Source organism: Geodermatophilus sp. URMC 65 (genome assembly GCF_053502545.1).
On the sequence record NZ_CP199954.1, the window covers coordinates 460,188 to 573,141 of the forward strand.

At 69.8% G+C, this 112,954-nt stretch carries 107 protein-coding genes, 1 tRNA gene, 1 other RNA gene and 6 pseudogenes (2 of these 115 only partly in view); 45 read left to right on the top strand and 70 right to left on the bottom strand.

The genetic code is table 11. The features are described from left to right. From ACWIX7_RS02150 to ACWIX7_RS02165, 4 genes are all read right to left on the bottom strand, one after another. A protein-coding gene (locus ACWIX7_RS02150; RefSeq protein ID WP_448619987.1) for a pilus assembly protein TadG-related protein crosses the window boundary here: on the bottom strand, positions 1–317 show its start. It extends 649 nt beyond the left edge of the window; the window shows 317 of its 966 coding nt (coding positions 1–317); its start codon is at positions 315–317; its stop codon lies off the left edge, out of view. Beyond that, positions 305–700: a TadE/TadG family type IV pilus assembly protein gene (locus ACWIX7_RS02155; RefSeq protein ID WP_448619988.1), complete on the bottom strand. Its 396-nt coding sequence runs from the start codon at positions 698–700 to the stop codon at positions 305–307. The genes ACWIX7_RS02150 and ACWIX7_RS02155 overlap by 13 nt, the downstream gene beginning before the upstream one ends. A gap of 98 nt (positions 701–798) precedes the next feature. Continuing rightward, entirely contained in the window at positions 799–1,044 is a 246-nt protein-coding gene (locus ACWIX7_RS02160) for a Flp family type IVb pilin (protein WP_448619989.1), read from the bottom strand. 180 nt (positions 1,045–1,224) lie between these two features. Then, positions 1,225–1,887 carry a prepilin peptidase gene (locus ACWIX7_RS02165; RefSeq protein WP_448619990.1) on the bottom strand — a complete coding sequence of 221 codons (663 nt, stop codon included), beginning with the start codon at positions 1,885–1,887 and terminating at the stop codon, positions 1,225–1,227. A 137-nt stretch (positions 1,888–2,024) separates the two neighbouring features. Between ACWIX7_RS02165 and ACWIX7_RS02170 the strand changes: the two genes are divergently transcribed. Next, the gene (locus ACWIX7_RS02170; RefSeq protein WP_448619991.1) at positions 2,025–2,318 is read left to right on the top strand and encodes a hypothetical protein; all 294 of its coding nucleotides are present in this window, start codon (positions 2,025–2,027) and stop codon (positions 2,316–2,318) included. A gap of 39 nt (positions 2,319–2,357) precedes the next feature. On the opposite strand, the gene ACWIX7_RS02175 is transcribed toward ACWIX7_RS02170, so the two are convergent. The 6 genes from ACWIX7_RS02175 to ACWIX7_RS02200 form a co-directional block, all read right to left on the bottom strand. Continuing rightward, positions 2,358–2,804: a hypothetical protein gene (locus ACWIX7_RS02175; RefSeq protein ID WP_448619992.1), complete on the bottom strand. Its 447-nt coding sequence runs from the start codon at positions 2,802–2,804 to the stop codon at positions 2,358–2,360. A 186-nt stretch (positions 2,805–2,990) separates the two neighbouring features. Next, on the bottom strand, positions 2,991–4,439 hold the full coding sequence (locus tag ACWIX7_RS02180) for a DUF222 domain-containing protein (protein WP_448619993.1): 1,449 nt from the start codon (positions 4,437–4,439) through the stop codon (positions 2,991–2,993). Between the two features lie 158 nt (positions 4,440–4,597). After that, complete coding sequence (locus ACWIX7_RS02185) at positions 4,598–6,931, bottom strand: lysylphosphatidylglycerol synthase domain-containing protein (RefSeq protein WP_448619994.1); 2,334 nt, start codon at positions 6,929–6,931, stop codon at positions 4,598–4,600. A gap of 64 nt (positions 6,932–6,995) precedes the next feature. Then, positions 6,996–8,243: an MFS transporter gene (locus tag ACWIX7_RS02190; protein WP_448619995.1), complete on the bottom strand. Its 1,248-nt coding sequence runs from the start codon at positions 8,241–8,243 to the stop codon at positions 6,996–6,998. Positions 8,244–8,288: 45 nt separating this feature from the next. Continuing rightward, positions 8,289–9,566 carry a multidrug effflux MFS transporter gene (locus ACWIX7_RS02195; protein WP_448619996.1) on the bottom strand — a complete coding sequence of 426 codons (1,278 nt, stop codon included), beginning with the start codon at positions 9,564–9,566 and terminating at the stop codon, positions 8,289–8,291. A gap of 104 nt (positions 9,567–9,670) precedes the next feature. Then, complete coding sequence (locus tag ACWIX7_RS02200; RefSeq protein ID WP_448619997.1) at positions 9,671–10,636, bottom strand: NAD(P)/FAD-dependent oxidoreductase; 966 nt, start codon at positions 10,634–10,636, stop codon at positions 9,671–9,673. A gap of 103 nt (positions 10,637–10,739) precedes the next feature. Between ACWIX7_RS02200 and ACWIX7_RS02205 the strand changes: the two genes are divergently transcribed. Continuing rightward, positions 10,740–11,468: an alpha/beta fold hydrolase gene (locus tag ACWIX7_RS02205; protein ID WP_448619998.1), complete on the top strand. Its 729-nt coding sequence runs from the start codon at positions 10,740–10,742 to the stop codon at positions 11,466–11,468. A 23-nt stretch (positions 11,469–11,491) separates the two neighbouring features. Here the strand turns inward: ACWIX7_RS02205 and ACWIX7_RS02210 are convergent, their stop codons facing one another. After that, entirely contained in the window at positions 11,492–12,955 is a 1,464-nt protein-coding gene (locus ACWIX7_RS02210) for a protein adenylyltransferase SelO (protein ID WP_448619999.1), read from the bottom strand. Between the two features lie 163 nt (positions 12,956–13,118). On the opposite strand from ACWIX7_RS02210, the gene ACWIX7_RS02215 reads away from it, so the two are divergent. The 3 genes from ACWIX7_RS02215 to ACWIX7_RS02225 all read left to right on the top strand — a co-directional run bounded on the left by ACWIX7_RS02215 (position 13,119) and on the right by ACWIX7_RS02225 (position 16,749). Next, the gene (locus ACWIX7_RS02215) at positions 13,119–13,736 is read left to right on the top strand and encodes a calcium-binding protein (protein ID WP_448620000.1); all 618 of its coding nucleotides are present in this window, start codon (positions 13,119–13,121) and stop codon (positions 13,734–13,736) included. Between the two features lie 230 nt (positions 13,737–13,966). Then, positions 13,967–14,791 carry an ERCC4 domain-containing protein gene (locus ACWIX7_RS02220; RefSeq protein ID WP_448620001.1) on the top strand — a complete coding sequence of 275 codons (825 nt, stop codon included), beginning with the start codon at positions 13,967–13,969 and terminating at the stop codon, positions 14,789–14,791. 1,031 nt (positions 14,792–15,822) lie between these two features. Further along, the gene (locus tag ACWIX7_RS02225) at positions 15,823–16,749 is read left to right on the top strand and encodes a sensor histidine kinase (protein ID WP_448622120.1); all 927 of its coding nucleotides are present in this window, start codon (positions 15,823–15,825) and stop codon (positions 16,747–16,749) included. Here the strand turns inward: ACWIX7_RS02225 and ACWIX7_RS02230 are convergent. Then, a pseudogene (locus ACWIX7_RS02230) lies at positions 16,726–17,058 on the bottom strand (response regulator); the annotation flags it as partial. The gene ACWIX7_RS02225 and the pseudogene ACWIX7_RS02230 overlap by 24 nt on opposite strands. On the opposite strand from ACWIX7_RS02230, the gene ACWIX7_RS02235 reads away from it, so the two are divergent. Then, positions 17,047–17,793 (top strand): response regulator, encoded by a 747-nt coding sequence (locus ACWIX7_RS02235; protein WP_448622121.1) that lies wholly within the window; start codon positions 17,047–17,049, stop codon positions 17,791–17,793. The pseudogene ACWIX7_RS02230 and the gene ACWIX7_RS02235 sit on opposite strands and share 12 nt — an antisense overlap. A gap of 178 nt (positions 17,794–17,971) precedes the next feature. Beyond that, positions 17,972–19,996: a putative bifunctional diguanylate cyclase/phosphodiesterase gene (locus ACWIX7_RS02240; RefSeq protein ID WP_448620002.1), complete on the top strand. Its 2,025-nt coding sequence runs from the start codon at positions 17,972–17,974 to the stop codon at positions 19,994–19,996. A gap of 284 nt (positions 19,997–20,280) precedes the next feature. On the opposite strand, the gene ACWIX7_RS02245 is transcribed toward ACWIX7_RS02240, so the two are convergent. Continuing rightward, positions 20,281–21,156, bottom strand: a complete 876-nt coding sequence (locus ACWIX7_RS02245; protein ID WP_448620003.1) for an MOSC domain-containing protein — start codon at positions 21,154–21,156, stop codon at positions 20,281–20,283. 62 nt (positions 21,157–21,218) lie between these two features. Next, positions 21,219–21,851, bottom strand: a complete 633-nt coding sequence (locus ACWIX7_RS02250; RefSeq protein ID WP_448620004.1) for a LysE/ArgO family amino acid transporter — start codon at positions 21,849–21,851, stop codon at positions 21,219–21,221. 72 nt (positions 21,852–21,923) lie between these two features. Between ACWIX7_RS02250 and ACWIX7_RS02255 the strand changes: the two genes are divergently transcribed. The 3 genes and pseudogenes from ACWIX7_RS02255 to ACWIX7_RS02265 all read left to right on the top strand — a co-directional run. Then, on the top strand, positions 21,924–22,823 hold the full coding sequence (locus ACWIX7_RS02255; RefSeq protein ID WP_448620005.1) for a LysR family transcriptional regulator ArgP: 900 nt from the start codon (positions 21,924–21,926) through the stop codon (positions 22,821–22,823). A gap of 425 nt (positions 22,824–23,248) precedes the next feature. Next, positions 23,249–23,893 carry a M15 family metallopeptidase gene (locus ACWIX7_RS02260; protein WP_448620006.1) on the top strand — a complete coding sequence of 215 codons (645 nt, stop codon included), beginning with the start codon at positions 23,249–23,251 and terminating at the stop codon, positions 23,891–23,893. Positions 23,894–24,135: 242 nt separating this feature from the next. After that, positions 24,136–24,684 (top strand): annotated as a pseudogene (locus ACWIX7_RS02265) (transposase); the annotation flags it as partial. 20 nt (positions 24,685–24,704) lie between these two features. On the opposite strand, the gene ACWIX7_RS02270 reads toward ACWIX7_RS02265, so the two are convergent. From ACWIX7_RS02270 to ACWIX7_RS02280, 3 genes are all read right to left on the bottom strand, one after another. After that, positions 24,705–25,271 carry a dihydrofolate reductase family protein gene (locus tag ACWIX7_RS02270; protein WP_448620007.1) on the bottom strand — a complete coding sequence of 189 codons (567 nt, stop codon included), beginning with the start codon at positions 25,269–25,271 and terminating at the stop codon, positions 24,705–24,707. A gap of 633 nt (positions 25,272–25,904) precedes the next feature. Next, a complete protein-coding gene (locus tag ACWIX7_RS02275; RefSeq protein ID WP_448620008.1) occupies positions 25,905–26,687 on the bottom strand; it encodes an SAM hydrolase/SAM-dependent halogenase family protein in 783 nt (260 codons plus the stop codon). 312 nt (positions 26,688–26,999) lie between these two features. Further along, positions 27,000–27,485 carry a cupin domain-containing protein gene (locus ACWIX7_RS02280; RefSeq protein ID WP_448620009.1) on the bottom strand — a complete coding sequence of 162 codons (486 nt, stop codon included), beginning with the start codon at positions 27,483–27,485 and terminating at the stop codon, positions 27,000–27,002. Between the two features lie 410 nt (positions 27,486–27,895). Between ACWIX7_RS02280 and ACWIX7_RS02285 the strand changes: the two genes are divergently transcribed. Continuing rightward, complete coding sequence (locus ACWIX7_RS02285; protein ID WP_448620010.1) at positions 27,896–28,243, top strand: RidA family protein; 348 nt, start codon at positions 27,896–27,898, stop codon at positions 28,241–28,243. 328 nt (positions 28,244–28,571) lie between these two features. Here ACWIX7_RS02285 and ACWIX7_RS02290 read toward each other — a convergent pair whose 3' ends face one another. Further along, positions 28,572–29,069 (bottom strand): hypothetical protein, encoded by a 498-nt coding sequence (locus tag ACWIX7_RS02290; protein WP_448620011.1) that lies wholly within the window; start codon positions 29,067–29,069, stop codon positions 28,572–28,574. Between the two features lie 392 nt (positions 29,070–29,461). Here ACWIX7_RS02290 and ACWIX7_RS02295 point away from each other — a divergent pair, with 392 nt between their 5' ends. Continuing rightward, positions 29,462–30,151, top strand: a complete 690-nt coding sequence (locus tag ACWIX7_RS02295; RefSeq protein ID WP_448620012.1) for a gamma carbonic anhydrase family protein — start codon at positions 29,462–29,464, stop codon at positions 30,149–30,151. Positions 30,152–30,671: 520 nt separating this feature from the next. After that, positions 30,672–31,229 (top strand): hypothetical protein, encoded by a 558-nt coding sequence (locus ACWIX7_RS02300; protein WP_448620013.1) that lies wholly within the window; start codon positions 30,672–30,674, stop codon positions 31,227–31,229. A gap of 244 nt (positions 31,230–31,473) precedes the next feature. Here ACWIX7_RS02300 and ACWIX7_RS02305 read toward each other — a convergent pair whose 3' ends face one another. Continuing rightward, a complete protein-coding gene (locus ACWIX7_RS02305) occupies positions 31,474–32,418 on the bottom strand; it encodes a diacylglycerol/lipid kinase family protein (protein WP_448620014.1) in 945 nt (314 codons plus the stop codon). A 487-nt stretch (positions 32,419–32,905) separates the two neighbouring features. On the opposite strand from ACWIX7_RS02305, the gene ACWIX7_RS02310 reads away from it, so the two are divergent. Then, a complete protein-coding gene (locus ACWIX7_RS02310; RefSeq protein ID WP_448620015.1) occupies positions 32,906–34,303 on the top strand; it encodes an FAD-binding oxidoreductase in 1,398 nt (465 codons plus the stop codon). A gap of 279 nt (positions 34,304–34,582) precedes the next feature. On the opposite strand, the pseudogene ACWIX7_RS02315 reads toward ACWIX7_RS02310, so the two are convergent. Further along, positions 34,583–35,814: pseudogene (locus ACWIX7_RS02315) on the bottom strand (IS110 family transposase). Positions 35,815–36,526: 712 nt separating this feature from the next. Between ACWIX7_RS02315 and ACWIX7_RS02320 the strand changes: the two are divergent. Then, entirely contained in the window at positions 36,527–37,435 is a 909-nt protein-coding gene (locus ACWIX7_RS02320) for a transposase family protein (protein WP_448620016.1), read from the top strand. Between the two features lie 159 nt (positions 37,436–37,594). On the opposite strand, the gene ACWIX7_RS02325 is transcribed toward ACWIX7_RS02320, so the two are convergent. After that, on the bottom strand, positions 37,595–37,918 hold the full coding sequence (locus ACWIX7_RS02325) for a hypothetical protein (protein ID WP_448620017.1): 324 nt from the start codon (positions 37,916–37,918) through the stop codon (positions 37,595–37,597). 52 nt (positions 37,919–37,970) lie between these two features. Further along, a complete protein-coding gene (locus tag ACWIX7_RS02330; RefSeq protein ID WP_448620018.1) occupies positions 37,971–38,528 on the bottom strand; it encodes a hypothetical protein in 558 nt (185 codons plus the stop codon). Positions 38,529–38,779: 251 nt separating this feature from the next. Here ACWIX7_RS02330 and ACWIX7_RS02335 point away from each other — a divergent pair, with 251 nt between their 5' ends. The 4 genes from ACWIX7_RS02335 (at position 38,780) to ACWIX7_RS02350 (ending at position 42,050) form a co-directional block, all read left to right on the top strand. Continuing rightward, positions 38,780–39,730, top strand: coding sequence for an MFS transporter (locus ACWIX7_RS02335; protein WP_448620019.1), 951 nt, complete (start codon positions 38,780–38,782; stop codon positions 39,728–39,730). Positions 39,731–39,808: 78 nt separating this feature from the next. Beyond that, complete coding sequence (locus tag ACWIX7_RS02340; protein ID WP_448620020.1) at positions 39,809–40,033, top strand: hypothetical protein; 225 nt, start codon at positions 39,809–39,811, stop codon at positions 40,031–40,033. 383 nt (positions 40,034–40,416) lie between these two features. Continuing rightward, positions 40,417–40,830: a hypothetical protein gene (locus ACWIX7_RS02345; RefSeq protein WP_448620021.1), complete on the top strand. Its 414-nt coding sequence runs from the start codon at positions 40,417–40,419 to the stop codon at positions 40,828–40,830. Between the two features lie 350 nt (positions 40,831–41,180). Further along, positions 41,181–42,050: a class I SAM-dependent methyltransferase gene (locus ACWIX7_RS02350; RefSeq protein WP_448620022.1), complete on the top strand. Its 870-nt coding sequence runs from the start codon at positions 41,181–41,183 to the stop codon at positions 42,048–42,050. Positions 42,051–42,493: 443 nt separating this feature from the next. Here the strand turns inward: ACWIX7_RS02350 and ACWIX7_RS02355 are convergent, their stop codons facing one another. The 5 genes from ACWIX7_RS02355 to ACWIX7_RS02375 all read right to left on the bottom strand — a co-directional run bounded on the left by ACWIX7_RS02355 (position 42,494) and on the right by ACWIX7_RS02375 (position 46,814). Next, complete coding sequence (locus tag ACWIX7_RS02355; protein WP_448622122.1) at positions 42,494–43,129, bottom strand: dihydrofolate reductase family protein; 636 nt, start codon at positions 43,127–43,129, stop codon at positions 42,494–42,496. A gap of 176 nt (positions 43,130–43,305) precedes the next feature. Beyond that, positions 43,306–43,869, bottom strand: coding sequence for a dihydrofolate reductase family protein (locus ACWIX7_RS02360; RefSeq protein WP_448620023.1), 564 nt, complete (start codon positions 43,867–43,869; stop codon positions 43,306–43,308). A gap of 821 nt (positions 43,870–44,690) precedes the next feature. Further along, positions 44,691–45,094, bottom strand: an RNA gene (gene rnpB / locus ACWIX7_RS02365) — RNase P RNA component class A. A gap of 31 nt (positions 45,095–45,125) precedes the next feature. After that, positions 45,126–45,845, bottom strand: a complete 720-nt coding sequence (locus ACWIX7_RS02370) for a PIG-L deacetylase family protein (protein ID WP_448620024.1) — start codon at positions 45,843–45,845, stop codon at positions 45,126–45,128. A gap of 48 nt (positions 45,846–45,893) precedes the next feature. Then, positions 45,894–46,814 carry a hypothetical protein gene (locus ACWIX7_RS02375; protein ID WP_448620025.1) on the bottom strand — a complete coding sequence of 307 codons (921 nt, stop codon included), beginning with the start codon at positions 46,812–46,814 and terminating at the stop codon, positions 45,894–45,896. A 52-nt stretch (positions 46,815–46,866) separates the two neighbouring features. Between ACWIX7_RS02375 and ACWIX7_RS02380 the strand changes: the two genes are divergently transcribed. Continuing rightward, complete coding sequence (locus ACWIX7_RS02380; protein WP_448620026.1) at positions 46,867–47,355, top strand: nucleoside deaminase; 489 nt, start codon at positions 46,867–46,869, stop codon at positions 47,353–47,355. On the opposite strand, the gene ACWIX7_RS02385 is transcribed toward ACWIX7_RS02380, so the two are convergent. The 3 genes from ACWIX7_RS02385 to ACWIX7_RS02395 all read right to left on the bottom strand — a co-directional run bounded on the left by ACWIX7_RS02385 (position 47,350) and on the right by ACWIX7_RS02395 (position 49,533). After that, positions 47,350–48,363, bottom strand: a complete 1,014-nt coding sequence (locus tag ACWIX7_RS02385) for a methyltransferase domain-containing protein (protein ID WP_448620027.1) — start codon at positions 48,361–48,363, stop codon at positions 47,350–47,352. The genes ACWIX7_RS02380 and ACWIX7_RS02385 overlap by 6 nt on opposite strands. A 115-nt stretch (positions 48,364–48,478) precedes the next feature. Further along, positions 48,479–49,177, bottom strand: a complete 699-nt coding sequence (locus ACWIX7_RS02390; RefSeq protein WP_448620028.1) for an alpha/beta fold hydrolase — start codon at positions 49,175–49,177, stop codon at positions 48,479–48,481. Continuing rightward, positions 49,174–49,533 carry a DoxX family protein gene (locus ACWIX7_RS02395; RefSeq protein ID WP_448620029.1) on the bottom strand — a complete coding sequence of 120 codons (360 nt, stop codon included), beginning with the start codon at positions 49,531–49,533 and terminating at the stop codon, positions 49,174–49,176. The genes ACWIX7_RS02390 and ACWIX7_RS02395 overlap by 4 nt, the downstream gene beginning before the upstream one ends. A gap of 24 nt (positions 49,534–49,557) precedes the next feature. On the opposite strand from ACWIX7_RS02395, the gene ACWIX7_RS02400 reads away from it, so the two are divergent. Both ACWIX7_RS02400 and ACWIX7_RS02405 read left to right on the top strand, forming a co-directional pair. Continuing rightward, a complete protein-coding gene (locus ACWIX7_RS02400; protein ID WP_448620030.1) occupies positions 49,558–50,313 on the top strand; it encodes a sulfite exporter TauE/SafE family protein in 756 nt (251 codons plus the stop codon). Between the two features lie 118 nt (positions 50,314–50,431). Continuing rightward, positions 50,432–50,644, top strand: coding sequence for a hypothetical protein (locus ACWIX7_RS02405; RefSeq protein WP_448620031.1), 213 nt, complete (start codon positions 50,432–50,434; stop codon positions 50,642–50,644). Positions 50,645–50,738: 94 nt separating this feature from the next. Here ACWIX7_RS02405 and nadA read toward each other — a convergent pair whose 3' ends face one another. Next, the gene (nadA, locus tag ACWIX7_RS02410; RefSeq protein WP_448620032.1) at positions 50,739–51,770 is read right to left on the bottom strand and encodes a quinolinate synthase NadA; all 1,032 of its coding nucleotides are present in this window, start codon (positions 51,768–51,770) and stop codon (positions 50,739–50,741) included. A gap of 192 nt (positions 51,771–51,962) precedes the next feature. On the opposite strand from nadA, the gene ACWIX7_RS02415 reads away from it, so the two are divergent. Beyond that, complete coding sequence (locus tag ACWIX7_RS02415; protein WP_448620033.1) at positions 51,963–52,193, top strand: hypothetical protein; 231 nt, start codon at positions 51,963–51,965, stop codon at positions 52,191–52,193. Positions 52,194–52,200: 7 nt separating this feature from the next. Here the strand turns inward: ACWIX7_RS02415 and ACWIX7_RS02420 are convergent, their stop codons facing one another. The 6 genes from ACWIX7_RS02420 to ACWIX7_RS02445 all read right to left on the bottom strand — a co-directional run bounded on the left by ACWIX7_RS02420 (position 52,201) and on the right by ACWIX7_RS02445 (position 57,522). Continuing rightward, a complete protein-coding gene (locus tag ACWIX7_RS02420) occupies positions 52,201–53,295 on the bottom strand; it encodes a bifunctional RNase H/acid phosphatase (RefSeq protein WP_448620034.1) in 1,095 nt (364 codons plus the stop codon). A 34-nt stretch (positions 53,296–53,329) separates the two neighbouring features. Beyond that, positions 53,330–54,070 carry a zinc ribbon domain-containing protein gene (locus tag ACWIX7_RS02425; protein ID WP_448620035.1) on the bottom strand — a complete coding sequence of 247 codons (741 nt, stop codon included), beginning with the start codon at positions 54,068–54,070 and terminating at the stop codon, positions 53,330–53,332. Between the two features lie 129 nt (positions 54,071–54,199). Continuing rightward, the gene (gene mctP / locus ACWIX7_RS02430) at positions 54,200–55,843 is read right to left on the bottom strand and encodes a monocarboxylate uptake permease MctP (RefSeq protein WP_448620036.1); all 1,644 of its coding nucleotides are present in this window, start codon (positions 55,841–55,843) and stop codon (positions 54,200–54,202) included. Positions 55,844–55,846: 3 nt separating this feature from the next. Further along, positions 55,847–56,113, bottom strand: a complete 267-nt coding sequence (locus tag ACWIX7_RS02435; RefSeq protein ID WP_448620037.1) for a DUF3311 domain-containing protein — start codon at positions 56,111–56,113, stop codon at positions 55,847–55,849. Between the two features lie 46 nt (positions 56,114–56,159). Beyond that, a complete protein-coding gene (locus ACWIX7_RS02440; protein ID WP_448620038.1) occupies positions 56,160–56,981 on the bottom strand; it encodes a Nif3-like dinuclear metal center hexameric protein in 822 nt (273 codons plus the stop codon). A gap of 49 nt (positions 56,982–57,030) precedes the next feature. Then, the gene (locus ACWIX7_RS02445) at positions 57,031–57,522 is read right to left on the bottom strand and encodes a GNAT family N-acetyltransferase (protein WP_448620039.1); all 492 of its coding nucleotides are present in this window, start codon (positions 57,520–57,522) and stop codon (positions 57,031–57,033) included. Positions 57,523–57,580: 58 nt separating this feature from the next. On the opposite strand from ACWIX7_RS02445, the gene ACWIX7_RS02450 reads away from it, so the two are divergent. The 4 genes from ACWIX7_RS02450 (at position 57,581) to ACWIX7_RS02465 (ending at position 63,053) form a co-directional block, all read left to right on the top strand. Beyond that, positions 57,581–59,530 carry an FUSC family protein gene (locus ACWIX7_RS02450; RefSeq protein ID WP_448620040.1) on the top strand — a complete coding sequence of 650 codons (1,950 nt, stop codon included), beginning with the start codon at positions 57,581–57,583 and terminating at the stop codon, positions 59,528–59,530. Between the two features lie 29 nt (positions 59,531–59,559). Further along, on the top strand, positions 59,560–60,474 hold the full coding sequence (locus ACWIX7_RS02455) for an alpha/beta fold hydrolase (protein ID WP_448620041.1): 915 nt from the start codon (positions 59,560–59,562) through the stop codon (positions 60,472–60,474). Between the two features lie 91 nt (positions 60,475–60,565). Further along, positions 60,566–62,017, top strand: coding sequence for a WS/DGAT/MGAT family O-acyltransferase (locus tag ACWIX7_RS02460; RefSeq protein WP_448620042.1), 1,452 nt, complete (start codon positions 60,566–60,568; stop codon positions 62,015–62,017). 37 nt (positions 62,018–62,054) lie between these two features. Then, on the top strand, positions 62,055–63,053 hold the full coding sequence (locus ACWIX7_RS02465; RefSeq protein ID WP_448620043.1) for an NAD-dependent epimerase/dehydratase family protein: 999 nt from the start codon (positions 62,055–62,057) through the stop codon (positions 63,051–63,053). A gap of 9 nt (positions 63,054–63,062) precedes the next feature. Here ACWIX7_RS02465 and ACWIX7_RS02470 read toward each other — a convergent pair whose 3' ends face one another. Beyond that, complete coding sequence (locus tag ACWIX7_RS02470; protein ID WP_448620044.1) at positions 63,063–63,977, bottom strand: alpha/beta fold hydrolase; 915 nt, start codon at positions 63,975–63,977, stop codon at positions 63,063–63,065. A gap of 183 nt (positions 63,978–64,160) precedes the next feature. On the opposite strand from ACWIX7_RS02470, the gene ACWIX7_RS02475 reads away from it, so the two are divergent. Further along, positions 64,161–64,955 (top strand): esterase/lipase family protein, encoded by a 795-nt coding sequence (locus ACWIX7_RS02475; RefSeq protein WP_448620045.1) that lies wholly within the window; start codon positions 64,161–64,163, stop codon positions 64,953–64,955. Positions 64,956–65,070: 115 nt separating this feature from the next. Beyond that, positions 65,071–65,546: pseudogene (locus ACWIX7_RS02480) on the top strand (transposase family protein); the annotation flags it as partial. Positions 65,547–65,670: 124 nt separating this feature from the next. On the opposite strand, the gene ACWIX7_RS02485 reads toward ACWIX7_RS02480, so the two are convergent. From ACWIX7_RS02485 to ACWIX7_RS02495, 3 genes are all read right to left on the bottom strand, one after another. Next, positions 65,671–65,829, bottom strand: a complete 159-nt coding sequence (locus ACWIX7_RS02485) for a hypothetical protein (RefSeq protein WP_448620046.1) — start codon at positions 65,827–65,829, stop codon at positions 65,671–65,673. A 1-nt stretch (position 65,830) separates the two neighbouring features. Then, positions 65,831–67,105 carry a glycosyltransferase gene (locus tag ACWIX7_RS02490; protein ID WP_448620047.1) on the bottom strand — a complete coding sequence of 425 codons (1,275 nt, stop codon included), beginning with the start codon at positions 67,103–67,105 and terminating at the stop codon, positions 65,831–65,833. Between the two features lie 242 nt (positions 67,106–67,347). Then, a protein-coding gene (locus ACWIX7_RS02495) for an IS5 family transposase (RefSeq protein ID WP_448620048.1) occupies positions 67,348–68,213 on the bottom strand; the annotation gives its coding sequence in 2 pieces (ribosomal slippage) (positions 67,348–67,820 and positions 67,820–68,213; 867 coding nt in all). 263 nt (positions 68,214–68,476) lie between these two features. Here ACWIX7_RS02495 and ACWIX7_RS02500 point away from each other — a divergent pair. The 5 genes and pseudogenes from ACWIX7_RS02500 to ACWIX7_RS02520 all read left to right on the top strand — a co-directional run bounded on the left by ACWIX7_RS02500 (position 68,477) and on the right by ACWIX7_RS02520 (position 73,347). Further along, the gene (locus tag ACWIX7_RS02500; RefSeq protein WP_448620049.1) at positions 68,477–69,268 is read left to right on the top strand and encodes a transposase family protein; all 792 of its coding nucleotides are present in this window, start codon (positions 68,477–68,479) and stop codon (positions 69,266–69,268) included. Between the two features lie 128 nt (positions 69,269–69,396). Continuing rightward, complete coding sequence (locus ACWIX7_RS02505) at positions 69,397–70,353, top strand: glycoside hydrolase family 16 protein (RefSeq protein WP_448620050.1); 957 nt, start codon at positions 69,397–69,399, stop codon at positions 70,351–70,353. Between the two features lie 300 nt (positions 70,354–70,653). Next, positions 70,654–70,737 (top strand): annotated as a pseudogene (locus ACWIX7_RS02510) (IS5/IS1182 family transposase); the annotation flags it as partial. A 760-nt stretch (positions 70,738–71,497) separates the two neighbouring features. After that, on the top strand, positions 71,498–72,352 hold the full coding sequence (locus tag ACWIX7_RS02515) for a S8 family peptidase (RefSeq protein ID WP_448620051.1): 855 nt from the start codon (positions 71,498–71,500) through the stop codon (positions 72,350–72,352). Positions 72,353–72,366: 14 nt separating this feature from the next. Next, positions 72,367–73,347: a cyanobactin maturation protease PatG family protein gene (locus tag ACWIX7_RS02520; protein ID WP_448620052.1), complete on the top strand. Its 981-nt coding sequence runs from the start codon at positions 72,367–72,369 to the stop codon at positions 73,345–73,347. A 1,955-nt stretch (positions 73,348–75,302) separates the two neighbouring features. Here ACWIX7_RS02520 and ACWIX7_RS02525 read toward each other — a convergent pair. The 3 genes and pseudogenes from ACWIX7_RS02525 to ACWIX7_RS02535 form a co-directional block, all read right to left on the bottom strand. Continuing rightward, entirely contained in the window at positions 75,303–75,905 is a 603-nt protein-coding gene (locus tag ACWIX7_RS02525) for a hypothetical protein (RefSeq protein ID WP_448620053.1), read from the bottom strand. Between the two features lie 53 nt (positions 75,906–75,958). After that, positions 75,959–76,312 (bottom strand): annotated as a pseudogene (locus ACWIX7_RS02530) (transposase); the annotation flags it as partial. A 514-nt stretch (positions 76,313–76,826) separates the two neighbouring features. Further along, the gene (locus ACWIX7_RS02535; RefSeq protein ID WP_448620054.1) at positions 76,827–77,180 is read right to left on the bottom strand and encodes a hypothetical protein; all 354 of its coding nucleotides are present in this window, start codon (positions 77,178–77,180) and stop codon (positions 76,827–76,829) included. An 833-nt stretch (positions 77,181–78,013) separates the two neighbouring features. On the opposite strand from ACWIX7_RS02535, the gene ACWIX7_RS02540 reads away from it, so the two are divergent. Continuing rightward, positions 78,014–78,244 (top strand): Lsr2 dimerization domain-containing protein, encoded by a 231-nt coding sequence (locus tag ACWIX7_RS02540; protein ID WP_448620055.1) that lies wholly within the window; start codon positions 78,014–78,016, stop codon positions 78,242–78,244. Here the strand turns inward: ACWIX7_RS02540 and ACWIX7_RS02545 are convergent. After that, the gene (locus ACWIX7_RS02545; protein WP_448620056.1) at positions 78,234–78,647 is read right to left on the bottom strand and encodes a CAP domain-containing protein; all 414 of its coding nucleotides are present in this window, start codon (positions 78,645–78,647) and stop codon (positions 78,234–78,236) included. The two genes, ACWIX7_RS02540 and ACWIX7_RS02545, sit on opposite strands and share 11 nt — an antisense overlap. Positions 78,648–78,808: 161 nt before the next feature. On the opposite strand from ACWIX7_RS02545, the gene ACWIX7_RS02550 reads away from it, so the two are divergent. Both ACWIX7_RS02550 and ACWIX7_RS02555 read left to right on the top strand, forming a co-directional pair. Beyond that, entirely contained in the window at positions 78,809–79,153 is a 345-nt protein-coding gene (locus tag ACWIX7_RS02550; protein WP_448620057.1) for a histone-like nucleoid-structuring protein Lsr2, read from the top strand. Between the two features lie 122 nt (positions 79,154–79,275). Further along, positions 79,276–80,925, top strand: coding sequence for a recombinase family protein (locus ACWIX7_RS02555; RefSeq protein WP_448620058.1), 1,650 nt, complete (start codon positions 79,276–79,278; stop codon positions 80,923–80,925). A gap of 278 nt (positions 80,926–81,203) precedes the next feature. Here ACWIX7_RS02555 and ACWIX7_RS02560 read toward each other — a convergent pair whose 3' ends face one another. From ACWIX7_RS02560 to ACWIX7_RS02580, 5 genes are all read right to left on the bottom strand, one after another. Next, entirely contained in the window at positions 81,204–82,190 is a 987-nt protein-coding gene (locus ACWIX7_RS02560) for a hypothetical protein (protein ID WP_448620059.1), read from the bottom strand. Positions 82,191–82,384: 194 nt separating this feature from the next. After that, positions 82,385–83,665, bottom strand: coding sequence for a hypothetical protein (locus ACWIX7_RS02565; RefSeq protein ID WP_448620060.1), 1,281 nt, complete (start codon positions 83,663–83,665; stop codon positions 82,385–82,387). 393 nt (positions 83,666–84,058) lie between these two features. Next, a complete protein-coding gene (locus tag ACWIX7_RS02570) occupies positions 84,059–84,829 on the bottom strand; it encodes a transposase (protein ID WP_448620061.1) in 771 nt (256 codons plus the stop codon). Further along, the gene (locus ACWIX7_RS02575) at positions 84,730–85,125 is read right to left on the bottom strand and encodes a helix-turn-helix domain-containing protein (RefSeq protein WP_448620062.1); all 396 of its coding nucleotides are present in this window, start codon (positions 85,123–85,125) and stop codon (positions 84,730–84,732) included. The genes ACWIX7_RS02570 and ACWIX7_RS02575 overlap by 100 nt, the downstream gene beginning before the upstream one ends. Before the next feature lie 725 nt (positions 85,126–85,850). Beyond that, complete coding sequence (locus tag ACWIX7_RS02580) at positions 85,851–87,974, bottom strand: AIPR family protein (protein ID WP_448620063.1); 2,124 nt, start codon at positions 87,972–87,974, stop codon at positions 85,851–85,853. A 262-nt stretch (positions 87,975–88,236) separates the two neighbouring features. On the opposite strand from ACWIX7_RS02580, the gene ACWIX7_RS02585 reads away from it, so the two are divergent. Together ACWIX7_RS02585 and ACWIX7_RS02590 are read left to right on the top strand one after the other, a co-directional pair. Further along, positions 88,237–90,207 (top strand): N-6 DNA methylase, encoded by a 1,971-nt coding sequence (locus ACWIX7_RS02585; protein ID WP_448620064.1) that lies wholly within the window; start codon positions 88,237–88,239, stop codon positions 90,205–90,207. Further along, positions 90,204–91,577 (top strand): hypothetical protein, encoded by a 1,374-nt coding sequence (locus ACWIX7_RS02590; RefSeq protein ID WP_448620065.1) that lies wholly within the window; start codon positions 90,204–90,206, stop codon positions 91,575–91,577. The genes ACWIX7_RS02585 and ACWIX7_RS02590 overlap by 4 nt, the downstream gene beginning before the upstream one ends. Before the next feature lie 59 nt (positions 91,578–91,636). Here the strand turns inward: ACWIX7_RS02590 and ACWIX7_RS02595 are convergent, their stop codons facing one another. From ACWIX7_RS02595 to ACWIX7_RS02610, 4 genes are all read right to left on the bottom strand, one after another. After that, the gene (locus ACWIX7_RS02595) at positions 91,637–92,527 is read right to left on the bottom strand and encodes a tyrosine-type recombinase/integrase (protein ID WP_448620066.1); all 891 of its coding nucleotides are present in this window, start codon (positions 92,525–92,527) and stop codon (positions 91,637–91,639) included. A 131-nt stretch (positions 92,528–92,658) separates the two neighbouring features. Next, positions 92,659–92,874 carry a hypothetical protein gene (locus ACWIX7_RS02600; RefSeq protein WP_448620067.1) on the bottom strand — a complete coding sequence of 72 codons (216 nt, stop codon included), beginning with the start codon at positions 92,872–92,874 and terminating at the stop codon, positions 92,659–92,661. Positions 92,875–92,936: 62 nt separating this feature from the next. Beyond that, a complete protein-coding gene (locus tag ACWIX7_RS02605; protein WP_448620068.1) occupies positions 92,937–93,404 on the bottom strand; it encodes a JAB domain-containing protein in 468 nt (155 codons plus the stop codon). Positions 93,405–93,803: 399 nt separating this feature from the next. Next, complete coding sequence (locus ACWIX7_RS02610) at positions 93,804–94,355, bottom strand: hypothetical protein (protein WP_448620069.1); 552 nt, start codon at positions 94,353–94,355, stop codon at positions 93,804–93,806. 329 nt (positions 94,356–94,684) lie between these two features. Between ACWIX7_RS02610 and ACWIX7_RS02615 the strand changes: the two genes are divergently transcribed. Beyond that, positions 94,685–95,125 carry a hypothetical protein gene (locus ACWIX7_RS02615; protein ID WP_448620070.1) on the top strand — a complete coding sequence of 147 codons (441 nt, stop codon included), beginning with the start codon at positions 94,685–94,687 and terminating at the stop codon, positions 95,123–95,125. Here ACWIX7_RS02615 and ACWIX7_RS02620 read toward each other — a convergent pair. The 9 genes from ACWIX7_RS02620 to ACWIX7_RS02660 form a co-directional block, all read right to left on the bottom strand. After that, positions 95,113–95,472, bottom strand: coding sequence for a hypothetical protein (locus tag ACWIX7_RS02620; protein ID WP_448620071.1), 360 nt, complete (start codon positions 95,470–95,472; stop codon positions 95,113–95,115). The two genes, ACWIX7_RS02615 and ACWIX7_RS02620, sit on opposite strands and share 13 nt — an antisense overlap. Positions 95,473–95,485: 13 nt before the next feature. Beyond that, entirely contained in the window at positions 95,486–96,382 is an 897-nt protein-coding gene (locus tag ACWIX7_RS02625; RefSeq protein ID WP_448620072.1) for a replication-relaxation family protein, read from the bottom strand. Further along, a complete protein-coding gene (locus tag ACWIX7_RS02630) occupies positions 96,348–97,922 on the bottom strand; it encodes a hypothetical protein (RefSeq protein ID WP_448620073.1) in 1,575 nt (524 codons plus the stop codon). The genes ACWIX7_RS02625 and ACWIX7_RS02630 overlap by 35 nt, the downstream gene beginning before the upstream one ends. Before the next feature lie 59 nt (positions 97,923–97,981). Beyond that, positions 97,982–98,467: a hypothetical protein gene (locus tag ACWIX7_RS02635; protein WP_448620074.1), complete on the bottom strand. Its 486-nt coding sequence runs from the start codon at positions 98,465–98,467 to the stop codon at positions 97,982–97,984. A gap of 3 nt (positions 98,468–98,470) precedes the next feature. Beyond that, positions 98,471–98,896, bottom strand: coding sequence for a hypothetical protein (locus ACWIX7_RS02640; protein ID WP_448620075.1), 426 nt, complete (start codon positions 98,894–98,896; stop codon positions 98,471–98,473). 27 nt (positions 98,897–98,923) lie between these two features. Next, on the bottom strand, positions 98,924–99,364 hold the full coding sequence (locus ACWIX7_RS02645; protein WP_448620076.1) for a hypothetical protein: 441 nt from the start codon (positions 99,362–99,364) through the stop codon (positions 98,924–98,926). Between the two features lie 150 nt (positions 99,365–99,514). Further along, a complete protein-coding gene (locus ACWIX7_RS02650; RefSeq protein ID WP_448620077.1) occupies positions 99,515–99,721 on the bottom strand; it encodes a hypothetical protein in 207 nt (68 codons plus the stop codon). Between the two features lie 364 nt (positions 99,722–100,085). After that, positions 100,086–100,286 (bottom strand): hypothetical protein, encoded by a 201-nt coding sequence (locus ACWIX7_RS02655; protein ID WP_448620078.1) that lies wholly within the window; start codon positions 100,284–100,286, stop codon positions 100,086–100,088. 600 nt (positions 100,287–100,886) lie between these two features. Then, positions 100,887–101,804: a replication-relaxation family protein gene (locus ACWIX7_RS02660; RefSeq protein ID WP_448620079.1), complete on the bottom strand. Its 918-nt coding sequence runs from the start codon at positions 101,802–101,804 to the stop codon at positions 100,887–100,889. Positions 101,805–101,956: 152 nt separating this feature from the next. Here ACWIX7_RS02660 and ACWIX7_RS02665 point away from each other — a divergent pair, with 152 nt between their 5' ends. Next, a complete protein-coding gene (locus ACWIX7_RS02665) occupies positions 101,957–102,736 on the top strand; it encodes a single-stranded DNA-binding protein (RefSeq protein ID WP_448620080.1) in 780 nt (259 codons plus the stop codon). Here ACWIX7_RS02665 and ACWIX7_RS02670 read toward each other — a convergent pair. Further along, the gene (locus tag ACWIX7_RS02670; RefSeq protein ID WP_448620081.1) at positions 102,733–102,972 is read right to left on the bottom strand and encodes a hypothetical protein; all 240 of its coding nucleotides are present in this window, start codon (positions 102,970–102,972) and stop codon (positions 102,733–102,735) included. The two genes, ACWIX7_RS02665 and ACWIX7_RS02670, sit on opposite strands and share 4 nt — an antisense overlap. Before the next feature lie 1,092 nt (positions 102,973–104,064). Here ACWIX7_RS02670 and ACWIX7_RS02675 point away from each other — a divergent pair. Beyond that, positions 104,065–105,003, top strand: coding sequence for an AAA family ATPase (locus ACWIX7_RS02675; protein ID WP_448620082.1), 939 nt, complete (start codon positions 104,065–104,067; stop codon positions 105,001–105,003). After that, positions 104,996–105,388 (top strand): hypothetical protein, encoded by a 393-nt coding sequence (locus ACWIX7_RS02680; RefSeq protein WP_448620083.1) that lies wholly within the window; start codon positions 104,996–104,998, stop codon positions 105,386–105,388. The genes ACWIX7_RS02675 and ACWIX7_RS02680 overlap by 8 nt, the downstream gene beginning before the upstream one ends. An 81-nt stretch (positions 105,389–105,469) precedes the next feature. Here the strand turns inward: ACWIX7_RS02680 and ACWIX7_RS02685 are convergent, their stop codons facing one another. The 5 genes from ACWIX7_RS02685 to ACWIX7_RS02705 form a co-directional block, all read right to left on the bottom strand. After that, positions 105,470–106,162, bottom strand: a complete 693-nt coding sequence (locus ACWIX7_RS02685) for a GIY-YIG nuclease family protein (protein WP_448620084.1) — start codon at positions 106,160–106,162, stop codon at positions 105,470–105,472. Between the two features lie 108 nt (positions 106,163–106,270). Then, entirely contained in the window at positions 106,271–107,170 is a 900-nt protein-coding gene (locus ACWIX7_RS02690) for a tyrosine-type recombinase/integrase (RefSeq protein ID WP_448620085.1), read from the bottom strand. 86 nt (positions 107,171–107,256) lie between these two features. Then, positions 107,257–107,328, bottom strand: a tRNA-Val gene (locus tag ACWIX7_RS02695). 91 nt (positions 107,329–107,419) lie between these two features. Further along, entirely contained in the window at positions 107,420–107,881 is a 462-nt protein-coding gene (locus tag ACWIX7_RS02700) for a peroxiredoxin (RefSeq protein ID WP_448620086.1), read from the bottom strand. A 195-nt stretch (positions 107,882–108,076) separates the two neighbouring features. Further along, positions 108,077–108,502 (bottom strand): DUF3052 domain-containing protein, encoded by a 426-nt coding sequence (locus tag ACWIX7_RS02705; protein ID WP_012949524.1) that lies wholly within the window; start codon positions 108,500–108,502, stop codon positions 108,077–108,079. Positions 108,503–108,855: 353 nt separating this feature from the next. Here ACWIX7_RS02705 and aceE point away from each other — a divergent pair, with 353 nt between their 5' ends. Together aceE and ACWIX7_RS02715 are read left to right on the top strand one after the other, a co-directional pair. Continuing rightward, positions 108,856–111,669, top strand: coding sequence for a pyruvate dehydrogenase (acetyl-transferring), homodimeric type (gene aceE / locus ACWIX7_RS02710; protein ID WP_448620087.1), 2,814 nt, complete (start codon positions 108,856–108,858; stop codon positions 111,667–111,669). Positions 111,670–111,755: 86 nt separating this feature from the next. Next, on the top strand, positions 111,756–112,679 hold the full coding sequence (locus tag ACWIX7_RS02715; protein ID WP_448620088.1) for an FAD-dependent oxidoreductase: 924 nt from the start codon (positions 111,756–111,758) through the stop codon (positions 112,677–112,679). A 111-nt stretch (positions 112,680–112,790) separates the two neighbouring features. Here the strand turns inward: ACWIX7_RS02715 and ACWIX7_RS02720 are convergent, their stop codons facing one another. Continuing rightward, positions 112,791–112,954, bottom strand: the final stretch of a protein-coding gene (locus ACWIX7_RS02720) for a M20 metallopeptidase family protein (protein WP_448620089.1). Its footprint extends 1,042 nt past the window's final position; only the last 164 of its 1,206 coding nucleotides appear in the window; the start codon falls outside the window, past its right edge — the gene reads right to left on this strand; the stop codon is at positions 112,791–112,793.

The following is a 112,954-nucleotide window of genomic DNA, read 5'->3' on the forward strand; positions in this document are numbered from 1 at the left end:
GTGACGCGCAGCGGGTCGCCGGCGAGCACCGGCGGAGCGGCCGTGGCGTCGCCGAGGTTGGCGTCGACCAGCGCCTGTGCCGTGGCCTGCATGTCGCCGCAGGAACCGCGGGCGCAGTCGCGGGCCACGGCGAGGGCCGCGGCGTCGGCCGCCGTCTGCAGCCGGGCCTTCTCCGCGTACAGGGCCCCGACGTCGACGGCGATGGCGGTGAAGCCGAGGACCGGCACCATCAGCAGCGCCAGGAGCACCGCGGAGCCGCCGCGCTCGCCGGCGAGCCGGCGCCGGAGTGCAGGGGGACCCTTCTTCAGCCGTTGCACCGCATGACCCCCGTCCCGGTCAGGTCGATGTCCGCGCCGAAGAAGTCGGTGAGGAAGGGCATCGGGTAGACGACGGTCACCCGCACGTTCGTGGTGGTCGTACTGGTGAGCGGGCAGGCCGTCGGCGCGACGGTGATCTGCGCGTCGGTGACCGCCGGGTCGAGGGTGGGGGCGGCGTCGCGGACGGCGGCGCGCGCCGCGGCGGGGTCGTTCTGCAGGGCCATGACCCGGGCGCCCTCGCGGGCGGCCGCGGACAGGGTGCCCTGCACCTGGAACGCGTGCCCGAACTCGGCGATGCCGAGCACCAGGACGAGCAGCAGCGGCACGATGAACGCGAACTCCACGGCGCTGGCGCCGTCCTCGTCGCGCAGTCGGGTGCGCACTCCTCCCCCACCTCCTCTCCTGCTGTCGTCGTCCGGGTGCGGCGCGGCGCAGCGGCCCCGGGGGGACGGGGCCGCTGCGCCGTGGAGGACGCGAGGGATCAGCCGGCGGCGGGGGCGGCCGGGGTGGTGGCGGCGTCCTCCAGGTCGCCGCCGATGCTGTTGAAGAGGGCCTCGAGCTGGTCGCTCAGGAAGATGACCGCGCCGATGATCGCGACGGCGATCAGGCCGACCATGAGGCCGTACTCGACGGCGGTCGCACCCTTCTCCTCGCGCTCGAGGCGCTCCTCGGCGAGCGAGTAGAGCGTGATGATGGTGGCCAGCGGGTTGGTGACGAGGTTGAGCACGGGGACTCCCTGGGGGACGGTGCCGGCCGGTCCGGGTCGGGCGACCCGACGTCGCGGCACTTGCCAGGGGGTGTCGAACCGTCGGATGCCCGGCTTGAGCCCCGTCCACCCGGTCGGCGGACCGCGTCCACCTGCTCGGGTGACCGCTCCGTCGCGGGAGTCACTCCGGGTGGCCGGATCTCAGGGCAGCAGCGCGGTCCCGCCGATGACGAGAGCGGCGCCGGCGAGCATGGCCGGGCCGAACGGCAGCTCGCCGCGCAGCCCGATCCGCCGGGTCGCCAGCAGGCCCAGCGCCACGACGGCCTGGACGACGAAGCCGGCGAGTGCGCCCAGCACGACCGCCGACCAGCCGAGCCAGCCCAGGTACAGGCCGAGGAGTGCGGCCAGCTTCACGTCGCCCATGCCCAGGCCGCCGGGCGAGACGAGCGCGAGGACGAGGTACACCGCGAACAGGGCCGCGGCGCCCAGCACCGCGCGCAGCAGCGCGTCCCAGGCTCCGTCGGCGAGGGCCGCGAGGAGCAGCAGCGCCGTCCCCGCGGCGAGCGCCGGCAGCACCACGCGGTTGGGCAGCAGCCGGTGCTGCAGGTCCACCACGGCGAGCAGCACGCCCACGACGGCCAGCAGCAGGAACGCCGGCAGTTCCCAGGAGAGCCCGGTGCGCAGCACGGTGAGCGCCGTCAGCAGCGCGGTCGCGACCTCGACCACCGGCGGGCGGACGGCGACCGGTCCGGGCCTCAACAGCTCCCGGGCGCCGGTACCCGGCGGCCAGGGGAAGCGCCCGGCGGTGCGGTTGACGAGCACCCCGGCGGCAGCCCCTGAGAACAGGGCGAGGGCGGTGAGCACGGGGCGACGATGACACGGCCGGGCCCGCGGGCGCGGGAACACCACCGGTCCGGGGCGCGGAGGTGGTGCGTCGTCAGCCTGAGCGGTGCACGGGTCCCTCGTCCCACCCGATCGGTGTTTCCGGCACGCTCGGCGGCATGAGCGAGACCGCGCAGGTCGCCTTGGCCGTCGTCTGCTTCTCCGTGGCGCTGCTCGCTCAGGTCACCGGCCTGGCGCTGCTGGTCGCAGACGCCCGTCGCACCGGCTCCGCCCTGCGTCGCTGGCGCGACGGCGACGCGGCGGGACGCGATCGGGAGGCTCCCGTCCGGCTCGGTGAGCTCACCAGCCTGCTGGACTCCCTGCTGGGCAACCGGTTCGACCGTGCTGCCGCCACCGTGCTGCTGGTGGTCGGCGTCGTGGCGGGCGCGCTGGGCTGGTTCTTGGCGCTCTGACCGGACCGGCCGGCCGTGGAGCGGACGGCGGCGCCGGGTTCAGCGCCCGGAGGTCACCTCGAACCCGAGCACCCGGACCGCCGTCGCCGCGGTGGCGCTGCCGGGCCGGTAGGCCGAGATGCCGACCGCGCCCGGCGCCTGCAGGACCGCGGTGGCGTCGGCGCGCACGAGGTGCGGCGTCGTGGGCTCTGCGGTGCCGGCCGCCCACACCGTGGCGGCGACGTCGGTGCTGCCGGCGCCGGACACCCGGACCCGGACCTCGAGGCGCATCCCCAGCGTGTAGGTCAGGCCCGGGACGACGACCTCGCCACCCGGCCAGCCCTCCACGCCCCCGGCCAGCCGGGACAGCGTCAGCGACACCCTCCCGTCGGCCATGACCTTCGCCAGCACCCGGTACTCGTTGCCCGCGGAGACCCGCCGGCCGGTGACGTAGACGTAGGTGCCGCCGCCGGTGGGCATCGAGCTCAGCGAGAACGAGGTGCGCACGTCGGTGGAGATCGAGGAGACCGCGCCCAGGAACGCCCCGTGGTGTTTCCCGCGGCCGGCGGGGCGAGCTCCGCCGTCCCGGGCCGCACCGAGAGCCGCGTCGCGCCGGCCGCGGCTCTCGGTGCGGCCAGCGCGTCCTCGGCCGCGGTGACCCGCCCGGCGGTGCCGGCCCGCCAGGCGGCCCCGTCAGCGGCGTCGGCCCGCTGCGCGGTGCGCACCCTCCACTCGGCCGCGCCCAGCGCCAGGCGGGCGGCGTGCACCGCCGCGCCGGCGTCGTCCACCGCGCGGTCGGCGGGTGGCCCACCAGCCGGCACCGGGAGTGGCCGCGGGCGTGTCGGCGTGCGGTGGGAGCGGGTCCTCGGCATCGGGGTCGGCCAGCTCGTGGCCGCGGGTGTCGAGCCACTCGCACGGGTCGTGCCAGGGGCCGGCGTCCCACCCGGCCGGATCCGGCGGTTCGCCCAGGAGCCCGTCCGGGTGATCGGTGGCGGGGGCCGGGTCGTCGCCGAAACCCGCGCGCACCAGCTCGTCCAGCCACCGGTCGAAGTCGGCGCCGCTCAACTCCCGCGCCGCCCGCTCGATCGGATCGCCCTCGACGTCGACCGGTTCTGCGGCGCCGGCCTCACCGGCCGCGCCGACGGCGCCCTCGGTGGCGGTGTCGCCGTTGGCGGTGTCGCCGGTGGCCGGCTCGTCGGCGGCGGCCGTCTCGGTGACGGGGTCCAGGCCGGCGAAGGCGCGGGCCAGCTGGCGGGCCATCTCCGCCGGCACCGCCGTGCCGTCCACCTCCCCCAGCTGGTCCCCACCCAGCGCGCTGTGCACCGAGGCCACGATGGTCAGCAGCGCCTGCACCGGCGGCACCTCCCCCTCCCCCGGGCGCAGCACCATGTCCATCAGGCAGTCCACCAGCCTCTCCCCCCGCGTGCGGGTGTCCCCCGGCTCGGGGGCCAGGGCGTGCACATACGCCCCCAGCGCCCGGTGGAACGCCTGCGACTCCGGCGTGCTGCACACCAGCGTCACCACCGACAGCCCCGGCGTGCGATCCTCCCGCAGCGAGATCCCCCGCCGCTCGAGCGCCCGCGCCACATCCCGGGCGTTGAGCTGGGTGACCACCCGGCGCACCCGATCTCCCAGCACGGCCGGCGTGGTCACCCGGTGCCGCGCGGCCATCCACGCCAGCACGTCGGCCTCCACCTTCGCCCGTGACGCGTCGTCGGCGATCGGCGCCACGTGCTCCAGCAGGCACCACAGGTGATCGGGGTGCAGCACCCCGGCCTCCAGCGCGTCCAGCACCCGCGGCAACCGGCCCACCAGCGTCAGCGACCGCGCCAGCTCCGCCTCGGCCTCGTGCACCGTGACGTCCAGCGCGATCGCCAGCTCCTGGGCGGCCCACTCCGACACCGGCCGCAACACCTCCGGCCGCGCCGCCCACCGCTCGGCCGACATCGCGCCCCGCTCACCCTGCGCCCGGTCGGTGCTCGCCGGCCGGGTCGCGGCGAACGCCGTCACCGCCCGCACCCGCACCGCCGCCTGCCGGCTCATCTCCCGCGCCGCCGCCTGCACCTCCCCCAACGGCCCCGACGCCCACCCGACCGACGGCGCAGCAGCACCCACGGTGCTGGCCTCCGTCCCACCGTCCATGCGTTCGATCATATGTTCGAACCGACTGCCCAGGCAAGAGGAACGTGCAGGTCAGAGTCGAGCCCGGACCTGGTGTCGGCACTGCAGCGCCCGAGGAGCGAGCCAGCCGAAACGGTGCTGCAGCGCCAGGATGTCGCCGGTAGGCCGCCGGGCCGAGCTCAGATCTGCTGCCTGCGCTGCAGCACCAGGAAGGCGAGCCAGCCGAACGGCGCCGGCAGCCAGAACGTCGCCGCCCGGAAGGCGAGGACGGCGGTGAGCGCGGCGGTCACCGGCACACCCGTCGCCGTCAGGGCGCCGACGAGGGCGGCCTCGACGGCCCCGAGCCCGCCGGGGGTGGGCGCCGCAGACCCGATCGTGGACGCCGCCAGGTACACGACCACGAGCGTCGGCAAGGACAGCGACGCGGAGAAGGCGCGCAGCGAGGCGTCGAGCGCCAGCACGTAGCCGCCGTTGAGCAACAGGATGCCGAGCACCGCCGTCCCGAGGCGGCGCGGGTGGGTCAGTGCGGCGAGCAGCTGGGGCAGCGTCTGGCGCAGCAGCGGCTCCACGCGGCGGTGCAGCAGCCGCCGGGTCGGCGGCAGCATGGCCACCACGACGAGCACCGCCGTCGCCACGAGCAGGACGACGAGCACCTCGCCGCTGGGCAGGAGGGTCGGGCGGGACGCGGACACGCCGCTCACCCAGCTGCACACCAGCAGCAGGACCACCGTCACGACGACGGTGACGGCCTGGCTCACGGCGACGCTGGCCGCGGCCGTCGCCAGCGGGACGCCGGCGCGGTGGAGATAGCGGATGCCGAGCCCGACGTGCCCCACGGTCGGCGGGGTCACCAGCGTGACGAAGGCCGTTGCGACCTGCACCAACGTGGTGCGGGCCAGGGGCAGGTCGACGGGCACGAAGGCCTGGAAGACCAGCGCCGCGCCGACGTAGGTCACCGCCGAGCCGAGGACCGCGACCGCGAGCCACTGCCAGCGGGCCCCGCTCAGCGTGCTGGCGAGGCTGACATCGGAGAGCTGGGAGGCCAGCACGTACGCGGCGACGGTCGCCGCCAGCACCGTGACGATCGTCCGCGGCCGCATGCGCTCGAGTCGCGGCGCCGTGGCCGGAGCCGCCCCGGAGGGCCCGGCGAGGGCGGTGCGCAGGTCGCCGACGACCGATGTCCGGCGGACCGCCTCACGCAGGGGCGGGGGCAGCACCAGCGGCTGGGCCAGCGCCGCCAGCCGTGCCCCGGCCGGCGCCCCGGACCCGTACCCGTCGCGGAACGCGGCCACCGCCGCCTCGACGCCGCCGTGCGCGGCCGCGGTGACCAGCAGCGCCACGACGTCCAGCTCGCGCTGCAGCTCGCTGGCCGCCGGCTGCGCGGACCGCCACCGGGTGAAGCCGACCCGGCCGTCGGGCAGCAGGACCACGGACTGCGGGCTGAGCGCGCCGTGCGCCACCCCGGCCCGGTGCACCCGCCGGAGCGCGGCGAAGGCGGCCCGGAGCACCCCGGGGACCTCGCCGTCCGCGTCCGCGAGCGGTGTGCCTGCTAGCGGCCGGGTCACCGACAGCAGGGCCGGCCCCGCAGTCAGCAGCGTCACCACCGTGGGCGCGGGGACGTCGGCCGCTCGGGCGATGCCGGCGCAGAGCGCCTCCCGCTCGAGCTGGCCGCGCAGGGTGAGGGCGGGCCGGCCGACGACCGACGACCGCAGCCGCACCAGCGACACCCCGCGGCGGGCCAGCGAGACGCCGCGGCGGTCGGGGTCGACGACGGTCACCTCGAGGACACCGCCGGGCGAGGTGGCGGCGTAGCGCAGGCTCTCGGCCGGGTGCGACAGCGGGCACAGCTCGTCCACCGGGAGTCCGGCCGCGGCGAGGACCGCGCGGATCCGTCCCTCGTCCGGGCGCGCGGGCACCACGCCGACCAGCACCCGGACGAGCAGGCCCGCCGCGGTCCCGGCGAGGAGGGCGACCGCCCCGCTGAGCAGGGTGAGGCTGCCCAGCGCGAGGGCGCACAGCAGTGCCGCGCCGAGCACCACCCGGGCGGGCGCCGTCCACCGCGGGCGCCGCTGCAGGTCGGCCCCGACGAGCAGGCCGACGGCGGCGGCGATCGGCGTGACCGCCGCGTCCTCGGCCGTCCCCAGCAGGTCCTGCCGGCCCAGCAGCCACTCCGCCGCCTCCCCCGCACCCAGCGCCAGGGCACAGGCGAGGACCGCGGAGGTGACCGCGAACCGGCGCCTCCGCAGCGCGTCGAGCAGGACGGCTCCGAGGACGGCCAGCACGGCGAGCGAGGCGACCCCGTTGGCGATGGAGAGCACGGTGCGGGGCAGTCCGCCGAGGGCCGTGTCGGCGAGGTCGGCGCCGGCGGCCGGCACCTGGGGCGCCTGCAGGGCGAGCAGGACCATGAGCAGCAGCGCGCCGGCCGCGAGCGCCAGCGCGACGCCGTCGGCGGGACGGCGGACCCGGGTGCGCGGCCAGAACGACGTCCGCCGGTCCGCGCCCCCCTCCGTCACCCGGCCAGTATTCGCAGGTCCCGGCCGCGCCGCTGCGCCGGGTCGTGCGTCCGCTGGACGAGTGTCAGCGGTGTGGGGCGGCCCGCTCGGACGGGGATCCCCGCCGGCCCGCCGCGTGGGACGCCTCGCCCGCTGACGCGGTCGGCCCGGGCAGCCGCAGGCTGACCAGGAGCGCGAGCAGGGGCAGCGGGAGGAGCGCGGCCATCGACCATCCCAGGCCGTGCGCGTCGGCCAGCACGCCGAAGAGGGGGGTCACGGCGCCGCCGGCCGACACGGCCAGGCCGAGGGTGACGCCGGAGGCCGTGCCCACCCGGTTGGGCAGCAGCTCCTGCCCGAGGGTGGTCTGCACGGAGAAGGGCAGGTAGAGCCCCACGCCGAGCAGGACGGCGGCGGCGAGTGCGATCGGCCAGGACGGCGCGACGACGAGCAGGACGAGACCGGGCACGGTGACCGCGTAGCCCAGCCGGATGGCCGGCACCCGGCCCCACCGGTCGGCGAGCCAGCCGCCGGCGAGGGTGCCGACCGCCCCGACGGCGAGGAACGTCGCCAGCGCCGCGGAGCCGGCCGAGGTGGGCAGGCCGAAGCGGTCGATGACGTACAGCGCGACCAGGGACGACACCCCGAAGTAGAGGACCGAGCGGATCACCACCAGCCCGGTCAGCCAGCCGAACGAGCGCCAGTCGTCGTCCCGCTGCGGCACCCCGCCGGCCGCGGCGGTGGGGCGTGGGCGGGCGCGGGCCCGGCGGCCGACAGCCAGGAGGACGGCGGCCGCGACCAGGGCCGGCAGTGCCAGCAGCGGCGTGCCCGCCACGCCGTACGCCAGCAGCACGGGCGTGACCACGACCGGGCCGAGGGCGAGGCCGGCGTTGCCACCGACGGCGAACCAGCTCATGCCCTGCGCCGAGGCGCCGGCAGCCGCACGGGCCGCCCGGGCCGCGGCCGGGTGGTAGGCGGCCACGCCGAGGCCGGAGAGCGCCACCGCCGCCCAGGTCCACCAGTAGGAGTCGCCCAGGCCGGCCAGTCCGATGCCGACCCCGGCGACCAGCAGGCCCACCGCAGGGAGCCAGGGCAGCGGCCGGCGGTCGGCCAGGACGCCGAATGCCGGCTGCACCACCGACGAGAGCACCGTGGCGGCCAGGGTGATGCCGGTGGCCGCGGCGTAGGAGTAGCCCCGCTCCAGCACCAGGAACGGCAGCAGCGCGGGCACCGCCCCCTGGTACAGGTCGTCCACGACGTGGCTGAGGGTCAGCAGGCCCAACCCGCGGCGGTCCACCACGCCCCCGCTCGAGGCCGGTCGGCGCCCGCTCCGCACCAGGGAACCGTGGCCGCGCGGCCGCCGGTCCTCAACCGGCCGGGGTCAGTGCGCGCCGACGGGTGCGAGCTCCTCCGGCGCGTCGGTCAGCTGCCAGGGCCGGACGACGGTCACGAGCACCGCGATGGCGAGGACCAGCGCGGTGAGGATGACCGTGCCCATCGCCGCGGCGTCGTTGCCCAGCAGGCCGACGACCGGCGACACCGCGGCGCCGACGCCGAACTGCACCGCGCCCAGCAGTGCCGCTGCCGAGCCGGCCGACTCCCCGTGCCGGGACAGCGCCAGCGCGGGGGCGTTGGGCAGCGCCAGGCCGGAGGCGAAGAGCATCGCCCACAGCGGGAGGACGATGCCGGGCAGCCCGCCGGTGCCGGTGAGGGCCACGACGAGCAGCACCGCGCCCGAGACGGCACCGACCACGACACCGGCCACGAGCACCTGGGCCGGAGCCCACCGCCGCAGCACCACCGGGTTGAGCTGGGTGGCCGCGATCAGCCAGACGGCGCCGGCGCCGAAGAGCAGCCCGAACTGCTGCTCGTCGAGGCCGTACTGCCGCTGGAAGACGAACGACGAACCGGAGACATAGCTGAACAGCCCGGCCATCGTCAGCCCGGCGACCAGCACCAGGCCGACGAGCGTCCGGTCGCGCAGCAGCCCCCGGTAGGTGCGCAGCGTGCCGGCGACACCGCGGCCGCTGCGGCGGGACGGCGGCAGCGTCTCGCGCAGGCCGAACCACCCCAGGGCGAGCAGCAGCAGGCCGTACACCGCGAGGACGGCGAAGATGCCCCGCCAGCTCGTGACCCGCAGCAGCTCCCCGCCCAGCGTGGGTGCCAGCACCGGCGCGGCACCGAGCACGAGGAACAGCCGCGACAGCATCGTGGCCGCCGCCCGCCCGGTGTAGAGGTCGCGGACCACCGCCATCGCGACCACCGCGCCGGCCGCCGTCCCCACACCCTGCAGCAGGCGGAGCACGCCGAGCACCTCGATGCTCGGGGCGACCAGCACCAGCAGCGACGCGACCACGTACAGCGCCGTGCCGGCCAGCAGCGGCCCGCGCCGGCCGAACGTGTCGGAGAGCGGGCCGAGCACCAGCTGGCCGATCGCCAGGCCGACGAGCGTGCCGGTGAGGGTCAGCTGGACCATCGCCGACGTCGTCCCCAGCTCGGCGGTGATGGTGGGCAGCGCCGGCAGGTACATGTCGATCGTCAGCGGTCCGACGGCGACGAACGCGCCGAGGAGGAGGGCGAGCAGCGCCCGGTTGGGCGGCGCGGCCTCGGGGGTCGGTGCGAGCGTCGCGGTCGCGGCGCGGTCCTGCAGGTCGGTCACGGTCGTCCATTCGTCCAGGCGGTCTGACAGCGGCCCACGCTGGCCGGATGTCAGGGGCCAAGGCGGCGCCGGCGCCGTCCATTCCTGGCTGTGGCGGACGCCGCTCAGACCCCCAGCGGTTCCCGGGCGGCGGCGACGGCCCGGCGGGCGTCCTCGGCCACGAGGTCGGCGTTGACCTGCGCCCCGGCGGACGCACCCGCGGCCGCGGCCGACCCGACCTGAGCGGACAGGTCGGTCACGTTGCCGGCGAGCCACACGCCGGGGACGGCGCTGCGCCCGGCGGCGTCGGCGACCAGGTGCTCCCCCATCCCGGACGGGTGCGGCGCCGGGGTCAGGCCGAGGCCGGCGAGGAAGCCGGCGCGGGCCACCATCCGCGACTGGACGGCGACCGCGGACCGCTCGACCACCGTTCCGTCGGCCAGCCGCACGCCGAGGAGCCGGTCGTCGGCGACCTCCAGCCCGGTCACCTCGCCGGTCACCACCCGGATCCCGAGGGCGGCCAGCTGCTCGGCCTGCTCGCCGGAGGGCGCCGGCTGGGTGTGCGCGAACAGGATGACGTCGGCGCTGAGCTGCCGGAACAGCAGCACCTGGTGCACGGCCATCGGGCCGCAGGCCAGCACGCCGATGGCCTGGTCGCGGACCTCCCAGCCGTGGCAGTACGGGCAGTGCAGCACGTCGCGGCCCCAGCGCTCGCGCAGCCCGGGGACGTCGGGCAGCTCGTCGACCAGCCCGGTGGTGACCAGCAGCCGGCGCGCCCGCACCGCCCGCCCGTCGGCCAGCGCGACGCCGAAGCCCTCACCGTCCTGTTCCGCGCGGACCACCTCGCCCTCGACGACCGAGCCGCCGTAGGAGCGGACCTCGGCGCGCCCGCGCGCGAGCAGCTCGCCGGGCGGCATGCCCTCGCGGGCCAGCAGACCGTGCACACCGGCCGCCGGCGCGTTGCGGGGCGCGCCCGCGTCGACCACCACCACGGACCGCCGCGAGCGGGCCAGCATCAAGGCCCCGTTCAGCCCTGCGGCGCCGCCGCCGACCACCACGACGTCGTACTCGTTCCTCAGCTCGTCGGTCACCGTGACCACCTCCGCGGTCACCGTGCGACGGACGACGCCGGAGCGGCAAGGATCGTTGCTGTTGCAGCAAGTCCGGCGCGGCGGGACCGTGCCGAGGAGTCCCTTGCCCGCCCCCATCGACGGGGTGGACGCTCCCGTCGTGGCCACGTTCCTCCTGCTGCACGGCGGCCTGTGCCGCACCTGGGTCTGGGACGGCACGGCCGACGCCCTGACCTCGGTCGGGCACCGCGTCGAGGCGCTCGACCTGTCGAGCTCCGGTCCAGACCCCGCGGCCCTGGGCGGCCTGGCGGACGACGTCGCGACCGTGACCCGCGCGCTCGATCGGACCGGCGCAGGGACCGTGCTCGTGGGGCACTCGGGCGCAGGCACGGTGCTGGCCGAGCTGGCCGACCACCCCGCAGTCCGGCACAGCACGTACGTGGCGGCGCTGCGTCCGCAGCGCGGTCAGTCCGCCGCCGACCTGCTGGGTGGCCGGCTGCCGGACTGGGTGCGCGCGCGCCCCGACGACGGGGCCGCGCAGGTCAGCGACGACCCCGAGGTGGTGCGACGAGCGCTGTGCGCGGACGTCGAGGACGAGCGCTTCCTGCGTGACGTCTACCCGCGCTACGTGCTGGTCTCGCTGAGGAGCCTGGCCGACGTCTGCTCGGCGCCCGCCCCCGGGCACGGGACGACCTACATCGTGTGCGAACAGGACCGGGCCGTCCCGCCGGCAGCCCAGGAGGCCATGGCGTCCGCCGCGGACCGCGTGGAGCGGCTGCCGTCCTCGCACTCGCCAATGCTGTCGATGCCCGGGCGCCTCGCGGAGGTCCTGGAGCGCGCCGCGCGGTCCTGAGGGAGTTCCCGCGCAGCGGCGCCTCAGGTCCCGCAGAACGTGCGGTAGGGGCCGGTGCCGCCGGGAGCCGGGGCCGCGTAGCGCTCGAGACCCGGCCGCTCCTCGTAGGGGCTGGCCAGCACCTCGAGCAGCTGCTGCAGTGGGGTCAGGTCGCCGGCGGTCGCCGCCTGCAGCGCCTCCTCGACGAGGTGGTTGCGGGGGATGTAGACGGGGTTGGCCCGGTCCATCGCCTCGGCGTCCGGGCCGAGGGCGCGCCACCGCTCGAGCCAGGCGTCGAACCGCGCGAGGTCCAGGACGACGAGGCGCGCGGGCTCGGCGTCGCCGCGGGCCGCGGTGCCGAGCGCACGGAAGAACGACGTCAGGTCGACGCGGCTCTCCTGCATCAGCGCCGGCAGGTCCTCGATCAGGGCCGTGGCGACCTCGTCGTCCAGACCCTCGGGCAGGCCGAGCTTGGCCCGCATACCCGCTGTCCAGGCGGCGTTGTACTGCGGGCGGAACCGCTCGAGCGCCGGCACCGCGACCGCGACCGCCTGCTCCTGGTCATCGGAGAGCAGCGGCAGGAGCGCCTCGGCGAACCGGGCGAGGTTCCACTCGGCCACGATCGGCTGGTGGCCGTAGGCGTAGCGCCCGCCGGTGTCGATCGAGCTGAAGACCGTGGCCGGGTCGAAGGCGTCCAGGAACGCGCAGGGGCCGTAGTCGATGGTCTCGCCGGAGATCGTCGTGTTGTCGGTGTTCATGACGCCGTGCACGAAGCCGACCAGCATCCACTGCGCGACCAGCGACGCCTGGGCGGCGACCACGGCCTCGAACAGCGCGAGGTACGGGTTCTCGGCGTCCGCCGCGGTGACGTGGTGCCGCTCGATCGCGTGGTCGGCGAGGCGGCGCAGCAGGTCGACGTCCCCGGTGGCGCGGGCGTACTGGAAGCTGCCCACCCGCAGGTGGCTGCCCGCGACCCGCGCCAGGACGGCGCCCGGCAGCAGGGTCTCGCGGCGGATCGCGCGCCCGGTCGCCACCACGGCCAGGGAGCGCGTGGTCGGGATGCCGAGCGCGTGCACCCCCTCGCTGACGACGTACTCCCGCAGCATGGGGCCGACGGCGGCCAGCCCGTCCCCGCCGCGTGAGAACGGCGTGCGGCCCGAGCCCTTGAGGTGCAGGTCGCGGAGCCGGCCCTCGGCGTCGGTCAGCTCCCCGAGCAGCAGTGCCCGTCCGTCACCGAGGCGCGGGACGAACCCGCCGAACTGGTGCCCGGCGTAGGCCTGCGCCACCGGCTTCGCGCCATCGGGCACGGCGTTGCCGACGAGCAGCAGCACGCCCTCGGGGCTGCGCAGCGCGTCGGGGTCGAGGCCGAGCTCGGTGGCCAGCGCGTCGTTCAGCACGAGCAGCTGCGGGTCCGGCACCTCGTCGGCCTGCCACGGGACCGCCATCTCCGGCAATTCACGGGCGAAGCGGTCGTCGAGGGAGACGGTCGGTGCGGGGGCGACGCTCACACGGTCCTCAGCGCGATTCCGGCCGCTGCTGTTCCCGCGCCGACGCATCGGGACGGACGTCCGTCGCGGTGACACGACGATGACGCCCGCGTGACGCCCACACACCTACCGTCGGCGGCCTGCAGACACGACTGCGGAGCACGATCCGGAGAGGTGCCCTGTGATGATCATCCATGCCGTGCGGCGTCCCGCCTGGATGGCGGGCCTCGCCGTGGCCGCTGCCCTCCCGTTGTCCGTCATCGCCCCCTCCGCAGCGGCCCAGACCCCGACCGAGGCCCAGGCCCAGGCCCAGGCCCCGGAGTGCTCGCCGCCCACCCGAGAGGGCACCAACGGCGACGACATCACCCTCCTCGGCACATCGGGTGACGATCGGATCAACGCCCTCGCCGGCAACGACACGGTCTTCGGTCTCGAGGGCAGCGACAGACTCTGTGGCGACACCGGCAACGACACGCTGAACGGCGGGGCGGGGCCCGGCGGGGGCATGCAGCCGGACGGCGGCGACTTCATCTTCGGCGGCGACGGCGACGACCAGCTCCGCGGCCAGGTCGGCAACGACGAGCTGCACGGCCAGACCGGCAGCGACCGGGCCGATGGCGGCCCCGGCGACGACACGATCGGTGGCGGCCCCGACAACGACACGCTGAACGGCGGCCCCGACAACGACACGCTCCGAGGCGGCCCCGGCGACGACGCCCTCGACGGCGGCAACGGCAACGACACCTGCACGGGTGGCGCCGGCACGAACACGATCGTCAACTGCGAGGTGATCCTGCCGTAGGTAGCGGCACCCGCTCGGTGTCTCCTCGGGGAGCAGGAAGTGCCGGCAGCGGCCCGCACCTCCTGGACCGCGGGCTGCGACACCGGCAGGAGGCAGGCGGTCCGCTCCCGGATGTCACTCGGGGCCGGGTCGCGGTCGGCGGGGTGTGGACAGGGCGCGGCGCCCGAGGTCACGATGACGGGGCCCAGACCAAGGCGATGAGGCGCGTCGGCGGGCCTCCCCGGAGGTGCGTGGCCACTCGGTCGCTGCCACCGCTCGACGAGCCGGAGCACGACCGGACCCGCGCCTCGCCGGAGGCAGTACGGGAGGGAACGCTGACCCCCGGGCCGGCCCTGCCGGGACTACTGGTCTCCCCCACCGAGCCGGCGCGGATCCGCGACCTCGGTGCGACGTCGTCGCTGCCCGAACGGTACGGGGCGGACGTGCTCTTCGACGTCGCACCGCTGGGACGGGTGGGACTCCAGCGCAAGACGCTCCCCGATCTGTTCGCCTCGATCCGCGACGGCCGGCTGACCCGTTCGGTGTCCGCGATGAGCGCCCTCGACGTCGCCGTCCTCGTCATCGAGGGCGAGGTGCGGTGGAACGCCGAGGGGTTCGCCGAGCCGACGGGACCCACCGGTCGCCCGGTCACCTCGTGGCACCGAGACGCCTACCGGAGCCTGCTGTGGTCGGTCCGCGCACGCGGCATCTGGGTGGAGGTGGTGCCGGACGTCAACGGCACCGTGGCCACGGTCCTGTCACTGCACCGCTGGGCCGGCAAGGCCACCCACGACACGCTGGACAGGCGGCCGGGACGGCGCGGTGCGGATCCCACCGCCCTGCACGTCCTGCAGGGCCTCGCCGGCATCGGGCCCCGGCTCGCCAGCAGGATCGTCGAGCACTTCGAGGGGCTGCCCATCGCCTGGACGGTCACCGAGCGTGAACTGGCCTCGGTGCGAGGGATCGGCCCGGTCCGTGCGAAGCGGCTGTCGGAGTCCCTCGCAGGTCAGCACTGCCGCCCCGCCAGTGACGAGCGGTGCGGAGGAGCACCACCCGCGGCCTCGGCCCCTCCCTAGCCGCACCGCCTATAGTCCTGCCCACCGCCTCCACGAGGCGACGCCGGGGACTCCCCGTCGAGCAGCGCGGCGTCCGCGGTCCCTCCCCTGGCGGGCAGCTCGACCGGCGGCCAGACGCGGGAGGCGACGTGCCGCTCTCCACCACCTCGCTGACGAGGGCCGCGGCCTGGGCGACGCTGGCGCTCGGGGCGGTCTACGGGGTCACCCTCGTGCCGGGGGTGCGCTCGGCGCCGGGCTACCGGTCGGCTCTCGACGGGTGGCTCAACATGACCGTCGACGGCCTGGTCGTCCTCGTGATCGCGCTGCGCGTCCTGGTCGACCGCAGGGACCGGGCGGCCTGGCTGTGCATGGCCGGGGGGCTCGTGGCCGCCTTCGCCGGCAGCTCCGCGTACTTCGCGTACTACCAGCACCTCGACCCGATCCCGAGCCCCTCGTGGGCCGATGCGGGGTGGTTGCTCTTCTACGCCCTGCTCGCCGTCGGGCTGGTGCTGAGGTTGCGCGCCCGGACCCGCAGCATGCCGTTCAGCCTCTCGCTCGACGGGCTGACCGCCGGTCTGACGGCCGCCGCCCTGGCGGAGAACTACGTCGACGGGGCGGACGTGCCACTCGGGCAGGACGGCGTCGGGACGCTGACCACCGCCTATCCGTTGGCCGACCTGCTGCTCCTGGCCCTGGCGGTCGCCGCGCTCGCCATGCTCGGCAGGGGCGCCGGCACCTCCTGGTGGCTGCTCTGCGCCTCCTTCGTCACCTTCTTCGTGACCGACGCGATCTACGCGGCGCTGGTCGCCGACGACGCCTACGTCGGGGGTGAGCCGGTCGACCTGGGGTGGCTGCTGGCCCGGCTCCTGCTGGCCGGGGCGGCGCTGGCCTCGCTGCGCCCGACGGAGTCACGCCCGGTGGACCTGGAGGGGGTCACCGTCCTGGTCCTGCCCGGCGCCTGCGGCCTCGCCGTCCTCGGGCTGCTGTTCCACGGCAGCCTCGCCGGGATCAGCCCGGTCGCCGCGGTCCTCGCGCTGGCCGCCGGCGTGCTCATGGTCGGGCGGACGGCGCTGACGTTCCGCGAGCTGCGGGCGCTCACCGAGGCTCGCCAGCGCGCGCTGAGCGAACGCCTCGTCGAGGCCCAGGACGACGAACGGGCCCGCATCGCCGCCGACGTCCACGACGACTCCATCCAGGCGCTGGCGGCCGTGGACCTGCGCCTGGGTGCCCTTCGGAACCGGTTGCGCGACCGCGTCCCCGAGGAGGCCGCCGGGGTCGAGATCGTGATGCACGCCGTCCACGGCGCCAGCGTGCGGCTCCGCCACCTGCTCTTCGAGCTGGAGACACCGGTCCTCGACGCGTCGCTGACCGAGGGGTTGCGCGACGCGGCAGCCCAGGTGTTCGAGGACGGCGACGTCGCGTGGTCGGTCGAGGAGCGCGGGCAGGCCCCCCTGCCGCAGCAGGTGCGGGTGTCCGCCTACCGGATCGCCCGCGAGGCGATGGTCAACGCCCGCAAGCACGCGGGGGCCCGCCACGTCACCGTCACCGTCGACGCGACCGGCCGTGGCGTGCAGGTGCAGGTCGTGGACGACGGCAGGGGCATCGACCACACGGCATCGGCGCGGTCGGGCCGCCGTCACTCCGGCGTCGTGGCGATGCGCGACCGGGCGCTGGCGTCGGGCGGCTGGTGGCGGTCGGAGCCCGGTCCGGGCGGGACCGGCACGGCCGTGTCCTTCTTCCTCCCCGTGCCCGCCACGGCGGTCGGCGGCGCGCCGCCCGCCCCTCCCTCAGCCGGAGACCCGGCCGGAGAGCAGGCGGCGGAGGAGGTCGGGCGCACCGGGCACGCCCACGACCAGATGGCCCTGCATGCACGTGCGCAGCAGCACGGGGAGGTCGCCGGCGACGGTCCCCTTGAGCAGGTAGGCGGATCCACCGGCAGCCAGCACGCGCGTCCACGTCGTGGGGTCCGCCTGCGCTGACAGCCCGGCGACGACCGGCCGGTGCGGCAGCGCGACCAGCCGCCGGACCAGCTCGGGCCCGCCCCCCGGCATCCGCACGTCGATCAGGACGAGCGCCGCCCGGAGGTCACGCGCGACCGTCACCGCCTCGTCGCCGTCGGCCGCCGCCCCGACGACGCGGAAGTCCGGCTCCTGGTCCAGCAGCCCGGCCACGGCAGACCCGACGCGGTGGTCGTCGTCGGCGATGACGACGGTGATCTCGCCGCGGACCGGGATCGCCACAGGGGCACGCTGGCCCACGCCTCGGTCGTTGTCGTGATGCGGGCGCACCGCTCGTCTAGTGCGGGCGTACCAGCAGCCACCCCGCGCAGTGCGTGTCAGACTCGGAACGTGACGGGGTCGGGCACGCCAGACGCGCCCACGACCGACACGGTGCGGGTCCTGGTCGTGGACGACCACCAGATGTTCGCCGCCAGCCTGGCCCAGGCCCTGCAGTCCGAGCCCGACCTGCTCGTCGTCGGGCAGGGCACCTCGATCAGCGAGGCACGGCGCCTGATGGCGTCGACCACCCCGGACGTCGTCCTCCTGGACCACCGGCTGCCCGACGGCGACGGCGTGGGCGCGATCGCGGAGCTGCACCGCATCCGGCCTTCCGCGAAGATCGTGGTGCTGACCGCCACGACGTCCGACCGCCTGCTCGTCGCCGCCATGGAGGCCGGCGCTGCCGGGTTCATCGCCAAGACCCAGCGACTGGACGACGTGGTCGACGGCGTGCGGGCTGCCGCGCAGGGCGAGTCCGTGGTCAGCGCCAAGCTGCTCACCCGGCTGCTGCCGCGCCTGCGCAGACACGGCGGCGGCAGCGGGGCCGAGCTGACCGAGCGGGAGCGAGAGATCCTCGACCTCCTGGCGAAGGGGTTGTCCAACGCCGACATCGCCCAGCAGCTGACCATCAGCGTGCACACCGTCCGGAACCACGTGGCGAACCTCTCGGCCAAGCTGGGTGCGCACTCGAAGCTCGAGGTCCTGTCGATCGCCGTCCGCGAGGGCCTGGTCGGCGGCATCTGACCCACCACCGGCGACCTGCCCGCAGCCCTCGAGCGGGCGGACGCCGGGCGCTTAGTGCACGCGCACCATGCGGTTGGCACGGGTGCACCTGGTCAGCGCGCCACCTCCGCGCACACGCTGGAGGGGACGGTGCGCAGCCGCGCGCCGGGTCCCCCCAGCACAGCACAGGAGCAACCACGTGGTCAGGGCCCAGTACGGACCGGACGCGCCGGTCGCGGCCGACGAGGCGACCGCCGCTCCCCGTTCCGCTCCGGCTCCGGCCGCGCTCTTCACGTGCTCGCTGTCCGGGGCGGTGCAGACGGCCGGGGCAGCGCTCACCCGGCTGACGGGCCGGCCCCTCGGTGAGCTGTCCGGCGTCCCGGCGCACGAGCTCCTGCACCCGTTCTCCCACGACCTGCTGCAGTACGTCCTGCGGACGGCACGGGACGGCGCCGCGTCCGGGTCCGCGACCCTCCGGCTCAAGCACGCCGACGGCTTCCTCGTCGATGTGCCCACCTCCTGGTCGGTGCTGGCGGGCGGGAGCGCGGACTCCACCCAGCTGGTGTTCGTCCGCGCCGGCGCAACGGTCGCGGACCTGACCTTCGGCCCGCGGGCCAGGGCACGGCTGCGAGCCGCCGCGCCCGCAGGGGGACCGGGGCGGCAGCCGGACCGGGGGCAGCTCCTCGCCCGGCTGACGTGCGCATTGGCCGCGGCCGAGCACTCGACCGCCGTCCTGATCGTCGACCTGGACCACTTCAGGATGGTCAACGCCTCGCGCGGGCACGACGTCGGCGACCGGCTGCTGGCCGAGGTCGGCGGGCGCCTCAGGGCGGCCGTGCCCCCGCACCGGACGCTCGTCCGCTGCGGTGACGACGAGTTCGCGGTGGTCTGCGAGGACACCGACAAGCCGCAGGCCCACGCGCTGGCCCGCCGTCTGCTCGACGCGGTGGCCGAGCCGTTCTTCGTCGGCGACGCCGCCGTGCACGTCACGGCGTCCATCGGGGTCGCCGTCGCCCCGGCGGAGCCGGCGGTCCCGGCGACGGAACTGCTGCGCCACGCCGACACCGCCGTGCACGTCGGGAAGAGCGCCGGCCGCGGCCGGGTGCACGTCTTCGAGCGGACGTGGGGCGAGGACGTGGAACACCGCTACGAGCTGGCCACCGACCTCCGGGCCGCGCTGGCGGACGAGGCGGTCCGCCTTGAGTACCAGCCCATCGTGGACCTGCGGTCGGGAGCCGTCGTCGGCCTGGAGGCCCTGGCCCGCTGGACGCACCCCGAGCACGGTGAGGTGGCGCCCGGCGACTTCGTCCCCGTCGCGGAGCTCAGCGGGTCGGCGCCCGAGTTCGACCGGTGGGTCCTCCGGCGAGCCCTGCACGACATGGCCCGACTCCGCCGCGCGCGGGCCGTGCCCGAGGACGCCTACGTCGCGGTGAACCTCTCGGCCGCCAGCCTGGCCGAGACCTCCCTGCTCGACGACCTGGTCGGCTGGAGCCAGGAGTCCGGCCTGCCTCCGACACGGTTGGTCCTCGAGATCACCGAGACGGCCGTCATGCAGGACGCCGATGCCGCGGTTCCCCTGCTGCGCGGCCTCCGGGACCACGGTGTCCGGGTCGCCATGGACGACTTCGGCACCGGCTACAGCTCGCTGGCCCACCTGCGCACCCTGCCCATCTCTGCGCTGAAGATCGACCGCAGCTTCGTCGCGGACATCGTGGAGCAGCCGGACGCCCTGGCCATCGTCGCGTGGATCGTCGACCTCGCCCGGGCGGTGGGCGTGGCCGTCGTCGCCGAGGGGGTCGAGACGGCGGAGCAGGTGGCGCTGCTCCGCGGACTGGGCTGCGTCACCGCGCAGGGCTGGTTCTGGGGTCCGGCCGTCCCCGCGACCCACCTGGAGCGCAGAGCCTCGCGGACGAGCCTGCTCCCGCCGGAGGGCGGGTCCCCGGCTCCCGCCAGGGCAGCGGAGCGCGGCAAGCGGGACGGGAGCGTCTGGCACGGTCTCCAGCGGCTGCTCGCGCTGCACCAGCGCGGCGCGTCCGTCCCAGCCATCGCCGCCACGCTCGACGCCGAGGGCCTCCGCACCCCGGCTGGAGCGCGCTGGCACGAGGTCAGCGTCGCCCACGTCCTCGCCCACCAGATCCGCCGGTGCGCGAGACCGCTGGATGCGGCGCCGGGCGCCCGGCGCGCGGCGTGGCGTGCGGAGCCGGCAGGCCGGCCGCTGACGTGAGGGCCGCTGGTGAGCCGAGGTCCCGGCAGCCCCAGGGCGGACACCGCGCTGCGCACATCGACTCCGAGGGACGGACAGGCAACGAGGTGGAACCGAGCGAGCGGGTCACGTGGAGGACTGCCCGAACTGCCGGCGGGCGGCGGCTGTGGGCTGGGTGGACGGGCGGCCCGTCGAGTTCAACTGTCCGCACGGCTGCCGCCTCGGCGCGGAGCAGGTCCGGGCCCTCACCGCCGTCGGGGGCAGGCGCCCGCCGGCCGGGGGCGCACGGGCCGCAGCCGCTCCGGTCAGACGGAGCGGACCGGCGCTCCCAGGCGGACCTCCCCGTCGGTGAGGACGTCGGCACGCAGACCCCCGCGGTGGATGAGCGGCCGCAGGATCCCGGGTTCGCTGAGCCGGTCGAGGTGGGCGCAGGGCTCGCACAGCCGGCGTCCCTCGCACAGCACGTCCCCGATGCGGAAGCGCCGCCCGACCAGGGCGTTGACGTCGATGCCGCGGGTGAGGACGTTGCGCCGGGTGCCCGCGAAGTCCAGCGCCTGCCCGGCCGCGGCCATCTCGTCGAGGACCTCGGCGGCCATCAGGGTCAGGTCGTAGCCGGGGCGCCGTCCGGCCCGGGGGGTGAACGTGCCGGCTCCCGCGGCGTAGCGGTCCCCCTCGAGCCCGCGGCCGGCGCGGGCCCGCGCGACCTCGAGCAGCTGCATCGGCGCCTCCGCGGCGGGCGCCACGGCGAGGCCCTCGACGGTGCCGCGCAGGTCCGCCCCGGCCGGCTGTCGGTGCAGCACCGGATCGAGGGAGGCGACGGCGTAGGCCTCGCGGATGCGCAGGTCCGCGGTGGCCCGACCCAGCAGGGCGGGCGCCTGCGGGCTGAGCACGACGCCCGGGGGCGTGCCGAACGCCAGGACGGCCACCTCCGCCCCGGCCGGGTGCTCCGCGACGGCGATCCACCACCCGGCCCACTGGAAGCGCCCGGGGTCGGCGATGGGCACCAGCCCCGACCCGTGCTCGGCCAGCCAGGTCCGCCAGGCGCCCAGTGCGTGCGCCAGGTCCTCGCCGGGCCGCGGCAGGTCGGTCACCGGCACCTCGGTGACCGACGCCAGGCACGCGGCGAACCCCCGGGCGAGGGCACCCGCGGCGGGTCCGGGCGGCAGTTCGACGTCGATCACGGGTCCTCCAGGAGGTCGGCCCGGTGCCGCCACGGCACCGGGGGCGTTCAGGACCGCAGCACTCAGGTCCCGCCGAGGCCGCGGACGGCCAGGGAGACGGCGAGGGCCGCCATGACGACGGCGATGCCGGCGTCGAGGATCCGCCAGGCCGCAGGGCGGGCGAACAGGGGCCGGAGCAGGCGGGCGCCGAAGCCGAGGCCGGTGAACCAGACGATGCTGCCGAGACCGGCGCCGGCGGCGAACTGCCACCGGTGCTCGCCGTAGGTCGAGGCCATCGAGCCGAGCAGCACGACCGTGTCCAGGTACACGTGCGGGTTGAGCCAGGTCAGCGCCAGGCAGGTGCCGACGGTCACCGCGAGCCCGGTGCGTGTGCCGGCGGCGTCCAGCAGCAGCGCGCCGGGACGCAGCGCCCGTCGCGCGGCCAGCACGGCGTAGCAGAGCAGGAACGCCGCCCCGGCGAAGCACACCACCGGGATGAGCCACGGCACCCGTGACAGGGCCGCGCCGGCGCCCAGCACCCCGGCGAAGATCAGCGCGAGGTCGGAGAGGGCGCACACCGCCACCACCGCGGCCACGTGTTCGAGGCGGAGTCCCTGCCGCAGGACGAAGGCGTTCTGCGCACCGATGGCGACGATCAGTCCCAGGCCGAGCGCGAGCCCGGATGCGACGGCGAGCAGCGCCGGAGTGGTGAGCACGCCCTCGACGGTAGGAACCCATCCACGCACGGTCCAGCTCATGATCCTCACGCATCATTAGCCTTGCTGCTCATGGACCTGGACCTGAGCCAGTTGCGGGCACTGGACGCCACCGTCCGCGGGGGCACGCTGGAGGCCGCCGCCCGGGCGCTGCACGTGACCCCATCGGCGATCAGCCAGCGGTTGCGCGCGCTGGAGGTCGCGACCGGCCGGATCCTGCTGGTGCGGACCAAGCCGGTGCAGGTCACCGAGTCCGGACAGGCGGTGCTGCGCCTGGCCCGGCAGGTGGACCTGCTCACCGCCGACGTCGCCCGGGAGCTCGGCGGGGACCCCGCGCCCGACCACGTGCCCACGCTGCCGATCGCGGTCAACGCCGACTCGATGGCCACCTGGGTGCTGCCCGCGCTGACGCCGCTGGCCGGCGACGTCTGCTTCGACCTGTACCGCGAGGACCAGGCGCACACCAGCGCCCTGCTGCGCGCCGGCACGGTCATGGCGGCGGTGACCGCGGACGCCGAGCCGGTGCCCGGCTGCACCTCCACCCGGCTGGGCGGCATGCGCTACCGGCCGATGGCCACCCCCGGTTTCGCGCGGCGCTGGTTCCCCGCCGGCCCCACCGCCGAGGCGCTCGCCCGGGCCCCGATCGTCGTCTTCGACCGCAAGGACGACCTGCAGCACCGCTACCTGCACGCGCAGGCCGGTCCCGACGTCGCCCCACCGGTGCACTACGTGCCCGCCGCGGCGGACTACGTCGCCGCCATCACCCTGGGCCTGGGCTGGGGCATGGTGCCCGACCTCCAGGCGCGCGGAGTCACGGCGGAGCTCGTCGTCCTCGAACCAGCCGGCGCGATGGACGTCGTCCTGTACTGGCAGCAGTGGCGGCTGCGCTCCCCCACACTCGACCGCGTCCGCGAGGCCGTGCTCGCGGCCGCCGGCCGCGAACTGGACCAGCCCGGCGGGTCCAGGCGCTGATCGACCCAGCAGCACGCTGCCGCCAACCCCTCATGCGCAGGTTGGGAGCGCACCGGGATCGTGGCCGTCGAGCGCGCCGACACCCTGGCCGACGGGTGGCGCCTCCGGCTCGACTGGCAGCGGGCCGTCGCCCCCGACAACCAGACCGAGAGCAAGACGCTCGAGGCCGACCGCGGCTACATCCGTGTGACAGCCCGTCGCCGAGGCGAGGCCGAGCTGGAAGACTTACTGCCGGCCCGACACCCTGTGCTTGTCACACGACGAGTGCACGCGCACGCCGCTGCTCCGTGGGGAGAGCCCGTCCCCCGATGTATCGGGAGTTCCAGAGCGAGCGTCTGACGACGCACGGTGCATGACGGCCTGTCCGCAAGGAAGGGGTTCCCGTGTCCGGCAATCAGCACGCCAAGCTCGTAGCCCTTCTCGGTGTGGCTACCACGGCCGTCGGCATCGGCGGGACACTGGTGCCTGACGCGTCCGCAGCCGCCACGAGCTCGTCCTCGCCGTCCTTCCAGTACGAGATCAGGGAGGTCACCGCCGCAGATCTGCCCTACACCTACCGTTCCGGCTGTCCGGTGCCGCCGGAAGACCTGCGGTTGCTGATCATGAGCCATCGCACGTTCGACGGGCAGGTCGCGCAGGGCGAGATGGTCGTACACGAGGACTGGGCCAGTCCGGTGGTCTCGGTGTTCCACGAGCTGTACGACCAGGACTTCCCGATCGCACGCATGCAGTTGGTCGACGACTACCAGGGCAGTGACGATCTGTCGATGGAGGCGAACAACACCTCTGCCTTCAACTGCCGGGAGGTGACCGGGCGCCCAGGGGTGTGGTCGCAACACTCCTACGGCGGGGCCATCGACATCAACCCCGTGCAGAACCCCTACATCTCCTCCGGTGGCACGGTCCTCCCCCCTGCCGGCGCCGACTACGTCGACCGGTCGAAGACAGCACCCGGGATGATCCACGCCGGCGACTGCACGGTGCAGGCCTTCACCGACATCGGCTGGTACTGGGGCGGCGCCTGGACGAACCCCAAGGACTACCAGCACTTCTCCCACAACAACAGGTGACGCCTCCTGTCGGAACCGGACATCGTGCCTCACCCCGCCTGAGCGCTCGCACACCATCCCGCATCGAGGTCGCAGGTGGACGCGGGCAGACCTGGCTGTGGCAGCTGACCAGCCAGCATCGACGGCGTCGGTTGTGGCGTTGCGATGGTCAGCGAGCAGCGACGGACGAGTCGGCCTGTACGCCGGGAACTGTCGATGGGTGATTGGCCAACGTCGGCAGTTGCGGATCACGCGTCTGGCGCGCCCGCTCCCGCCCGACCGTGGCCCGGTCGGACCTGGCCGGCACCGCCGGCTACAGCTACTGCCCCAGCCACTCCCGCTGGCATCGGGGCCTGCGGCTGCACCTGATCTGCACCTCGGCCGGCCTGCCGATCACCTGGGCGCTGGGCTAGCCCGAGATCGATGAACGCCAGATGCTCGTGTGCCTGCTCGACCACGACGCCGACCTGCTCGCCGACCGGCCGGGCCTGCTGCTGCTCGCCGACAAGGGCTACGTCCCCGCCGAGCTCGACGACTACCTGCACGCCCGGGGCGCGGACCTGCTGCGCCCCTCCTACCGCAACCGCACGCCCCGCCCCGGCCAGGCGCTGCTGGCGCCGATCCGCCAGCTGATCGAGTCCGTCCACGAGGCCCTCAGAGGCCAGCTCGCCCTGGAACTCCACGGCGGACGCAGCCTCACCGGTGTGACCGCCCGCATCGCCCAACGGCTCCTGGCGCTTACCCCCGCCATCTGGCGCAACCGCGCCACCGGCCAGCCGATCACCCGATCCCTGATCGCCTACGACCACTGATCGACTTCGGACTCACTCGTTCAGGGCCGTCGGACGGCGTAGCGCAGCAGGACGACACCGTTGCCGAACCGCCGGTTCTCCACCAGCTCCAGGTCGGTCGGGTCGTCGGCGGTCTCGAACAGCCGTCGACCGCGGCCGATGACGACCGGGTTGACGTAGAGCCGGTACTCGTCGACCAGGTCCAGTCGGCGGAAGGTCTCGACCAGGTCGACCCCGCCCAGCGTCATGTCCCCGCCGGGCTGCTGCTTCAGTGCGCGGATCTCGTCGGGGTCCACCTCTGCCCGCAGCGAGGCGTTGGGGCCGACCTCCTGCAGCGTGCGGGAGAACACGATCTTCGGCACCGCCCGCCAGATGCCGGCGAACTCCCGCATGGTCGGCGGGGAGTCCGGGTCCTGGTCGGCGGTCGGCCAGAACGCTTCCATGAGCTCGTAGGTGACCCGGCCCTCCATGAAGGTGCTGTTGGTCGCGAGCTGCTCGTTGAAGTGCGCGTGCAGCTCCTCGTCGACGAGGTGCCAGCTCAGGTCGTGGTCCGGCCCCTCGAAGTAGCCGTCCAGCGACAGCATCATGTGCACGACGATCTTCCGCATGCGTCCTCCTGATCCACGACTCGGTCCGGGAGCTCGGACCGGCCGACGCGGACGATCTCATCGGTCCCGCCGGTCGTCGCTCGGCACGGCCGGTCGGGGATGCGCCGCGGACTCCGTGCGGACTGGCGCCGACCTCTGACTGGGATCCTGCAGGTCGAAGGTGGGCGACGGACGAGTCGGCCTGTACGCCGGGCACAGTCTGCCGGTCTTGGCTGACCATGGAGCTCGACGAATATGGCTGGTACCTGCAGATACACCGTTGGACGCTATTGGCGGGTAACGGCTGAAAACGCCCGGGTTGCGGACCATCTGCGGACTGGCCACGGACTGATGGGCAGAGATCCGCACCCCTCCCGATCTTGCTGGAGGCGATGACGCCGCTTCACCGCCGGTCGAGGATGCCAGCTGCGACGGGTCGCCCGACGGGCGCGTCGCGTCCCTGCGGGATGGGCCTCCGGCCCACCCTTCACCCGACCCGCCTCAGCCGGATGAAGCCGGTTGTGGGGAGCGACCAGGACTGTGTGGCGTCGGGGACCTTCAGGCCGTACGAAGCGCCGGATGCCGGTTAGGTGATCACCGCAGGGGGATGCTGGAGCGGACGTGCGGCCGCCGCCATGCGCTGCGCCCGCAGGCTCACGCAACGACCTCGACGGGAGTACCTGCTGGCGGGTGACCGAACAGTGCGGCCGCGCTGCTCCCCCTCCGGAACAGCTCGAGGAACGCGACCGAACCCCCGGAGCGCCGTCGCCACCCCGAGCTGCCCGGCGCGAAGGACGTCTCGCCGACCGGCACCTCGAAGGCACCGTCGCTCACCACGGCGAAACCGCGCTGGTCGCCGACCGCGATCCCGACTCGGGCGCCGGGTTGGACTGGCAGCTCGGTCCAGGTGGTCTTGAGGTTGCCGTACCCGTCCGTGTAGGCGACAACGCGCTCGGGGAACACGGGTACAGCCTCGTCCGGCAGCGGCGAACCCAACGGGCCATCGTCACCCCGGGCCAACCGGGCCACGACGTCGGGGAACAGGTCCCGCGACCGGAACTGAGAGCCCGCCTCCGGCACCTCCACCTCGCGCAGCTCCTCGGCCTCATCCCGGAGGAACGAGAATGTGTACCCCGCGTTCGGTGCCACGACCAGGGCGCCCGAGGCCAGCCGGGCCGCGACGAGCCGCTCTCCCGCATTGTCCCGCCGCGGGTCCTCCTCATCCCGTCGCGGAGCGATGTTCGCGTAGAGGACCATGTCCTGCGGGCCGTCGTTGAGCGCGAGCTGCCCGATGCAGAAGCCGGCGCCGAGCGTGTCGAACGGTCCCACCGACGTCACGACGACCGCTGCGTCGGGCAGGAGCATCCCCAGGCGCTGTCGTACCTCGGCGAACGCGAGGTCTCCAATTCCGTAGTCAGCGATCAGGTGCAGCAGCATCGTTGCAGTCTCTCGCCGCCCGGGCGGTCACGACCGCCTAGGGCCTCCCCCGTGGCCGAGCTCAGGACCCCGGTCCAATCCCACAACAGAAAGCGGCCTCAGGGGGAGGCGGCCGGGCGTAGGAGGCCCTCGGCGCGGCGCCTACGGTCGGGAGGGAGATTGCGCCCAAGCGCCCATCCCAGCGACATCTCGAGGTGGGGAAAGCCGACGAGGACCACTGCGTTGAGGGGGTGGCGGGCCTGCCCTGTCGTGGGTCGCTCAGGACGGCATCGCTCGACGCGCCGGGACGAACTTGCGGCGTACGGACCGACGTCAGGGACTTGGCGGTGGACCGGTGATGGACACCCCGTAGTCGGTGAGTATCTGCGCGAGCCGCTCCACCGCCTCGGGAGGCGGAGGTCCGGGTACGGACGGCAGGTCGGCGTCGGGATCGCTGGGGACGCCATCGGTGACGAAGAACTGCTCGAAACCGGCTGGCGTGAGGAGCAGGAGAAACCGCGCGGTGGCGCTGCGGACCCGGTACGCGTGCTCGCTGCCCGAAGGAAGGTACAGAGTGTCACCCGCCGCTACGACCGTGCGGTCTTCATCCGACCAACCGTCCAGTTCGCCGTCGAGGACGATGAAGGTCTCGGCCTCCCGAGTGTGCCGATGCAGTGGCGAACCGGCCCCCCGCCGCCCGACGTGCTCGATCAGCGCGAGGCCGCCCGCGGTCTCCTGACCGGTGAGGCGCATGCGGAGACGCAGACCCAGGTGGTCGTAGGTGTCGCCCGCGGCGGCACGAACGTGCTGAGTCGTCATGGTCGCTCCCCTCCACGACGTCCCCACAGTCTGACGGCAGCCGGCGCGGTTGTCTGCGTCGGCCGACAACCCCGTCGAGCTCTCGTCGCCGCGGGTGGCCTCGTGCACCGACGGCAGGGGAATGGGGTCCGTAGCACCCTCCGGAGCCGAGTCGGACTCGGTGACCATCTGAAGGGCACGCATTCCGTCACGCCCCGACGAGGACCAGGACAGCGACTCTCCCGGTCGTACACGTCGTCCCTACCGTGGCAGACGGGCGAGCCGCGTGAAGGGATGACCTGACCCGTCCACCCGCTGCACACGGAGTCGATCGGAGCCGAGGGTTGGCGCGCATGCGTGTCGTACGAACTGCGACCCGCAGACTGCTCCCATCGACCAGTGGCAGCACACGACGACAGATGGAGGCAGACATGAGCGGACCCCTTCCTCTGCGGCCCGGGGTCGCCGCCGGCGGCTGGCTGGCGGTCTCAGGCCAGGTCGGGCTCGAGGACGGCGCCCTCACCGATGGGGTACGAGCGCAGACGGTGCAGGCGCTGGCCAACCTGCGCCAGGTCGTGGAGTCGCACGGCGCCGGGTTGACCGACGTGGTGAAGACCAACGTCTTCCTCGTCAGCATGGATGACTTCGCGGTCATGAACGAGGAGTACGCGAAGGTCTTCGGCGCCGAACCGCCGGCTCGGTCGGCGGTCGCCGTCCACCAGCTGCCGCTCGGCGCGCTGGTCGAGATCGAGGCTTGGGTCCACCTGCCCGGTCACTGACTGCACCCGGGGTCGTTCACGTCCCGTGAAGATGTTGATGCATCCCCAGAGGGCCGCCATGGGCGACCCGTTTCCCGGCTGGTCCACCCCGACCCGCAGCCCTGTCCCGCAAGGCGAACCTGCTGCGGCGACGTCCAAGGCCTTCGGCGACCGGAGTCACAGGGTCCCCGCATGGATCGGCCCCGGGCCACGCCGAGGACCTCCGCACCGCCGTGGCCTCGGTCCCCGACCGCTCACAGCACCCTGCGCGACCTCACTGGCGCACTGACGCCGGGCTGCGGCCGCGCGTGGGAGCGCTCGGCGACGAAGGCGTCGAACGACCGGTCGTTCACGTGCTGGCCCCGGGGTCGGCCGGCTCGGGCCAGCCGGCGACGGAGCCGATCCAGGCCAGCGCGAGCCAGGCACCGGCGAGCGTTCCAGTGCTCGTGCCGTCGGTGACCTCGAGCTGCCACGGCGCATCGGCCTGCCGTGGCCGCCGGGAGCCGGTGCCCGGCACGGCGCGGACCACCTGCCACGACCCGACCGGCAGCGCCCGAGGCGGGCGTCCCGGCGCGACCGCCCAGACGCCCTCCCGTGAGGCCGCCACCAGCTCGCCCGCACCGGATGCCGGCCAGTGCAGCCGGACGACGCCGAGGTCCAGGTAGGCGGCCGGGTCCGCGGGCACCGTCCAGGTCGGGCGGCGGGCGCCGACCGCAGCGTCCGCGCCCAGGGTGACCACGGCGGAGACGGCATGCAGCACGGTGCCGAGCACCCGCCCTGCGCGGGCCTCGGGCGGCGCGTCCTGAACGCTCCACTTGACCAGGCCGCGCAGCTCCGCTTCGCTCACCCGGCCAGCCTGCCGCACAACTTGCCATGGCACGCGGCGGACGGCGCGGTGCTGGTCGAGGCGGCCGGTGTCCGGGGGCGCAGGAAAGGTCACCGCCGTCCGGTGGCCGCGGTGGCCAGCCGGTCCAGGCCGGTGTCGGGGTTCTCGCCGCGCCACCTACGGCGGCAACGGCCAAGCCGCTGACGGGACGCGGGCACCGGGCACGGGAGGTCAGCGGACGGGGGAGTTGACCGCGCCTATCGGCCCCGTCCCACTGGTCAATCCCCCTGCGGTGATCGCCAAGGTGCTGATGCTCGGGCGAGCGGCAGGAGACCGCTGGCCGTGGGCGTGTGATCGGAGCAGGCTGGGCGGCGGATCGGATCGGAATGCGCGCCGCACCGGGAGGGGTCGCCATGCCGTCCTTCGAGCACCGCGGGCGCCGGCCCGTGGTCGATGACAGCGCATACGTGGCGCCCACCGCCGTCCTTTGCGGTGACGTGCACGTCGGGCCGCAGGCACGGGTCCTGTTCGGCGCCGTGCTCACCGCCGAGAACGGCGCCGTGTCGGTGGGGCGGCGCACGGTGGTGATGGAGGGTGCCCTCGTGCGCGGCCGGGGCGAGCACCCGGCGGTCCTGGCTGACGACGTCCTGGTCGGTCCGCACGCCCACGTCAACGGGGCGACCATCGAGGACGGCTGCTTCATCGCCACCGGCGCCGCGGTCTTCCCCGGCGCGCGGCTGGGATCGGGTGCCGAGGTGCGCGTGCACGGCGTCGTGCAGGTCAACACGGCGCTGCCGGCCGGCACCGTGGTGCCCATCGGTTGGGTGGCGGTCGGCAACCCGGCGCAGGTGCTGCCACCGGACCGGCACGAGGACATCTGGGCGCTGCAGCGGGAGCTGGACTTCCCCGGCACCGTCTACGGCGTCTCCCGGGACGCGTCGGCGACCGAACGGATGACCCGGCAGAGCGAGTGGTTCGGCGCGCACGCCCACGACCGGCTGCTGCGCGAGCACCACCTGCACCTGGCCGAGGACCTGGGAGCGGCCGGCAGCAGTGCTCCGTTCGCCACGCCGGAACCCGACATCGACCCCCGCCGACCCTGACCCGGGGCGCGGTGCGGCGCCTCGGTCGGCCCGGGACGCTGGCGATCAGCTCGACCGCCGCCCGGCCGGTGCCACGACGCCGTCGATGGGCACGGAAGCGTGGTGAGCGCCACCGCCTGCACCCGTGCACGCAAGCTCCTGACGCCTGACATCACGATCAGCGGTTGATGAACCGGGAGGACGTCATGGTCACACCGACCACGGCGTCGGCGGCGGAGGCAACGCCGGAGCTCCCTGGCACGCTGGGGATGGTGCGCACGGTCAGCGCCACCCCCAGGTGGTGTGGCGCTCCAGGTCGGACACCGGAGGGGGCCTGGAGTACCTCTCATCCACGGTGATCACCCCGTCAGTCCGCCGGTTGCCAGCGCCGACCAGCCCCGGAGGATGCTCGACAAGACATCCGTACACCGAACCCGCTACGGCGACGTTCGGACGCGGCGGAAGGTCAATCGCCGGTGTCCCGCAGGGGATGCCCTAGGTGAGCATCAGGACGACGGCGGGTCGAGGTGATGATGAGCGCATGCAACTGGCGTACGTCTTCGCCCACGCCCCAGGCGCAGCAACCGGCCGAGATGAGTACGTCTCGGGGTTGCAGCAGTTCCACGACGCTCTCGCGGCCGCTCCGCCCGACGGGTTTCTCGACTCCTGGGTGTGGCACGTCCCGGAAGCCGCACCGGTTGGCTCTTTCGAGGACTGGTACCTGGTCGAGGACTGGACTGCTCTAGGGGCGCTGAACGCGGCAGCGGTGACCGGGGCCCGTAAAGCACCTCATGACGCCGTTGCCCCGCTGGCCGGCGCCGGTGCCGGGGGCATCTACGCACTCGCGTACGGGCATCCGCCCTCGGATGCCGGGTACCGACTACGGATCGACAAGCCCGCTGGCGTGCCGTACTCCTCGTTCGAGGCGGACCTGCTCGACGTGGTCGGTTCGTGGGCGACGGTGTGGAAGCGACAGATGGTCCTCGGGCCCGATCGTGAGTACCTGGTAGATACACCGTCCCGACCTCACAGGACGCTGCTCGGCCAGCCGTTGACAGTGGCCGAACTCCGTACTGTGCGATCCGCCAGGACGACGTAGTCCCCGCAGCCGCCTGATGTCGTTTGGTCCGATCGCTGCGAGCAGGCGGTGTCGCCGGGCGATCGCGCTCGGTCATCCGCAGGCAACTGAGCTTCTATTAACAAGCCGCCTGTTGGCTGACGCCGTTCTCCACCAACTCGCAACCCACGCGGGCGGCGGTGCGGACGAATCACCCTGCGCCGTCGCGGAAGGATTCGGCGCTCCTCGTCCCAGCAGAGGCCCATGATCTCAAGGAGAGTGGTGATCAGCGGTCCGGGAAGCCCGCGCCCACCATCACCCGCAGCGCGTTGGCCTTGAGCGCGATCCGGACGGGCGTGCGTCCGCGGATCTCGCCGTCGACGTCGAGCGCGAGGGGCGGGTCGGTCTCCAACCACACCTCGCCGGTCGTGAGGAACCGGGTGCGGGCCAGCGGCCGGCGGGGTCCGATGACCGTCTGGCGGACGGTCGCGAGGCTCAGCCGGAGCCGGTTGGCGTCGCCGAGCCGGTACACCACGAGCTGGCGGTCGTCGAGGCCGGTGTCGGGGGCGATCGCCCGGCCGGCGTGGTGGCTGCCGTTGGCGATGTTGAGCTGGTGGGTCGCGAGTTCGTGGACCTCGTCGCCGATGCGCAGGCGTGCGGTGAAGGGCCGGTGGCCAGGCAGCAGTGCAAGCGCCGTGAGCGGGTAGGCCGCGCGGCCGAGCACCCGCTTGAGCCGGTGCGGGACGTGCTCGGCGACCTGCACCGACAGCCCCAGGCTGGTCAGGTTGGCGAAGTGTTGCCCGGCCACGTGGCCGAGGTCGACGTCGGCGACCTTGCCGTCGGTGAGCACGCGCAGGGCGGCGGGCAGGCGGAGTGGCAGGCCGAGGCTGCGGGCGAAGTTGTTGGTCGTGCCGAGCGGGACCACGCCGAGGCAGACGTCGCGGTGGGCGAGCTGGTGCGCGGCCTCGCTCAGCGTGCCGTCGCCGCCGCCCACCACCACGAGGTCAGCGCCGCTGTCGGCCGCGGCGGCGAGCGCCTCGGGCAGGCCTCGAGGGTCGGCGACCGGGCGCACGTCGACCAGCTCCACGGTGGCCTGCAGCCGCCGGTGCACGGTCGCGAAGTGACGGCGTCCCCGACGGGACCGGACGTTGACGACCAGCGCGGTGCGGCGCCGGACGCGGATGTCGGCGTCCAGCGCCGCCTTCGACCGTTGGCGCACAGGTCCCGTCACGACGATCTCCGTCCTCCCGGCGCAGGTGGCTGCCCCGGCAGCCTGCACCACGACCTGACCGCCGGCCGGAGGGGGCTGCCGAGCGTGACCCGTACCCGGCGGACGGGCTACCGAAGGACCTCACTCGGCAAGAGGCTGTGCGGGTTGCAGCTCATAGGGGACGTGGCGAGCACAAGTCGGTCCTTTGACTCCCAAGGCAATACCAGATGATCAACGTCCGCTCGAACTGCGTCGGGCGTTCACGAGGAGCTCGAGCCGGCTGTCGTCCACCACGTTGATGTCGAGATTGGCGGCTCACGACCTTCGCTGCCCATGACCCAACAGCGCCCATCGGGTCGGTGACGGGCTGGTGACGTGCACATGACGCATCCCCTCTAGCGTCCAGGAATCGGTGGTGCCCAGCCAAGAGATCGGCTCCGGGACCCGACCGCGTGGAGATCGTGTGGCTGGCCCCACTGCGTCGGTCGCACAGAGATGAGGAGTGGCGATGACGCAGGTGCTCGGTGGGGAGCTGCAGGAGCTCCGCCACGTTCTCGCCGGCCGCCTGATCACTCCGGCGGATCCGGACTACGACGACGCCCGCCAGGTGTGGAACGCCGCCGTCGACCGTCGACCAGCCCTGATCGCCCGCTGCGCCGACGCGGCGGACGTGAGCACGGTCATCGGGTTCGCCCGACGCCACGGACTGGAGGTCTCGGTACGGGGTGGGGCCCACAACGCCGCCGGAGTCGCGGTGGCCGACGGTGCCGTCATGATCGACCTGAGCCTCCTGCGGCAGGTCGACGTGGACCCGCTGCGCCGCCGAGCGCGGGTCGAAGGCGGAGCGCTCAACGGTGACCTCGACGCGGCCGCCCAGGCGCACGGGCTGGCCACGCCCGCCGGCATGGTCAGCCACACCGGGCTCGGCGGTCTGACCCTCGGTGGCGGGATGGGCCACCTCACGCGCCGGCACGGGCTCGCCATCGACAATCTGGTCGGAGCCGAGGTCGTGCTGGCGGACGGGCGGGTGGTCCACGCCTCGGCGGAAGAGAACCCCGACCTGTTCTGGGCGATCCGCGGCGGCGGCGGCAACTTCGGGGTGGTCACCGCCTTTGAGTTCCGGCTGCACCCGGTCGGGCCGATCGTGCAGTTCGGCTTCCTCTTCTGGGGACTGGACCAGGGGCCGACCATGCTGCGCGTGGCCCGGGACGTGATCGACGACCTGCCCCGCGACGTCAACATCATGATCGTCGGCCTGAACGCCCCGCCGGCACCATTCGTACCCGAGCGGCACCACTTGCAGCCGGGCTACGCGCTGCTGGTCACGGGGTTCGGGTCCGCCGACGAGCACACCGCGGTGATCGACCGGATCCGCGAGCAGGTCCCCCCGCTGTTCGACCTGGTCACACCGATGCCGTACGTGCAGGTCCAGCAGTTCACCGACGAGGCCGCCGCGTGGGGCTCCCTGGTCTACGACAAGGGCACCCAGGTCGCCCAGCTCACCGACGACGTCATCGACCTGATCACCGAGCACTGGCCACGGAAGACCTCGCCGTCGTCGGTGATGTTCCTCTACCGCTTGGACGCCGCCTACTCCGAGGTCGGCGAGGACGAGACCGCCTTCGGCGGTGGGCGCTCCCCGCGGTTCAGCGTGTTCATCCTGGCGTTCGCCGAAAGCCCGGAGGTGCTGGCCACCGATCGTGCTTGGGTCCGGTCCTTCTGGAGCGCACTGCAGGACCACGCGTTGAGCAGGGGAAGCTACGTCAACGACAGTTCGGAGTTCCCCGACCGGTGGGTGCGAGCCAGCTACGGATCCAAGTACGCACGTCTGGCGCAGATTAAGGCGGTCTACGACCCGGACAACGTCTTCCGGCACAATGCCAACATCACGCCCTCGGCCGTATGAGGCATCCCTCGGCGCATTCTGACGCCGGGACTCGGTGCGCCAGCGCCTACAACGGCGACGCCCACTTGTTCTGATCGGCCTCGGGCTTATCGCCGTCGTCGCAATCGTGTTCGTCGTGTGGGCGCTGCCGTCACTGCTGGCCCGGCACCCGCGCATCGATGACGCCGACAAGCTGCACAAGGCGATCGCCTTGCGGGACAGGGCTGCGGGTCGGGGTGGATCAACCGGGAAGCGAGTCGCCCATAGCGGCCCACTCAGACATCCCACGGCCGTAGACCGTCAAGCGGCGGTGTCTCGAGCGGTGTCGGCGGGCGGCCAGGCAGTGCTCTCCTCGTAGGTGCTGTGGTGGCGGAGGCAGCCGTGCAGGATGCGACCAGCCTGTTGGCCGGAGCGCGCAGGGCCTGGTGGTGGGTGGCCCCGCGGGTCCGTTGGCGGTCGTAGTAGTTCCGGGCGCCAGGCGAGACGCCGAGCGCGGTGAAGGCCTGGTGGTAGAGGGCGTCGGCGAGGCGGCGGTTGCGGGCGTAGCGCGCCAGCACGATCGGGCGGGTGCCGGAGGCGCGGGTGATCGGGGCCATGCCGGAGTAGTTCTTGCGGGCCTTGGGATCGGCGTAGCGGTGCGGGTCGTCGCCGAACTCGGCGAGCACCCGGCGCCCAGGATCGGCCCAAGCCCGGGCTGGCTCAGGTAGATCTCAGCGTCCGGGTGCCGGCCAAACCCGCCTCCACCTCGCTCTGGAGCACCTCGGTCTGGGTGACCAGCGCGGTGATCACGGTGACCAGGGAGCGCACCGCGGCGGTGTAGGCGCCGACCACGCCGGGGTGGGCTTTCCAGCTTCGGCGCGCGCAGCGCGGCGGAGATCCGCTCGGCTGTCGACTCGAGGTTGCGCTGGCGACCGGCCCGCCGCAGTGCGGCGGCGATCTTGCTCAGTGAGAGGCGGCGGCCGGCCTCCGGGGAGGGGGCGATGCCCAGGATGGCCAGGGCATCGCGGCCGGCCAGCTCGTCGTCGAAGGCGACCAGCGCGCCGGGATAGAACTCGCGCAGTATCGACCGCAGTGCGTTGGTCTGCCGGGGCCGGGACCAGATCATCGACTGGTGGGTGCGGGTGAGCACCTTCAGGTGCTCGGCGAGGGCGGAGTCTCCGGCCACCGGGCGGTGATGGGCGCGATCCAGGCGGACGAGTTCGGCCAGCACGTGCGCATCTCCGGGATCGCTCTGGGCTCCGGATGTACCGTGCCGTTCGCGGTAGCGGGCGACCTGCAGTCGATTGACCGCGTAGACGGTGTAGCCGGCCGCAATCAGCGCCTGCACCCACGGCCCGCGGTCGGTCTCGATGCCGACGACCACCTGGTCGGTCTCATCGTCCCCGGCGAGATGGTCGGCAATCAGCGCGTGCAGCGCCGCCAGGCCCTCCACTCCCTCGGACAGTCGCCGGCGGGCCAGCCGCCGGCCGTCCCTCGTCGACAAGCTCGATGTCGTGATGGGCCTCGGCCCAGTCGTTCCCGATGAACAGCACCCTGCGCGGCCTCCTCCAGGTTCGGCACCTACTCGGCCCAAACCTGGAGGAGAAGGCAGTGGCGACCTAATGGATCAGTGCTCCATGGCACGCCATCCCACCGGCCATCCGCTCCTCCTCGCGCACCGGCGGGGGCACGGTCTGAGTGTGGGTCTCGATCAGCGGACCCGGGACAAGCAGTGCTCACCCGCCGGCGGCTCGGACACCCGATCCTGCTGCAAGCCGACCGGATGCAGCCCCATTAGGGACAGTGCCGTCGCCGACGGTTCCTCTCGTGGCCGCCACCACCGGAGGGCGCTCAGTGGCGGTGCGTGAACCCTCGCCACCGGCGAGCGTTAGACGGTTCATCGCCCGGGACCGGCGGTCAGTGCCGCGTCGCACGTCGGAGGTCAGCTTTGCCGGCCGTGGACACGGCCGAATCGGCGAAGCAGGAGTACGGTCAGCTTGACGACGCGCGACAGGTCCAGTCATCTGAGAGACCTCGTGGCTGGCACACCGCGAGCCGCCACGGACAGCCCCGCTTACACCGGGGCTGTCCCCTTGTTGAGCCTCATCCCCCAGTCTTTCTGGCCGCCCACTGTCCCTAACGACCTCGTGCATGGTTGGCGGGACGGCTTGCTCGTGACGGACGGGGCAGGGTCGTGGCGTGTCGAGAACGCTGGCCCGAGCCGCCGCTGTCGCCGATCGCCGAGTGACTGGACTGTCTCGGGAAGTGCTGGCGGAGCTGGTCGCCGAGCTGGGACCGCGCTGGCAGGCGCGTCAGGACGCGCGACTGGCCGATCGGCCGCGTCAACGAGCGGTCGGAGCTGGCGCCCGGTACCGGCTGGTGTTCATCGACCGGCTGCTGGCCACCCTTGTCCACCTGCGCCACGGGGTCACCCACGACGTACTGGCCTGCTGGTTCAGGGTCTCCCGCTCGACGATCACCCGGGCGGTCAGCGAGGTGCGCCCGCTGCTGGCCGAGCGCGGCTGCACCGTCGCCGGCGGGATCCGGCTGCGCACCCTGGCCGACGTGGTCGCCCACCTGGGTGCCAGCAGGCAGCTCGGCCTGCTGGATGCCACCGAGGTCCGGGTGCGTCGCCCGGCAGCGGGTCGGGTCGGTCGCCAGCGGTTCGTCTCGGGCAAGGCCCGGGCAAACACCGTCAAGGCGCTGGTCATCACCGATGCCGCCGGGCGGCTGTTGTTCTGCGGGCAGACCCGGCCGGGCGCCATCCACGATCTGGCCCAGGTCCGCCAGGCCGGCTTGGTCGAGCTGCTGGCCCTCATCCCCGGCGTCACCCTGCTCGCCGACGCCGGCTACCAGGGCCTGAGCACCCAGACAGCCGGCGCGGTGGTCACCCCGCGACGGGCCCGGCGGAAGAACCAGATCCCGGTCTTCCCCGCCGTCGCCGCGGCGCACGAGGCCGAACGCCGGGCCCGTTCGGCGCAGCGGATCCGCGTCGAGCACGGCATCAGCCACCTGAAGAACTGGCGAGCCCTGTCACGACATCTCGGCCGACGCGAACACCTCGACACGATCCTGCCCGCGGTCGCCGGACTGGTCTCCAGCCAGGAACGAGCCTCACGACCTGATCAGCTTCACCGCCCGCCGAAGGCTCTCCCGGCCGGCACCACCGCGTGATCGAACTGGCCCTGAACAGGTCAACGACGGCCCGCGGCTAACCATGCACGAGGTCGTTAGCGATGTAGCTCTGGAACCCGTCGAGATGCTGTGTCCGGTTCGGCTGCTGGACTGCTCGCACACGTCTGGCCGCCACCCCTCCCATCTGAGCCTTGCGTCCTACTCGCCTGGTGCCTTATAGCCCCAGATCAACACGTCGATCCCGCTGGCCTCGGACTGGAGAGGCGTGACATACACCATGAGGCGCGTGCCAGGAACTTCGTAGACCCTCTGCACTGACTCGCCGTGGTCGAGGAGATAGCGATCAAGGTCCCCGGGAGCACCCTCGCCCTCCGCAAGGACAAGTCTGACCTCAAGGGTTGAGTCGCCACCGGTTTGTCTCGCCAGCACACGGATCCGCGCATAGAGGTCCGTTGCCAAGTCCCCGATAGCGGTAGCTCCGGTGATGCTCTGACTCGCCGAGAAGGCCACCTCAGTTGGCATCGATGCTCCACTCCTTGCTGTCGTGCCCGGGAAGTCTGATTGCAGGTCAAGCTCAAGGCACGTCGATGAGGTATCCGCTTAACACCATGTCCCCGCTCGCCGCACCCGCTGACTGGTACACAACGGTCGATCCTGGATCAGCCGTCAGCCACACGCGCCGGCCGACGATGCGTTCGTCCCCCGCGCCCTCTTCGGACGGGATATATGAGGTGGCCCCGGTCCCGTTCGTCGTGGTGTGGAAACCGATTGCGCTCGCCTGCCCGGCAGGCGTCGTCAGACGGGCCGAGACGTATTCGATCACGAGGCGCTTACCAGCCGGCACGGTGAATTGGCTGGGGCAACGGGTCGGGTCCGTGCAGATGATAAAAACGACCGCATGGCGTCCGGGGTTGTCCATGTCGCGCACCTCCCGGAGCCAACGCAGCCGTGCCGATCGGAACCGGGGCGAGCCGCTCTGCGCGGCGTTCACCGTGCCGGCGATATCCTCTATGACGGATGTGACCGCGCCCTGCACCTGTCCCCGCGCGCCCATCGGACGGGAGAGCAAACCACCAAGCTTTGCGCCGATGCCGGATGTTGCGACCACAATGATCAATGGCCGAACCCTCATGTGAACCTCCCTGGGAAGAGCCCACAGAGCGACTCTCCTTGTCGCCCCTTATCGCCGCCCCTCACGTCAGGCGCAGGATGACGGTGGGGCGTCACCGCGCCGTCACTCCCGCGTTGAACCCGAAGGCAGGCAGGGAGTCCGCTCGGCGCAGTCGCTGAACATGCGTCGCATGGCTGCCAAGCGCTCGGGCATGCATCCCGCCTTCTACTGCTATGACTGGAAAACAATCCATGTGAGCTACAACGGCACCTGTGCTGCTGACCGCCGCCGCACCGCAGGGAGATGCGCGGCGGCGGGCGCTGGCCGCCTGGAGCGCGACCGGCGCCGCCGCCGGGGCCAGCGGGCTGGTCCTCGGCGGCGTGCTGACCGACCTGGCCGGCTGGCGGCTGCTGTTCTGGGCCAACGTGCCGCTGGCGGTGCTCCTGCTGCTCGCCGTCGGCCGCACCGCCGCGGTCGCGGCCGTCGTCACCGGCGCCGCGCTGCTCGAGGGGGCCGCGCACCGCGGTGCGGCCGTCGGGCTGCTGCTCGCCGGCGCGGCGGCCGCCGCCGTCCTGCCGGCCGTCGAGCGGCGCGCCGGCGACCCGCTCGTCACCCCGGCGGCCGGGCGCGACCCCCACCTGCGCTCCGGCGCGCTCGCCTCCTTCGCCAACACCGCCACGACCAGCTCGGCGGTCACCCTCGCCACCCTGCACGTGCAGCAGGTCCAGGGGCACAGCGCCAGCGCGGCGGGGCTGGCCCTGGTGCCCTTCAGCCTCTGCGTCGTCGTGGGCGCGGCCCTGGCCGCCCACCTGCTGCGCCGCCTCCCCACCCGCACCGCCGCCAGCGTCGGCCTAACCGTCATCGCCGCCGGCAACGCCGCCCTGCTGGCCGACAGCCTGGGCCCGTGGGTCCTGCCGGCCGCCGTGGGCGTCTCCGGACTCGGCATCGGCGTCTCCTCGGTGGCCGCCACCTCCCTGGGCACCGACGTCGCACCGACGCTGCAAGGCACCGCCGGCGGCGTGCTCAACACCGCCGCCCAACTCGGCACCGCCCTCGGCGTCGCCGCCGTCCTGCTCGTCGCCGCCACGACAGAACAGCTCCCCCTTCCACTCACGGGGACGCCGCTGGGCTGGCTGCTCGCCGCCACCGCGGCCGCAGCAGCCGCAGTCCTGCTCCGGCAGGTGGCACCTCGCGCGGCACCCGCTGACGACGTGCCCCGGTAGCCGAACCGGCTACGGCGAGGTTGGAGCGGCCGGGGCAGTCGGCCGCCGGTGTCTCGCAGCCGATCCTCAGCCGGACTCGTGCGGATCCTCTGGGTGCCTGTGGACGGGGCCGAGCCACCCGCCTCGGAGCGGGCGATCCAGGGCTTCGGCGGTCCAGAGACGTCGTGGGAGACCATGGATGAGGCCGCCGCCGATCGCACCCTGGCCGGGATCGCCCGCAGCATCGAGGAGGAGTTCAGGAAGGGGCAGGTCGACCGTGGCCACCGACGTGAACGGAGCTCCGTGCAAGTCGATCTGGCCTGACGTCGTGCGGTGCGTGCCATCAAACGGCTGACAGCCGTGACCGTCTGCGTCGTCGATCTCGCCGCCGCGCTGGCGGCGGTTGCCACTTCAAGGTGCGAGTCATCGACTGCTCGCAGCGCCAGCGAGAGGGCAGAGCACCTGGCGCTGACGTCGTCTTGGGCCCTTGAGCGGCCCGTGCCGACCTGCAGTTCCAGCCGCGGCGCCGATGCCGTCTCGGTGGAGGAACCCCCCTACGGGCGACGGCCACGCGGTCTTCGAGCGCGGCGTCGACGTCCCGCAGGGATCCCCTTGCAGCAAGCCGTGATGTATCAAAAGGCACCTAGCCGACTCCGTAGTACACCGGCTCGGCATCCGGCTGGACCGCTGGACACGCGAGGAATGCCATGACCACCGTAGCGAACTTCCATGTTATCCGGGGAGATGTTTCAGTCCTCATCGGTGATAGTGATCCCGTCCACTCGGAGGTCTTCGACATTCCCGACTACAACGGCGGCGACGCGGTTTTGACTTTTATGGTGAAGGGCCTGACGGCGGCTGCGGACTCGGTCATCGTAAAGATCAACGGCGCTACCGTCGGTGAGATTCTTCCCGACCGCTACGCTGCCATTTCTGATCAAATCGAAGAGGCGCAGCACCACAATACCCAGTGGGTCAACGTCGGTCAGGGAGTCCTGAGCGCCGCCAGCCCGAACACGCTCAGAGTCGAGGCGGTCAGCTTCCCGGAGAGCACGCCCACCAATACGAAGGATGACTTCTCGCTGCAGGACATCATTCTCATGTACCACGTGACCGTCTAGGACCGCGTCTGGCGACTCCATCCCCCGCACGCTCAATCGCACCTCGGTCATCCGCCGCAGCTAGCTAGTGCACCGTCGCAGCAGTCTTGATGCCACGCCTGCGATTCACTGGTGAGCTTCGCCCCTGTGAACTGTCTTGGATCTGGTGGAGCTGTATTGGATCTGGTGGAGTCTTACTAAAAGAATTGCTGGTAGGTTGACCCGAGTTCACTCCAGGCGCGACGCTTGTGGCGCCTGACCTGGCTTTCTGCGGCACTCGTGGTCCGCCCGGGCACACCGGTACCATTCGACGTCAACTTACGAGCAATCCATCCAGTGAAGATTTTTAGATGGCGGCGATGAGGTTGGCCATGCTGAACAAGCCGCCGGAGATTGGGAAGATGGAGCACGCCTGTTCCGTCTCGTGGAGTGAAACGAGTAAGGGAGTTGCAGTGGGCTACGAGGAGCTTAAGCAGCGGCAGGCCAGGATGTGGGGCAACGGGCCCTACCAGCGGATCACCGAGACAGTCACCGACATCCACCAGATCGTCGTCGAGCGGTTGGCGCCTCAGGTGGGCGACCGTTGGCTTGACCTTGCTTGTGGCACAGGCGCCGTTGCCGAGCGCGCTTGCGCCGCGGGCTCGCGCGTGACCGGGCTCGACCTGGCGCCCGTCCTGATCGAGACTGCGAGGGAGCGCGCCAGAAACCTTGGCCTCGGGATCAACTACGTCGTCGGAGACGTCGAGCGGCTGGAGTTCGCGGATGCGAGCTTCGACAAGGTCTCCTCGACCTGCGGAATCATGTTCGCGCCCAATCACGAGGCGTCCGCGCGCGAGCTCGGGCGCGTGACGAGGCCCGGTGGGCAGATCGCGCTCGCCAACTGGACGCCCACGGGCGGCCTGGCGAAGATGTTCAAGGTCATGGCGCCGTACCAGCCGGCGCCGCTGCCTAGCAGCCCGTTTGACTGGGGCGACGAGGGTCGCGTCCACGAGCTGCTCGGCGAGTCTTTCGAGCTCGTGCTCGAGGAGCACGTTTCGACCCTGCGGGTACCTTCGGGCGAGGCGTACTGGGAGCTCTTCTCGACGAGCTACGGCCCGACGAAAACGCTGGCCGAGTCACTCGGCGATCGCCGTGAGGAGCTGCATCGCGACTGGGTCGACTTCTTCGAGACGAACTATCGGTCGAACGGCGAGATCGTCCACACACGCGAGTACCTGCTCGTGCTGGGGACACGTCGCTGAGCCCGGCTACCAGGGGTGTACGGACAGCGTTACCGAAAGGATTGCTCGTAGATCGACTTCAAATAGTTAAAATGATGCCAAGCTAGTTCCGGAGTGGGCGAGAAGACCCTGGGCGATGCGCGGACACCCGCTTCGCTGCGAGACGTACTGAGTCAACCTAGGAGCAATCCTACTGGTAATACCGCGCGGAGGCTGAGCCTCCAACTGCGCCGCGCAATGACGACGATGAGCACGCGGGTACCCGCGCTCGGCGACCACCTCGACGCCCCGTGTCGGCGGTCAGGGATGAGGGCGTCGCGCACAAGGAACCGCTGCGGCGACGTCCGGGGCGTTCGTCGGAGCGGTCCCCGGGGTGCCCGGAAGGGATCCCCCGCGGGACATGGTGGCTCCGGCGACCGACCGGTTTCGGACGCGGCCGTAGCGGATCAATCGAGCGGCCGCTGTCAGCGCCGCCAGAACAGGTGGTGTACCACGCCGCTGGGACTGGGCACGACGTCACAGTGGTAGCGCTCCAGGAGCTCTTCGGGGGAGTTCCACAGCCGGGACCCGGCGCCGAGCTCCACCGGGGCGACGGCGACGTGCAGGGTGTCGACGAGGTCGGCGTCGAGGAACTGCCGGATGGTGTTGGCGCCGCCGCCCAACCGGACGTCCTTGCCGTCGGCTGCCTCGAACGCGCGCTGCAGCACTGTGGCTGGGTCACCGCCGACGAAGTGGAAGGTGGTGTCGGACAGCCGGAAGGAGGGGCGATCGTGGTGGGTCATGACGAAGACCGGCGTGTGGAACGGGGGCTGCTGGCCCCACCATCCCTGCCAGTCGTGGTCGGTCCAGGGCCCGCGCTGCGGGCCGAACTTGTTGCGGCCCATGATCTCGGCGCCGATGTTGCGGTGGAAGTCTCGGACCATGTAGTCGTCCAGACCGCGGCTCCCTCCCGGGTCGGTCCGGTTGGGCCAGCTCGCCGTCGCGAAGGCCCAGGCGCCGAGCTGAGCAGGGTCGGCGTGGCCGAACGGGCGTTCCAAGCTCTGTCCTTCACCGGCGCCGTAGCCGTCGCTGGAGACCATGAAGTTGTGCACTCGGACCATCTGCGTCACTGCTGACCCCTCATCCGTTGCGTTCTCTTGATGAGTTCGACTGCGCCGCGAGGGCCGACTCATCGCGCTACGTCAGGACTCCCGTGTCGAGACGTCCGGTGGCGGATCCCCTGACGGCCATGAGATCCTTGGGTGGCCCGAGCCCGCGCCGATCCGAGGTCGGGTATTCACCGCCTGGTCTCGTACCTGGTCAAGAGCACGCCGTCGGGAAACGTCCGGGTCTCCACCAGGTTCAGGTTCACCCAGTTGTCCAGGGCCGTGAAGAACGGCGTGCCGCCGCCCACCAGGACCGGGTGGGTGACGATCGCGTACTCGTCGATCAGCCCGGCCCGCATGGCCGCCGCGGCGAGGGTGGCGCCGCCGACGTCCATGGGACCGCCATCCTCGGTCTTGAGCCGGGTGATCTCGGTGACAGCGTCGCCGGTGACCAGGCGGGCGTTCCAGTCGACCGCGCTGGTCGTCGAGGAGAACACCACCTTCGGCATGTCCCGCCAGCGGCGGGCGAACTCGATCTGCGCCGGTGCGGCGCCAGGCTGCTGGTCGGCGGTCGGCCAGTGGGAGCTCATCGTCTCCCACAGTTTGCGCCCGTACAGCGCCAGGCCCGTCGCCCTCACCCGGTCGGACCACCACTGGAACAGCTCGTCGCTCGGCACGCTCCAGCCGAGGTCGTCGCCGGGCGCGGCGATGTAGCCGTCCAGGCTCAGGTTCATGCCAGAGGTCAGCTTCCGCATGGCGTAGCCTCCCGTGAGCCGGTATCCGGCGTACAGACCAACACGGCGCGGAAATTGATCGGTAAGACCACACCGAGGGCCGGTCGACCACCGCGCCAAGCGGATGCTGCGTGCGGAAGGGAACGACGACCGGCACAGCGCCCCGTAGGACGACCGGTCAGCGAACCTCACCGGGAACACCGCAGGACAGAGCAGGCGCCCCTCGTCTGCCGTCCCGTAAGACCCGCCCCGTAGACCTTCCCGCACGGGGAGGACAACCGGGACACCCTGCCGGCCGGTCGCAGCCTTGTCGTCCGGCCGCCGCTCGACATCCACGCCACCGGGTCGCAGGGGCCGCGTGACGCGAGCCGGTGCATCCCGGAGCTGATCGTCATCAGCACCTGTAGCCGGCAAGAAGGCGACCTGACCTTGGCCGACAATCGCCGTAAACAACCAACGACATGACGCCCGCGACGACTTTGAGCCCGCTACTCCAGCCTTTTCCGCCAAGCTCAGGTCTTCACCAAAGAACGGCACGGCGTTCTCCGAACGCATCTGGCGCCCGGCGCTGAAGCGGGCCGGCCTCAGCGGGGTCACCATGCACGGCCTCCGGCACTTCTACGCCAGCCTGCTCATCCGGCACGGGAAGTCGGTGAGGACCGTCCAGGCCCCGGCTCGGGCACGCCAGCGCCGCCGAGACGCTCGACACCTACAGCCACCTCTGGCCCGACTCCGACGACCGGACGAGGGCCGCCGTCGACTCCGTTCTCGGCCGAGTTGCGGACTCTGTGCGGACTGACGCCGCCCTCTGACCGCAGAACCGCAGGTTGAGGCGGAGGCGACGGACGAGTCGGCCTGTACGCCGGGTTCTGTCCACGGGTGCCTCACGGCATCCCGATGGGCGGCCATCCATCTAGGCCTGCCGTTGCCGGCAGGCTCCAGCGGTCCACCCGCAGGCATCGGGCGGGCAGCCCTCGAACGCCTGCGCAGGACGGCGGCGGACCGCCGTCCCTCTCGACCTTGCTCCGGGTGGGGTTTACCGAGCCGCACCGGTCACCCGGTGCGCTGGTGGTCTCTTACACCACCGTTTCACCCTCACCAGCGGCGAGCCGCTGGCGGTCTGTTCTCTGTGGCACTGTCCCGCGGGTCACCCCGGGTCGCCGTTAGCGACCACCCTGCCCTGTGGAGCCCGGACGTTCCTCGGCGACGGGGTCTCCCCCGCCGACGCGACCGCCCGGCCGACTCGTCCGTCGTGCCGACCAGTCTAGTGACCGGCCTCAGCCCCAGTAGAGCCGGAAGCCGACCCGCCGCCGCTCGTCCTCGGTCATCGTCCCCATGTCGACGATCTGCCGGGCCTGCTCCTCGACCGGCTGGTCGGAGAGCAGCTCGAGGTAGCGGCGGTGCTCGCACAGCGACGCCACCGCCTTCTCGACCTGGTCGGCGACGTCCACCTCGTGCGGCGGGTCCAGCAACTCGCTGACCGCGATGTACGTGACGCCGCGCCACGGCTCCTCGTCGAGGTCGGGGAAGATCCACTCGTTGGCGGCGTCGGCGACCGCGTCGAGGACGCTCTGCCCGAGCGCGCGGTGGTCGGAGGAGTTCACGTACGCCGGCGAGACGCCGGGCGGGGTCCAGGTCGCGCCGAAGTACCCGGTGACCACCATCTCGGGGCGGTGCCGGCGGATGGCCGCGGCCAGGTCGCGGCGCAGCTCCGGTCCGGCGACGAGGACGCCGTCCCGGTGGTCGAGGAACTCCACCTCCGAGACCCCGACGACGGCCGCCGAGCGGCGCTCCTCCTCCTCGCGCACCGGACCGGCCTCCGCCGGCGGGAGGCCGGCCATCCCCGCCTCGCCGCGGGTCGCCAGCAGGTAGTGCACCTCCTTGCCGGCCGCCGTCCAGACCGCGACGGCGGCCGCGAGGCCGTACTCGATGTCGTCAGGGTGCGCGGCCACGACCAGGGCACGCTGCCAGTCGTCGGGCATCGGGAGCGGTGGCATGGCGGGCAGTCTGCCCCCGGAGGACGACGGACCGCGAGTCCCGGACGGTCAGCGCAACAGGTCGGCCAGCGGCGGCTTCTCCCGCCAAGCCTGCACCAGCGGAGCCAGCCCATCGAACAGCGCGGGCAGCTCGACGTCCAGCGGGAGGACGGCGAGCAGCTGGAGGTCGCGACCGCGCTCGGCCAGCGCGGCCAACCGGTCGTCCAGCGGCGGAAGACCCAGGCGCGCGGCCTCGGCGGCGTAGCCGGCCCGCACGGCCGGTGGTGCGCCCGCCAGGTCCCACTCCCGCAGCCCGCAGTGGACGTGCTCGAGGTCGGAGGCCACGGGTCCGGCGGCTGTCGGGAGGAGGTTGTAGAACGGGGCGTCCCCGTGCACCGGCTGTACGTGCGCGCCGGGAAAGGCCACGGCGAAGGCGGCCGGGTCCTCGGCCAGCGGCCGCAGCAGCGTCCACTCGGCGCGTGCCCGCTCGACGTCCTCCTCCGGCAGCAGGCCGCCGAGCTGGTCGATCCCGTCCGGGATCGACGCGTCCAGCGGGGACCACCAGTCCAGCTCCACCGGGCAGTCGGCGAGGGTCGCGTGCAGGCGGGCGGCCGCGGCACCGGCCGCCTCGTCGGCCACCGGCTCGGCGCTCACGTCCACGAGCTGCCACGCGGTCATCGCGAGCCCGTCGTGCACCCACGGCTGCGGCGCCGCCGGACGCACCGCCGGGTACGCGCGGTCGCCCAGCCAGCCGGCGACGGCCAGCTCCCTCCCCATCTGCGCCAGCTGGCCCGCCGGGTCGGCGCGGACCGTGCGGGGCAGCACGGTGGGTACCCCCACCACCACCGGAGCCGGCGCGAGGTGCACGACGACCGAGAAGACGTCGTAGAGGACCTCCGGCTCGCGTACGGCCAGCCCGGCCGCCCGGCCGGCGGCCACCGCGGCCGCGACCGCGCGCTGACGGCGGGATGCCAGGGCTCCGTCGTCCATCCGCCGACCCTGCCAGAGCCCGGGCCCCGGCGTCCTGGACCAGGATGGGCGCATGGTCGACGACGCGGACCTCACCCACCTGCGCCGCTGCGTGGCGCTCGCCCGCGGGGCCCTCGAGTCCGGCGACGAGCCGTTCGGGTCGGTGCTGGTCGACGCCGACGGGCGGGTCCGCTTCGAGGACTCCAACCACGTGGCCGGGGGCGACGCCACCCAGCACCCCGAGTTCGCCATCGCCCGCTGGGCCGCCGAGCACATGACCCCCGACGAGCGGGCCGCGGCGACGGTCTACACCTCCGGCGAGCACTGCCCCATGTGCGCGGCCGCCCACGGCTGGGTCGGGCTCGGCCGGATCGTGTACGCCAGCTCGTCGGCCCAGATGGTGTCCTGGCTGGCCGGGCTCGGCGTCCCGCCGGCACCGGTGAAGGCCCTCCCCGTCAACGAGATCGCCCCGGGCGTCCCGGTCGAGGGCCCGGTGGCCGGCCTCGACGAGGAGGTCCACGAGCTGCACCGCCGCAGGTTCGGCCAGGACCCGGCATCATAGCGCCCGGGCCAGCACGGCGACCAGCGGCTGCCCTGGCACGAGCCACCGGGCCGGTGCGGGCCGCAGCCCCGCCTCGGCGAGCTGCTGCCGCAGCGGCTCGACCTCGGGGAGCTCCATGCCCCGCCCCTGGGCGCGCAGCAGCAGGTCGAAGTGCCGGCTGAACGGGTCCGGCGTGGCCGCGGTCGTCGTGACGAGCACCGCGCCGCCCTCGGACAGCAGCCCCGCGAGCGCCCGGAACAGCGGGACCCGTTCGGAGAGCGGCAGGTAGTAGACGACGTTCGCGAGGAGGACGAGGTCGTAGGGGCCGCCGGCCTCGCCGCCGGCCGCCAGGGCCATGACGTCGCCGCGCAGCACGCGGGTCCGCCCGGCCAGCCCCCGCTGCGCGAGCAGCCGCTCGGCGATGTCGGCGACGGCCCCGTCGACCTCGATCCCCGTGCCCTGCGCGGTCGGCGCTGCGGCCAGCATCGCGGCCAGGTTCTGCCCCGCTCCGCAGCCGACGTCCAGCACCCGGGTGGGGCGCACCTCGCGCACCGCGGCTCCCAGCGCCTCGTGCAGGACCGGCTCCATCGCGCGGGTGAGCTGGGCGATCGTCTCCCCCTGTTCCGCGACGTCGCGGCGTGGCGGTCCCCCGTGCAACTGGTGGGCGAGCTCTCGGTAGAGCCCGGTGTGGAAGCCGGCGAACCCCTCGTACGCGCCGCGCAGCACCTCGTCGTCCAGCAGCCGCCGTCCGCGCCGGGACAGCGCCCACCCGCCTGCCGAGACGCGGACGAGTCCGTGGCCCTGCAGCACCCGCAGCCACGCCTCGAGCAGGCCACCGTCGTCGAGGCCCAGCTGCGCGCGCACGGAGGCGGTGTCGGCCGGCCCGTCCCGCAGGGACTCGAGCACGCCGGTGGACAGGCCTGCCGCGCCCACCGCGATCCGGACGGCGGCCAGACCGTCACGGGCGACGCGCAGCCACGGCAGCCCGCCGCCGCGGAGGAGCTTGGCGGCGGCGAGGAGGCGGCTCATGCTCCCGCTACCCGCTCGGGGCGGGGCGGGGCCCCGCCACCCGCTGGGACCTGCACGTCACCGTCTCCCACGGCGTGATGATCGTCGCATCGATCCCCAGATCGCCACCGCACGGTCAGCGGCCGGCGACCTCCAGCAGGACGGCAGCCAGCTCGTCCGGCGCGCTGACCATCGGGTCGTGGCCGGTGGCCAGCTCGACGACCTCCCACCCCGGCTGCGACCGGACGAGCCGGCGGGAGGGATCGATGGTCGGCAGCGCCGGCGCGGTGCAGTCGACGTAGGTGCGCGGCCGGGCGGCCCACCGGTCGGCGTCGAAGTGCAGCGGGTCCTCGTACACCCCACCGGGCTGCGGGGTCTGCCGCTGCTCCACCGCGTCGTCCCCGGTGAGCCCGTAGGCCGATGCCGGCGGCGGCGGGAGGTGCCCGTGCTCGGCGATCACCGCGCGGCGGGCAGCCCGCGCCTCCGGCGGGATGCAGTCGGCCCAGCTCCGCCCCGGCGTCGGGACGACGGCGTCGACGTAGACCAGGCGGCCGACCTCCTCGCCCAGCCGGTCGGCCGCCCCGGTGACGACGAGCCCGCCGTAGCTGTGCCCGACGAGGACCGCGTCGCGGCAGCCGGCGCCGTGCACCGCGGTCACGACGTCCTCCACGTGCGTGGCGAGGGTGACCTCCGGCGAGAGCTGGTGCGCCCGCTCCCCCACCCCGGTCAGCGGCACGGGCAGGACGGAGTGCCCGGCCCGCTCCAGCGCCGGCAGCACCCGCGCCCAGCACCAGGCGCCGTGCCAGGCCCCCGCCACGAGGACGACGGTGGTCACCGGCCCCGCGCCACGTCCAGCGCGATGCGGACCAGCGGCGCCTGCAGCAGCAGCCGGACGGCGGCCACCGTCATCGGCAGCGCCCGCCGCGGCACGACGCGGAAGGTGTGCAGGTGCGCGGGCACGAAGGCGACCAGCAGCCCCGCCGCGGCCCACCCCCCGGCCCGCCGCGTCGACGGCACCGCCATCAGCCCGGCCGTCCCGATCTCGGCCACCCCGCTGACGTGCACCCACGTGCGGGCGTCGCCCAGTTCCGGCGGCACGAGCCACTCGTACGTCCGCGGCCGGACCAGGTGCAGCACCCCCGACCCGCCGAACGCCGCCGCCAGGACCCTCGCCGTCCGCGTGAGCTCCACGGGGTCACCGTAGGCTCGCCGTTCGTGTCCGCCCTCGACCTGGCCATCGCGGCGGGCGTCGCCCTCGTCGCCGGCGCGATCAACTCCGTCGCCGGCGGTGGTTCGCTGATCCTCTTCCCCACGCTCGTCGCGCTGGGGCTGGGGACCGTCGCCGCGAACGTCACCAACTCGATCGCCCAGTGGCCGGGCTACCTCGGCGGCGTCCTCGGCTTCCGGTCGGAGTACACCGGCCAGCGCGCCCGGCTGCTCCGCTTCGGCCTGGTCGCGCTGCTCGGCGGCGTCACCGGCAGCGTCCTGCTGCTCACGACGCCCACCGCGGCCTTCGACGTCGTCGTCCCCGTGCTGGTCCTGCTGGCCAGCCTGCTGCTGGCCGTGCAGCCGCTGCTCACCCGGCGGTTGAAGCAGGCCGAGGACGGCGGTCCGCGGCGCGATCCGGGGTGGCTGTACGTGGCGCTGTTCCTGGCGACCGTCTACGGCGGCTACTTCGGCGGCGCGCTCGGCGTCATCCTGGTCGGCGTCCTCGGGGTGGGCCTGCACCGGCTGAAGCTGGCCAACGCGCTGAAGTCGGCGCTCTCGGCGGTCACCGCCACCGTCACCGTCGTCGTGTTCGGCCTGTTCGGGCCGGTCGACTGGCAGGTCGTCGCCGTCGCCGCGCCGGCCAGCCTGCTCGGCGGCTTCCTCGGCGCCCGCATCGCCACCCGGATCCCGGCCACGCCGCTGCGGGTCTTCATCGTCGCGTTCGGCATCGTCGTGTCGATCTACCTGTTCACCCGGATCTGACCCGCGTGGACCCGGCTGCGCTGTGGGCCGCGTTACACGTGTGACGGAGGGGTCCACCCGGTCGCGGACACGCCCCGCGCGTCCCCGCACAGCCGACAGCCCTGCTTAGCGTCGGGTCATGCGCGAGAACCGACTCTCCCCGGTCCGGAACGCGGACGACGCCGCCCGGGTCCAGCAGCTGCACCTGATCGCCGCGGCGCGGGCTGCGGCCGTGCAGCCGACGTCCGAGCAGCAGGTCTCCGACATCGTCCGCGTCACCGTGGACGACGAGGTCGACACCCGCACCTTCCGGGCGATCGTCACCGACATCTCCGACGACGTCCTGCGGTAGCCGCCGGCCGGGGCCTGGGACGTACTGGAACGGCCACCCTTCAGGGCTCCGCGCTGAGCCTGCGAAGCGTGGGGGGAAGGGTGGTCCTTCTCCTTCACTCGCCGCCGCGGCCGGGCTCCCCGATCGCGATCATCGCCTCCACGGCCCGGCGGGCCCGGGCGGCGGTCTGGGCGTCGACGTCCACCGCGCCCTCGCCGGTGCGCAGCGTCTGCAGCAGCTTGGCCGGCGTGATCATCTTCATGTAGCGGCAGGCGGCGCGGTCGTTCATCGGGATGAACTGCGTCCCGGAGTTGAGCGCCCGCAGCTGGTGCAGGATGCCGACCTCGGTGGCCACCAGGACCTGCGCGGCGCGCGTGGTCGCGGCCTGCTCGACCATGCCGCCGGTGGACATCACCCGGGTGCGCTCGGCCGGCAGGTCGCCGTGGCTGACCAGGTCGAGCACCGAGGTGGTGCAGCCGCACTCCGGGTGCACGAGGATCTCGGCGTCCGGGTGGGCGGCCACCTGCGCGCGGACGTCGGACGGGCTGATGCCGGCGTGCACGTGGCACTCCCCCGCCCACACGTGGACGTTCTCCCGCCCGGTCACCCGCTTGACGTGCGCGCCGAGGAACTGGTCGGGGCAGAAGAGGACCTCCCGGTCCTCCGGGACCGACCGGATCACGTCGGCGGCGTTGGACGACGTGCAGCAGATGTCGGTCTCGGCCTTGACCGCCGCGGTGGTGTTGACGTAGCTGACGACGACGGCGCCGGGGTGCTCGGCCTTCCACTCGCGCAGCTGCTCGGCGGTGATGGAGTCGGCCAGCGAGCAGCCGGCCTCGTGGTCGGGCAGCAGCACGGTCTTGCCCGGCGAGAGGATCTTCGCCGTCTCGGCCATGAAGTGGACGCCGCAGAAGACGATCTCGCGGGCGTCGGTCCGCGCCGCGACCCGCGACAGGTACAGCGAGTCGCCGGTGAAGTGGGCGACGTCCTGGATCTCGGGGACCTGGTAGTTGTGCGCCAGGATCACCGCGCCGCGCTCCTCGGCCAGCCGGCGGACCTCTGCCGCCCACGTCTCGTACTCGGCCGGCGAGAGGGTGCGCTCGTCGCCGGCGACGGCGGGGGTGGCGGGCGCGACGGTGGCGGTCACGGAACTCCTCGGCTGGATGGGCGGCGGCCACATGATCCCCCGCGCGGTACGGCGACTGTGGCGCGGGGCACCCCGTGCAACAGCCGCCCGGCCGCACCCCTTCCCGCGCTCCGCCGGGGCCCCACCGTGACTCGCGAGGTGGGGCGTCCCGCCAGACGGGCGGCGTGGGCCCGCGTCGAGAGGACGTGCCCCATGATCCGGACACCGGCTCCGCTCGTGCTCCTCCCCGGCATCCTGCAGCCGGCGCAGCTCCGGTACGCCCCGCTGCTCCTGGAGCTCCGTGCACGGCCGGCCTGGCCGAAGGAGCTGGAGGTCTACGCCGGTCCGCAGCCACCGGCGGACCACGGCGTCGACACCGAGGTGGCCAGCGCCGCGCTGCGCCGGCTGTGGGCTCGCGCCGAGGAGCGGGCCGGGACGCCCTGACGTCCGGTCAGCGCAGGTGGCCGGTGTCGTTGACCAGGCGGACGGCGGCCCGCCCGTCGGAACGCCACGCGACGGTGCTGAGGGACGCCGCCTCGAGGAACACCCGGTGGACGACGTCGTCGGGCACGTCGAGGCCGGCGGCGAGCAGCAGCTTGATCGGTGTGACGTGGGAGACGACGAGCACCGTCTTCCCGGCGTGCCCGCGCAGGATGCGGGCCCGGGCGCGGGCGACCCGGTCGCTGACGTCGGCGACCGACTCCCCGCCCGGTGCCGCGACGGTGACGTCCTCGGCGAACCGGCGGGCGGCCAGCGGGTGCCGCTGCTTGGCCTCCTCGGCGGTGAGGCCCTCGAACTCGCCGAAGTCCAGCTCGACCAGGTCGTCGTCGTACTGCACCGGCAGCCCGAGCACCGCGCCGACCACCTCGGCGGTCTCCCGGGTGCGGCGCAGCGGCGAGGCCACGATGACGTCGATGCCGAGCTCCTCGGCCCGTTTCGCCGCCGCCTCGGCCTCGGCCCGGCCGACCGCCGACAGCGGCAGGTCGTTGCGGCCGCTGTAACGACGTTCTGGCGTGTGCTCGGTCCGCCCGTGCCGCAGCAGGTGCGTGACGGTGGTGACGGCGGGCGCGCGGGGGGTCACCGGCTGGACGTCGTCCCCCGCGGTGCTGGGTTCGGCGGCGAGGTCGCGGCGGACCGGCCGGCCGTCCATCGCGCTGTTGGCCAGCGCGTCGGCGGCGCCGTTCTGCGCCCGTGGCACCCAGGTGTAGCGGACGCTGCCCAGTTGCCGGGCGATCTGCTGGGCCTGCAGCGCCAGCTTCTGCATGTCGGGGTGCTTGACCTTCCAGCGACCCGACATCTGCTCGACGACGAGCTTGGAGTCCATCCGCACCTCGACGTCGGCGGTCGGGTCGAGGTCGAGCGCGGCCTGCAGCCCGGCGACCAGGCCGCCGTACTCGGCGACGTTGTTGGTCGCCCGCCCGACGGACTCGGCCCGCTCCGCCAGCACCTTCCCGGTCGTCGCGTCCCGCACGAGAGCGCCGTAGCCGGCCGGGCCGGGGTTGCCGCGCGAGCCGCCGTCGGCCTCCACGACCAGCCGGCGGATCACCGGCCGCTCCTTTCACGAGGCGAGAGACGACGCGTCACAGCCCCGACTCCGCGGTGCGGACGAGGATCCGGCCGCAGTTGTCGCAGCGCACCACCTCGTGGGGGTCGGCGTTGCGGACGGTGGCGAGCTCCTTGCCGAAGAGCTCGATGCGGCAGCCCTGGCACTGGCGGGCCCGGAGCACCGCCGCGCCGGTGCTGCCGGTCTGGGTGCGGATCCGCTCGTAGAGCGCCAGCAGGTCGGCCGGGATGCGGGCGGCGGCCTCGGCGCGGGCGGCCTCGTGCTGCGCCGTCCCGTCGGCGATGTCGGCCAGGGCGTCGTCGCGGAGCTGCTGGACGCGCTCCAGCTCGGCCCGCACCGTCTCCTGCCCCTCCTGCGCCTCGGCGAGGGCGGCCTCCGCGGTCTCGAGCTGCTCCATGAGCTCGAGCTCCTGGTCCTCCAGGTCCGACTGCCGCCGCGCCAGCGACTGCATCTCGTGCTGCAGGTCGGTCATCTGCTTGGCCGAGACGCTGCCGGAGTCCAGCAACCCCTGGTCGCGGGTCACCCGCGCGCGCACCGTCTCGACGTCGCCCTCGAGCCGCTTGACCTCCCGCTGCAGGTCGCGGACCTCGGTCTCGGCGCGCACCACGGCGGCGGCCAGCTCCCGCTCCTTCTCGGCCGCGGCCTCGACCGCGGCGTTCTCGGGGAGGGTGCGCCGCCGGTGGGCCAGCTGGCCCAGGGCGACGTCCTCGGCGGCGAGGGCCAGCAGTTTCTGCTGGTCGAAGTGGTCGGCCTTCACCCGTCCAACCTACCGGGGCACCGCCCCGGCCCCCGTGCAGGTAGAAGGACCTCGCCCCTCTCGACCCTCGCAAGCTCGGGCTGAGCCTCCGGGCGAGGCCAGCCTGCGGAGGGGGGAGGACGGGGTCCTTCACCTGCGGGCCGGGCGCTCCCCCGCCGCTCCCGGCGGTGCCGACTCCAGCGGGTCGGGCAGCTCGCGGAAGGTGGGGTCGTCCCGCTCGGCGGTGTAGTCGGTGTCCGCCGTCCCGTCGACGCCGGGGTCCACCCCTGCTGCCCGCAGCGCGGCGGTGACCAGGACGGTGACCACCAGGTTGACCAGCAGCGCGACGAACCCGGCGTACACCGTGACGGCCGTGTCGAGGCCGAGGTCGGACAGCGCGAAAGCCGACCCGCCGAAGTGCTCGCGCACCACCGTGCCGTCCGGACCGACCCGCTGGGTGACGTAGAGCGCCAGCAGGCCAGCGGCCATGCCGGCCACCCAGCCGGCGATGAGGCCGCCGCGGTGCAACCAGCGGGTGTAGAGGCCGATCGCCACCGACGGCAGCGTCTGCAGGATGATCACGCCGCCGATCAGCTGCAGGTCGATGGAGAACTGCGGGTCGATGAAGATGATCGCCGCGACCGCGCCCAGCTTGACCACCAGCGAGACGACCTTGGCGACCTGCGCCTCCTGCCGCGCGGTGGCGTCGCGCTTGAGGAACTCCTTGTAGATGTTGCGGGTGAACAGGTTCGCCGCGGCGATCGACATGATCGCCGCGGGCACCAGCGCACCGATGCCGATGGCGGCGAAGGCGATGCCGGCGAACCAGCTCGGGAACATCTCCTGGAAGAGCACCGGGACGATGGTGTTCCCGTCGCCGCCGATCGGCGTCACCCCGGCCGCGATGGCCATGAAGCCGAGCAGGGCGATGAAGGCCAGCGCGAAGCTGTAGAGCGGCAGCGCGCTCATGTTCCGCTTGAGGACGTCGCGGTCGCTCGCCGCCAGCGCACCGGTGATCGTGTGCGGGTAGAGGAACAGCGCCAGCGCCGAGCCCAGCGCCAGCGTCGCGTAGTTCAGCTGCGAGGCCTCGCCCAGCACGATGCCGCCGGTGCCGGTGGTCGCGAACTTCGCCTCGGCGGCGCCGAAGATCGCGTCCCAGCCGCCAAGCCTGGACGGGATGACGATGACCGCGACGATGATCGTCAGGTAGATCAGCGCGTCCTTGACGAACGCGATGAGCGCCGGCGCCCGCAGCCCGGAGTTGTAGGTGTAGAGCGCCAGGATGATGAAGGCGACGATGAGCGGCAGTTCGCCCTCCACGCCCATCGCCTTGAGCACGGCCTCGATGCCGACCAGCTGGAGCGCGATGTAGGGCATCGTCGCGACGATCCCGGTGATCGCCACCAGCAGCGCCATCGTGGGCGAGTCGAACCGGGCGCGGACGAAGTCCGCCGGCGTCACGAACCCGCGCACGTGGCTGACCGACCACAGCCGGACGATCACCAGGAAGACCAGCGGGTAGACCACGACCGTGTACGGGACGGCGAAGAACCCGGCCGCGCCCGCGCCGAACACCAGCGCCGGGACGGCGACGAAGGTGTAGGCCGTGTAGAGGTCACCGCCGAGCAGGAACCAGGTGACCCAGGTGCCGAAGTTGCGCCCGCCCAGACCCCACTCGTCCAGGTGCATGAGGTCCTCGGCGCGCCGCCAGCGGGCGGCGACGAAGCCCATCACCGTCACGAGGAGGAACAGGGCGCAGACGATGACCAGCTCGACGACGTTGACCCCGTCCACCGCTCAGCGCTCCCGGTCGGCGGCGGGGCGTCGCCGGGCGGCGCGGTAGGCGAGGAACGTGGCGAGGACGCCGAGGGGCACGAACGCCAGCTGCACCCAGTAGAAGAACGGCCAGCCGAAGAGCGTGGGCTCGACCCGGTTGTAGAGCGGGACCAGCAGCGGGACCACGACGGCGACCAGCAGCAGCCAGTTCCACGGGCTGCGGTCGCTGCGGGCGGGCGCGCCCTCCCGCGTGCGCGGGTCCGTCGGCGGTCTGGTCCCCGCGCTCATCGGCCGGCCTCCTGGGCGTCGTCGTCCGGCCGCGGCTGCGACCGGATCAGCGACTGGCCCCGGCGTGCGTCGTCCACGGGTCGGTGCGCCGCCGGGACACGGCGACGTCCACCCGGCCGGACAGGTCGCGGGCGAGGACGTCGGCCGCGACGGGCAGCCAGGGCCACTCGGAGGCGAAGTGTGCCACGTCACAGAGCGCCGGACCCCGCACCTCCTGCGCCTCCGACACGGGGTGGTGTCGCAGGTCGCTGGTGAGGAGGACGTCGGCACCGGCCGCCGCCGCGGCGGGGAGCAGCGAGCCGCCGCTGCCGCCGCAGACGGCGACGGTCTCGATGCGGCGTCCCGGGTCACCGGCCGCCCGGACGCCACCGACGGTCTCGGGCAGCGCTGCGGCCACCCGTCCGGCGAACTCCGCGAGGGTCGCCGGCTCGGGGAGGCGGCCGACGCGGCCGAGCCCCGCGCGGGGGTCGGGAGCAGCCGGCTGGATCGGGCGGGTGCCGGTGAGGCCGAGCGCGCCGGCGAGGGCGTCGTTCACGCCGGTGTCGGGCGCCCGGTCGGCGTTGGTGTGCGCGACGAACAGGCCGGCGCCGGAGCGGACCAGGCGGTGCACCAGGCGGCCCTTGGGGTCGTCGGCCGGGACGCCGTGGACCGCGGCCAGGAAGAGCGGGTGGTGGGTGACCAGCAGCTGGGCGCCGGTCTCCACGACCTCGTCGACGACGGTGGCCACCGGGTCGACGGCGAACAGCACCCGCTCGACCGGTTCGTCCGGATCGCCGCAGACCAGCCCGACGGCGTCCCAGTCCTCGGCCAGCGCGGGGTCGTAGCGCGCCTCGAGCGCGGCGACGACCTCCCCCAGTGTCACGCTCACGCGCGCCGACCCTAGGACAGCGACCCGGGCGCACTCGGCGCGGAGGCGACTACACCGGCCGCGCCATCGCCACGCGGCGGCCGTGCCGGGTCAGGCCGAGCTCCACCTCGTGCTCGGCGAGCGCCCGCAACTGCGGCCCGAGCTCGTCGGTCACCTGCCACCCGTGGCGGGCGTACCAGGGCGCGTTCCACGGCACGTCCGCGAAGGTCAGCAGGGTGACCCGCCGGGCGCCGGCCGCCCGGGCCTCGTCGACCGAGGACGAGAGCAGCGCAGCCCCCAGCCCCTGCCCCATCGCCGACGGGTGCACCGACAGCTGCTCCAGGTGCACGTCGCCGTCCACCCGCTCCAGGACGGCGAACCCGACCACCGGCCGCCCGACGACCAGCACCCGCCACGCCCGGGCCCGCAGGTCGGCCGGAGCCGGGGCGGGCAGGTCCAGCACGCCGCGCTCCCGGAACAGCGCGTCGGCGGCCGCCTCGACCGCGGGGACCTCCCGCAGGTCCGCGGCCGAGGCGACCCGGACACCAGCGGCACCGGCCACGCCCGGAGCGTCCCAGCTGGGCGGGATGGAAAGCTCAGGGACCGTGGCGGAGCGGGGGTTGCGTGCACCGGCCTGGCTGGAGGAGCTGGTGCGCACCACCCCTCCCCCGGTGCCGTGGCGGGACGTCGTCCGCTTCGCCGTGACCGTGCCCGCGCCTCTGGCCGTGGCGGTCGCCGTCGAGGGCGGCATCGAGCCCGGCCCGGTGCTCGGGGCGGGCGTCTTCGCCACGACCGGCGCGCTCGCCGGCAGCCTCGCCCCGCAGGGCGGCCCGCTGCGCGACCGGTTGCGCCGCACCGCCGCGGCCACGGTGTTCGGCGGCATCGGGCTGGTCATCGGCCAGTTCGCCTCCGGCGGCGGGTGGCTGCCGGTGGTCGTCGTCGCGGTCGCGGCTGCGCTGGCGGCGTTCATCAGCGCGGTCAACGCGGCGCTCTCCCTCGGGTCCCTCCAGCTGCTCGTCTACACCGCCCTCGCCTCGGGCCTGGTCACCCCGCTGTCCGCCCCGGCCGAGGTCGGCTGCTTCGTCGCCGGGACGGCGTGGGCGACGCTCGCCACGCTGGTCCAGTACGCCACCGAGCAGGGCGACCCCGACCGGACGGCGGTCGCCACCGTCTTCACGCGCATCGGCGAGCTGCTCGCCGCGGCGGGGACGCGCCAGGCCGAGGACGCGCGCCGGGAGCTGACCACCGCCCTCAACGACGCCTACGACCGGGTCATCCGCTCCCGCAGCCGCAGCGCCGGACGCAGCCGCGCGCTCTCCGAGCTGGCCGGTGTCCTCAACGCGGCCGCACCGCTGGTCGAGGGCGCGGTGGCCACCGCCCGCGCCGGGGTGCCCGCCGACCCGCAGGACGTCGGTGCCGTACACGCCCTGGCGGCCGCAGTGGCCGGAAGGCAGGACCTGCCCGAGGAGCGGCCGGAGCCCCTGGAGGAGGGCGCGCCCACCCGGCGGGCGGTGCGCCACGGGCTGCGGCTGGCGTGGAACGTGGTCGGCGACCCCGAGGAGCGGGCCGGGGCCGCGGTCCCCCAGCCCCGGCCGGACTGGCGTCTCCGCCTGCGTGACCTCGTCGACCGCACGCTCGGCAGCCCCGACACCCGCGGCTTCGCCGTCCGCCTGGCCCTGTGCATGACGATCGCCGAGATCGCCCGTCAGTACCTGCCGATCGAGCGGCCCTACTGGGTGCTGCTCACCGTCGCGATCGTGCTCAAGCCCGACTTCGGGTCGGTGTTCACCCGCGCGGTCCAGCGCGGCGCCGGCACGCTGCTCGGCGTCCTCCTCGGCTCGCTGCTGCTGGCCGTGTTGCCGCGCAGCGCGTGGGTGCTGGCTGCCATGGCCGTGGCCGCCGGGCTGCTGCCGTGGGCCCGCGGCGCCAACTTCGGCCTGTTCTCCGTCTTCCAGACGCCGGTGATCATCCTGCTGCTGGACATCGCCCTGCCCGGTGGCCCGGGGCTGGTCGGCGCGCGGCTGCTCGACACCCTCATCGGCTGCGCGATCGTGCTGGTGTTCGGCTACCTGCTGTGGCCGCAGACGTGGCGGGCGCCGCTCGACGAGGCGCTCCGCGACGCCGCGCACCGCCTCGACGAGTTCGTCGAGGCGGCCTTCACCGGCAGCCCGGCCGAGCGGCGCCGCGCCCGCCGGCGCAGCTACCGCGCGCTCACGGAGCTGCAGACCCAGCTGCAGCGCCGGCTGGCGGAGCCCCCTCCGGTCAGCACCCGCGCCGCCGCCTTCTGGCCGGTCATCATCCAGCTGGAACGGACGTCGGACGCCGTGACGGAGGCCGTCATCGCCACCCGGCACGGCGAGCCGGCGCCGGACCTGGCGCAGGTCGCCGTCCTCCGCCGCGCCATCCGTGAGCTGGAGGACGACATCCGCGAGCACCGCCCGCCCGACGACGCCGAGATCCACGCCGACGGCGTGCTCGCGCCGGTCGCCCGCGAGGTGGACGCCGCCCGCCGGCTGGTCCGCGACGCCGCCCCCGGCCGCCGTCCCGGCACGGCCGTCGCCGACGAGTAGGCCGGCGCCGCCCGGGTGAGGATGGCCGGGTGACCGCTCGCGAGCTGACCGTCCGCACCGACGACGGCGTCGACCTGCACGTCGAGGTGGACGGGATCGACAACGCCGCCCTGACCGTCGTCCTCAGCCACGGCTTCACCGCCCGGCTCGGCGAGTGGGACCTGCAGCGCGAGGCCCTGCGCGGTCGCGCCCGGCTGGTGCTGTGGGACCAGCGCGGGCACGGCCGCTCGGGCTGGACGCCGCTGACCCGGGCGACGATCGACCGCACCGGCCGCGACCTGGGCCAGGTTCTCGACGCCGTCGTCCCCGAGGGACCGGTGGTGCTGGCCGGCCACTCGATGGGCGGGATGAGCGTCATGGCCCTGGCCCGGCAGCGCCCCGAGCTGTTCGGCACCCGCGTCGTCGGCGCCTTCCTCCTGGCCACCTCCGCCGGCGGGCTGGTGAGCGCCGGGCTGGTCGGGCTCGGCACCCGGGTGCTGCGCGCGCTCGGCCTGCTGCCGGTCTACCTCTGGCTGCTCCAGCTGTGGGCGCCGCTGCTGGAGCGATTCCGCCGCCGCGGCACCCGGATCGGGCGCTGGTACACCCGCCGCTACCTGTTCGGCAGGGACGACGCCGACCCGGAGAAGGTGCGGATGGTGCAGGACCTGCTGGAGGAGACGCCGCTGCCGGTCACGATGGCCTTCTACGCGACCTTCCTCGACCACGACGAGCACGCCGCGCTGCCGGTGCTCGGGCGGGTGCCGGTCACCGTCGTCGCCGCGACCCACGACCGGCTCACCCCGCTGCCCCACGGACGGCGGCTCGCGGAGGAGATCGGCCCGTCGGCCGAGCTGGTCGTCGTCGACGGCGCCGGGCACAGCGTCAACCTGACCCGCACCGCGGTCGTGGACGCGGCGTTCCTGCGGCTGCTCGACCGGGCGGAGGGCGTCGCGCGCGCGGCCTGAGCTCCGGTGGACGTGACCGCGGCCACGTGGTCGGGTAGGGGCCACCCGGATGGGGCCACGGCGTGCCGGGAGCCCCCGCGGAGCTGGGACGATGGCCCGCCCGGACGAGGCGGGGTGGGAGGAGCTGACCGTGGACCGCATGAGCCCGACCGACGCCGGTTTCTACTACGCGGAGAGCGAGGACACGCCGCTGCACGTGGGCTCCGTGGCGGTGTTCGAGGGGCCGGCCCCCTCCTACGGCGACGTCGTGCGGCTGCTGCTGGGCAAGCTTCCCCTGGTGCCGCGCTACCGCCAGCGGGTCCGGCGGGTGCCGCTGGACCTGGGCCGCCCGCTGTGGGTCGACGACCCGCACTTCCAGATCCTGTACCACGTCCGGCACACCGCCGTCCCGAGCCCGGGCGGCGAGGAGCAGCTGCGCAACCTGGCCGGCCGCGTCCTCGGCCAGCGCCTGGACCTGGCCAAGCCGCTGTGGGAACTGTGGCTCGTCGAGGGCCTGGAGAACGGCCGCTGGGCGCTCATCTCCAAGGTCCACCACTGCATGGTCGACGGCATCGCCGGGACCGACCTGATGCAGCTGCTGTTCGACCTGACGCCCGACGCCACGCACGGCGAGCCCCAGGACTGGACGCCGCAACGCAACCCGTCGTCCCTCGAGGTCGTCGCCGGTGCCGTGCAGGACGCCGTCACCCACCCGCTGCGCGAGCTCACCCGGCTGTCCGGCGCCGAGGGCGTGCGGGGTGCGGGCCGCAGCGCCGTCCGGGCCGGCCGGTCCCTGGCCGCCGGGGTCCCCTCCGTGACCCGCCAGCTGGCCACGCCGACCGCCCGCTCGCTCAACGGGCCGATCGGCCCGCACCGGCGCTGGGCCTGGACCGACGCGGAGTTCGACGAGCTCAAGGGCGTCCGGACGGCGTTCGGCGGCACCGTCAACGACGTCGTCCTCGCCGCCATCGCCCACGGCTTCCGCGACCTGCTCGAGCGGCGCGGCTCGCTGCGCCAGGGGCTGGTCGTCCGCTCGATGGTGCCGGTCTCGGTACGCCAGGCCGACGAGCGCGGGCAGCTGGGCAACCAGATCTCGGCCGTCTTCGTCGACCTGCCCGTCGGCGAGCCGGACCCGGTGGCCCGGCTGACCTCGGTGCGCCGCCAGATGGACGAGCACAAGAAGGTCCTGCAGGCCGTCGACGCCCGCTCGATCATCGCGATGGGCGACTTCGTGGCGCCGACGCTGCTGTCCATGGGCGTGCGGGCCGCGCTGGCCGCCGGGCAGATGTGGTGCCAGGCCATCACGACCAACGTGCCGGGGCCGCGGGTGCCGCTGTACGTGCTGGGCCGCCGGATGTGCTCGGCGCACGCCTACGTGCCCATCGCCGGTGGCACCCGCGTGTCGATCGGGATCTTCTCCTACCTCAACACGATGACCTTCGGGATCAACGCCGACTTCGACGCCTTCCCCGACGTCGACGTCCTCTCCGGGGGCATCCGGCGCGGCATCGACGAGCTGGTCGCCGCCGCCCGGCAGGCCACCCCGGCGAGCGCCGCGACCTGATCGGTTGGCTGCTCCGCCGGCCGGGTAGCCGGTCGGCGTGGCAGCCCCCCAGACCGACCTCACCGTCGCCGTCACCGGTCCCACGGGGACCTTCGGCAGCGGCCTCGTCCCGCTCCTGCAGGCCGACGACCGCGTGCAGCGCATCGTCGGCATCGCCCGGCGGCCGTTCGACCCGGCCGAGCGGGGCTGGACGAAGATGGAGTACCGGCGCGGCGACGTCCGGGACCCCGCGGCCCTGGAGGAGGCCTTCGCCGGCGCCGACGTCGTCGTGCACCTGGCGTTCCTCATCACCGGCAACGCCTCCCGGGAGACGACCCGGGCGATCAACGTCGACGGCACGCTGAACGTCTTCCGCGCCGCGGCCGCCGCCGGCGCCCGTCGCTTCGTCCACGCCTCGTCGGTGGCGGCCTACGGCTGGCACCCCGACAACCCCGAGCCGATACCCGAGGACTGGCCGGTGCGCCCGGCCGCCCGGCTGTTCTACGGCCAGGAGAAGGCCGAGCTCGAGCAGCTGCTGGACGTCGAGGCCGCCACCACCCCCGACCTGGCGCTGTACCTGCTGCGCCCGCCGGTCGTCCTCGGCCCCCACGCGATCGGCGCCAAGGACGTCCTGCCCGGCCCGCTCGCGCCGATCGGGCGGGCGCTGTTCGGCCGCCCACGGCGGCTGCCGGTCCCGGTGCCGGTGCTCGCGCCGCAGCTGCGGTTCCAGTTCATCCACGAGGACGACGTCGGCAGCGCGCTGCAGCTGTGCGTGGTGGGCGCCGGTCCGGCCGGCGCCTACAACATCGCCGGGGACGGCGTCCTGACCACCGCCGACGTGCTGCGCGAGTTCGGCGCGCTCCCCGTGCCAGTACCGGCCGCACCCGCCGAGCTGGCCGCCCGCGCGGTGTCCCGGATCCCGTTCCTGCCACCCGCCGCCGAGTGGGTGGAGGCGTTCACCCGGCCGGTGATCATGGACACCGCCAAGGCGAAGACCCAGCTGGGCTGGCGGCCACAGCACACCGGGTGGGAGGCGCTGCGGGCGACGCTGGCCTGAAGGCGCGGGTCAGGGCACCCGCGCGACCGTCGGCAGCCACGCCAGGAGGTGCTCGGCCAGCAGCTCCGGGCACTGCAGCTGCGGCACGTGCCCGACGCCCGGCAGCTCGACGTAACGCCAGTCCGGGTGCCGCCGGGCGACGTCCCGCGCCACCGACACCGGCACCAGCCGGTCGCGGTCGCCGTGCACGAGCAGCACCGGCACCTGCAGACCGGCCATCGCGCGGCGCACCAACCGCGGATCGGCCAGGAGCAGGAGCAGCGAGCGCGCCGCGGTGAGGAACGCGCGGTCCATGCCGGCGACGTCACGCCGGTCGTCGACCAGCGCCACCGAGCGGTCGATGAGCGACGGCGGGACGGCGTCGGGGTCGACGCCGCACAGCTCGAGCATCTCCCGGACGGTGCCCCGCGCGCCGAGCCTGCGGCGACGGCCGGCGAGGTAGCGCTGCCCCGCGCCGGGCAGCGCGTAGAGCCCGAACGCCGCCGCGACCCGGGGGTCCGGACGCCCCCGCGGGCCGGGCAGCGCGGGGTCGACCAGCACCAGGCCGCTGACCTTCGCCGGCGAGCGCTGCGCCTCGAGCACCGAGACCATCCCGCCCATCGAGTTGCCGACCAGGACCACCGGCCCGCCGGTCACCTCGCGGACGAAGCGGTCGAGGACCACCACGTTGTCGCGCACGTTGGCCGTCCGCTCCCCCGGCTCGCTGCGGCCGAAGCCGGGCAGGTCGAGGGCGTGCACCCGCGCGTGCGGGGTGAGCAGAGGGGCGATCAGGTCCCAGTTGAGGTGCGAGCCGCCCAGGCCGTGCACCAGGACGACGATCGGCCCGTCCTCCCGGCCGCCGAAGTCGACGTGGTGCACCGGGCCGTCGATGTCCACGGTGCGGCTGTGCCCCGGGGTGTTCCCGGTGTCGGTCTGGCCGTCCATGTCCGTACCGTGCCACGCCCCGATCACCGTCCCCGCTCCAGGGCCAGGGGTCGCGGGGATGTGTCACACCGCACAGCCAGACTGCCGATGGGTGTATCAGGTGCCGCTCCCGAGTGTCAGGAGCAGTACCGGGTGGTACCTGCAGGGCGGGCCGCCCAGGGGCCGGCTGACGAGGAGGACGACGTGATCCGAGGCGATGGACCGGCGCTGCCGCTCTACCTGAGCGAGCCCGGCCGGGCGATGGCCGATTTCGGCCTGTACCTGGCTGCGCGGCCGCTGATGCCGCGACTGCCGCACGGCGACGGGCACCCGGTGCTCGTGCTGCCGGGGCTGATGGCCGACGACGCCTCGACCCAGGTGCTGCGCGCGACGCTGCGCCGGCTGGGCTACCGCGTCCACGGCTGGCGACTGGGCCGCAACATCGGCCCCACCGCCGCCTGCGTGGCCGGGATGCGCGACCGCCTCGACGACCTCAGCGACCGCTACGGCCGGCCGCTGTCCCTGGTCGGCTGGAGCCTGGGCGGCATCTTCGCCCGCGACCTGGCCCGCCGGACGCCGGACTCGGTGCGCCAGGTGATCACCCTCGGCAGCCCGTTCCGGATCACCCGGCACAGCCAGAGCCGGGCCTCGCGGGTCTTCGACCGGTACTCGCACCTGCACGTCGAGCACCGTTCGCTGCCGCTGGAGCCCGACTGCACGCCGCTGCCGGTGCCCGCGACGTCCATCTACTCGCACCTCGACGGCATCGTGCACTGGCAGACCTGCCTGGAGACCCCCGGCCCGCGGTCGGAGAACATCGCCGTGATGGCCAGCCACCTGGGCCTCGGCCACCACCCGGCCGCCCTCTGGGCGATCGCCGACCGGCTGGCCCAGCCCGAGGGTGCCTGGCAGCCGTTCCGGCCGCCGATGTTCCTGCGCCCGGCCTTCCCCCGCCCGGACGTCCCGGCGCCGCTGGCCGGCGAGGCCGCCGCGGCCTGACGCGTCCCCCGGCGTCGAGTGGTGAGTTGTCGTGGTCCCACGCCTGTGGAGACCACGACAGTCATCACTCGACGGTCCGGGTGGGCGCGGCCGGGATCGAAGCGCGGACCGCCCGCTCGTCAGCAGGCGCCGCGGACACGCTGTGCTGACCTGCGAGGTCACCGTCATGCGGAGCGACCGGGCCTCGGTTGAGCGGTTTGGTGGTCGGGCAAGCCCCCGCCCACGGCGGCAACGTGCAGCTCATCGCCGCGCCCGACGGCTGACCGATCTGGACCGCGGGCGTACGGCCCGGCCGCGAGCACGGCACCGCGCTGCGCGCCCATCCCGAGGTGCTGCCGCTGCTGGCCGAGTGCACCGACGAGGCCCATGCCGTCCTCGTCGATCTGGACTACGAAGGCGAGCGCACAGCGCTGACCACGCCGGTCAAGAAGAGCACCGACGCGCCATCGACCGACGGCCGAACGCGGCAACTTCCTGCTCAAGACGAGCTTCGAGGTGCTACGCCGGGTCAGCCTCTGCCCTGGCGCATCGGCGCCCATCACCGCCGCCGCCCTCATGCTCCTTCATCACCAGCACGGCCGGACTACATGATCAACAGGCACGTCGAGGTGTTACTGAGAAGTTGAGGCGCTACTGAGAATGGCTCACCACCTGGGTGTGGCCAGGCTGCGGCCACGGGTGGCTGCCGCAGCCTGGCCACGGGCGACCGAGGCGCCTAGCGCCAGCGGCGCGGCAGCAATTTCAGCGCGGCCAGCGTCCCGAAGAGCAACGTCGTGATCGACACGATGATGCCCAGCGTATGCGCGCCAGCGGCGAAGATTGCTGCAAGTCCACCCGCACTGCTTGTGGTGTAAACGCCAACACTTCCGTACATCTCATCCTCCCTTCGCTACGTGTGCCGTCGCCGAAGCCGCGACGTGATGCCACGCCGCACTGCGCCCTCGAGCCAAGTCGCAGAGGGAACGAACGAAGACCGCCTGGATGAACAGGTCATACGCGAGTTCGATGAGCAGGGGTGCGGCGACGAGTCGGGCCTTCCATCCGCCTCGCCATGCCGTAGCGACGCGTTCGAGCAGGAAGACCACTCCGACCGCGGTCCAGAAGGGGCTGACATCGATGCTCGACCCCGACGCGATGAGCATGAGGATCAGCAGAAGGTAGGCCTGGAACGCGAGGACGCCGAAACCGATGCCGAACTGCTGCGCCCAGTAGCGGGCCGTCGTCCAGGTCCATCCGTAGTGACGCAGGTTCTCCAATGCGCCACGTTGCCAGCGCATCCGCTGCTTCCAGAGGTCACGCCAGGTGGGCATGATCTCGGTGGTGACCGCGCATTCCATGGGACTGGTCAGCCTCCAGCCCAACGTCTTCAGTGCGAGCGTCAACTCATTGTCCTCGGTCAACGCGAGCGTGTCGTAGACCTGTCCGGGAGTTCCGGGCAATTGCGAGCCACGGGCCTGCGCAACCTCTCGCAGGGCGCGAGCCCGAAAGAGAGTCGCCGTACCGGTCAGGACCATCACTCGGCCGGTGCGCGCGATTTCACGACTGTAGCGCACGTATTCGTTTCGCTGCAGGACGGCGAGAAGCCCGGCGTCATCGCGGCCGAAGAAGAGCCCACCCGCCGCGCCGACGGCGGGGGACGAGTCCAGGCTGGCGGCGGCCACTTCGATGAACTGCGGCGACAACTCGGTGTCGGCGTCCATCACAAGCACATAGTCGTCGTCGCGGAGGTCGGAGCCGAAGGGCTGGTCGGCCGCGTGGTGCCTCCCGGACATCGGGCGGTCGGAGCTCCGCTGTCCAGGGCTGCCGGCCGGCGCGTCCGCGATCCCGCCGGCAGCCCGCCGGAACCGCTTCTCCAGTCCCTGGTTGAGGGCCCCGGCCTTCTTGTCGCTGTTGCCGACCGTCTCGTACACCTCTGCGCCCTGTGCGAGGGCGATCAGGGCGGTGTCGTCCGAGCAGTTGTCGGCAATGACTAACACGCGATCGGGGAGTCGCGTCTGCTCGGCCAAGGCGGCGAGGGTCTGCCCGATACCGCCGGCCTCGTTGTGGGCGGGAATCAGCACAGTGATGCGCGAGCGCATCGGTTGCGCCTCATTCTCCGCGAAGGCGACGACGCTGCTCGCCTGGTGCACGGACGGGGTGGAGCCAGCCATAAACTGAAGCCCTTCAGCTGCGTCTGGGGGCGCGGTCGCACGCCGAAGCTCGCACCTTTGCGAGGGGGCGTCGAGCGGCGAGTGGCTGAGTACACAGCGGAAGACCGGTTCAGCCGCTCGGTGCAGACAGAGTGCACGACCAAGCGCCGTAGGCTCAGTATGGGGTTTGTCACATCGACGCTTTGTAGCCATGTCGCTACTCAAGCGAGTGGTGCGGTGTGCTACCGAAGGCGCTTAAGAACTCATTTCAGAACGACGGTCAGCTGCCGGTAGCAGATGAGGGCGCAGGCGAGCTGGAGTAGGCCGAGGTGGATGTCAGCGCGGCGTTCGTAGCGGGTGCGCAGCCGCTTGAAGGCGTGCAGCCAGGCGAAACTGCGCTCGACCACCCACCGCTGACGGCCCAGGCCGGAGCCATGGGCGACGCCGCGGCGGGCGATGCGCGGAGTGATCCCGCGGGCGCGCAGCTGTCGGCGGTAGACGTCGTGGTCGTAGCCGCGATCGGCGAACAGCTCCCGCGGTCGCCGGCGCGGGCGTCCGCGCCGGCCGCGGATCGGCGGAACGGCATCGACCAGCGGGATGAGCTGGGTGACGTCGTTGCGGTCGCCGCCGGTCAGGCTGACCGCGAGCGGAATGCCGCCGGCGTCGCAGATCAGGTGGTGCTTGGAGCCGGGCCGGCCGCGGTCGACCGGGGACGGGCCGACGTGGTCCCCCCTTTGAGCGCCCGGATGTGGGAGCCGTCGACCGCGCAGCGGTCCAGGTCCAGCTCATCGAGGGCGCGCAGCTGGTCCAGCAGTTGTCCGTGCAGGGCCGGCCACACGCCGGCCTCGGTCCAATCGCGTAGCCGCCGCCAGCAGGTCACCCCGGAGCAGCCGACCAGGGACGTGGGCAGCTGGTTCCAGGTGATGCCGGTCTTGAGCACGAACACGATCCCGGCCAGCGCGGCACGGTCATCGATCGGCCGCCGACCCGGATAGCGGTGTCGGCGTGGCTTCCGCGGCGGCAGCAGTGGGGCGACCCGCTCCCACAGCCCATCGGGCACGAGCTCCTCGTCACCCACCACAGCCTCGGCAGGCTCACCCAGTGCCCGCAGGAGGCGCGCCGAGCTCATCTTGAAACGATCTCTAACGACCTCGTGCATGGTTAGCCCGACGACTTGACCGTGCTGTGGGCAGGACGGGCAGGGTCGTGATGTGTCGAGCACTCTTCCCCGTGCCGCCGCTGTCGCCGATCGCCGGGTGACCGGACTGTCTCGAGAGGTCCTGGCCGAGCTGGTCGCCGAGCTGGGACCGCGCTGGCAGGCACGCCAGGACGCGCGGCTGGCCGATCGGCCGCGCCGGCGGGCGGTCGGCGCCGGCGCCCGGCCACCGGCTGGTGTTCCTCGACCGGCTGCTGGCCACCCTGGTCCATCTGCGCCACGGGGTCACCCATGACGTGCTGGCCTGCTGGTTCGGGGTGTCCCGCTCGACGATCACCCGCGCGGTCGGGGAGGTCGGCCCGCTGCTGGCCGAGCGCGGCTGCACCGTCGAGGGCGGGCTCCGGCTGCGCACGCTGGCCGATGTGGTCGCCCACCTGGGTGCCAGCGGGCGGGTCGGCCTGCTGGATGCCACGGAGGTCCGGGTGCGCCGCCCGGCGGCCCATCGGGCCGGCCGCCATCGGTTCGTCTCGGGAAAGGCCCGGGCCAACACCGTCAAGGCGCTGGTCCTCACCGATGCCGCCGGGCGGCTGCTGTTCTGCGGACAGACCCGCCCGGGCTCCCTCCATGACCTGACCCAGGTCCGCCAGGCCGGCCTGGTCGAACTGCTGGCCCGCACTCCGGGCGTGACGCTGCTCGCCGACACCGGCTATCAGGGGCTCAGCGCGCAGACCGCCGGTGCGGTCATCACCCCGCGGCCGCACCGGCGGAGGAACCAGATCCCGGTCTTCCCCGCCGTCGCCGCGGCACACGAGGCCGAACGCCGGGCTCACACGTCCAGGCGAATCCGCGTCGAGCACGGCATCAGCCACCTGAAGAACTGGCGAGCCCTGTCTCGCCACCTCGGTCGACGCGAGCACCTGGACACGATCTTTCCCGCGGTCGCCGGACTGGTCTCCAGCCAGGAACGAGCCCCACGACCCGACCGGCTCCGCCAACCGGAAGCGCTCGCGACCGGCACCACCAGGTGAGCAGGTCCGCCCCGAGCAGTGCAACGACCGCTCGCCGCTAACCATGCACGAGGTCGTAAGGCGTCCGTGGGTTTCTACGTCCCAGTCATGCCAGAGACGGTGAGGCGACGGCCGCGAGCGCCGCGTTGATGACGGTCGTCGCGGACCGTCCTACGCTCGACGGAAGTCAAGGAACTGAAACGGCGGGAGGCGATGGCATCCTCGCTCCGCGCCGCACCGCGGCATCCGGCCGGCGACGCCTCGCCGTCTGCGTCGCGGCAGCCCTGGGCGCGATCCTTGTGACTGCGACCGCAGCGGGGGACTCAATCATCGCGCAGACGATTCCCGGCCACTGGCGCCTTACCTGGTCCGATGAATTCATCGGACCCCCAGGCACCGCTCCCGACCCTGCCCTCTGGCGGCCCCACACTGGCGGCCACGGCTGGGGCAACGAGGAACGCGAAATGCACACCGCCGACACCGCCAACGCCGCCCTCGACGGCAACGGCCACCTGGCCATCACCGCGCGCCGCGACACCAGCGGCGTTCACACCTGTTGGTACGGCCCCTGCACCTACACCTCCGCGCGGTTGACCACCCTGGGCACCTTTTCCCCACAGTACGGCCGCATCGAAGCCCGCATCCGGTTGCCTCACGGACGTGGCATGTGGCCCGCGTTCTGGATGCTCGGCGCTAACGGCGCTGAAGTCGGGTGGCTCAACGGTGGCGAGATCGACATCATGGAGAACGTCGGCCACGACATGCGGACCGTCTTCGGATCCCTGCACGGCCCCGGCCCCCGCTATGGCAAGAACGGCCTCACCGCCGCCTACCGACTGCCCGGCGGCGCCTCCTTCGCCGACGACTTCCACACCTTTGCTGTCACCTGGGCCCCGGATACGATCTCCTGGTTCGTCGACGGGCACCGATACCAGACCCGCACCCCCGCGGACACCGGCTCAGACGGCTGGGTGTTCAACCACCCGTTCTTCCTGGTACTCAACCTCGCCGTCGGCGGCACGTGGCCCGGCGATCCCGACACGAGGACACCGTTCCCGCAGAGCATGCTCGTCGACTACGTGCGCATCTACGAACCCGCCGGATGACCCATCTCATCAGGAGCCGTCCATAGTCCACCGACCCACGCCAGCCCCCAAGGACCCTTCGGGGCCGCCAGGAGCGCGCAGTGGTCGGCTTACGAAAAGGATCATCAGTGGGTTGACTCAGGGTCTTGGTAGCCAGCGGGCCGTCACCCTGTCGGCCAGGGGCGTCTTCGCCAACCCTGGAACTGGCCTGCATCACTCCAGCCACCTGACATCGACCGATGAAGAAATCTTCTGGTGGCATCTGCGTATGTGGAGTGAACGGTGTCCCGGCTGCTCGCCGCCGAGCGGCGCCGGCGACGGCGCCGGGCGCTGCTGGCCGCCCGCGCCGCCGGCCATTCCCACGTGACCGTAGACGACGCACCGGTCCGTACCGATCGATGTCGCGTCGCCGGGCGACGCCCGCGCTGATCGGCCTGAGCGCCAGGTGGATCTGTGGTGGTCGGGTAAGCCAACGCCTCGGTCACCGCCATCTGGATATCGCCCCGGTCGAGGCGAGTTGTGGGCGCGGCCGGGATCGAACCGGCGACCGCTCGCTTGTAAGCAGGTCAGGCGTGAGCGCTGTGCTGACCTGCAAGAACAAAGGTCATTGCTGAGCGTAGCGTCCTCAGTTGAGCGGTCACTTGTCAGACCTGTCCCCCGCAACCGGACGCCGCTTCAAGGATCTGCATGCGACCGTAGCTCCGATGTCGGCCCGACGCCCCCTGTCGGACAGGCTGTCGAGCCTCATGTGCCCCCGGACGTCAAGAGACGACCGGATCGTGAGGACTTGCCCGACACCTTTTGACCGCCCGCAGCACTATGCGGCCGTCTGGGGCTAGCCAGTACGGCGCAACCCTATAGAGAACAATACACTTGCGCTGGTCGAAGTTGCCCCACCGCAGGGCCAGACCTCGCAAGGGGTCATTAAGAAACAGACTCTCAGCCTTGTGCGAGTCGCCGCACGGCGTTAATCTATACGACGCAAAGCCGCATGTTCAAGGGGTACGACATGCGAGGATGCCGTACGTCATTCGGGCCGCCCGGCCTTGTCTCTCAGGATGGTTCTGGGCGAAGTGCGGTAAGCAGTTCTTTTGCGCTAGACGAGCTGGGTGGCTCTATCGCAAGAACTCGGGGTGCTCTGGACCTCGTGCGCCTGCGACCAGTCATGGCCCTATCCGAAGGTTCTAGCGAGGTAACGGTCGGAGTGCTGGATGGTCCTGTGTTTGTGGATCATCCCGACCTCGTGGCGGAGGGTATGTCCTCGGTCAATGGGGTCGGCGCGCTCGCGTGTCGGGAACCGTCGAGCGCTGCTTGTCGCCACGGCACCTTCGTCGTTGGAATTCTCAAGAGCGCCAGGGGGTCGGCCGCGCCGGCGATTTGCCCCAGTTGTCGTTTGGTACTGCGCCGAATCTTCGCTGAGGACTCCGTGGGCGAGGACGGCCCTTCGACAGAAGTTGAGGAAGTCTCCTCAGCGATCATCCAATGCGTGCTCGCCGGTGCGCGGGTTATCAATTTGAGCGCGGCGACGTTGGCCCCGACGATGGGCAACGATTCCAATCTCAACGATGCTCTGAGTTTTGCCGTCCGGCGAGGCGTCCTTTTGGTCGCGGCCGCTGGAAACCAAGGCGCAGTTGGCAGTTCTGCCCTCACCCGGCACGCTGGGGTCATTCCGGTGGCCGCCTTCGACTCACGGGCGGTCCTGATGCGGCAATCGAACGTAGGGATTGAGGTGGGAAAGCGGGGACTCGGTGGTCCTGGAGAGGGGATTACCAGCCTCGCCTGTAACGGCCCTCCAATCACTCTGGCAGGTACCAGCTTCGCGGCACCCTTTGTCACGGGAACAATCGCCCTTTTATGGTCGCTTTTCCCTTCGGCCAATGCCGCCGAAATCAGGTACTCCCTTAGGGCTGGAGCAGCTAAATGGTCTCGCAGTGTCATCCCGCCCCTCCTCGATGCCTGGGGGGCATATAGGACGTTAGCCCAACTGGTCGGTTCACATCCCACTGCGGTGGATCGCTAGGAGAGGAGTCTGTGATGGCAGATGCCGAACCCATGCAGGCGCGGGGAGACGATATCCCACCAATGGCGATGCCGCCCGTAACAACGGCGATGCCGACCATGACGGCAACGGCGATGCCGACCATGACAACGCCTATGGCGCCACTCGCGACGCCCCCAGGGCCACCGACAGCCTGGACTGAGGAGCCAGAGGTACTCACGACGGCTGCTGCGGAACCACCCCCTTTCGTCTTCGCGCTCGGCAGAATCGAGCCACGCTTCCCGAGCTTGGGAATCGAAAGGGAATTTGCCCAAGTCTTGGGAAGAGGGGAGAATGGAGGGCTTACCGATCGCGAGGCTATGCACGCCGTCCTCAGCGACAGGGGGAACCGCTATCTCGTCCGCCAGATTTGCTGGGTCTTTCTTATTGAGGGGCTGGAGACCTATATCATTGGCCCTCGGGATCCCGGCGATTTTGAACTCTTGGTGGAGGCAGTCAGGGCTGCCCCTGATCGCGGAGACGTTGATGTGGTGATCGGCGAGCGAGGTCCGGTCGCCCCGCCCGATGCGTGTAACGGCCTCACCCTTCCGCTGGTCGCCTTCGACCAACTTTATTCATTCGATCGCGACTCTCTCATTGCGTCTCTTCCACGTCCTGAGGACCAGGACGGGGACGATGGCGACCGCTTTGATGCTGCCGCACGGGAGCTGTTCGACCGTATAATGCAGCTGGCTGATAACACCGGCAGTCTTGACGAGCATCGGGCCCTGAATTACCTCGCAGTCCGATACCCAGGGATATACGCTGCAACTGCTGAGGCGTTTGGGCGCAATGAATCGCTCACAGGCGTAGAGGTGCGACCTTCTCGCTTGAGTGGGCAACGGAAGGTCTTCGATGTCATTCTTTCATACACAAGCCGCGAGACCGATGTGACGGACAAGCGTTTCGTGCGCGTAGACGTGACAGAGAAGTTTCCGTTTCTGGTGTCGCGACTCGCGCCTTTCTATGAACGCTGATCAACTTCGGAGGCTGTCATGAGCAATCCCGAATCCTCACGCTCGCAGCCTAGCCATCAACCGTTGCGCGTGCGGCTACCAGGGTTCGTGCGTGACGAGGAGATAGGTCTGGGAGATGTGATCAAACGGGCCACGACCCTGGTGGGCGTGCGGCCCTGTTCCGGATGCGCCAAGCGCGCTGTACGGCTCAACCAACGTGTCGTCTTCACCGGTAGGAGGTGACGCTGAGTCAAGAAGCTGTGGAAAGACACCCCATATTAGAAGGAGTTGATCATGTCGTCGATGCCTGGCTTTTCCGCCGAACGGTCGCTTGAGCCAAGTGGCTGGCAACGTCATGACAATAGGCAGGAGGCCGTTCGCGCTGTCGCGTCCCCTTTTGCAGCGCAGCAACTGACATTTGATCCCAACACACTCAACGTCACATACTGCCTTCCCTGCTGGCTGGGGCGTCGCCGGTGCTGTGGTTACACCCATGGTGGCGACCTGGTTTGCTGGAGCGACAGATGCTAGCGAGACAGCGGATCCGGGACAGCTGATCCCAAGGGTCCGTCGTCCTTCTCGATGTCGGGATGCCTAAGGCTGATTCATTAAACCAGTAGCGGCAGGGGTTCTGCAGATTCAAAGAAGAGGAGTGAGTAAGATGCGACGGCGCGGCTTCGATGCAGGTACCACAGTTACATTCAATCCGGGCAACGCAACGAAAACAGTGCGACTTCCTGGCTTTGTTGCGGACACCGTCGCGGTCGAGCGGCGCGGCGACTACTCTGGGCAGGGTGCCGCGGGCGCTTGGAAGCCGCCGGTGGATAAGAGCAAGATCGTGCCGCAGCAGCAACCGTGCGCGGATTTCCACGGGACGTGCACCGGCATCTGGCCAGGATATCGCGGGGAACAGTGCGTCCAAGGCGCTAGTGGATTCCAGCAATGCTGCACGGCTGCGGGTACGTGGCCGTATATCAGGGAGTGTCCGACCCCAGGTGGTGGCTGGCGTGTATCACGGGCTGGTTGTTGGGGGCCGTGTCTGTGACACCATCCCGCCTGTGTCGCGGCGGGTGGTGGAACTTTCAGGCTAGCTGAAGCTAGGACATGCTTCCACGCATATGGGGAGGGAGTAGCGTTTTGAGGCTGCCAGGCGCCACGGCGGAGTGGTCCTTGCGGAGGCGCGGAGACGTCTTCGTTCCTCAGTGGACTTGGGACCTGCAGAAGTGTTACTGCTCTGGCGGGGTCGTTGGGCGCGACTGTACGAGTCTGTGGTCCAGCCGGTGTTGCCGCAGGAACCTCCTGGGTCAGGTAGCAAATTGGGGATGTGACGTTGGGGGAAACTGCTGGTGCGAAGCCATCCCGATTGCATAATTGCATAGCGGTGCGGGCCCGGAGGAGAAACTGGTCGCGGCAGTCCTCGGTTGGGGACTGTGCGCAGCACCAAGGACAACAGTAAGGATCTTCACAGCGGCCCCGCGTCATGGAGGTGAGGACCAGGGCGGCAGGAGCGATGGTGCCGCCGCGCCACGAGCAGACGGTGATCCATGCGAGTGCCGCTTAGCAGCCGAGTAGCGCCTGGGCGCGCGTTTGGGCGGCGCGCGTAGCGCGGCGAGCAGCCAGATGTAGCGGAGGGTGTCGCAGTCCAGGTCGCCTCCACAGGCTGGCCGCTTGGCCGCCCGTGTGCGCGTCGATCCCGGCGCCGGAGGAGGCGCCCTTGTCGGCCTAGCACCGGGAGACGGACGGTGTGCGGATATAGCGCCGGCAGCACCCGTTCCGGAGCGGCTGCGCCGTAGCCGTGCCCCACGTCGCGGACCTCATCGGCGCCTTCGAGCGGTTCCTCCACGCCTGGAACGACCGGTGCCGATCGTTCACTCTGAACCAAGACCCACGCTCAACGTCGCACGCCTAGTCCCGACTCCGCTGTCCTCGAGTGTCCTCGGGTCCGCCTGCGCGGTCCCGGGTCCGGATTGCGCCTCCTATGTGGTGTCCTTCGGTGGAGTGTCCTTCGGTGGAATGTCCTTCGGTGGAGTGTCCTTCGGTGGAGTGTCCTTCGGTGGAGTGTCCTTCGGTGGAGTGTCCTTCGGTGGAATGTCCTTCGGTGGAATGTCCTTCGGTGGAATGTCCTTCGGTGGAATTACCGGCTCCTGACGTCGATGGCCTTCTGCCTCGGCGGAGGTTTGAGCCGTACGTGACCCGAAGTAAAAGCCTACGACCGTACCAAACACGCCTAGAAGTGAGGTGATGATCGTCTTGCGCAGGTCAGCCGCGTCAGACGCGGACGAAACCACCGCTGCCACCAGCGCAAGGCCTACGATCATGAGAATGCTAAGGGCCAGTAGCGTGCGCGTTAGACCGGTTACGCCAGTAGTAGGCCTGTCCATGCTGCGACCGATCACGTTGGCGTCGGTCGCATCCAGTTTGCCACTACTGACCAATTGGCGGATAATCTCAAGGCGCATCGATTGCATTCTTGCCGCCGTGCGGACGTCATAGGCGACAGCAGCGACAAGAAGGCCGACCAACACGAGCGAGACGCTGCCGATGAACCAAAGCTGGCCTGTGCCGCCGAGAGTTAACACTGGCCCCTACCTTTGATATGCTGGGACCGAGTGTGCTGACGACGTGCATAATTGGGCCGACCTGAGGCCGAACCGCCCCCGATCGACCGGCGAGAAGGGCCGTCTACGGAGGAGTCGTCCTCACTGAGGATGCCACTGTCAACCAGCACCTGGTGCAGCCCCGGCCACACGCCCGCATCGATCCACTGGTGCAACCGGCGCCAAGAGGTGACGCCGGAACATCCCACGAGCTCTGCCGGCAGTAGGTTCCACGGAGTGCCGGTCCTGAGCACGTATACGATGCCGGCCAGCGCTGCCCGATCGTCCGCCGGCCGACGCCCCGGATAGCGGTGGCGCCTCGGCCGCGGAGCTGGAAGTAGCGGGGCAACCCGCTCCCATAGTCCGTCGGGCAAGACGTCCTCAATCATGGGAACCAGCCTTATCTAGATCATTTGGGACGTACGGGTACCGCATCCGATTAGTCCCGTCTGAAGCTCCAGTTGCCCCGTTGCCTGCAATAGAGGGCTGGAGAGAGCGTTGACTCGACTCGGCACTGCACTCATCTGCGGCATCCGGACGCCGGACAGCACTTCATTTATACGGACCGCCTCGCTGAGTATAGACAAGCTGTATTACATCTTCGGTTCGTGATGTTAGGGTAAGATGGACTCAATGCGTTGCCCCGTTCGAGACATGGAGATTGGACACCCTCCGTCGTCTGTCTGGAGAAGGCAGACGCCGCCTCGTCTACATTGCTATATTTTCTGCCCTGTGACCGAGTAGGGCCGCACGGACTCTCCACCGGCACAGGAAATAGCGCCCCTAGGTTGCCGATTTGCACCTGGCTAGCATCGCGACAGGACGGGGACCCGACCCCTCTAGCACAGAAGGCCGAGCCCCCGCCCCTCGGTTGACTACGCATGTGGCTGCGTGGCCCCGTTTTCAGAAGTTCGGGAGCAGCGTCACGGCAACGGCCACATTGTTGCCGGAGATATCAGTCCACTGAGCTTGGGCGGAACCCGGAACGGCAACGTCGAATGAATTCCCGCCAATGAACGGGTTGCTCCACGTGATCTTGACCTCGCCGTCTGGGGAGTCATACGTGGCCCACCCCGACGTGCCGGTTGCGAACCCATTCGACTCACTGCCGAACGAGGCCCTCGAGCGGACCCGGATACTTTCCGGGGGCGTGGCGCTCTCATTGTTCGACCAGTCCCCACCACCCAAGCCGAAGTCTTTGCGGGTCAAGTTGTCGAACCCGTTGATGACCTCGATCCAGACGGAGCGTTCAGCCATGGCAACCTTCCTCTGGTCGTCTCCAGCAGATGCCTTCCGGACTCACCGAAGTCGAGGTGTACGAGGAAAGGATGGCCGCGCCGACATTGCACACTAGTAACCCAGAAGATGGGCGCACCCCGCCACGGCCGCTCCGGGATTGGACCTCGACTTCGATGAGTCAGAGGATCCTAGGGGGACTAGCGTCACGCCGACGTCACCAGCGCATCACCGAGCCATGGCTTATCTGAGCGGGCTGGTCCGGCCCGCCAGGGGCAGCTGCTCGAGGAGCTGAGCTTGCCAGCCGCGGCGCTCATGGCCGCATCCTGACCAGATCGGCCGGAGGAACGCCGCCCCGGCAGCCCTGTCGCTACGGGGATATCCACAGACGCTGTCCCTCGCAGCCAGAACGGTACGTCGTGCTCGTCGTCGTCAAGGCCAAGCCGCTGACGCGGTGGCCTGACGGCCAGCCTTGACACCGCCTGCGCGCGACGAATGGAACAACTAGCGAGGACCAGCAGAAAGACGGCCAGGCAGTCCTAAACCGAACTGTTCTGGAATCGGAGAGTCACCTTGTCCGACCCGTCTTCGGAGAGATCCCGGCGAGTACTGCAGGCGCGGATGGCTGCGCACGCGCTGCATGCTTGCGTCGCTGATGCGCAGGCACATACAGCACCCGCGCGGGCGAAGTTCCTGTCCCGGTTCGAGCATGAGGTCGATCCGGAGGGCGTTCTGGAGCCGCAGGAACGTGCCAGACGCGCGGAGCATGCGAAGAAGGCCTACTTCCTCAACCTCGCCATGGCATCACGCGAAGCCCGTACGCAGAAGCGCCGGAAGTAGTCAGGAGGACAGTCATGGCCAAGATCTACGTCCCCGCAGACGGTGCGTGCGAGATCCTCGACGATATCGACTTCATGTCGTCCACCCAAACGATCCGCTTCAGTCTGGAAGGCATTGACTATGAGTTTGACCTGTCTGCAGCGAACCTGCAGCAACTTCGTGACTGTCTCCGGCCGTACATCGCGATCAGTCACATTGTTGGTCGCGACACGACAAGTCAACGAAACGAAGTGACTAGTCCGTGAACACCTGGCAGTACAGCACCGGCGCGAACCAGTCCGGCAGGTCCTTATCCTCTTCAGCGTGACTCGCTAGACCAAGCCGGCGATAAGACGGATTGAAGATGTTGTGCCGGTTCGTCGTTCCGACGAGGAGCTTCTTCAAGACCTCCCCTGGTGTTGCGCCTGTCGCGATATTCTCGCCGCAGTAGGTGAAGGACACATCCGCATCCCGCAGTCGGCGGTCGATGGTTTGCCGTTCGTCATGCATTAGTTGTGGACGCACGGCACCGCACCACGTCAGGTAGATGACACGCCGCCGCGCGACGTGGTCAAGCTGTCTGTCTCGAGTCAGCGGGTGAATACCATGAGCCGCCCGCCCCTCATTGACGAGCCGAAGCATCGTCTGTAGGTCGAACGACCGAAGCATGGAACAAGTATCTGAGTGCTCAGCCGGCCTGTCTAGCTATCACAGAGCGTCTGCGAGCGCCCCGCACCAGTAGCAGAGCGGCGACGCGAAACGGATATCACTCCTTGCTTTTGGGGTTTATACTCTCACGTCACACGGAAGCTTTTAGAGAGGAGTCCATCGTGGGACAGCGGACCATCTACTACGACGACCTCGACGAGACCGAGGGCGCAGAGAGGATCACCTTCGCCTTGGAGGGCAAGGAGTACGAGATCGACCTGTCAGAGAAGAACGCCGAGCGGTTGCGCTCTGCGCTGCAGGAGTTTATCGAGAAGGCTAGGCCCGTTGTGGCCCGGCCGGCCACGTCCCTCGCCCCGGACCGGACGTCGCGACGTCGCAGTAGTGGCAGCGGTCGTGATGACATTCAGGCGATCCGCCAGTGGGCGAAGGACAATGGGTACGGGGTCAGTCCCCGCGGCAGGATCAAACAGGAGGTCATCAACGCTTACGAAGAGGCGCACAAGTAGCACGCTGTAGAAGCACGCAGAGCGTGGGATGGCTTCGAGTCGTCTCCGCGTCTGGTTTGTAGGGGTCGAGATGGACCAGCCGTCAACTTCCTGCAGGCCCTGGCGCCGCACAACCATTGGCTATGGCGACCGACGCTTCTCCTGCCCAGCCGAACCCCATCCGAGCCGTTGCTTACGTCCGTGTCAGCCAGGCCCGCGACGGCACAATCAGTCCCGAGCTCCAGCTGCGCGCCATCGAGGAGCACTGCCGGCAGCGCGGCTACCTCGTCACCGAGACGCTTCAAGACCTCGACCTCAGCGGCCGGTTCTGGCCCCACCGCCAGATGGAGCGGGCCATCACCATGATCGAGCACGGCCAGGCCGACGCCATCGTTGTCTGGCGCTGGTCCCGGGTATCGCGCAATCGCCTCGACTGGGCGCTGGCCGTCGACCGGGTCGAGGCCGCTGGCGGCGCCCTGGAGTCGGCCACCGAGGGATTCGACACCACCACCTCGACGGGGCGGCTAGCCCGCGGCGTCCTGGCCGAGCTGGCGGCGTTCGAGTCAGACCGCGTCGGCGACGTCTGGCGCGAGATCCGGGAGCGACGCGTGGCCCTCGGCCTGCCCGGCAACGGCCAGGCCATGTTCGGCTACCGCAAGCGCAACGGGCAATACGTGCCGGATCGGCGTACCGGGCCCATCCTGGCCGAGCTGTACCGCCGCGCAATCCGTGGCACATCATTCGCCGCGCTGGCGCGGTGGCTGAACAGCCACCGCATCCCGACGGCCGCATCCAGCGGCACCCACGGCGCCTGGACGGGCCACGGCCTCGCCCGGCTGCTGGACCTCGGCTTCGCCGCCGGCTACGTCACGCACGGCGGCAAGCTGGTGCCCGGCGCCCAGCAGCCGCTGATCACCGCCGAGGTCTGGAGTGCCTACCGCGCCCGCCGCGACGCCTCCCGCTACCACCCGCGGCAGTCGTCCGACGACTTCCTGGTGGCCGGCCTGGTCTGGTGCGCCTGCGGCAACCGGATGGCCGCGGTGCACGCCGGGGCGCCGTCGTACTGCCGCTACCAATGCCGCAAGCACCCGCCCCGGCGCCCCGGCCAATCCATCATCCGCGCCCGCCTCGACGACATGGTGCACAGCTGGCTCACCGCCCTCGTCGACGACCCGGCCCTCCGCGACGACGTCGAGACGGCCGCCCAGCAGTGGGTGCAGCAGCAGGCCAACCGCGCCGTAGAGGTCCGAAAGCAGCTCGCGCGGACCACGACGCCACCGGAGCAGCGGATGGAGCTGGCAGCGGAACTGGAGCAGGTCCGCACGCTGGCCGCGGCACGGCCACCCACCACACGAGCGACCGCGCTGCTGGAGGACTGGGACGTGCTCGACGGCCCGGCCCGCCAACGGCGACTGACGACCCTGGTCCGCCGCATCGACGTGGAGAACATCCGTCCGACACCGCTGCTCGACATTTGGACCACCTGGGGCACCGTGATGGCCTGGAGCGGAGTCCAGGCCGAACGAACCGGCCCCTCCCGTCCACGCCTCCCAGAGGCGCTGCCGGCGGCGGCCCCCACGGCGCCAGCGACCGACCCCCTGCAGCTCCTCACGCCGGCCGAGGCCGCCCGCGTCGCCGGTGTGAAGGTCCACACCGTCCGGAGCTGGGATGTGGCCGGCCATCTGCCGCACACCCAGATGGCCCCCGACGGCGCCACTCGCCGCTACGCCATCCAGGACCTGCGCAAGATGCGCTCGCGCTACAAGACAAATGGCCTCTGGGTCGCCCTATAGACGAAGGCCGTCCTTCGGGCAGCGGTGGCCGTGGCCGCCCGGCCAGCGTGCCCGCACTAGTTGCAATCACCAATATTTTATCGCGTCGCATAGGGTTTCTTCCCCGGCACAGCTCGACCGCGTGCCCTTCACCCGGACCAAGGACTCCATCACCGTCATCGCCAATGCCACCGATCCGCGAAACCGCAAGATCTCGCCCACACGCTCGCCCTTCAAGGGTCAGCACGGCTGACCACGGGACCCACCACTGGGTAGTGACGAGCCTGCGGGCTGCCGCCTTACAGCGGCAACGGCCGCAGTCGGTTCACCACAGACGACACCAAGGCAACCGCCAAGTCCGACTCGGCTCTGGTTGGCGTCTTGTTGTTATGGATGGCGTCATTCCGGAGTTGGACCACGTCCTGCTTGACATTCGCTGGCAGGCCTGCTTGCGCGCCAATCTTCTTAACATACGTGCCGAGTGTCGGTGGCCGGCCAGGACGATGAAGGCTGAGCTTCGTTACAGTCCTATTGAAGTCGGCGAGAGTCAGCTCCAAGGCAGAGCCAGCATCGATTGCCGCACGACGGTACTGCCCGCGCCGCACGGCCGCACGACTGTCACGCAAGAGAAGGTGAGCGTCGTCGAACATCGCAGCCTCGTTGGCTAGCTGAACCGCCCGTCGCAGCAAAGGCAGGGTCAACGGTTCATCGTCGCGCGCGTTTATGGTGATACGGCTCGCGGTGGCAGGAAGCGAGAGCTGACCACTTTCGTCGGCGACGACTCCCAGGCTTCTACCCGGCACCCGGACCTCCCGCAGCGGATGATCCGAGTCCAGGTCCTGGTCAGACTTGACCTCGACCCAGGTCCGTAAACCCTCAAACCAGTCGTCGATTGACGCGAACAGGCTATCTACCAGTTCGCCCTGAGGACGTCCGCGCCCTTCGGAGTACTCGCTGTAACTGACGTCAGCCCTGGCAGCCGGAAAGCGGAGGGCGACCGCGCTAACGTGCGCCTTGAGGACGACCTTAGCAGCCGGGTTCCATTGGCTGACCTTGCCCCAGCCAGCACGGCGCAAGCCGCCATGGTGCTCGACATACTGCACGGCCTTAGCCGGCAGTGTCGGCGCAACAACCTGCGGCTCCTCCCCGTTCCAGACCACTTCCGGCAGCAGTAGTTCGCCTGACCTGCCAGCAATCTTAACGTGAATTGACTCACCGAAGCACTTGGGCGTGAGCGTCAGAACAGACGGCAGCTCATACCATCCAATCAGCGTGACCGCGCTCATGTCGTCCACCCCTGGAGTCATGACTCGATTATCGCATGCCCGGCCAGGCCGGTGAGTGGCGGCGGCGATGTTGGATTCTGCGACGGCTCGCTGGTGAGCAGGACATGCGTGAGCGCTGCGCTGATCTGTGTCTTCGGCCGAGTTTGCCGGTCAGGTGTGGTTTTGGTGCCGTCGAGCGGAGATCTGTCGTTCGATCATACCGAGAATACGATAGTGGAAGTTGAGGATTCGAACGGCTTCCATTCGGGTGTAGCCGTCTCGATCCGCCCGTCGGACAACAACCTGTGATGAGCAGCACCAGGAAGCATGCTTGGATCGAGCGGATGCACCGCATTCGCGTTGTGGTACACATCCATCCCCTCGATCCACGCCTCCGGGTATCCCGGGCTTACGATGTGCACGAAAGGTAGAGCCTCAGAGGCGTTCGGATCGATGTCCGCGACTGTTCCTCGGCGAACGAGCACGGTATTGCTCGAGCCGAACCCTGCACGGACTCCCATCCGGTTGAACTTCGAGATCGTTCCTCCGCTATTAAAGACAACGGCGCTGACATTCTCGGCCCCCGGAAGTGAGAAGAACCCGGACGGCACTGTCTTCGTGCCCCAGTGGTGCGCTACAACGCGTTGGGGCCTTACGGTCAGCGATCCGCTTGAGCCGCGCTCGGCTTCGTGTTTGTACCCGTAGAGATAGACCGGAAGCGCGGAGCCGCTGTATCGCATCGACATCGTGTCGTGAAAATCCTGAATCGCGAACACTAGCGGCTTGCCAGAGGATGCGGGTTTGGTCCAGTATTCCTTGCCCAGCTTCGTCGTTAGTGGGCCGGCATATCGTATGGGTAAATAGTGGTGAACATACGCGTCTGCGTCTTCATCCTCACTGGGCCGTGCGCTCGCCGCAGGCCGACCGTCTGGGCCGAGCGTCGGATTGATGGTGGTCGCTTCTAGTGTGAACTCGCCTTGGATGCCCTTGGCCAAGAAATCAGGCGAGGGTGTGGGGCGTTCTACTTTGAGACCCGCTTCCGTGAGAGCGGCGAACAGATACAACTCCCAGATCCGCGTGTCGAAACCCGTAGTCTGAAACTGCTCCACGAAGTTCCCGTCAATGTCCTCGTACCAGCGCATCATGGCGCTAATAATCTCGCGTGCTGCAGAGAACTCGTCACCGGAGCTGAGCCTGCGGAAGTGAGGGTGAAGTCTCGCGCCTCTGACAACTGGGGTAAAGAAGTCAACAGTCTTCCCAGTCTCGTCACCATGCACGCGTTGCTCATCGAGATGAGGCAGCAGGCTTGTTACTCGTCGGAACAAGTCGACGAGTGCTTGCTCGGGCGTCTCAAAGAACTCAGTCGCTGCGACCCAGCGGAATCTATCCATAAGATCCCGCGCGAGGATGATTGCGCAGTATTCCCCGTCAGTATCGAGAACGAGCGTCGCGAGAACATTTCCGCCCGCATCCTCGAACCACGCGAGCTCCTGCATGAAGACCGTCGCGAGCGGTGCACGACAGTAGGCCGCTAGGGCGTCAAATCGGGCACGAGAGATTGCTCGCATCTACGGGGTCCTTTTGATTACTCGTGCGACGGCACCGTCCACACCACGAGGAAGGTTAGCATACTGAGCGGGCGGCGATACGGTTCGGAGTCACCGTCATGTCGCACAAAATCTATTCTACGGCGGAGTTTTAGCCTCAAGAGTCAGGTCAGCGGTATGCTTAGAGGTCGAAACAAGCCTATAACCCGCCGGAATCGCGGCTATAGGACATTGGTGGTCCGTCTCATGGTCCGCGTGGCGTGTGACGCTTCGGTCCCGTGCCGTCCTGCATCGGGCTTGAAGCTCCTCCGCTGGTGCCCTAGAGATCATCAAGGGCGGGGGTTACAGGAACGGTCCGAACTCGAGTCCGGTACCGGCGAGGAAGCCGAGCAGCAGCCCTGGGCGGTACTGCATCCGTCTGAGCCGGGTCTTCACCAGCGCGGTCAGTTCGACGAGGGTGTGCTTGATCAGGTTGGCCAGCGACCGCTTCAGGTGTGACCACACCGGCTCCACCGGATTGAGCTCATGGGCGTACGGCGGCAGCCGGTAGACGGTCAGCCAGGGCCGGGCGGCGATGAGCTCGCTCATCGCGGCGCTGGTGTGGGTGTTGAGGTTGTCCCAGACCAGCACGATCGGGCCGCCGAGCCGCTGGTGCGCGGCGTCGAGCAGGGCGGCGTAGTCGGCCTCGGTGAACCCCTTGCGCCGCCCGCCGCGCCGGCCGCGGTAGGTGCGGTAGATCAGCCGGGGCCGGTGCCCGGGCCGGGTGGCCAGCAGCGCGGCCAGCGACAGCCGCGGGCTGTTTCGGGCGGTCACCCGCACCACCGGCGTGCGGCCGCGGCGGCCCCAGGTGCGCCCCGTCGGCGGCCTCAGCCCCTGGCCGGATTCGTCCTCGAAGACCAGCCAGGCGGCCAGGTCCGCCGCCGTCCTTTTATCTCCGGCCAGCTCTCCTCCCGCCAGGCGGTGATCCGCTCCTCGTCCCGCTCGGCGGCCTGCCGGGCGGGGACCTGCACGCTCTAGCCGAGGCGGTGCAGCAGCAGATCCAGCCCGGGCAGGGTGTAGTCCACGCCGAACTTCGCGTGCACGACCTCGGCGATGCGCGGCAGCGTCCAGCACTGGTCATCCCAGCCCCAGGCGGTCGGGCCGGCGTCGAGCACCACTTGTAGTTCGTCGAGTTGGACCGGGCTCAGCCGGCAGCGCGCCCCGCCGGCTCCCTTCGAGGCCAGCGCCGGCCGGCCACCGGCGGTCAGCGCGCGGTGCCACCGGTTGGCCGACATCCGGGTCACGCGGAAGTGCTCGGCCACCTCCCGGTCGGTGGCCCCTTCCTCGAACCACTCGGCCGCCGCCAGCCGCACCCGTTCTCGGCGGGCGCGCTCCTCGGCGTCCAGCCCGCCACCATCGGGGTACCTCATGCCTCCGGCATAGCGCAGCCTGCCCCGACTGTCAGTAGGGCTTCTAACGTCCGCCGTTAACGATCTCTAGACGCTAGGGACGTGTTTCGTAACGACCGGCGTTACCGTCCAAGAAGTGCAATAGGTCATCGAGGCCGCCCCGAGCTGGCAGGACCTCGTGGACCTGGCCAGCGGCGGCTAAGCCCTCCGGTGCCGGTGGCCGACGCCAGCTACGGCATCCACGCCGCCTTCCGCGCTGGCATCGCCGCCCGCGGCGGAGGGCATCAAAAGCCCCCCGGCCGCCCGCCGCCGACGGAACGGCAAGCTACATGCGGCCCGCTGCCGGTGGCCCGACCACTGAGCGTCTGACCACCGCAGTTCACTCAGCGATCCGATCACTGGCTCTCGGACCGGCTGGCCGACACCATCCGCCGAACCGGTCTGGCTGGTCGAAGTCTGCTGGCCGATCGAACAGAATCACCGCGAGCTGAGGACCGGCGCGGGGCTAGATCGCGCTTCGAGGGCCGCACCTTCACCGGCTGGCACCGCCACGTCACCCTGGTCACCGGCGCCCAGCTGTTCATCAGCAGCCTGCGGCCAGGCCATGAGCGGCAGCGCCGGCCGGCCTGAGCCTCTACGCGGTCCTGCACGGACTGCAGGCTCCGGTAGCGACCTGGACCGGAACCTGCATCGTCTGGGACACCCCCTCGACAGCCGGGCGCGAGCGCCGACCTAACGAAGCACTACTAGTCCTCGTCGATGACCTCTTCGGCGCGTGCCTTCTCCGCCAGCTCGACGAGCGAGCCCTTTCCTGGCCAGAACCAGCGGCTTGGACCCTGCACTGCCTTTGGCCGAGTCCCAGTTGCGAGTTCGCGCATGTGCAGAACCAACCCGCTTGGCGAATAGCGCTGCCCGTCTCCAGCCCAGATAAGCGGCGTTGATCGATTACTCGTCCAGGTAGCCTTTGCAAAGTCCGGGTTCGCAGCTAGCCAAGGAGCGAGCGCCTTACGCTCCGGCCTGCCGCCCGCGCGGAACTCGAGCTGGGTGTTTTCCGGAATATAGCCCGAGTCCACCAGGATTGCGACCGCATTCGCACGCTTTCCGCTGAGCTCGGAGGTTGACGAGCGGTAGCCCTCGGGAAGCTCGGGCACGGGTTGACCAGACTCCATGCCTTCCAGTACACGAGCGACGACTGTCTGGCTCCGTTCACCACTCTTGCATGCCGCGATCACGTGACTCGTTGGACCGAACTCAGTGTCAATTGCGTGAATCAGCCACTCCACTGCCGACGCCGTGACCACTGGCGCCTTCTCGAGTTCCTCGTCCCAGTCGCACGCCGGATCGTCGATTCTATCCATGCGGACCTTCCGGAACGCGATATGCGCAATAAGGAGATCCCCGTACGTCGCGACGGCAGACGCTCTACCTTGGAGGTCCCCGGCGGCCTCTTCCAGATTCGCCCTCACCGCACGCAATAGCTGGACTGAGCGCCAAGTGCGATACGCGTTCGGGTGCTTGCCGAAGATCAACCGATACGTCTCCCTCTCCCAAAGCAGTGAGACATCGCGCTTGGCGCGCGCCGCAAGATCCGCCCTGCGGTCCGCGCAAGCGAGTGCGATAGCGGCCTCGACTATTGAACACCCGTCACTCGGGCTCGGCTCCGTCTCCCCTCGCTTGATAACGTACCGCTTGTCCAGCGACACTTTGAAGTCTTCTCGGAGCCTGTGCTGATCCTGATCGAGCGTCGCGAAATCCCGACTCTCGACCTGATTCTGAGTGTTGGTCTTCTGAGTTACTTCAGTGCCAAAATCTTCTGGGCAATTCTCAAGGGAGATGAGTCGGACGAGGACTCTCCCAGCAGCGGCTTTGTCAGGGCGGAGCTTGAAGGCGCGGTGGGCCGCTGCGACAGTCTGCGCCCCATTGACAACGCTGGCACCGACTAGACGGAAGTCGCCAGGACCACCGGGGGTATTTGCGAACCTGGCCGTCTTACCGATCGAGTCAGCAAGTACGGTAATCCCATTGTTAAAGTACCAGAAGTGATCCGGGCTCTTTGTCAGCGTGTCGATGATGCCTGCGTTGACCTCGGTAAGATCGAGTGAGTCGCGTATGTTCTTCGAGAACAGCGCTCGTCCGTGCTCTTCGTACCAGTTTGCGACTTCTGCAACTGCGATGGTTCCGTAATATGCCTCATAGGGCTCTCGCTGAATGTTCCAGCCGTCGACGCGTGCCTCGATGTCAATCTTCGGCTCCGCAGTGTCGCCCAGTATCGCCCGGTGGAAATGTTTGAGGCCTAGCACCCGGTGATCGACCATCGGCTGAGCATAGTTGAGCTTATCGCATTCCTCGTCGATTATCGCCTGCACGTCAGCATGGATTGTGGCGTCCCCGAGTAGTGCCGAGATAATCGTGATTCCGACAGCGGGGTTGCTCAACACTTCATCAACATCGCTGGCCATCGCTTGAAACCGCGAGTTGAAGAGGTCATACTCTGAGTTGAAGATTTTGTTCAGACCTCTAATGAATTTGAGTACTGCGTCCTGGCCGAGTCCGGCTGCTCCCCTATCGCTCCACTTGGCCTGGACGATCCAGAGATGCGGCGCCTTGCCTTCTGCCGAGACTGCCACCGCGTCGATTCCCATGTCGTCGCGGCCGTCAATCACCGTTGCAGCAGCCTGATCGTCACTGCAGCCGGTCTCCATCTGGACCGCGAGTGCAGCGAGTGCTCGGCTTCTGAAGGCCGACTGCCTGTCCGACTCGGACTTGCCGGCGAGATCCGTGACGTCGATCAGGTCTCCGAAGCGCCGCTCGAGCGCTTCACGAACGTGGCGGATCTGAACTGGGTTCAAGCCGCTGACTCCCTCTCCCACCATGACGAACGATCACACTCTAGTGGGGTGTGGCCTCCCTCGATCGTTGGGCCGGATGGGGCTATCGCCGACCCACGGTGCGAGGGATACAAGGCCGTTGGCGACCAGGATCCAGACAGCTGGGTCCTGCCTGGTCGCGGCGGGTCAGGTCCTGGCGCGCCTGCTGGATCGAGTAGGTTCGGTCGTCAACGGCATCATGCCCGACCGTCACGCAGAGCGAGGATGAGTTACGCTGGGTACCCCGACGAGCTTCGCGCCGCCCGTGACCATTGCGACCGCAGCAGTCCCCGAAGGCCTGGTCAGCGACTTCTTGACCGGACGACTCTTTCGTGACACGCCCGAAGAGTACGTCCGCCAGAACGTTGAGAAGGCGCTCGTACGCGGTTACCGGTACGCGGCTGGTGACTGCGAGCCCGAGTTTCCGATCAAGGTGGGCTCCTCGCGCAGGCGCGTGGACATCGTGGTCTTCCGGCCAGGCACAGAGCACAAGCAGGAGAACGCCTGGATCCTCGTGGAGACCAAGCGACCCGGAACGAGTACTGCCAACCGCAAGGACGGGATCGAGCAGCTGCGGTCGTACATGGCTGCGTGTATGAACGTTGAGTACGGCATGTGGACCAACGGCGACGATCAGCTCCTGATTGCCAAGCGCCGGACCGCAACCGGGTTCGTGTTTGAGGATGACATCATTGCCATCCCAGCTGCTGGCCAGTCCGAAGAAGACGCACAGCGTCCGAAGCGCAAGGACCTGAAGCCAGCAACCGCAGATAACCTGCTCTTCGCCTTCCGCCGCTGTCACAACTACATCGCGGGCACGGAAGGCAAGCAGAAGCCAGAAGCATTCTGGGAGCTTCTCAAGCTCATCTTCTGCAAGATCGAGGATGAGAAGAGCCGGGTCCTGGAGTTTTACGCATCAGCGGCAGAGCGGAACAACGCAACCCTTGCGGCATCGGCCAGGAAGCGCATTCAACGGCTGTTTGAGGACAAGGTGCTTCGCAAGTACCCGCAGATCTTCACTGAGACTGACTCCATTATCGATCTCAAGCCCACGGTCGTTGCTTTCGTCGTCACTCAGCTGCAGGGCTTTTCCCTCCTTGCCTCGCCAGTCGACGTCAAGGGCGTCGCGTATGAGGAGATCGTTGGCAGTAATCTGCGCGGCGATCGTGGTGAATTTTTCACGCCACGCAATGCCTGCCGCATGGCAGTCACCATGCTTAATCCCCAGCCGGACGAGCGCCTACTCGACCCGACCTGTGGCACCGGCGGCTTCCTTATCATGGCCATGAACGCCGCGCTAGAGCATATCGAGAACGAGGAACGGGCCGAGTGGGTCGACCCAACCAACGGCACCGATGCCGAGCGCCGGCAGCTTTGGTACCGACGAAATGAGTACCTTTCTCAATGCGTCTTCGGTGCTGATCTGAACCCCGGGCTCGTACGTGCTGCCAAGATGAACATGGTCATGAATAATGACGGCTCGGGCGGACTGTTTCAGGCGAATACGCTCGCGAACCCACGGTCGTGGGAGCCTGGAGCCGCAACAAGTCTTGCGCTGGGCACAATCGACGTCATCGTCTCTAATCCTCCGTTCGGCGCCAACATCCTCATCGACGACGAGGAGATCCTTCGCCAGTATGACCTGGCCGCCATGTGGGACCGCTCGCCCCACGGAGGGTGGACGATGCGCACAGACGCAAGCGGCCAACCGATGCTACAGAAGTCGCAGCCGCCGGAGATCCTCTTCATTGAGCGCTGCATCCAGTTCCTGCGTCCGGGCACAGGTCGGATGGCTATGGTCATCCCCAACGGCATCCTCAACAATCCCGCACTCGGCTATGTACGACACTGGATCTTGTCCCACACTCAGGTCCTCGCGGTGGTGGATATGGCGCGTGAGCTATTCCAGCCAAAGAACGACACGCAAACCAGCATGGTATTGCTGCGCCGACTCTCGGACGATGAGCGCGTCTCAGCCGAGGCGGAAGGCCTCGACTACCCAATCTTCATGGCAGTCACCCGAAGCATTGGCCATGACAAGCGAGGCAACGTCGTGTACCGGCGAACGGATGACGGGGACGACGTGTGGGTAGAACGAATCGACACCATCTCTGAGATCGACCCAGCTTCCGGCGAGGAGGTCCTCCGGCAGGTCACGACCAAGGACCGGATAATCGACGATGAGCTCCCTGAGGTTGCCGAAGCGTACCTTCGCTGGCTCGGTGAGACCGCATGACGATCGCTCTCACTGGCATCCGGCCCCGCACCACGGTCCGCTCACGGTCTGTCCAGGTACATGACCGGCTCGATGCGGCCTTTTTCGCCGACCACTTTGTGCAGGCGAGAGAAACGCTCCTCCTGATCGAGGCTGCCGGCACGCAGATCGCACCGCTTCGTGAGCTTGGCCGCGTCTGGGATCCACCGCGGTTCGCACGCGCTTGGGCCGCACCAGACGAGGACGGTGTCCCGTACCTCCGGCCTTACGACGTATTTGACTACCTTCCTGACGCCGTGCAACGGCTGTCTGTCACGCGCAACCGGGGCATCGAGGACCTCCGCCTCACGGCTGGCACCATCCTGCAGACGTGTTCCGGCAGGAACCTCGGTCCCAACACCATCGTTGATGAGGATCTCGCCGGCTTCTGCCTCAGCCATGACATGGTGCGGATCGACATCACGGATGACGTGTTGCGGCTGTACGTCTTGGCCTACCTGCAGTCGGACATCGGCCAGACGCTGCTCCGGAGAAATCGCAGCGGCTCCGTGATCGACCACATCACGGCAGAGGATGTCGGCTCAGTTCCAGTGCCCGTCGTACCGGAGGACGTGATGCACAGCATCGCGGTCCGTATGCACCACGCAGTCACTGCGCGGCAGGCAGCCCGGCGCGACCTGCGCTGGGCTCTCGATCACCTTGCAGACACGACAACCCCAGCGCCGCGCTGGACCCAGTGGCCCCAGCCCGCTCGATCCCTCCTAGCCGACCGGCTCGACGCGGCGTATCACCACCCAGTCGTTCAGCGCGCACGGCGCGACGCTGCAGCGCATGGCGGCCCGCTCATCGGTACGCTAGCTACAGCACGGCTGCCCGTTCGCTACAAGCGGTATTACGTGCACGGCGATAACGGCAGACCCATCGTCAGCGGACGCCAGTTGCTGCAGCCGGAGCCGATCAATCTGCGCCGCGTCTCGGATCGCTCCTTCAAGAACCCGGAGGAGTACGAGCTCAGGGCGGGCATGACCATCTTTGGCGCGGTTGGCCGGTCAGAGGGGAGGCAGGCCTGGCCCGCGCTGGTGACTGCCGATCGGGATGGTTGGCTCGCCAGCAACGACGTCATGCGGCTCGTTCCGAAGCCCGATCAGCGGCCAGGTGCCCTCTGGCTTGGCGTCGCTGCACCACGGACCCAGGTGCAAATCAAGGCGCTCTCGTTTGGCAGCGTTGTTGATCACATGAACCCCTGGGACGTCCAGCAGATTGCGATCCCAGCAGTCTCCGACGACGTTGCTACCGTCGTGGAGTCCGCCTGGGACAACTATGCGGCCGCTGTCTTGTCCGCTGCCGACGCACGACTCATGGTGCAAGACGTACTCAGCTGCCGGCTGTAAGTCACCCTGAAGGAGGCGACCGCGGCCTCCGGCGTCAATGGTGGCCCATGTCACCCTAGCTACAGCGCGTGCTCCTGAAGCTGCCGGTCCATCTCGACCCGTGCTTGCTCGGCGTAACCGGCCGCAGTCCAGCGGCTGACGCCCAGCGCCTGTTGAAGCACCTTCTGACTGGTTCCCTGCCTGAGAGTATGGACGGCGAAGGTGGCCCGCAGGCTCTGGACAGAGGCACCGCGGATGCCAGCGGCCTGCAAGTGCTTGTTCACCGCGTCCTCGATGGACCGCGGCCCCATACCGCGGCGGAACTTGCTCACGAAGACGCTGTCGTCCTGCGCGTCTGCCGGACGCACCAGGAGGTAGCCCCTGAGCGCCTCACAGGCCGTCGAGTTGAGCGTCACCAGCCGCTGGCGCCGGCCATGCCACACGCCAACGCTCCCGCCGCATTCCGGGCCTTCTCGGTGGCCTGGCAGCTCGACGTCGGACAAGCGGAGATGTGCGACCTCAGAGAGCCGAAGGCCCGTCTGCAGCAGCAGCTCGATGAGTGCGGCGTCCCGTGGCACGTGTCGCGCCGCCAGGCGGAGCCGTTCGTACTCCCCCTGGGTCAGGTAACGAGGCTGTCGTGGATCAAGGTGGGGTGGCACCACGTCAGCTGCCGGATTGCCGGTTCGATGGCCGGCCTGCTCGAGAAACTGGAAGAACGAGCGGATGACGGCCAGCTTGCGCCGGCGAGTGGTGTTGGTGAGGACTTGGCGGTCAAGTTGCGCCAGAAAGCCCTCGAGGTGCCGGCGCTGGACTGCGTCGATGGTCGTCACGCCGACCAATGCCAGGTACTCCCCCAGCTGCCGAAGATCCGTCAGGTACTCCCGCCGCGTCCGTCGTGCGTAGTTGCGGCTTGCGAGCCGAGTTTCACTGTAAGCGGTAAGTGCGTCGGAAAAGGTAAGCGGACTATTCATCTACGTTAGTTATAGCGAATTCGCTGCTCCTTCGTCAAATGCCCTCCATTCCGCAGAAGCCCGCGCACGCACTAAACGAGGCGAGGGTTCTCCGCCTAACGTGGGTATTAGACGAAGATACCCGCCTGAACCTAGTACTCTTCCGGCAGGAGTATCGTCGTGACGCTCCTGTCCGCCTCAGTTATGACCCACAACTTTCCCTCACCCACCTTATACGCCGATAAGATGCGCAGGTGTCGAAGCACTGAGAACTCGTTCTCCTGCTTGTCCTCTTCGTCCAGATCTCCCCAGTCACCCTGCACGTGCCGCAGGAGCAACTTCACCGGGTTGACGTTGAGCCGCTTCATCGTCTTGACTGCTCCCCGAGTCGTGACGATCCGTCCAAGCTTGAACCGCCCGTGTATCACTGTCATTGCCTGATCACCCCCTCACTGTTGCTGCGAAAGCTGTAGTACTTGTCAGGGGTGAAGACGATGTGATCAAGAAGCGCGATACCGAGGATTTCCCCTGCATCGTGCATCTTGGTTGTCACCCGGATGTCATCCTCCGACGGGTCAACGCCACCGCTCGGGTGATTGTGCGCGATGATGATGGCCGCTGAACCCTCGAAGACTGCTCGACGAAATGTCTCTCGAGGGTGCACCGACACGTGGTTCAAGACACCGATATGCACCAGCTCGACAAGTTTGACTGTCTGCCGGGCATCTAGGTGCATGACGTAGTAGTGCTCTCGCTCGCGAGCAATCTTGTCCTCAAGGGCAAGAAGATTTCGGAATACTGCTGCAACCTGTGCCGCATCTCGTACTTGTATTTGCTTTGCTTCTCGTAAAAGGATCATAGGTTTCTCGAAGGCCTGCCTGCCTTCGGATACCAGCACAGCGAGAAGCGCAAGGTGAATCGTCAACGGCCGAAGATCCGTCAGCTGACGGAGTGCCTTGACGAGAGGAAGCGTCAGGCGTCCTCGTATCGGCTAAGAGAACAGTCCTGACAGGTAGATAAAGATGAGGGGACCGACAGACCACAGGATAAGGATCACAGCGAGGGCGATGAGCAACCGCTTCACCCACCGGGGCATATAGTCTCGCTCCGACAGTTCCCGTTGCCTTCTCCGTGGCCGACGCGCTTTGGGTGACATGGAACGCCTCCTGGGAGTGTCACCGATCCGTGTCCTGTGATGGATGGGCAAGCCCTGACGTACGGCAAGATCGTCGACCTGTCTGCCTGCCGGGGCAAGGTCTCCCCAATCCCTCCGGTCGGTTGCTCGGCCGAGGAATCGTCACAGTAGGAACTTGCTCGCTCGATCCGGTTCGGCCGGCCAGAGCACCTCGACACGGGAGGCTGCCGCGAGGATCGGCGCAGTGTCGACAACGGTCTTGGTCTCCGTGATGTCGAACCGTGGCCACGTGCAGCTGAACGTCAGCGCTCCTGCTGGCGGCAGGGGTGAGAGCCAGTAGGGCTGACGGGTGGTGCGACCGCTGCTGCTGGCCCTGCCGGCAACGAAGAAGATCTGATCATCCTTGTCCCCCGCTGGCTCGATGGCGTTGGAGCCTGGTCGTCCATCGGCATACGCCACGTCCAGCCACAGCCAGTCCTCTGCGTCCTCCGGCTCGACGTGAATCCGTCGGCTGCGGCTGAGCCCCTCGGCGACAGACCTGCCAGGGGATCGCTCCCGCACCACGATGGTCACGTCCATGCCCAGGCCGGTGCTGAAGACCTGGACACCTGTGACGGTGACGACGGCCTGGTCACTCCGGCCAAGCACCCCGAACGGCTCGATCCCCACCGGCAACTCGTTCTCTGGTGCCTGCGTCCGCCGCTTCTTGTCCATCCCGCCAGACGGCATGCGCAAGTGTCCTCCCTGCCAGGCCACACCGAGCCTCCTGACGCCCATCAAGCGGGTGGCGGCTCCTCCCGCCACCGCGCCTGTGCGCCACGTCGGCCGCGGAGGCTCAGCGTCAAGGGGTGAGGCAGAAGGATCTGTGATCGAGCGCAGCGTCCCCGCAGGGGCGATCAAGATGCTTGTGCCCCCTTGACGCTGAGGGCGGCCGAGGAAAGCTCGGGGCGTCAGAAGAGGACAGTCCCCGTCAGGGGGCGTGCAAGGTACCCAGCCCTGCGCCGGCTGTGAGGCGCGACCCGCCATGAGCACAGGGGTAACTGATGGATGCAATCCGCATCGTGGATCAGTTCCACTACCACACCCAAGTTGTCTTCGGGCTTGATGTCCAGTCGGATAACAACCAGTGGCCAAGAGTCGTTGGATGTAGTTTGCTCAGTCAAGCAGGCGATATACACGACCTGCCGGCCAGATGGCTGCGATCCGCAGGGCTAGCCTTGTGGGATATTAAAATGACAACCGCACTCGCAGAGTTCTGTACTGACCCCGGTGAGCCTGGTGGCTATATGCGCGCGTATGGGGGGCGGATCATGTTTGCCCTGTGGCCGGATAATGCATTTCGAACCCGCCTGGCGGACACGGGTTGGGTGCCCTGGGAAGCAACTAGCATGGTTGGCGCATCAGCTGCGGGGTTTGATGCGCAGGATCAATACATCGAAAGCAAATACGGCGGCCGGCTGGACGCGTGGGCTCAGCAAGCATGAATGAATCGGAAGTTACCGAAGTAGTCCGGTTCTTCCTCGTTCCTCTCGTATCCACCATGAATATTCGAGCGCCGGTCAGGCTCCACAACGAGGCGGTACGAGCCGATGATCACGATAAGCCGCTTACCTTCATCCTCGAGCTGCCACCTGCCATACCAGGAGTACTCGTACCGCGGCGAGCTGCGGAACGGCAGCGGCATAAAGAGATCTTGCTCAGTCAAAACGCCGCCCGCGGAAAACTGGAGCACTCGGGACACCCCGTGTTGAGCGACCTTCACCCAATACCCTTGCATGAGCTCCTCGACGCTGAAAGGCTGGACCTCGCTCTGAGGATATAGAAAGGTCATCGGCTTTCTCCTCTTACGGCAGGTCAACCAGGCTGTCTGGGGTATCGAGGTCAAGGACATACCAATAGTGTCCGCCGAAAAACTCCTGCGGCGACAACGTGACCGGAGACTCGTTCGTGAACGCGAAGAGGTCGACGTAGCGGTCGAACAACCCACGAGCTCGTAGCTCTTGCATGGTCCACAGGCGGAGCTGCTTCCGGCGTCCTGGGGTAGGCGTTACGACCATGACGGTCACGTAGGGATCAGGCAGCAACGTCCTGGCGCTGGGAGAAGCAACCCAGCTGACGAGAGCGGCAACCTTGTCCCGCCAGACCCGCTCTCGCTCGGTGGCTTGATCAACCTCAAGAACGAAGTGTTGCGTTGTGCCTGCTGTCCACAGGGAGAAGACGCCATCGGGAACGACGGTGACCTGGCGGGCTGGTGCATAGCCCGAGACTCCGGGAACCGCGACCCGCAACGACAGCCGCCGCAACTCCCGCTCAAGCACGAGCTGGGTGAGCTGGACGTCCCACACCTCGTCCATCAGGCGCTCCGCGCTGATCAGGACGTCGATGACCGCCAAGGTGTGCCGCATGTACAGGAAGTTGCGTGACGCCTGCATCACCTCCGAGGGGCGGTAATAGGACGGAACCGCGACACCTTGCGCTGCGAGGACCTTGCGGCCCCGCCACCCGAGCGCATGGACACGCGGCGAGGAACCCTCCGCCGGCCGAGGCATGCCGTCGAGAGCCGCCAGGTACTCCTCCCTGCTGAGGCACAGGAGCCGGCGCTGGGCGTATCGGTGCTTGTCTCGGGTGTTGTTCGGCCAGATCAGGCGGTTGGCCTGCGCAGCCGTCAGGTACCGATAACGGTTCACGGCGCTGAGCACCGCGATATCAACGGGGTGCAGGCTGCGTGGTCGGGTCGTCATGGCGGCCTCGCGGGGGTTTGCGGGTGTGCTTGGGGCGAACTCCTGGGATCCCGTCAGGGCGGTGTGGTGTGGCAGGTGGCGCGGGCTGCTCAGTCGGGGCTTCCGAGTACTCCGCCGCCGGCGGCGGCTGTGCCAGTCGCTTGTCGATCCTCTTGAGCAGCTGGCTCTGCTTGATCCCGTCTCGTCGGGCAAGTTCGGCGCGGATGGGGTCAGTGACGATGCTGTCCTGGAACTGGTTACGGTCGAGGTCCTCGATGCTGACCTCGTTCAGCTCGGTCGGCAGTTCGCCTTCCCGCTCGCTCTGACCGACCAGGAAGTGAAACTTCTTCAGGTTAAGGAAGACCCGGCTGTTCTCGTAGTTCTGTTCCCCCCGGGTAAACCACGTCACCTGATCGCCAGCCGACACCAGCTTATCCTCGTAGAACCGCCCGGTGCCTTTTCGCACCTTCTCGAACCGGGTTCGCCTGGCTTTCTCCTTGTACGGGTCAATAGTGAAGTACCGCCGGGCAAGTTCTTCGGCAGCCTGGTTGTCAGACATCTGCCCCAGGATGACGGTCCCCATGGACAATACGGTCTGGCGCATCTTCGGTGGCAGCTGGAAGAGCTCTTGGGTTGCCAGCGTGACCCAGACCCCATGTGACCGGGAGATCTGGTTGACCAGCTCATTAATATCCGCAGTCAAGAGATCGGCGTTTGTCCCGGCGGTGCCCACCATATAGGTCAGCTCGTCGATGATGAAACTGACCGGGTCACGCATCTTGCTGTGCCCGCGATGCTTGATGAAGGTCAAGAAGGAGTTGTACACCCACAGCAGCGCGAACTTCTTCATCTCATCGGGCATGCCTCGGAAGTCGATGAGGACGGCTTGCTTCTTCTTGACGACGTCGTCCCAGGTGATGCTGGGGGCTGTGCCACCGAAGACGGCCTTGAACGTCGGATCGAGCCGCAGTGGCCGCAGCTTGTTGCGCAGCGACATGAGCTGGCTGAGTCGATCCCGGTCACTCATCACCGCCAGCATTCGCAGGTCGTCGATCGCCTCGACGGTCTCCGGGTACTCCTTCTCGAGTCGCTGCAGCTGCGGCTCCCAGGCCGTGGGGTCTCGAAGCAGATCCCACAGGTGGTAGATCCCCAAGCCCAACGCGCACAGGACGATGCCCCCGGGATGGGCCGCACCCGAGAGGGCGTTGAATCCCTGCACCCCCGCGGTCTGCAGCGCGGGGTCGACACGGGCGATGACGTCAACGAAGCGCTGCGCGCGGGTACTGAACGACTCCCCCGTCTTGGCTTCGTAGTAGATCGGCCACGACGACACGTAGCCCTGGTAGCCGCTCATGGGCACGTACCGGACGCGCTTCCAGTACTCCCGCTGCTTCTGAAGCGATGGCCCCCGGCGGATTTTGTCGAGGAAGTTGTCGATGGTGCCGCCGACGGGATCGAGGATGATCAGCGGGACATCGTGAAGGAAGTCCTGCCAGGCAAGGCCCCGACCCATGAGGCGAGACTTCCCGGACCCCTTGGGTGCAGCGATGAAGGTACCCATCCCCCGAGCAGCTGCCGGCAGGATGCAGTGGAGGCTGTCCGGGTCTTGTTGCGGCACCATCAGGAGGAGTCCTCCTGGTCCGCATCCGGCCTCACGTAGGTCCCGAGGATCACGTCCTTGACGTCCTTCAGCGACGGCTCGGGGGACGGTTCCACGACGGTGCCCTCGATGACCCGGGGCTCCTGCGTGGGAAGTAGGAGTGGCGACAGCAACTCGGCGGTTGCCGCATCAAGTTCCAAGTCTTGAATGGCCCAGCGCATCTCACGCCACGCTCGGTGGATACAGGGATGATCCGCGTGGCCTTCATCCCGGCGGTGTTCTGGGTCTGCGTGCGCGTAGGCCCGCCAGTACCGCTCCTCCAGTAGATGCAGCGCCCACGCGATGGCCGGCGCGGTTGGGTTCTGCCGCACCGCCTGCAGCAGCCGCGCACCCGCTTGGATAACTGAGAGGGCTTCTACGCACCACGCGGGATTGTTCGGATCTTCCTGCTTGAAGATCCAGGTCTCCCCCGCCATCTTGTCCCGGAACAGGCGCACGTTGCTCATCGCCTAGTCCTTGTCGCCGAAGATCGTCTCTACTATGGATTCCAGGATCGTGGGCGGCCGCTCCTCGATACCGACTGGATACGGCTCCTTGAGGATCCCTTCCATCTGTTCAGCGAAGGTCCGTTGAAGTGCCCGCGCATCAACCCCCATTTCTGTGAGTGCCGGCCCCCCGTATTTCCTCATATACTCCTGGACACGCGGATCAGTCTGCCGATCCAGTCGCTTGAAGGCTTCCACGACAACTTCTTCGACGTCATCCCACGCCCGAAGCTCCTGTCCTGTTCGAAGCTTTGTTGCGTGTTCCTTCTTCCGCGCTAGCGCCGCCAGGCGAACATGGTCGTACAAGTCTTTCCTGACGACGGCGCGTTCATCGGCGGTCAGTGGTCTGGAAGGAAGTGGCACATCTTGGGGGACAATGTCACCGAACACGATCAGACTCCTTGTCGGTCGGACTGGTTATCTCAACCGGCGCTGATACCGGCCGTCGTAAGTTCGGATCAAGAGATGCAGCGAGTCACCGAAGTCTGCGGTGAGACCCGTGATCATTTCCGCTGTGGATCCAGCGAAGGTGCGGAAGGTTGCTTCAACCTCTGGGTCGAGCTTCCCGCTGTTTGCCAGCTGCTCGAGGGCGCGGCTGTAACCCTCACCCAACTGCTCGAGTTTCTGGTATGCCGAGAGTGCAGCGTTGGCGCGCACCCGGATAACCGCGTCTGTGAATGAGGCAATGTCTGTCAGGCGCTGGATCTGACGCGACTCGGCAACTTCCAGGGAACCGAAGACCGCAGCCCGCTCCCGCCACTCCTCATCCGGCTCCGTCGGCGTGGCGATGACGTCGTGGATGTACAGGAGCGCGGCGAGGAAGAGGAAGAAGACAGCGATCACCAGGAGACTGCCCATGGTGCCTCCGTCGTAGGCGGTAGCGGCGTCCGTTACCGAAGCTACGACGCTCCCTGAGGGCCTGAAAGAGGGCATACCCCTACACGTTGCGAACGCGCAGGTCAGCGCGGTGAAACTGGAGCTATGAGGCTGGCCGACGGCCAGGAGGGACTAGGTGCCCTGCTGCCGCTTGCGAGCTCGGTAGGCAGCCACCCGCGCACGGGTCTGCGCCCGCGCCTCGTCGAGGTGCGCCTCGCGCCAGCGCTTGTTGCGGTCGCGAGCCCTCTGGCGCTGCTCCTCAAGCTTGGCGAGCCTGGCCTGGGCCTCCTGGAGCTGCCGCTCTAACTCGGCTACCCGGTTGAAGACCTCGACAGGCACTGCCCCGGCTCCCTCCGCAGCCTGCTCGACCGCAGGCTCCGTTGCAGGAGTATGACGCACTGATCCGGCGTCGACATGATCAACTTGCTTGCGATGTAATTTTCCGTCCTCTGACGGCGATCCCCCGTATTCTACCCCCATGACAAAATGGGATTATCGCAGATTCCCTCGTTTTCGGCAAGTCGAACGGCGCGTTTCGTCAGTACTCATCGGTGACTGGAAGTTCGGCTGCCATGTTGTATCGATGAGGTACTAGACCTCCGAAGACAGAAACGCGCATACTAACAGCGGAATGCTATAATCCTTCTGCTGGTTAAGCGTTTGCTGCTTCCTCCAAGTTGTAGTCGGAGGAAGCCGTAAGCGCTTAACGCTTTGAGTTAGACCCGGTCAACTGGTTCTTGAAGCCGGAAACCCAGCCGGTCTCTTGCTTGGGTTTCTTGTACTCGACCCGAGTAACTTCCTCGGACTCGAGGTACTCCTTCGGGTCGGTTGCAACCAGACGGAAGGCCTCTTCCTCGGTCTCGGCCTTCACGGCCCAAACCCGTTTGATTTTGAAGTACTTCATAAAGTCATCACCTCCTTTCTGCTGCGAAAGGGCTTCTTGCGCCGCAGCCGTCCACCTGCATACCGGCGCGCTGACGAGTCAAGACCGGACAGCGCACTGGCCGCCGCCGCAGCGGGGCCGCAGCCGTCTTGACTTGGCTGCCCCGCCGTATGACACAATTGGGGCGGCGGTGGGAGAAGCCCTGTGCGTTAGCACTAGAATAGCGTCCGACCTTGATTCTTATGGATAGTCGGACACCGCTTTGTCAACGCGCTTTCGGCGTCAGCCTCTTATAGCAAAGAGCTGGCGACCGGAGGGTGTGGGAGGAGGGCGACGGATCTGACCATGTGCTCTCCGCAGGAGTCCCCGACCCTGCTCGACAGCCACCGCACCGCAGGGTGTCACCAGCGGTACGGGAGGGGAGTCCGCCGCCACTCCTCTGCTCCTGAGCCACATCTACGACACTGCGGCGGACTCCCCTCCCGACCTCGCCAGAGGACGTCCTCCCACTACAGATGCGCGAAGCCACCGCTGGTGGCACTGATGACACCGCTTGAGGGATCTACCGGGTGGGGTCTACCGGTTGGAGCCGGTACGTCGAGCCGGTACGTCCTCGAGGACTCAGGCGTGCTGTCCGGAGTAGACGTCCTTCGTGGAGGACTGCATCGGCCCCAGGAGACTGACCGGCCGAGGCTGGTGCGGGAGATGCCAGAGGTCGTCGAAGAAGAACCCAACGGGCTGCGTCGTGAGTGGTGACGCGGCAGTGATCAAGAAGATGTCTGCGAGTGCTGGCGCGCCGCGCTTCTGAAGCTCTGCGAGGGTCCAGAGACGCAGTTGGTCACGCCGTGCGGGTGACGGGGTTACGACAGCAACCGTGAGGTTGTCCGTCTCAAACGCTTGGCGGTACGGACCCCTCGCCCAAGCAACGTAGCCGGCAACCTTCTGCCGCCACGATTTCTGATCTTCTGTTGCTCGATCCAGCTCGAGGGCGATGGAGACCGGCGGCTCTCCCCCGACACTCAACTGAAACCACCCGTCGGGTATGACGGCGATCTTGCGCGTGCCAGGTCCAGCTGCGATCTCAACACGGATCGGGTGATGTCGAAGGTCCCGCTCAACGAGGAGCCGCGGACAGGTCACGGCATAGTCCCGGCAGAGTTGATCCGCAGCGATGAGGACATCAACTGCTGCCAACCGGTGAGTCATGAAGGGGTTGTTCTCGGCGGCCTGTCGCTCTTCGGACGGCCGGAAGTACGGCTGGACAGAAACACCCAGCGCCTGGAGGTACTGCCTGCCGTAGCGGTGCAGGGTGAAGACGTGCGGTGCCTGGCCGTACCGCGGCACGGGGAGAGCCCGCAGACGCAGGACATACTCCCCGTCGACGAGCTTCTTGAGCCGGCGCTGCATGTAGCGGTTGTCGTCCAGGAGCTTCGGGTACAGAAGCCGGCTCGCTTGCGCGGCCGTTAAGTAGTGGTACCGGGAGAGCGCCAGCAGGATCGTCTGGTCTGTCTCGGTGATGAGGACTTGGGCGTGTCTCATTGGGCAACGAAAAACCAGAGTATAGACCTGAAATCTTAAGTAATCATTAAATCGCACGTAAGAAGTCTGTAAGGATCTCTTGTTGGCGCCCTGTCCCGGGTCGGGAGTTATTGACTTCCACTCAGGGATATCGATATAATCCGCTCTGTTTTATGACTGAACGGTACGTTGATTTTTCCAAGTTTGATCGTCGGGAAGTTAGTGACGTCTTGACGACGAGCGCAGAAGATGCGCGTGATGTTGCCTTCGGCGCGGGTAGCCACATGACCGTTGCCGGAGGTAAGGCATCACTTGAAGTCTTCCCAACAGCTGGTGTCGCTCGAGTAACAACAGAAGATACCCGTATCGAAGTGCATCGGCTTCCCGGATTCTCAGTTGACGTTGAGAAGAGTCGCGTCGTCTTCGAGCAAGGTGCTCCTGACGACAGAACCCGGCTCATCGTTCGCAGTGACGGCAAGGTGTCGCTTATCCCGGTTCTGCGAGCAACAGAAGCCGCCACGACAGAGCAGTCGCCGGCAACCGATGTAAGACCCACGAAGACCGCGGAATCCGCGTCAGAACGCGCTACAGCGCCGCAGAACACGTCTCCTGTCGCCGGTCAAGAAACCGGTGAGACAGAGATTGTGACCCTCCAAGGTCGTCTCGGACGTGATCCGTGGTTCTCAAGCAACGAAGACTTCCCCATCGCCGGCTTCCCGCTGGCCGTCAACGAGGAGGGCAAGACCACCTGGCACAAGGTCGTCGTCTTCGACGAGCCCGCACGACAGCTCTACGAGCAACACCAGAAGGGGGACGTCCGCAAGGGCCGCCTGGTCGACGTCACCGGCCGGCCGGTCGTGCAGGAGGAGCAGACCCCTCGCGGGGTCAAACGACGAACCGAGTTCCACGCTTCCCAGGTCAGCCGTGTGCGCGCTGTCTCCCGACCTCGTTAGGCACCCCTGCGGGAGGACGCCTTCAGCTCGTTGCCGACTCGCCAGACGTACCGCACAGCGTCGTCCGCCACGTGGGCACTGAAGCCCTGTGCCAGCGCATCTCTCCACCACTCCGCCGCAACAGTCCGGATCGCGTAGGACAGCGACAGTCCCTGTTCCTCGCGGACAGCGAGGATCTCCCTGATCACGACCGGGGTGAGCTCGCGCTCCAGGTCAGCCGTCCGGGGGTAGGTCACGACCCCTCCTGAGCATGGGTGGCTGACCGAGTCTGCAGCTCCCTGCACGGATGGAGCTAGTCCCCTGCTTGTCCTCCTGCCGTGAGGCTTCTTCTGCCGGTGGCGGAAGGAAGGTCTGGAAGGAATCCGACGCCGGCTCTTGGCACGTGTGCCTCTTCATCACGCGTCAGCGTGATCCCCCCTGTGGGGCGAGTGGCCGCTGCTTCGACTCGCTCCCCTTGTCAACTTTTTTCCTCGATCACTTTCTATTCTCACTCAACTCAAGGGGCTGGGAGTGTGTTTTTGCGAGGCGGAGGAGCGGTCAGGAGGTCGGCCGCATGGAGCGGAGCGACAAGGGAGCGCCAGCGACCGTTGGGGCCGACCTCCTGACCGGTAGGCCACTCGCCCCACCCTTCTCCTTCCAGTACTGCTGTGCCGGCCGTGCGGCCGGTACCCCTGACCACCGCAGGTGGTTCTTGGTGTTCCGGCGGGAGCCGGTATGCCTGGCGCGGTCGTTTTTCGAACAACATCAGTGATCGAGTACAAGACAGGGGCGACAGAAAACGCGTGGCGCGCCCGTTTCTCTGTATCTCAAGCACGACGAAACATCCCTATAATCCTCCCGGGTCTAGGGTGCTATGTTGGCTTTCCCCTTATAAGTATCCAACGGACACCAGCGACGTTTTGCAGAAACGAAGCCGGTACACGTTAAGCCCTCTGGCTTCGCTTGAGCATTACTGCATAGGACCGGGAGACGCTTGTTTCAGTCCACTCAGCAGAATCGCTTGCGTCAGGCGTATGACGACTTGACGTCATACTTCGGGTGATTAATACCCTTTGCTCCTTGATATGAGCCTCTCTATCCCTGTTCGCCACCGAAGCGGCAAGAGACATATAAGCAGATTCCTAGTCCGATAACCAGTAACGGGTACCGGTACGGGAACCAGTACGGGTAGGGGTTCCCCTAGGGGTACGGGTACCCGTACGGGTGCGGTCGGTACTATTTTGCCTATTGACAATAGTCGGGAAAAGATCTAATCTCATCTCTGTAGTGTCTAGTGGTGTGAATAACCGCCTGTAAGACACCAAGAACTAGCGAAGAGCTAGCAATGTATGGCAGACGATACGTTTCTCTCAACCGAAGAAGTAGCTAAACTTCTTAGTGTTCATACCAACACAGTGCAACGCTGGATCAAGAGCGGCAAGCTCCCGTCGACAAAGATCGGCCGCGAGTACCGCATACCCCGCAGTGCGATCGAGAACCGAGTTAATCGGGTCGCGCTGGGAACCCGCATCATCGCAATCGCTAACCAGAAGGGTGGCGTCGCCAAGACCACTACGACTCTCAACCTGGCGGCAGGCCTGGCAATGAGAGGTAAGCGTGTCTTGGTCGTTGACCTAGATCCGCAGGGTGGCTCTGGCGTCAGCATCGGCATAGCAACAGACTCGCTCAATAGAACCGTCTATAACGTCCTGATGCGGGAAGAAGCCGGCTTCAGCGACATCATCCTCAAGACAAAGTTCGGGTTTGATCTCGCACCATCCAACATCGACCTTGCCGGCGCAGAGATAGAACTCAAGCAGTTGTTGGCATCCGAGCAGGTACTCAAGCGCAAACTGGAAGAAGTTGCGGACGAGTACGACTACATCCTCCTTGATTGTCCGCCCAGTCTTGGCATGCTCACTGTCAATGCCCTGACAGCGGCGAATGAGGTTTTCATCCCTATGGCCATGGAGCTGCTGGCACTTCGCGGCCTGGACATGCTTGCCCGGACTATCCGAAACATCCGAGCGATCACGAATCCAAACCTACAGTATCTCGGCATGCTGGGCACAAAGTACGACCGGACAACTTTAAACAGTAAAGAGATCTTTGAGACACTCCAGGAGGCTGCACAGAACTCTGGTATCCATCTCTTCAACACTTACATCCCGGACACCGTTCGCTTCAAAGAATCGCCACGATATAAGGCTCCTCTTGTCGTGGAGCAACCCAGCCACGAAGGCGCGAAGGCTTATATGACAGTTGTGGAGGAGATTATCAATGGCTAGCAAACGCCCGCCGATTGAAGTTGCCGAACTAACCCAGAACCTCAAAGAGTCCACGGGGAAAGGTCTTGGTGCGTTCTTTCCATCATCTACACCCTCGGAGCAACTCCAGGGGGTACCCCCACCAGTCCCCCCAGGGGTACGGGAAGAGGTACGGGTTCCCCCCAAGCAGCAGCTCATACCGAGAACGAAACGGAAAATGAAGGAGCGGCAGCCCTTCGACGTGTTCGAGGACCAGTACCTACTGCTCAAGAAGGTCTCAGACGCCGAACGAAACTATGTTAATGGGCGAGGCATGAACTTCATGGTGCGCGAAGCACTCGACGACTACATCAAGAAGCACGACCTCATTGAAGTAGCTCGACAGATTTCGGACAACCAGAAGTAGTCACCACAAGCAGGGAAGATCAAGTCACTGGGGGTACCGCTAGGGGTACCCCAACCCGTACCCCGTACGGGTCCCCCTGACTTACGAAAAATTAGGATTCGGGATGCCGTCCGCCCCGAAAGAGTCGAGGATGTACGTAACCGAACTTGGACCAAGCCCGAGCGGTGCTCCAATCGCCCGAAGGCTCATTCCCTGGCGGCGCAGCCGGCGGATCACCTCTACTCGCTGATCTTTGGACCAACGTATTTCCCTCAAGTGCGACAGGTGTTGTTCGCAGTAGGCCTCCCACAGCGACACCTGACCGCTGTGCTTGAGCGCACGATATGACCCGAGAATGTCACGGATGACGCTGTTGCTTTCCTTGGTCAGCTTCGTGAAGACGACCTCACCTTCACCACGTGGGCCGTCCTCGTTGGCCTCTATCTCCTGCGACTCAACGACCCACCCCTGCGCCACGGCGACGAGCTCCTCGTAGGTGACGTCGATGAAGTACTCCTGACCTCCCAGCTTCAAGCCCAACTTTGCGGCATGCTCGATCAGGAGGCTCTCGACGATGTGCCAGTGCAGGTGAGGCTCGGACAGCCAGCACCTGGCGATTCGTCCCCCGAAGCGAGAGACGTCGTACTCGTGCTGCTTGGCTCGAGTACGAGGGGCATCCGTTCTGCCGACCTTGACGATGGTCGCGGGACCTACCGCGAACTCGATGACGTAGACGTAGCCGAGCGGATCAAGTTTGCGGCTGCGCATAGGCCACGACGACCAGGGAGTCTGCACGCTGGCGACGGTAGCGACCACTGGTGACATCTCATCTCGGACGCGCCAGGAGAGAAACTGCCGACCATGGCCGCGAGTCTCGGACGACAGGACAAGTGAGCACAGTCTCTACACGCGATCGCCAAGTCCAAGCCGGCGGTGTGCCTCTCGTGCCCGCTCGTCAGCTGTCGAAGCCGCGTACCTCCTGAGCATCTGCGGACTGCGCCAGCCCATCAGCCGCATGAGGTCGGTCTCGCCGCCGCCGTTGGCGTTCCAGCGGTGCGCCGCGGTGTGGCGGAACTGGTGCGCGTGCAGGCCGGGGATCCCGACTTCGTTGCCGCGCCGCTCGAGCATTTGCCGGATACCATCAGCACCCAAGGGACCGCGACCCTTCTCAGCAAGCCAGAGCGCCAGGGAGTCAGCCCACCGATCCCGATCCCGCAGCCGCAGGTACCGACCGATCGCCTGGGCGGTCTTGAGGCCGAAGGGCACGATCCGGACGCGGGAGCCCTTGCCGATGACGGTGATGTCCCGCTCCTCGAGGGAGACGTCAGTGGTCGTCAGCGCCGCGATCTCGCCGCGCCGGCACCCGGTGTCCAGGAAGAGCCGGATGATCGCCGCGTCACGCCGGTCGACGAAGTCCCGGCCGTCACAGGCTGTCAGCAGTGCCCGCAGCTGGTCGTCAGTGAGGACTGGCACCGGCTGCTCAGGGACTGCCGGCGGTCGCATGCGCTCCATCGGGGAACGGTCGATCTCTTCCTCCCGGACGAGCCAGCCGAAGAACTGCTGGAGTGCTCGGAAGTTGAGGGAGCAGGTCGACGGCTTCCACTCCTTGTTCATGTCCGCCATGAACAGGGCGAGGTCTGTCCGCGTGAGGGCTCGAGGGTCTGCCGGTCCCTGATGTACCTCAGTCCACTGCGCCAGCTTGTCGACAGCACCCAGGTAGAGACGGAGCGTGTTGGGAGACTTGCCCTCTGCTTCCAAGGAGGTCGAAAAGTCTCGCCGGAGTACCTGCCACTGTGTGGCCATGGTCACAAGGTTACGCGGTCACTAAGCGCTGTGCTAGTGAGTCGATCACTCCGACCCAGACAGAAGCCCAGGTCAGAGCGGGGAAGTGGGCGCGGCCGGGATCGAACCGGCGACCGCTCGCTTGTAAGGCGAGAGCTCTCCCGCTGAGCTACGCGCCCCGCGTGCCCAGGGTAGAGGAAGGACCCCCCTGCCCCCCGCCACTCGCGAGCTCGCGGCGGGACCCTGCGGGGGGGCCGTGCCGGGCGGGGATCAGGCGGCCAGCTCGGCCACGGCGTCCTTCCAACCCGACTGCTCGCGGGCGTCGCCGGGGCCGTTGACCTCGGCGAACGCGACGCGGCCCTCGGCGTCGACGAGGAAGGTGCCGCGCACCGCCATGCCGGCCTTGTCGTTGAACACGCCGTAGGTCTGGGCGACGGCGCCGTGCGGCCAGAAGTCCGACAGCAGCGCGAAGTCGAAGCTCTCCTGCTCGCGCCACGCCTTGAGGGCGGGGGCCGGATCGGTGCTGAGCGCGAGCACCCGCACGCCGGCATCGGTGTAGGTCGCCAGCTCGTCGCGCAGCTGGCACAGCTCGCCGGTGCAGATCCGGGAGAAGGCGAAGGGGTAGAAGACCAGCAGGACCGGCGTCCCGCGCAGGTCGGCCAGCGACACGACCTGGCGGTCCTGGTCGGGCAGGCTGAACTCGGGCGCGACGTCCCCGACGGAGAGGCTCATGCGCCGATCGTGCCCCACCTGCCGGAGCCGGGTCAGGGTGGCCACCCCTCAGCAGCCCACGCCGAGCCGGCCGACGTCCTGGAACGGCCAGCCCTCAGGGGCCCGCCCGCCCCGTCCAGGGTCCCGCCCTGAGCCTGCGAAGGGTGGGCAGGACGGGGTCCTTATACGACGCGTGGGGGGAGGGGTGGTCCTTCTTCAGCGGCGGCTGCGCGCGGCCTTGGGGGTGACCAGGCGGATGCCGGACCAGTCCTTGGCCGCGGAGACGCTGCTGGTCTGCGACAGACCCGCGGTCGGGGCGACCTCGGTGACGTCACCGGGCTCGACGTGGCCCGGGCGACCGGACTTGGGCACCAGCAGCCACACGACGCCGTCGTCGGCGAGCGACGTGATCGCGTCGGTCAGCGCGTCGAAGAGGTCGCCGTCGTCCTCCCGCCACCACAGGAGCACGACGTCGGCCACCTCGTCGGTGTCCTCGTCGACCATCTCGCTGCCGGAGACCTCGACGATGGAGTCCCGCAGGTCCTCGTCGGCGTCCTCGTCCCAGCCGAGCTCCTGCACGACCATGCCCGGCTTGATGCCCAGCCGGGCCGCCATGCTGGCGCTGCCCGAGTCGACGCTCATCCCTGCTGTTCCTCCATGGGTTCCGATGCTGCTGACCGGGGGACACGTCCGTGCCCGCGCCGGCGGGGTGTCGTGGGGATGGGACGCGCGGCCCGGGGGTCGGGGTGTGGCGGACCGCAGGTGGACAGGACACGACCAGCGGGAGACCTCCCCCGCAGCCCGGTCATGTCACCCCTTCCCGTCCGCACCGGTCACCCCGCCTCGGGTGTCCGAGGCCACGGCCGGCGTAGGCGGAAAGCGTAGGGCATGCCTGGTCAGGTGCAAGTGTGTCGAGGGGTGGCCGGAACGGCCGTCATCCCGACTGGTGGGCGACCGGCGTGACGTGCACCCCACTCGCGGGGGACGATGTGCCCATGAGCGCTCCGCAGCAGTCGGGCGGCGACCCCGCCCGCGACGCCGGCAACGAGACCGGACGGGCCCGCGCGGTCATCACCGACGGCCTCCCCAGCCAACTGGTCGACACCGACCCCGACGAGACCAGCGAGTGGCTGGAGTCGCTGGACGCCGTGGTCGACCACGCCGGCCGCGGCCGCGCCCGCTACCTCATGCTCCGCATGCTGGAACGCAGCCGCGCGCAGCAGGTCGGCGTCCCCGGCCTGCGCAGCACCGACTACATCAACACGATCACGCCGGAGCGGGAGCCGTGGTTCCCGGGTGACGAGGACGTCGAGCGCCGGATCCGCTCCTACATCCGCTGGAACGCCGCGATCATGGTGCACCGGGCGCAGCGTCCGGGGATCGGCGTCGGCGGCCACATCTCCTCCTACGCCTCGTCGGCCTCCCTCTACGAGGTCGGCTTCAACCACTTCTTCCGCGGCAAGGACCACCCCGGCGGCGGCGACCAGATCTGGTTCCAGGGCCACGCCTCCCCCGGCATCTACGCCCGCGCCTTCCTCGAGGGCCGGCTCACCGAGCAGCAGATGGACGGTTTCCGCCAGGAGGTCAGCCACCCCGGCGGCGGGCTGTCGAGCTACCCGCACCCCCGGCTGATGCCGGAGTTCTGGGAGTTCCCCACCGTCTCGATGGGCCTCGGCCCGATGAACGCGGTCTACCAGGCGCGGTTCAACCGCTACCTGCACGCCCGCGGCATCAAGGACACCTCCGACCAGCACGTGTGGGCCTTCCTGGGCGACGGCGAGATGGACGAGCCCGAGTCGCTGGGCGTGATCGGCCTCGCCGCCCGCGAGGAGCTGGACAACCTCACCTTCGTCATCAACTGCAACCTGCAGCGGCTCGACGGCCCGGTGCGCGGCAACGGCAAGGTCATCCAGGAGCTGGAGTCCTTCTTCCGCGGCGCCGGGTGGAACGTCATCAAGGTGATCTGGGGCCGGGAGTGGGACCCGCTGCTGGCCGCCGACCGCGACGGCGCGCTGGTCAACCTCATGAACCAGACGCCGGACGGCGACTACCAGACCTACAAGGCCGAGGACGGCGCCTTCGTCCGCGAGCACTTCTTCGGCCGGGACCCGCGCACCCGCAAGCTCGTGGAGAACATGAGCGACAAGGAGATCTGGAACCTCTCCCGCGGCGGGCACGACTACCGCAAGGTCTACGCGGCGTTCAAGGCGGCGGTGGAGCACAGGGGGCAGCCCACGGTCATCCTCGCCAAGACCATCAAGGGCTGGACCCTCGGCAGCCACTTCGAGGGCCGCAACTCCACCCACCAGATGAAGAAGCTGACCGCGGAGGACCTCGCCGGGTTCCGCGACCGGCTCTACCTGCCGATCCCCGACGAGCAGCTCGACAAGACCCTGCCGCCGTACTACAAGCCCGACCCGGACTCCGACGAGATGCAGTACATGCTCGAGCGGCGCCGGCAGCTGGGCGGCGCGGTGCCGCGGCGCCGGTCGGAGTTCAAGACGCTCAAGGCGCCCGAGGACAAGGCCCTCGAGGTGCTGCGCCGCGGCTCGGGCAAGCAGGAGGTGGCGACGACGATGGCGTTCGTCCGCCTGCTCAAGGAGCTGCTCAAGGACAAGGAGCTCGGCCCGCGCTTCGTGCCGATCATCCCGGACGAGGCCCGCACCTTCGGGATGGACTCCCTCTTCCCGTCGCAGAAGATCTACAACCCGGCCGGCCAGCGCTACACCTCGGTCGACCGCGAGCTGATGCTGGCGTACAAGGAGTCCGAGCAGGGCCAGATCCTGCACGAGGGCATCAACGAGGCGGGCTCGACGGCGTCGTTCACCGCCGTCGGCACCTCCTACGCCACGCACGGCGAGCCCATGGTCCCGATCTACATCTTCTACTCGATGTTCGGGTTCCAGCGGACCGGCGACTCGTTCTGGGCGGCCGCCGACCAGATGACCCGCGGCTTCGTCCTCGGTGCCACCGCCGGCCGGACGACGCTCAACGGCGAGGGCCTCCAGCACGAGGACGGCCACTCGCTGCTGCTCGCGCACACCAACCCGGCCGTCGTCTGCTACGACCCCGCGTTCTCCTACGAGGTCGGGCACATCACCAAGGACGCGCTGGCCCGCATGTACGGCGACGACCCGGGCGCCCCGCTGGGCGGCTCCCGCTCGCCCGACGTCATGTACTACCTGACGATCTACAACGAGCCGTACCGCCAGCCGGCCGAGCCGGAGGACCTCGACGTCCAGGGCCTGCTGGCCGGCATGTACCTGTACGCACCGGGCCAGGGGGACGGCGTCAAGGCGCAGGTGCTGGCCTCCGGCGTCGCGGTGCCGTGGGCGCTGCGCGCGCAGGAGCTGCTGGCGAACGACTGGGGCGTGTCGGCCGACGTGTGGTCGGTGACGTCGTGGAACGAGCTGCGGCGGCAGGCCGACGCGGCCGAGGAGCACAACCTGCTGTACCCGGAGGACGAGCCGCAGGTCCCGTACGTGACCCAGCGGCTGCAGGACGCCCCCGGGCCGGTCGTGGCGGTGTCGGACTGGATGCGCGCGGTGCCCGACCTCATCGCGCCGTACGTCCCCGGCGGGATGGCGACGCTGGGCACCGACGGGTTCGGCCTCTCCGACACCCGCCCGGCACTGCGGCGGCACTTCCACGTCGACGCCGAGTCGGTCGTCGTCCGGGTGCTGGCCTCGCTGGCCCAGCGCGGCGAGGTCGACCGGGACGTCGTCCGCCAGGCGGTGGAGAAGTACCAGATCCGCGACGTGCAGGCCGCGCCCGAGGAGGAGCGGTCCGACCCGAGCCCGGCGACCTGAAAGAGGACCCCGTCCTGCCCACCCTTCGCCAGCTCAGGGCGGGACCCGGGACGGGGCCGCCCGCGGCCGGCGATGGCCACCGTGACGTGGCCGTCGTCGGCGGCGGGGTGGTGGGGCTGACCTGCGCGCTCGAGCTCGCGCGCGCCGGGCACCGGGTCCGGGTGCACACCGCCGACCGGATCGCGGCGACCACCTCCGCGGTGGCCGCCGCGATCTGGTTCCCGTACCGGGCAGCGCCCGCGGACGCCGTGCTGCGGTGGGGCGCCGCCTCGCTCGGGGTCCTCACCCGGCTGGCCGCCGATCCGGCGACCGGGGTGACGCTCCGGCCCGGCACGTTCGTGCACCGCACGCCCGAGCCCGACCTCTGGTGGACACCCGGCGTAGCCGACGTCCGTCCGGCGACCCCGGAGGAGCTCCCGCCCGGCGCCCCCGCCGGCACCCGCTGCACGCTGCCCGTGGTCGACACCGGCCGGTACCTGCCCTGGCTGGTCGGCGCATGCGCCTCGGCCGGGGTGCAGACCGTGCCGGGCCGGGTCGCCGCGCTCGGCGAGGTGGCCGGGGACGTCGTCGTGGTGGCCGCGGGACTGGCCGCGGGGGCCCTCCTCGACGACGACTCCTGCGTGCCCGTGCAGGGCCAGGTGGTGCGGCTGGCCGACCCGGGCCTGAGCGGCTGGGTGCTGGACGACGACAACCCGGCCGGGCTCACCTACGTCGTCCCCCGCGGGCGGGACGTCGTCTGCGGGGGCACGGCGGTGGAGGGCGCCACCGGCACCGAACCCGATCCCGAGGTGGAGGCCGCGATCCTGGCGCGGGCGTGCGCACTGGTCCCGGAGCTGCGCGGACAGCCGGTGCTGTCACGGGCGGTGGGGCTGCGGCCGGGCCGGCCCACCGTCCGGCTGGAACGGCTGGAGGTCGGCGGGCGACCGGTGGTGGCCTGCTACGGGCACGGCGGCGCCGGCGTCACCCTCTCCTGGGGCTGCGCCGCCGACGTCGTCGGCCTCGTCTGGTGAAGGACCGCGTCCTCCCCTCCAAGGGCCCCCTTGCTCCCCGCCACTCGCAGGCTCGCGGGGGGGGCCCTGCAAGGGGGCCGTCAGGGCTCGGGGCGGTGCCCCGGACGGGCCTCAGGCGACCAGGGCGTCCAGCGCCATCGCGGCGTAGAGGGCGGCTCCGGCCGACAGCGCGTCCTCGTCGAAGACCACCAGGTTGGAGTGGTTGCCGGCGGCGCTCGCCGGATCGGCTCCCGGCGGGCAGGCGCCCAGGAACGCCATCGCGCCGGGCACCCGCT

Excerpts from the sequence above, each read along its gene's own strand:
- ACWIX7_RS02325 (WP_448620017.1), bottom strand. The coding sequence starts at position 37,918 with ATGCCAACTGAGGTGGCCTTCTCGGCGAGTCAGAGCATCACCGGAGCT.
- ACWIX7_RS02705 (WP_012949524.1), bottom strand. The coding sequence starts at position 108,502 with ATGAGCGTCGACTCGGGCAGCGCCAGCATGGCGGCCCGGCTGGGCATC.
- ACWIX7_RS02615 (WP_448620070.1), top strand. The coding sequence starts at position 94,685 with ATGGATGCAATCCGCATCGTGGATCAGTTCCACTACCACACCCAAGTT.
- ACWIX7_RS02680 (WP_448620083.1), top strand. The coding sequence starts at position 104,996 with ATGGCTAGCAAACGCCCGCCGATTGAAGTTGCCGAACTAACCCAGAAC.
- ACWIX7_RS02655 (WP_448620078.1), bottom strand. The coding sequence starts at position 100,286 with ATGAAGTACTTCAAAATCAAACGGGTTTGGGCCGTGAAGGCCGAGACC.
- ACWIX7_RS02540 (WP_448620055.1), top strand. The coding sequence starts at position 78,014 with ATGGCCAAGATCTACGTCCCCGCAGACGGTGCGTGCGAGATCCTCGAC.
- ACWIX7_RS02600 (WP_448620067.1), bottom strand. The coding sequence starts at position 92,874 with ATGAAGCGGCTCAACGTCAACCCGGTGAAGTTGCTCCTGCGGCACGTG.
- ACWIX7_RS02690 (WP_448620085.1), bottom strand. The coding sequence starts at position 107,170 with ATGGCCACACAGTGGCAGGTACTCCGGCGAGACTTTTCGACCTCCTTG.
- ACWIX7_RS02295 (WP_448620012.1), top strand. The coding sequence starts at position 29,462 with ATGCCGTCCTTCGAGCACCGCGGGCGCCGGCCCGTGGTCGATGACAGC.
- ACWIX7_RS02285 (WP_448620010.1), top strand. The coding sequence starts at position 27,896 with ATGAGCGGACCCCTTCCTCTGCGGCCCGGGGTCGCCGCCGGCGGCTGG.
- ACWIX7_RS02415 (WP_448620033.1), top strand. The coding sequence starts at position 51,963 with ATGATCCGGACACCGGCTCCGCTCGTGCTCCTCCCCGGCATCCTGCAG.
- ACWIX7_RS02595 (WP_448620066.1), bottom strand. The coding sequence starts at position 92,527 with ATGAATAGTCCGCTTACCTTTTCCGACGCACTTACCGCTTACAGTGAA.
- ACWIX7_RS02235 (WP_448622121.1), top strand. The coding sequence starts at position 17,047 with ATGCGGGCGCACCGCTCGTCTAGTGCGGGCGTACCAGCAGCCACCCCG.
- ACWIX7_RS02625 (WP_448620072.1), bottom strand. The coding sequence starts at position 96,382 with ATGACGACCCGACCACGCAGCCTGCACCCCGTTGATATCGCGGTGCTC.
- ACWIX7_RS02280 (WP_448620009.1), bottom strand. The coding sequence starts at position 27,485 with ATGACGACTCAGCACGTTCGTGCCGCCGCGGGCGACACCTACGACCAC.
- ACWIX7_RS02380 (WP_448620026.1), top strand. The coding sequence starts at position 46,867 with ATGGTCGACGACGCGGACCTCACCCACCTGCGCCGCTGCGTGGCGCTC.
- ACWIX7_RS02275 (WP_448620008.1), bottom strand. The coding sequence starts at position 26,687 with ATGCTGCTGCACCTGATCGCTGACTACGGAATTGGAGACCTCGCGTTC.
- ACWIX7_RS02435 (WP_448620037.1), bottom strand. The coding sequence starts at position 56,113 with ATGAGCGCGGGGACCAGACCGCCGACGGACCCGCGCACGCGGGAGGGC.
- ACWIX7_RS02385 (WP_448620027.1), bottom strand. The coding sequence starts at position 48,363 with ATGAGCCGCCTCCTCGCCGCCGCCAAGCTCCTCCGCGGCGGCGGGCTG.
- ACWIX7_RS02590 (WP_448620065.1), top strand. The coding sequence starts at position 90,204 with ATGACGATCGCTCTCACTGGCATCCGGCCCCGCACCACGGTCCGCTCA.
- ACWIX7_RS02350 (WP_448620022.1), top strand. The coding sequence starts at position 41,181 with ATGCTGAACAAGCCGCCGGAGATTGGGAAGATGGAGCACGCCTGTTCC.
- ACWIX7_RS02630 (WP_448620073.1), bottom strand. The coding sequence starts at position 97,922 with ATGGGTACCTTCATCGCTGCACCCAAGGGGTCCGGGAAGTCTCGCCTC.
- ACWIX7_RS02505 (WP_448620050.1), top strand. The coding sequence starts at position 69,397 with ATGACGGTCGTCGCGGACCGTCCTACGCTCGACGGAAGTCAAGGAACT.
- ACWIX7_RS02330 (WP_448620018.1), bottom strand. The coding sequence starts at position 38,528 with ATGAGGGTTCGGCCATTGATCATTGTGGTCGCAACATCCGGCATCGGC.
- ACWIX7_RS02360 (WP_448620023.1), bottom strand. The coding sequence starts at position 43,869 with ATGCGGAAGCTGACCTCTGGCATGAACCTGAGCCTGGACGGCTACATC.
- ACWIX7_RS02535 (WP_448620054.1), bottom strand. The coding sequence starts at position 77,180 with ATGGCTGAACGCTCCGTCTGGATCGAGGTCATCAACGGGTTCGACAAC.
- ACWIX7_RS02255 (WP_448620005.1), top strand. The coding sequence starts at position 21,924 with ATGGACCTGGACCTGAGCCAGTTGCGGGCACTGGACGCCACCGTCCGC.
- ACWIX7_RS02310 (WP_448620015.1), top strand. The coding sequence starts at position 32,906 with ATGACGCAGGTGCTCGGTGGGGAGCTGCAGGAGCTCCGCCACGTTCTC.
- ACWIX7_RS02460 (WP_448620042.1), top strand. The coding sequence starts at position 60,566 with ATGGCCCGCCCGGACGAGGCGGGGTGGGAGGAGCTGACCGTGGACCGC.
- ACWIX7_RS02170 (WP_448619991.1), top strand. The coding sequence starts at position 2,025 with ATGAGCGAGACCGCGCAGGTCGCCTTGGCCGTCGTCTGCTTCTCCGTG.
- ACWIX7_RS02545 (WP_448620056.1), bottom strand. The coding sequence starts at position 78,647 with ATGCTTCGGTCGTTCGACCTACAGACGATGCTTCGGCTCGTCAATGAG.
- ACWIX7_RS02405 (WP_448620031.1), top strand. The coding sequence starts at position 50,432 with ATGCGCGAGAACCGACTCTCCCCGGTCCGGAACGCGGACGACGCCGCC.
- ACWIX7_RS02645 (WP_448620076.1), bottom strand. The coding sequence starts at position 99,364 with ATGGGCAGTCTCCTGGTGATCGCTGTCTTCTTCCTCTTCCTCGCCGCG.
- ACWIX7_RS02355 (WP_448622122.1), bottom strand. The coding sequence starts at position 43,129 with ATGGTCCGAGTGCACAACTTCATGGTCTCCAGCGACGGCTACGGCGCC.
- ACWIX7_RS02470 (WP_448620044.1), bottom strand. The coding sequence starts at position 63,977 with ATGGACGGCCAGACCGACACCGGGAACACCCCGGGGCACAGCCGCACC.
- ACWIX7_RS02300 (WP_448620013.1), top strand. The coding sequence starts at position 30,672 with ATGCAACTGGCGTACGTCTTCGCCCACGCCCCAGGCGCAGCAACCGGC.
- ACWIX7_RS02560 (WP_448620059.1), bottom strand. The coding sequence starts at position 82,190 with ATGAGCGCGGTCACGCTGATTGGATGGTATGAGCTGCCGTCTGTTCTG.
- ACWIX7_RS02345 (WP_448620021.1), top strand. The coding sequence starts at position 40,417 with ATGACCACCGTAGCGAACTTCCATGTTATCCGGGGAGATGTTTCAGTC.
- ACWIX7_RS02565 (WP_448620060.1), bottom strand. The coding sequence starts at position 83,665 with ATGCAGGAGCTCGCGTGGTTCGAGGATGCGGGCGGAAATGTTCTCGCG.
- ACWIX7_RS02375 (WP_448620025.1), bottom strand. The coding sequence starts at position 46,814 with ATGGACGACGGAGCCCTGGCATCCCGCCGTCAGCGCGCGGTCGCGGCC.
- ACWIX7_RS02490 (WP_448620047.1), bottom strand. The coding sequence starts at position 67,105 with ATGGCTGGCTCCACCCCGTCCGTGCACCAGGCGAGCAGCGTCGTCGCC.
- ACWIX7_RS02370 (WP_448620024.1), bottom strand. The coding sequence starts at position 45,845 with ATGCCACCGCTCCCGATGCCCGACGACTGGCAGCGTGCCCTGGTCGTG.
- ACWIX7_RS02620 (WP_448620071.1), bottom strand. The coding sequence starts at position 95,472 with ATGACCTTTCTATATCCTCAGAGCGAGGTCCAGCCTTTCAGCGTCGAG.
- ACWIX7_RS02485 (WP_448620046.1), bottom strand. The coding sequence starts at position 65,829 with ATGTACGGAAGTGTTGGCGTTTACACCACAAGCAGTGCGGGTGGACTT.
- ACWIX7_RS02635 (WP_448620074.1), bottom strand. The coding sequence starts at position 98,467 with ATGAGCAACGTGCGCCTGTTCCGGGACAAGATGGCGGGGGAGACCTGG.
- ACWIX7_RS02215 (WP_448620000.1), top strand. The coding sequence starts at position 13,119 with ATGATCATCCATGCCGTGCGGCGTCCCGCCTGGATGGCGGGCCTCGCC.
- aceE (WP_448620087.1), top strand. The coding sequence starts at position 108,856 with ATGAGCGCTCCGCAGCAGTCGGGCGGCGACCCCGCCCGCGACGCCGGC.
- ACWIX7_RS02660 (WP_448620079.1), bottom strand. The coding sequence starts at position 101,804 with ATGAGACACGCCCAAGTCCTCATCACCGAGACAGACCAGACGATCCTG.
- ACWIX7_RS02675 (WP_448620082.1), top strand. The coding sequence starts at position 104,065 with ATGGCAGACGATACGTTTCTCTCAACCGAAGAAGTAGCTAAACTTCTT.
- ACWIX7_RS02555 (WP_448620058.1), top strand. The coding sequence starts at position 79,276 with ATGGCGACCGACGCTTCTCCTGCCCAGCCGAACCCCATCCGAGCCGTT.
- ACWIX7_RS02225 (WP_448622120.1), top strand. The coding sequence starts at position 15,823 with ATGGTCGGGCGGACGGCGCTGACGTTCCGCGAGCTGCGGGCGCTCACC.
- ACWIX7_RS02665 (WP_448620080.1), top strand. The coding sequence starts at position 101,957 with ATGACTGAACGGTACGTTGATTTTTCCAAGTTTGATCGTCGGGAAGTT.
- ACWIX7_RS02575 (WP_448620062.1), bottom strand. The coding sequence starts at position 85,125 with ATGAGGTACCCCGATGGTGGCGGGCTGGACGCCGAGGAGCGCGCCCGC.
- ACWIX7_RS02520 (WP_448620052.1), top strand. The coding sequence starts at position 72,367 with ATGGCAGATGCCGAACCCATGCAGGCGCGGGGAGACGATATCCCACCA.
- ACWIX7_RS02610 (WP_448620069.1), bottom strand. The coding sequence starts at position 94,355 with ATGGACAAGAAGCGGCGGACGCAGGCACCAGAGAACGAGTTGCCGGTG.
- ACWIX7_RS02700 (WP_448620086.1), bottom strand. The coding sequence starts at position 107,881 with ATGAGCCTCTCCGTCGGGGACGTCGCGCCCGAGTTCAGCCTGCCCGAC.
- ACWIX7_RS02270 (WP_448620007.1), bottom strand. The coding sequence starts at position 25,271 with ATGCGGAAGATCGTCGTGCACATGATGCTGTCGCTGGACGGCTACTTC.
- ACWIX7_RS02515 (WP_448620051.1), top strand. The coding sequence starts at position 71,498 with ATGGCCCTATCCGAAGGTTCTAGCGAGGTAACGGTCGGAGTGCTGGAT.
- ACWIX7_RS02180 (WP_448619993.1), bottom strand. The coding sequence starts at position 4,439 with ATGGACGGTGGGACGGAGGCCAGCACCGTGGGTGCTGCTGCGCCGTCG.